This is a genomic window from Jejuia pallidilutea (assembly GCF_002973595.1).
In the GTDB taxonomy this organism is placed as follows: Bacteria; Bacteroidota; Bacteroidia; order Flavobacteriales; family Flavobacteriaceae; genus Jejuia; species Jejuia pallidilutea.
Genome location: NZ_PVEO01000006.1, coordinates 173,015 through 267,662 on the forward strand (window position 1 = coordinate 173,015; position 94,648 = coordinate 267,662).

The 94,648-nt window shown below is 33.6% G+C and carries 73 protein-coding genes (1 of these 73 only partly in view); 45 read left to right on the forward strand and 28 right to left on the reverse strand.

What is annotated here, in order from left to right; genetic code table 11:
• The 3 genes from CLV33_RS11505 to CLV33_RS11515 all read left to right on the forward strand — a co-directional run.
• Positions 1 to 586 carry the 3' portion of an alpha/beta hydrolase gene (locus CLV33_RS11505; protein ID WP_244906426.1) on the forward strand. It extends 296 nt beyond the left edge of the window, so only the last 586 of its 882 coding nucleotides appear in the window; its start codon lies beyond the left edge, outside the window; the stop codon is at positions 584 to 586.
• Between the two features lie 185 nt (positions 587 to 771).
• Positions 772 to 1,734 carry an aspartyl protease family protein gene (locus CLV33_RS11510; protein ID WP_105474036.1) on the forward strand — a complete coding sequence of 321 codons (963 nt, stop codon included), beginning with the start codon at positions 772 to 774 and terminating at the stop codon, positions 1,732 to 1,734.
• On the forward strand, positions 1,735 to 2,700 hold the full coding sequence (locus tag CLV33_RS11515; RefSeq protein WP_105474037.1) for a glycogen-binding domain-containing protein: 966 nt from the start codon (positions 1,735 to 1,737) through the stop codon (positions 2,698 to 2,700).
• A 144-nt stretch (positions 2,701 to 2,844) separates the two neighbouring features.
• On the opposite strand, the gene CLV33_RS11520 is transcribed toward CLV33_RS11515, so the two are convergent.
• The gene (locus tag CLV33_RS11520) at positions 2,845 to 5,196 is read right to left on the reverse strand and encodes an ATP-dependent helicase (protein WP_105474038.1); all 2,352 of its coding nucleotides are present in this window, start codon (positions 5,194 to 5,196) and stop codon (positions 2,845 to 2,847) included.
• Between the two features lie 136 nt (positions 5,197 to 5,332).
• Positions 5,333 to 6,892, reverse strand: a complete 1,560-nt coding sequence (locus CLV33_RS11525) for a hypothetical protein (protein WP_105474039.1) — start codon at positions 6,890 to 6,892, stop codon at positions 5,333 to 5,335.
• A 108-nt stretch (positions 6,893 to 7,000) separates the two neighbouring features.
• Between CLV33_RS11525 and CLV33_RS11530 the strand changes: the two genes are divergently transcribed.
• On the forward strand, positions 7,001 to 8,554 hold the full coding sequence (locus tag CLV33_RS11530) for an FMN-binding glutamate synthase family protein (protein ID WP_045372257.1): 1,554 nt from the start codon (positions 7,001 to 7,003) through the stop codon (positions 8,552 to 8,554).
• 27 nt (positions 8,555 to 8,581) lie between these two features.
• Positions 8,582 to 9,103 (forward strand): DUF7935 family protein, encoded by a 522-nt coding sequence (locus CLV33_RS11535; RefSeq protein WP_105474040.1) that lies wholly within the window; start codon positions 8,582 to 8,584, stop codon positions 9,101 to 9,103.
• 2 nt (positions 9,104 to 9,105) lie between these two features.
• Here CLV33_RS11535 and CLV33_RS11540 read toward each other — a convergent pair whose 3' ends face one another.
• Positions 9,106 to 10,023 (reverse strand): patatin-like phospholipase family protein, encoded by a 918-nt coding sequence (locus CLV33_RS11540; RefSeq protein ID WP_042244590.1) that lies wholly within the window; start codon positions 10,021 to 10,023, stop codon positions 9,106 to 9,108.
• 183 nt (positions 10,024 to 10,206) lie between these two features.
• Between CLV33_RS11540 and CLV33_RS11545 the strand changes: the two genes are divergently transcribed.
• Together CLV33_RS11545 and CLV33_RS11550 are read left to right on the forward strand one after the other, a co-directional pair.
• Positions 10,207 to 16,284, forward strand: coding sequence for a PKD domain-containing protein (locus tag CLV33_RS11545; protein ID WP_105474041.1), 6,078 nt, complete (start codon positions 10,207 to 10,209; stop codon positions 16,282 to 16,284).
• Between the two features lie 4 nt (positions 16,285 to 16,288).
• Entirely contained in the window at positions 16,289 to 17,293 is a 1,005-nt protein-coding gene (locus CLV33_RS11550; RefSeq protein WP_105474042.1) for a PorP/SprF family type IX secretion system membrane protein, read from the forward strand.
• A 97-nt stretch (positions 17,294 to 17,390) separates the two neighbouring features.
• Here the strand turns inward: CLV33_RS11550 and CLV33_RS11555 are convergent, their stop codons facing one another.
• Both CLV33_RS11555 and CLV33_RS11560 read right to left on the reverse strand, forming a co-directional pair.
• Complete coding sequence (locus CLV33_RS11555; RefSeq protein WP_244906427.1) at positions 17,391 to 19,325, reverse strand: M1 family metallopeptidase; 1,935 nt, start codon at positions 19,323 to 19,325, stop codon at positions 17,391 to 17,393.
• A 260-nt stretch (positions 19,326 to 19,585) separates the two neighbouring features.
• The gene (locus CLV33_RS11560; RefSeq protein ID WP_105474044.1) at positions 19,586 to 21,274 is read right to left on the reverse strand and encodes a histidinol-phosphatase HisJ family protein; all 1,689 of its coding nucleotides are present in this window, start codon (positions 21,272 to 21,274) and stop codon (positions 19,586 to 19,588) included.
• Between the two features lie 189 nt (positions 21,275 to 21,463).
• Between CLV33_RS11560 and recG the strand changes: the two genes are divergently transcribed.
• Positions 21,464 to 23,566, forward strand: coding sequence for an ATP-dependent DNA helicase RecG (gene recG, locus CLV33_RS11565; protein ID WP_105474045.1), 2,103 nt, complete (start codon positions 21,464 to 21,466; stop codon positions 23,564 to 23,566).
• A 137-nt stretch (positions 23,567 to 23,703) separates the two neighbouring features.
• Here recG and CLV33_RS11570 read toward each other — a convergent pair whose 3' ends face one another.
• Both CLV33_RS11570 and rpsA read right to left on the reverse strand, forming a co-directional pair.
• Positions 23,704 to 25,404 (reverse strand): T9SS type A sorting domain-containing protein, encoded by a 1,701-nt coding sequence (locus tag CLV33_RS11570; RefSeq protein ID WP_105474046.1) that lies wholly within the window; start codon positions 25,402 to 25,404, stop codon positions 23,704 to 23,706.
• A gap of 571 nt (positions 25,405 to 25,975) precedes the next feature.
• Positions 25,976 to 27,811, reverse strand: coding sequence for a 30S ribosomal protein S1 (gene rpsA / locus CLV33_RS11575; protein WP_105474047.1), 1,836 nt, complete (start codon positions 27,809 to 27,811; stop codon positions 25,976 to 25,978).
• A gap of 348 nt (positions 27,812 to 28,159) precedes the next feature.
• On the opposite strand from rpsA, the gene CLV33_RS11580 reads away from it, so the two are divergent.
• Complete coding sequence (locus CLV33_RS11580) at positions 28,160 to 28,537, forward strand: LysM peptidoglycan-binding domain-containing protein (protein WP_045372262.1); 378 nt, start codon at positions 28,160 to 28,162, stop codon at positions 28,535 to 28,537.
• A 103-nt stretch (positions 28,538 to 28,640) separates the two neighbouring features.
• On the opposite strand, the gene cmk is transcribed toward CLV33_RS11580, so the two are convergent.
• From cmk to lon, 4 genes are all read right to left on the reverse strand, one after another.
• On the reverse strand, positions 28,641 to 29,336 hold the full coding sequence (gene cmk, locus CLV33_RS11585; RefSeq protein WP_105474048.1) for a (d)CMP kinase: 696 nt from the start codon (positions 29,334 to 29,336) through the stop codon (positions 28,641 to 28,643).
• Positions 29,337 to 29,459: 123 nt separating this feature from the next.
• Positions 29,460 to 30,479 carry a type IX secretion system protein PorQ gene (gene porQ / locus CLV33_RS11590; RefSeq protein ID WP_105474049.1) on the reverse strand — a complete coding sequence of 340 codons (1,020 nt, stop codon included), beginning with the start codon at positions 30,477 to 30,479 and terminating at the stop codon, positions 29,460 to 29,462.
• Positions 30,480 to 30,553: 74 nt separating this feature from the next.
• Positions 30,554 to 31,123, reverse strand: a complete 570-nt coding sequence (locus CLV33_RS11595; RefSeq protein ID WP_105474050.1) for a lytic transglycosylase — start codon at positions 31,121 to 31,123, stop codon at positions 30,554 to 30,556.
• Entirely contained in the window at positions 31,107 to 33,557 is a 2,451-nt protein-coding gene (gene lon, locus CLV33_RS11600) for an endopeptidase La (RefSeq protein ID WP_105474051.1), read from the reverse strand. Before lon ends, CLV33_RS11595 begins: the two co-directional genes overlap by 17 nt.
• Before the next feature lie 245 nt (positions 33,558 to 33,802).
• Between lon and CLV33_RS11605 the strand changes: the two genes are divergently transcribed.
• A complete protein-coding gene (locus CLV33_RS11605; RefSeq protein ID WP_105474052.1) occupies positions 33,803 to 34,612 on the forward strand; it encodes a hypothetical protein in 810 nt (269 codons plus the stop codon).
• Between the two features lie 57 nt (positions 34,613 to 34,669).
• Here the strand turns inward: CLV33_RS11605 and CLV33_RS11610 are convergent, their stop codons facing one another.
• Positions 34,670 to 35,341: a rhomboid family intramembrane serine protease gene (locus CLV33_RS11610; RefSeq protein WP_042244520.1), complete on the reverse strand. Its 672-nt coding sequence runs from the start codon at positions 35,339 to 35,341 to the stop codon at positions 34,670 to 34,672.
• Between the two features lie 63 nt (positions 35,342 to 35,404).
• On the opposite strand from CLV33_RS11610, the gene CLV33_RS11615 reads away from it, so the two are divergent.
• Positions 35,405 to 36,286, forward strand: coding sequence for a lysophospholipid acyltransferase family protein (locus CLV33_RS11615; protein WP_105474053.1), 882 nt, complete (start codon positions 35,405 to 35,407; stop codon positions 36,284 to 36,286).
• Here the strand turns inward: CLV33_RS11615 and nhaA are convergent, their stop codons facing one another.
• Both nhaA and glmM read right to left on the reverse strand, forming a co-directional pair.
• Positions 36,287 to 37,588: a Na+/H+ antiporter NhaA gene (gene nhaA, locus CLV33_RS11620; protein WP_105474054.1), complete on the reverse strand. Its 1,302-nt coding sequence runs from the start codon at positions 37,586 to 37,588 to the stop codon at positions 36,287 to 36,289.
• 11 nt (positions 37,589 to 37,599) lie between these two features.
• The gene (glmM, locus tag CLV33_RS11625; protein WP_105474055.1) at positions 37,600 to 38,988 is read right to left on the reverse strand and encodes a phosphoglucosamine mutase; all 1,389 of its coding nucleotides are present in this window, start codon (positions 38,986 to 38,988) and stop codon (positions 37,600 to 37,602) included.
• 79 nt (positions 38,989 to 39,067) lie between these two features.
• On the opposite strand from glmM, the gene CLV33_RS11630 reads away from it, so the two are divergent.
• From CLV33_RS11630 to cls, 9 genes are all read left to right on the forward strand, one after another.
• Positions 39,068 to 39,670, forward strand: a complete 603-nt coding sequence (locus tag CLV33_RS11630) for an acyl carrier protein phosphodiesterase (RefSeq protein WP_105474056.1) — start codon at positions 39,068 to 39,070, stop codon at positions 39,668 to 39,670.
• A 140-nt stretch (positions 39,671 to 39,810) separates the two neighbouring features.
• Positions 39,811 to 40,509, forward strand: a complete 699-nt coding sequence (locus CLV33_RS11635; protein ID WP_105474057.1) for a hypothetical protein — start codon at positions 39,811 to 39,813, stop codon at positions 40,507 to 40,509.
• Positions 40,510 to 40,635: 126 nt separating this feature from the next.
• Entirely contained in the window at positions 40,636 to 43,467 is a 2,832-nt protein-coding gene (gene uvrA / locus CLV33_RS11640; RefSeq protein ID WP_105474058.1) for an excinuclease ABC subunit UvrA, read from the forward strand.
• Between the two features lie 34 nt (positions 43,468 to 43,501).
• Complete coding sequence (locus tag CLV33_RS11645; protein ID WP_105474059.1) at positions 43,502 to 44,188, forward strand: LOG family protein; 687 nt, start codon at positions 43,502 to 43,504, stop codon at positions 44,186 to 44,188.
• 92 nt (positions 44,189 to 44,280) lie between these two features.
• Positions 44,281 to 47,112, forward strand: a complete 2,832-nt coding sequence (locus CLV33_RS11650; RefSeq protein WP_105474060.1) for a gluzincin family metallopeptidase — start codon at positions 44,281 to 44,283, stop codon at positions 47,110 to 47,112.
• 158 nt (positions 47,113 to 47,270) lie between these two features.
• Complete coding sequence (locus CLV33_RS11655; protein WP_105474061.1) at positions 47,271 to 49,682, forward strand: alpha-ketoacid dehydrogenase subunit alpha/beta; 2,412 nt, start codon at positions 47,271 to 47,273, stop codon at positions 49,680 to 49,682.
• Positions 49,683 to 49,798: 116 nt separating this feature from the next.
• Positions 49,799 to 50,272: a hypothetical protein gene (locus tag CLV33_RS11660; protein ID WP_105474098.1), complete on the forward strand. Its 474-nt coding sequence runs from the start codon at positions 49,799 to 49,801 to the stop codon at positions 50,270 to 50,272.
• A gap of 176 nt (positions 50,273 to 50,448) precedes the next feature.
• A complete protein-coding gene (locus tag CLV33_RS11665) occupies positions 50,449 to 51,039 on the forward strand; it encodes an HdeD family acid-resistance protein (protein ID WP_042244577.1) in 591 nt (196 codons plus the stop codon).
• Between the two features lie 84 nt (positions 51,040 to 51,123).
• A complete protein-coding gene (gene cls / locus CLV33_RS11670) occupies positions 51,124 to 52,560 on the forward strand; it encodes a cardiolipin synthase (protein WP_317045172.1) in 1,437 nt (478 codons plus the stop codon).
• A 90-nt stretch (positions 52,561 to 52,650) separates the two neighbouring features.
• Here cls and CLV33_RS11675 read toward each other — a convergent pair whose 3' ends face one another.
• Positions 52,651 to 53,163 (reverse strand): fasciclin domain-containing protein, encoded by a 513-nt coding sequence (locus tag CLV33_RS11675; protein WP_105474062.1) that lies wholly within the window; start codon positions 53,161 to 53,163, stop codon positions 52,651 to 52,653.
• Between the two features lie 131 nt (positions 53,164 to 53,294).
• Between CLV33_RS11675 and CLV33_RS11680 the strand changes: the two genes are divergently transcribed.
• Together CLV33_RS11680 and CLV33_RS11685 are read left to right on the forward strand one after the other, a co-directional pair.
• The gene (locus CLV33_RS11680; RefSeq protein ID WP_105474099.1) at positions 53,295 to 53,852 is read left to right on the forward strand and encodes an RNA polymerase sigma factor; all 558 of its coding nucleotides are present in this window, start codon (positions 53,295 to 53,297) and stop codon (positions 53,850 to 53,852) included.
• Positions 53,849 to 54,622, forward strand: coding sequence for an anti-sigma factor (locus CLV33_RS11685; protein ID WP_105474063.1), 774 nt, complete (start codon positions 53,849 to 53,851; stop codon positions 54,620 to 54,622). Before CLV33_RS11680 ends, CLV33_RS11685 begins: the two co-directional genes overlap by 4 nt.
• Before the next feature lie 25 nt (positions 54,623 to 54,647).
• On the opposite strand, the gene CLV33_RS11690 is transcribed toward CLV33_RS11685, so the two are convergent.
• From CLV33_RS11690 to CLV33_RS11705, 4 genes are all read right to left on the reverse strand, one after another.
• A complete protein-coding gene (locus CLV33_RS11690; protein ID WP_105474064.1) occupies positions 54,648 to 55,553 on the reverse strand; it encodes a TIGR01777 family oxidoreductase in 906 nt (301 codons plus the stop codon).
• Positions 55,554 to 55,744: 191 nt separating this feature from the next.
• Positions 55,745 to 56,554 (reverse strand): hypothetical protein, encoded by an 810-nt coding sequence (locus CLV33_RS11695; protein WP_211297563.1) that lies wholly within the window; start codon positions 56,552 to 56,554, stop codon positions 55,745 to 55,747.
• Between the two features lie 27 nt (positions 56,555 to 56,581).
• Complete coding sequence (mnmD, locus tag CLV33_RS11700; protein ID WP_105474065.1) at positions 56,582 to 57,268, reverse strand: tRNA (5-methylaminomethyl-2-thiouridine)(34)-methyltransferase MnmD; 687 nt, start codon at positions 57,266 to 57,268, stop codon at positions 56,582 to 56,584.
• Between the two features lie 181 nt (positions 57,269 to 57,449).
• Positions 57,450 to 57,953: a DUF4920 domain-containing protein gene (locus CLV33_RS11705; RefSeq protein WP_105474066.1), complete on the reverse strand. Its 504-nt coding sequence runs from the start codon at positions 57,951 to 57,953 to the stop codon at positions 57,450 to 57,452.
• A 92-nt stretch (positions 57,954 to 58,045) separates the two neighbouring features.
• Between CLV33_RS11705 and CLV33_RS11710 the strand changes: the two genes are divergently transcribed.
• Complete coding sequence (locus CLV33_RS11710) at positions 58,046 to 59,110, forward strand: branched-chain amino acid aminotransferase (protein WP_211297564.1); 1,065 nt, start codon at positions 58,046 to 58,048, stop codon at positions 59,108 to 59,110.
• A gap of 178 nt (positions 59,111 to 59,288) precedes the next feature.
• On the opposite strand, the gene CLV33_RS11715 is transcribed toward CLV33_RS11710, so the two are convergent.
• On the reverse strand, positions 59,289 to 59,675 hold the full coding sequence (locus tag CLV33_RS11715; protein ID WP_045372265.1) for a pyrophosphohydrolase domain-containing protein: 387 nt from the start codon (positions 59,673 to 59,675) through the stop codon (positions 59,289 to 59,291).
• A 527-nt stretch (positions 59,676 to 60,202) separates the two neighbouring features.
• On the opposite strand from CLV33_RS11715, the gene CLV33_RS11725 reads away from it, so the two are divergent.
• From CLV33_RS11725 to CLV33_RS11765, 9 genes are all read left to right on the forward strand, one after another.
• Positions 60,203 to 60,718, forward strand: coding sequence for a hypothetical protein (locus CLV33_RS11725; protein ID WP_105474067.1), 516 nt, complete (start codon positions 60,203 to 60,205; stop codon positions 60,716 to 60,718).
• A gap of 363 nt (positions 60,719 to 61,081) precedes the next feature.
• Positions 61,082 to 62,581 (forward strand): tetratricopeptide repeat-containing sensor histidine kinase, encoded by a 1,500-nt coding sequence (locus CLV33_RS11730; protein ID WP_170064011.1) that lies wholly within the window; start codon positions 61,082 to 61,084, stop codon positions 62,579 to 62,581.
• The gene (locus tag CLV33_RS11735; RefSeq protein WP_105474069.1) at positions 62,578 to 63,201 is read left to right on the forward strand and encodes a response regulator; all 624 of its coding nucleotides are present in this window, start codon (positions 62,578 to 62,580) and stop codon (positions 63,199 to 63,201) included. The genes CLV33_RS11730 and CLV33_RS11735 overlap by 4 nt, the downstream gene beginning before the upstream one ends.
• Positions 63,202 to 63,276: 75 nt before the next feature.
• The gene (locus CLV33_RS11740) at positions 63,277 to 64,101 is read left to right on the forward strand and encodes a hypothetical protein (protein WP_105474070.1); all 825 of its coding nucleotides are present in this window, start codon (positions 63,277 to 63,279) and stop codon (positions 64,099 to 64,101) included.
• A 302-nt stretch (positions 64,102 to 64,403) separates the two neighbouring features.
• The gene (locus tag CLV33_RS11745; RefSeq protein WP_105474071.1) at positions 64,404 to 65,453 is read left to right on the forward strand and encodes a right-handed parallel beta-helix repeat-containing protein; all 1,050 of its coding nucleotides are present in this window, start codon (positions 64,404 to 64,406) and stop codon (positions 65,451 to 65,453) included.
• Between the two features lie 11 nt (positions 65,454 to 65,464).
• Positions 65,465 to 68,140: a T9SS type A sorting domain-containing protein gene (locus CLV33_RS11750; protein ID WP_170064012.1), complete on the forward strand. Its 2,676-nt coding sequence runs from the start codon at positions 65,465 to 65,467 to the stop codon at positions 68,138 to 68,140.
• Between the two features lie 119 nt (positions 68,141 to 68,259).
• The gene (locus CLV33_RS11755) at positions 68,260 to 69,603 is read left to right on the forward strand and encodes a DUF5723 family protein (protein WP_105474073.1); all 1,344 of its coding nucleotides are present in this window, start codon (positions 68,260 to 68,262) and stop codon (positions 69,601 to 69,603) included.
• A gap of 209 nt (positions 69,604 to 69,812) precedes the next feature.
• Positions 69,813 to 72,776 carry a T9SS type A sorting domain-containing protein gene (locus CLV33_RS11760; RefSeq protein ID WP_105474074.1) on the forward strand — a complete coding sequence of 988 codons (2,964 nt, stop codon included), beginning with the start codon at positions 69,813 to 69,815 and terminating at the stop codon, positions 72,774 to 72,776.
• 84 nt (positions 72,777 to 72,860) lie between these two features.
• Positions 72,861 to 73,256 (forward strand): LuxR C-terminal-related transcriptional regulator, encoded by a 396-nt coding sequence (locus CLV33_RS11765; protein WP_042249533.1) that lies wholly within the window; start codon positions 72,861 to 72,863, stop codon positions 73,254 to 73,256.
• A gap of 274 nt (positions 73,257 to 73,530) precedes the next feature.
• Here the strand turns inward: CLV33_RS11765 and CLV33_RS11770 are convergent, their stop codons facing one another.
• Complete coding sequence (locus tag CLV33_RS11770) at positions 73,531 to 75,561, reverse strand: dipeptidyl-peptidase 3 family protein (protein ID WP_105474075.1); 2,031 nt, start codon at positions 75,559 to 75,561, stop codon at positions 73,531 to 73,533.
• Between the two features lie 186 nt (positions 75,562 to 75,747).
• Between CLV33_RS11770 and CLV33_RS11775 the strand changes: the two genes are divergently transcribed.
• Together CLV33_RS11775 and crcB are read left to right on the forward strand one after the other, a co-directional pair.
• On the forward strand, positions 75,748 to 76,767 hold the full coding sequence (locus CLV33_RS11775) for an SRPBCC family protein (RefSeq protein ID WP_045372269.1): 1,020 nt from the start codon (positions 75,748 to 75,750) through the stop codon (positions 76,765 to 76,767).
• Between the two features lie 3 nt (positions 76,768 to 76,770).
• Positions 76,771 to 77,136 carry a fluoride efflux transporter CrcB gene (crcB, locus tag CLV33_RS11780; RefSeq protein ID WP_042244478.1) on the forward strand — a complete coding sequence of 122 codons (366 nt, stop codon included), beginning with the start codon at positions 76,771 to 76,773 and terminating at the stop codon, positions 77,134 to 77,136.
• 175 nt (positions 77,137 to 77,311) lie between these two features.
• On the opposite strand, the gene CLV33_RS11785 is transcribed toward crcB, so the two are convergent.
• Together CLV33_RS11785 and CLV33_RS11790 are read right to left on the reverse strand one after the other, a co-directional pair.
• Positions 77,312 to 78,139 carry a DUF1684 domain-containing protein gene (locus tag CLV33_RS11785; RefSeq protein ID WP_317045173.1) on the reverse strand — a complete coding sequence of 276 codons (828 nt, stop codon included), beginning with the start codon at positions 78,137 to 78,139 and terminating at the stop codon, positions 77,312 to 77,314.
• Complete coding sequence (locus CLV33_RS11790) at positions 78,139 to 78,666, reverse strand: DUF4252 domain-containing protein (protein ID WP_170064013.1); 528 nt, start codon at positions 78,664 to 78,666, stop codon at positions 78,139 to 78,141. Before CLV33_RS11790 ends, CLV33_RS11785 begins: the two co-directional genes overlap by 1 nt.
• A gap of 264 nt (positions 78,667 to 78,930) precedes the next feature.
• Here CLV33_RS11790 and CLV33_RS11795 point away from each other — a divergent pair, with 264 nt between their 5' ends.
• Positions 78,931 to 79,896, forward strand: a complete 966-nt coding sequence (locus CLV33_RS11795; RefSeq protein ID WP_105474077.1) for a YpdA family putative bacillithiol disulfide reductase — start codon at positions 78,931 to 78,933, stop codon at positions 79,894 to 79,896.
• 2 nt (positions 79,897 to 79,898) lie between these two features.
• Positions 79,899 to 80,276 (forward strand): VOC family protein, encoded by a 378-nt coding sequence (locus CLV33_RS11800; protein WP_105474078.1) that lies wholly within the window; start codon positions 79,899 to 79,901, stop codon positions 80,274 to 80,276.
• 24 nt (positions 80,277 to 80,300) lie between these two features.
• On the opposite strand, the gene CLV33_RS11805 is transcribed toward CLV33_RS11800, so the two are convergent.
• Positions 80,301 to 80,741, reverse strand: a complete 441-nt coding sequence (locus CLV33_RS11805; RefSeq protein ID WP_042244471.1) for an Lrp/AsnC family transcriptional regulator — start codon at positions 80,739 to 80,741, stop codon at positions 80,301 to 80,303.
• A gap of 126 nt (positions 80,742 to 80,867) precedes the next feature.
• Between CLV33_RS11805 and CLV33_RS11810 the strand changes: the two genes are divergently transcribed.
• Both CLV33_RS11810 and CLV33_RS11815 read left to right on the forward strand, forming a co-directional pair.
• Entirely contained in the window at positions 80,868 to 81,260 is a 393-nt protein-coding gene (locus tag CLV33_RS11810) for a hypothetical protein (RefSeq protein WP_042244564.1), read from the forward strand.
• Between the two features lie 140 nt (positions 81,261 to 81,400).
• Complete coding sequence (locus CLV33_RS11815) at positions 81,401 to 82,093, forward strand: DUF4328 domain-containing protein (RefSeq protein WP_105474079.1); 693 nt, start codon at positions 81,401 to 81,403, stop codon at positions 82,091 to 82,093.
• A gap of 51 nt (positions 82,094 to 82,144) precedes the next feature.
• Here CLV33_RS11815 and CLV33_RS11820 read toward each other — a convergent pair whose 3' ends face one another.
• Positions 82,145 to 85,591: a methylmalonyl-CoA mutase family protein gene (locus CLV33_RS11820; protein WP_105474080.1), complete on the reverse strand. Its 3,447-nt coding sequence runs from the start codon at positions 85,589 to 85,591 to the stop codon at positions 82,145 to 82,147.
• 143 nt (positions 85,592 to 85,734) lie between these two features.
• On the opposite strand from CLV33_RS11820, the gene purU reads away from it, so the two are divergent.
• Both purU and CLV33_RS11830 read left to right on the forward strand, forming a co-directional pair.
• The gene (purU, locus tag CLV33_RS11825) at positions 85,735 to 86,589 is read left to right on the forward strand and encodes a formyltetrahydrofolate deformylase (RefSeq protein WP_105474081.1); all 855 of its coding nucleotides are present in this window, start codon (positions 85,735 to 85,737) and stop codon (positions 86,587 to 86,589) included.
• 150 nt (positions 86,590 to 86,739) lie between these two features.
• Positions 86,740 to 87,837 carry an OmpA family protein gene (locus tag CLV33_RS11830; protein WP_105474082.1) on the forward strand — a complete coding sequence of 366 codons (1,098 nt, stop codon included), beginning with the start codon at positions 86,740 to 86,742 and terminating at the stop codon, positions 87,835 to 87,837.
• Positions 87,838 to 87,874: 37 nt separating this feature from the next.
• Here the strand turns inward: CLV33_RS11830 and CLV33_RS11835 are convergent, their stop codons facing one another.
• Positions 87,875 to 88,990 carry a TlpA family protein disulfide reductase gene (locus CLV33_RS11835; protein ID WP_105474083.1) on the reverse strand — a complete coding sequence of 372 codons (1,116 nt, stop codon included), beginning with the start codon at positions 88,988 to 88,990 and terminating at the stop codon, positions 87,875 to 87,877.
• A 276-nt stretch (positions 88,991 to 89,266) separates the two neighbouring features.
• Between CLV33_RS11835 and CLV33_RS11840 the strand changes: the two genes are divergently transcribed.
• Together CLV33_RS11840 and CLV33_RS17545 are read left to right on the forward strand one after the other, a co-directional pair.
• On the forward strand, positions 89,267 to 89,971 hold the full coding sequence (locus tag CLV33_RS11840) for a DUF4197 domain-containing protein (RefSeq protein ID WP_105474084.1): 705 nt from the start codon (positions 89,267 to 89,269) through the stop codon (positions 89,969 to 89,971).
• 92 nt (positions 89,972 to 90,063) lie between these two features.
• A complete protein-coding gene (locus CLV33_RS17545; protein WP_170064014.1) occupies positions 90,064 to 90,210 on the forward strand; it encodes a hypothetical protein in 147 nt (48 codons plus the stop codon).
• On the opposite strand, the gene CLV33_RS11845 is transcribed toward CLV33_RS17545, so the two are convergent.
• On the reverse strand, positions 90,185 to 90,961 hold the full coding sequence (locus tag CLV33_RS11845) for an ABC transporter substrate-binding protein (protein ID WP_105474101.1): 777 nt from the start codon (positions 90,959 to 90,961) through the stop codon (positions 90,185 to 90,187). The genes CLV33_RS17545 and CLV33_RS11845 overlap by 26 nt on opposite strands.
• An 82-nt stretch (positions 90,962 to 91,043) precedes the next feature.
• On the opposite strand from CLV33_RS11845, the gene CLV33_RS11850 reads away from it, so the two are divergent.
• A complete protein-coding gene (locus CLV33_RS11850) occupies positions 91,044 to 91,700 on the forward strand; it encodes an HAD family hydrolase (RefSeq protein WP_105474085.1) in 657 nt (218 codons plus the stop codon).
• A gap of 8 nt (positions 91,701 to 91,708) precedes the next feature.
• Here CLV33_RS11850 and CLV33_RS11855 read toward each other — a convergent pair whose 3' ends face one another.
• Positions 91,709 to 92,170, reverse strand: coding sequence for an Lrp/AsnC family transcriptional regulator (locus CLV33_RS11855; protein ID WP_042249703.1), 462 nt, complete (start codon positions 92,168 to 92,170; stop codon positions 91,709 to 91,711).
• A 170-nt stretch (positions 92,171 to 92,340) separates the two neighbouring features.
• Between CLV33_RS11855 and CLV33_RS11860 the strand changes: the two genes are divergently transcribed.
• Both CLV33_RS11860 and kbl read left to right on the forward strand, forming a co-directional pair.
• Positions 92,341 to 93,294, forward strand: coding sequence for an NAD-dependent epimerase/dehydratase family protein (locus tag CLV33_RS11860; protein WP_105474086.1), 954 nt, complete (start codon positions 92,341 to 92,343; stop codon positions 93,292 to 93,294).
• A gap of 1 nt (position 93,295) precedes the next feature.
• On the forward strand, positions 93,296 to 94,483 hold the full coding sequence (gene kbl, locus CLV33_RS11865; RefSeq protein WP_042244453.1) for a glycine C-acetyltransferase: 1,188 nt from the start codon (positions 93,296 to 93,298) through the stop codon (positions 94,481 to 94,483).
• Positions 94,484 to 94,648: the final 165 nt, after the last annotated feature.

Consider the following 94,648-nt stretch of genomic DNA (forward strand, 5'->3'; position numbering starts at 1 on the left):
CCAACAATTTAGTGATATTGCAGTTGTGAATATGAATTATAGGTTGGCCAATGCTAACAACAAGCCTTACCCTATGCAGATTGAAGATATTACTAATTTGGTAGCTTTCCTTAGGGAAAACAAAACTAAATATTCTATTTCTGAAGATATAGGTTTTATAGGTATTAGTGCTGGTGCACACTTATCATTATTATGGAGTTATGCTTTTGATACCAATAACAAAGTAGATATGGTGTGCAGTATTGTAGGGCCAACCAATTTAACCGATCCGGAGTATTTAAACAATACCAATCCCGAGTTACAGAATTTACTCGATTTATTTGGCATAGACCCAACTACTGAATTTTTAGAAGAAGTAAGTCCGTTTCATCAAGTAACGGCTACTGCTCCACCTACCATATTGTTTTACGGCGGAAAAGACCCCTTAATTCCAATATCACAGGGTACAGATTTAAGGGATAAACTACAATCGTTAAATGTAACCCACGAATTTACATTGTATGATAATGCAGGCCATGGCTGGACGGGTCTAGAACTTCTTGATACTTGGAGTAAGCTAAATGTATTTATGGAAACGCATTTATAGTTATTTTACATAAGATTAGTGTTACGAATTTTATACACTATTAAAACTGTAATTTCCAATACTGCTAAATATTAAAATTACCAACTGTATTAATATAATGCATACAAATGGATGCGTTAGTTTAATACGTTATTGATTATTAGTTTTTTAATGTAACATTTTTGTTTTCCAGTAGTCTTTATGGTATGATAAGACTGTGGGTTACAATATTACTTTTTACCATAAATGCTTTCGTTTTTAGAGCGTACGCCATAGCCAACCCTCCTATTCTGTTTCCAAAAGCCGAAGTTTTAAACCCGTATACCACCCGCATTCCTTTTAAGCTGGTAGATCATTTAATAGTTGTAGAGGCAGAATTATTGGATAAAAAAGGCAACTTTATTATCGATACGGGTTCAGAAGCCTTAATTTTAAATAGTGTTCATTTTAATGCGTATTATGCATTTCAAAAAAAAGCTACTAATGCGTCTGGGGTTAATGCCGTTTTGGATTTTTCGTATGAAAAATTTATAGATGAATTTAATTTAAATGGGTTTAAATTTGAAAATAAAGTATCAGATATCATTAATTTATCCCATATTGAAAAAAGTAAAAAAATAAAACTATTAGGCATTATTGGGTATAGTATTTTAAAGGACTATGAGGTTTTTATCGATTTACATCTCCATCAAATTACGCTAACTAAAGTTGATAAAGAAGGACACCCCTTAAGCGATAAAATTTATTTAGAAAAAATAGTAGATAGTTTAGACTTCACACTAAAAAAGCATACTATTGTAATACAGGGTTTTATAAATAACCAAAGTGTTCGTTTTGGTTTAGATACTGCCGCAGAGTTTAATCAAATAAATAAGAGTATACACAGAAAAGCCTTAGCGTTTTTTATTCCAAAAAAACGTTTAAAATTAAATGGTGCCAGCGGAAAAACAATTAGGGTTTTGGCAGGGAAATTGCATCGTGTAAAATTAAAGGATAATATTTATTTTGGCCCCATGTATACTGTTTTAACGAATTTAAACCAAATGAATGAAGCTTTTGGAGTTGCAATAGATGGTATTTTGGGTTATGAATTTTTTGCTCAAAAACGTACTATTATTAATTATAAAAAAGAAAAATTGTATTTTATTGATTACCCAATTGCATACTAAATGAAATTAATAAAACTACATATCGCCCTATTACTATTTGCGCTTGTAAGTTTAAGTGTTTTTGCGCAAAACAAAACATTTAAAGGCTACACCATAGAGAATGATACTGTTACATTTAGGTTTGATGTTAGAGATTACTCTAAGTTTACAAAAGAACACACAGGGCAACGCTTAGAATTTGGCGACTTTAATATAGCGCATGTTTCTGTTTCTGGAGCGTTTAATAATTGGTCGCGAGAAGGGTGGAAAATGACAAAGATTAACAACTACATTTACGAGCTAAAAAAGTGTATTGCCGATTTTAATGATGCCTTTTCTTGGGAGTTTAAATATGTAATTAACGACGCTTATTGGGCAGAACCTACAAAAAAAGACGGTAACATATCTAAAGCCATAAAAAACGGCAGAAGACTTGGTGTTTACAACCTTAAAATGTATACCGCTTACCCTTCTAAAAATGGTAATGCAACATTTAAACTAAAAGGATTTAAAGATGCTAAAAAAGTAGTGCTTGCTGGATCGTTTAATAAGTGGAACGAACAGTTGTTTGAAATGAATAAAACCGACTACGGATGGGAATTGACCCTACAAATGAAACCAGACGTGTACCAATATCGCTTTATTGTTGACGGCAAATGGATGGAAGACCCGCATAACCCAAGTAAAACACCTAATGAGTTTAATGAATTTAATTCTGTTTTAAATATTCAAAAACATATTACGTTTGCCTTAGTGGGTTATCCCAATGCTAAGGAAGTAATTTTAGCAGGCTCGTTTAATAACTGGAATGAACATGCCATAAAAATGGAAAAAACAACAGATGGTTGGGTGTATTCGCTTCCCTTATCTGGCGGTAAACACCATTATAAATTTATTATTGATGGCGAATGGATAACCGACCCTGATAATCCTGTTAGGGAGTATGATGGCGACGGCCATATTAATTCGGTTTATATGGTAAAGTAAATACGTTATCCATTTCCCTTTTACGTATTTAACACACATTACATGCCCTATTGAAAGAGGCCACTTTTTCTTAGCGTATAAATACAATTTTAGGTAATACTTTTATTTTAAGCAGAAGTTTACCTCCCAGAAAAAAAATGAGGTTTATCCAATCACCTCCAACTTAGCAAACCGTAACAATAACTTCTTGCTGCCTCCAGTTTCAAACCTAATTTCAGCTTTTGTATCAGCGCCTTGGCCTTCAATTTTTAAAACTTCACCCTTTCCAAATCTAATGTGTTTTACAATATTACCAACGGCTAATTTGCTATCGAACAAATTTGCAGCTCCATTGCTGGTTTTTGAAACAGGTTTTAAATTTTTAGGTGCAGACACTTGAAATTTTTCTGGCTCAGATTTTGGTGCTCCTTTTTTTCGTTCTAATGTTTTGGCAGGTTTAAACCGTATTCTGTTAGGCGATGCTTTTTGGTCTGGTTCTACATCACCAAAAATGTTGGCATCTAGCATTGGGTTATAGCGTCGTTCTTCAATTGGCGTAACAATATCCAAGTACTGTTCGTCTATTTCTTCAATAAAACGACTTGGTTCTGCATCAATAAGTTTACCCCAGCGGTATCGAGATAAGGCATAAGTTAAGTACGCTTGTTTTTCTGCTCTTGTTAGTGCCACGTAAAATAAGCGTCGCTCCTCCTCTAGTTCGCTTCGCGTATTCATGCTCATAGCACTTGGGAATAAATCTTCCTCTAAACCAACAATAAATACATAAGGAAACTCCAAACCTTTGGCTAAATGAATCGTCATAAGTGCTACATGGTCGGTATCACCTTTGTCGTTATCTAAATCTGTAGCTAGTGCCACATCTTCTAAAAACTCAGCTAAGGAGCCCGTAGCATCGGCTATTTCGCGCTGACCTTCAACAAAATCCTTCATACCATTAAGCAGTTCCTCAATGTTTTCCATTCTCGCTACACCTTCTGGCGTACCGTCTTTATTAAACTCCCTAATTAAGCCACTACTTTTTGTTACATGTTCTGCCAGTTCAAACACATCCGCAGTTTGGTTCATTACCTGGTAACTCTCAATAAGTGTTGCAAAATTTTCTAGTTTGTTTTTAGTGCCAGAATTAATTTTAATATCAATTTTATCTAAGTTTTTAATAACTTCAAAAATTGTGCGATCGTAACCATTTGCTGTAACAATTAGCTTATCTAAGGTAGTTTGCCCAATACCACGGGGCGGAAAATTAATAACGCGCTTTAGAGCTTCCTCATCGGCAGGATTAATAATTAAGCGCAAATAGGATAACACATCCTTTATTTCCTTGCGTTGGTAAAATGATAGTCCACCATAAATACGGTATTTAATATCGCGCTTTCTAAGGGCATCCTCTATGGCACGAGATTGTGCATTGGTTCGGTATAGTACTGCAAAATCGCTATTAGGCACATGCGCTTCCATTTTGGTTTCAAAAATCGTGCTGGCTACATAACGCCCCTCATCACCATCGGTTAACGAACGATTCACTTTTATTTTTGCGCCTTCTTCATTGGCTGTCCATACTATTTTTTCAAGCTTGGTTTGGTTTTTGTCTATTATAGAATTTGCGGCATTTACAATATTTTTTGTAGAACGGTAGTTTTGTTCTAATCGAAATACTTTAACATCATCATAATCTTTTTGAAAATTAAGAATATTGTTAATGTTTGCCCCTCTAAATGCATAAATACTTTGTGCATCATCGCCTACTACACATATATTTTGAAATTTATCAGACAGTGCCCTAACAATTAAATACTGCGAGTGGTTGGTATCTTGATACTCATCTACTAAAATATAACGAAAGCGGTTTTGGTACTTCATTAACACATCTGGAAAACGCGTTAAAAGTTCGTTGGTTTTTAATAACAAATCATCAAAATCCATCGCACCAGCTTTAAAACATCGGTCTACATAGGCTTTGTAAATCTCTCCCATTTTTGGGCGACGCGCCATGGCATCGGCTTCCTTTAATTCTGGATTTTGAAAATATGCACGAACGGTAATTAAACTATTCTTGTAAGAGGAAATTCTAGAGCGTACCTGTTTGTACTTATACACATCCTTATCTAGATTCATTTCTTTAATGATTGAGGCAATCAACCTATCAGAATCTTGGGTATCGTAGATGGTAAAATTACTAGGATACCCCAATTTATCGGCTTCAATACGTAAAATTTTAGCAAAAACCGAGTGAAACGTACCCATCCACAGGTTTTTTGCTTCACTTGCACCAACAATAGCAGCAATACGCTCTTTCATTTCGCGCGCTGCCTTATTGGTAAAGGTTAGCGATAAAATATTAAAGGGGTCTATACCCTTACTCATCATATACGCTATGCGGTAAGTGAGCACACGGGTTTTTCCAGAACCTGCGCCTGCAATTACAATCATTGGTCCATCTATTTGGATGGTAGGTTCTAACTGTGCGCTGTTTAACTGATTTAAATATTTTTCCAAAGTATCTTCTTTTTCAACGTGTGAAAATAACTAATGTTACCTTTATATAACATCAGAATTATCAATAATTATAAACAATCTATCTTCTTGTGTTGTAGGTATCGGTTTTTAAAACAATTATAAATTAATATATTGTTTACGGTTTCTTTTTTCCATTTCCTACAATGGCTCCCATTAAGGCTTGTTTTAAGTTTAACCAAATAAAGTTAAATATAGATTTTGTACGGTCTCTGTGTATGTGTTCTTTAGATCCGTAGCTAAAAGTTTTAGCATCATTATTACTATCTTTAGAAATAAAAATATTTAAAACTGTAGATAAAAGTTTGTTTTTTTCTTTGCCATTCTTTTTTAGGACTACAACATCAAAATCTTCATATTTCAATTTAGCATCAATTTGTGATGTAATTGCGTTTCCGCTAACGGTAAAATATAATTTTTCTACTTCACCTTCTAATTTTACATTCAGGTTTGGTGTCATAAACTGGTTTAAATCGTGCGCATGAAATTTTCCAATATCAGATTTGAATACAAACGCATCATTTTTATTGTTTACATTAAAATTCCACTGCACATGTAAAGGCGTATGTTTCATAAAAATTGCATTAATATCAATATGCGTTTTATCAATGTAGGTATTTCCCAGATTAGTTATGTTGGCATTTAAATTTGAAAAACGCAGTTCCCCGCCTTTTGTATTTGCTTTAACTTTTTCGGTATAGTTTATTGCAGAATTTTTTATTTGTAGCGTGTCTAGCGCCATATTGAAATTTAATTCCCGTAACATTTTACTATACAATGGTTTGTAAGACATATCGTCTGGAAGTAATTTGTCTCTAAAAATTTCGAAATTAGCTTGATATATAGTTGTAAGTGGACTATTGAAATAAAATAGCGAATCTTGCTTGAGTCCAAAATCTGGATATTTAAGAGCTATAGAATCTATATTTAAGTTATAATGATCCCTTTCTGTGGTGATATGATTGGATAAAGCGTTTTGAGATAGTGATGTGTTTAGCTTTACATCTGTAAGCTTTATCGTTTCTGGATTAATATTTATATGAGTTAAATTAAGATCTTCAAACGCGCTAATTTTAAAAAACACGTTGCTGCTATTAACACTATAATTTTTATAAGATATATGTGCTTTTGTAGTGTTTGGGGCAATAGAAACATCTTCTATTTTAAAATTAATTGCATTAGATTTTAAGGCCAACGTATTATTTTGTGCTTGGTAAACGTCTAATTTACCATCAACAATTTCTAAATATTGTATGGCCACCTTATGTTTAAAACTACTGTTAAACCTTTTATGATAAGTGTTGTTTTGTACCAAATTATTATGATAATACCTAATATTTGGCTGCTCGAAAATTACTTTATCTGCATAAATTTTATCATTAAAAACATAAGACCAATAACTTACCCCTTCAATATTCAAGCGTTTTAAGGTTATGCTTAAATTTACAGTATCCGTAGTTTTTCCATACACTCTAATGTGTGGCTCATTTACGTTTAGGCGTCCGGTGAAAGCATTTAAGCTAATGTCTTTATACTCTATTTTTATGGTTTCAGATAAGGATTTTAACTTAGTCTCCAACTTTCTTTTTAAACTATAATTAATGGTGAAACCAGCAATACAAACCAATACTAAGGCGCCTAAAAACCAAATTATATATTTTTTTGACTTTAAATTCATTATATAAATATAAACATTCAATATTTTTATATCCCAAATAATAAATATCTTTAATAGTTTAAATATTAACTGTTTTAATAATTGGTTAGATATTTTTAAATAAATAAAATGAATTCAATTGTAGAGTTTTTATCAAATATACCCTGGTGGCTATGGATTATCCTTGTGTTGTTAGTAATAGCCATTCGTGACATTTTTCAAAAGAAACACACCATAGTTCATAATTTTCCGCTGGTTGGCCATATAAGGTATATGTTAGAAAGTATTGGCCCAGAAATGCGCCAATATTTTGTAGCAAACAACAGGGAAGAATTGCCCTTTAACCGTATAGAACGTGGTTGGGTATATGCTTCTGCTAAAAAGGAAAACAACTACGAAGGCTTTGGCACCGATAGGGATATTTATGCCCATCAGCATATTTTTATAAATAATGCTATGATGCCTTTTAAACTAGAAGAAGGGCATCCGCATACCTTAGATAACACATTTTTACCATGCGCCAAGGTCATGGGGGCTTATAACAAACGCAAAAAACCTTACAGACCTGCTTCCGTAATTAATGTATCTGCAATGAGTTATGGTTCGTTATCGGCAAAGGCCATAGAGTCTTTAAACAAAGGCGTAGCAATAGCGAACGCTTACCACAACACTGGCGAAGGTGGTTTATCGCCTTATCATAGCAACGGTGGCGATGTAGTATTTCATTTTGGGACAGGTTATTTTGGTGTACGCTCTAAAGATGGTGGGTTTTCTATGGAAAAAATGGTGAAATTGGTTGAAGACAATCCGTTTATAAGAGCCATTGAAGTAAAATTATCACAAGGCGCAAAACCTGGAAAGGGCGGTGTGCTTCCTGGAAAAAAAATATCAAGGGAAATTGCTGATATACGAGGGGTTGAGGTTGGTAAGGATGTACTATCGCCTCCTACCCATAAAGCGTTTTCTAATGTACCAGAATTGGTAGATTTTATAGAAGCTATTGCTGAAAACACAGGTTTACCCGTGGGTATTAAAGCTGCCATTGGAAAATTGGAACAATGGGAAGAATTGGCTGATACCATGCTAAAAACCGGCAAAGGACCAGATTTTATAACTATTGATGGTGGCGAAGGTGGCACAGGTGCTGCACCACCAAGTTTTGCAGACCACGTGTCTTTACCTTGGGTTTATGGCTTCAGTGATGTTTACAAGCTATTTAAGTCTAAGGGATTGTGCGACCGTGTAGTGTTTATTGGTAGTGGCAAATTAGGTTTTCCTGCTAAAGCAGCCATGGCGTTTGCAATGGGAGTAGATTGTATAAATGTAGCCCGTGAAGCAATGATGAGTATTGGGTGTATACAAGCCCAAATTTGCCATACCAACCGCTGTCCTACCGGTATAGCAACACAAAACAAATGGTTACAAAATGGTATAGATCCTACACTAAAATCGGTACGTTTAGCACAATACTTTAAAACATTTAGAAAAGAATTAATTGAAATAACCCATGCCGCGGGTTACGAGCATCCGTGTCAGTTTAAAATGACTGATATAGAAATGAATGTAGATGACCATAATTTATCTAAAGAATTAGATAAAACATACATGTACAAAAAAGTAAACGTCCCTTTTGAAGGTATACAACATTTGAAAGAATGTGTATATTTGGGTGGTAAATGCTAAATGTCCTAACATTATTAACCAACACTTATGGATTCAAATAGAATTATAGACTTATTCTTATTTACGCTACCAGCATTAATTACTGGAATGATAGCGTACTACTTTTTTAAAACCCATACAGCCAATGAAGATGGTCGTCGTAGGTTTTTATTAAAAAAAGATTTGCAAACCACATCGCTTCCATTACGACTACAGGCATATGAACGTTTAACACTTTTTTTGGAACGCATATCGCCTAATAAACTACTGCTTAGAGTAAAGCCAACTTCTTCTAATAAAGATGATTACGAAGCTCTATTGATACAAAACATTCAACAGGAGATGGAACATAATTTAACCCAACAAATTTATGTAAGCGAAAAATGTTGGAGTGTGATTTCTACCGCAAAAAGTGCTACTGTACAGCTTATACGAAAAGCAAACCTATCGGAAAAAACAGATTCTGCCGATAAGCTTCGGGAAGTAATTTTAACTGAAATGATGGAACGCCATTCACCAAGCGATGCTGCTATTTCTATACTAAAGGAAGAAGTTAGGGAATTGTGGTAATATTATGTGTCGCCTAAACGTACCTCGTTAGAGCTTGCCTGTTCGCACCGCGCTTTTGCATACTGCCACCCTTGTTGCCACCAAGATGCCATAAGCTGCTTATTAAAAATTAGGGAGTTTTCGGTAAGTTTAGATGGTGTGTAATACAAATTAAGTTCTACGCCCCTGTTTTTTGCTGCTAGCTTACCAATAGTAATATCGTTGCGCTCTATTTGGTCAGACAGATGCCCGAATAAATTTATTAATAAAGAAAAAGGATTATTGCCCAAAACTTTACTGTATTCCATACTTTCAGATTCTAAAACTATAGCATCAACCTCTGTAGCACCTCGCAAAATAGCTTCCCTAATTGGAATTACACAACCTAGGCCACCATCGGCATACTCAAATTCATTTTTCTTAACCAAAGACATAAATGGTATATAGTTACAAGAAATCCAAATCCAATCACAAAACTCATCATAATCATAATCTTTAATAGATTTATACTCAACTCTATTTTTTGATAAATTAGAAACAGTAACTACAACATCATCTTTAGTGGTTTTTATTTTATCGTATTCGTCTTTTGAAAAATGTTTTCTAATATGTCGCCTAAGCGCTTTACTTTCGCCAAAGGTGCGTTTCATTCTTATAAATTGCCATATAGTATTTACAAAATCTATGGATACAAACTCCCTATCGCCTTTCTTTCTTATCGTGAATGGATTAACACTAAAAATATCGTTTTGTTTTACATTGGTAAATGCATGATAAATTTTGTTTATTTCTCCTGCAGCTAAATGAGGTACCAATAAACTTCCAGTAGATGTCCCTAAAAACATATCGTAATCGCGCCCCTCTACTTCCATTAAGTATTGGGCAACACCGCCAGCATAGGCGCCTTTACTTCCTCCTCCTGATATAACTAGGGCTTTCATAATATAAATACGGTATAAATATAACGAATAAGAGGTCATATTAAAATCCTCACAGAATAAATATTAGCCATATACCTAACACTAGGTATTTTGTAGATAAAAATCACATTATCACGAAATTTTCTGTACAAGCTAAAAAAGAATCTATATTTTAGGGATCGCTATTAACACTAACTTTTACTTATGCTGAAGAAATTGTTTCTTGTTGCATTATTTTCTTTTGTAATAATTGCATCGTTATTTGCACTAAACGGCATTCACCCAAGGGCTAATTATTTTGATAGGTTAGCGCTTATAATTTTGCCTCCTTCAGCTTCAATTTCAGGAACAACCGAAGTTTGCTTAAATAGTTCTCCAGACCCCGAAATAACCTTTACAGGTTCGGGGGGTGCCGCGCCTTATACGTTTACTTATACAATTAATGGAGGCGGGAATTTAACAGTATCCACGACAGGTTCAAATAATTCAGTAGACTTATCTGTAAACACTGGTACAGTTGGAACTTTTATATATCGATTGGTTTCTGTTGAAGATAATACTGGCGATACTGAATCTGCAACAGGAACAGCCACAATAACCGTTAACGAACTACCCACAGTAGATTTTAATTTTGATAATAATGCGGCATGTTCTGGAACCCCAGTAAACTTTTCACCTTCAGCAACTGGAAATAGTCCTTTTACATACAGTTGGAGTTTTGGTGATGGCGAAACGTCTACAAATGCTAATCCATCCCATGTTTTTGAAGCTATTGGATGTGGAAATCAAATTTTTAATGTAACACTTACTGTTACTGATGATAATGGTTGTACTGCATCTGTTACAAAACCCATAACTGTACAGCAAAAACCGTTATTAGATTTTAGGGATGTCGACAGTCCTTTCGATCCCTTCAATAATTGTGGCAACAACACAACAGATCCTTCGTATACCATTAATGTTGGCATAGATAATGTGTCTCCGTGTATTAGTTCGTACAATGTAGATTGGGGCGATGGGAGCCCTGTTGAAACAGGTGTTACCTTTCCAGCAACCCACACATATACACAACTTGGGTCATTCAACATGGAAATTACTGGCATAGGCACTAATTGTAACAATACAGTAACTTATTTAATTAAAAATTCTAGCAATCCTACAGGGGCTATTGTAAATCCTGGAAATACTGTGAATTTATGTACGCCTGTAGATCCTATTGAATTTGCTATTGGGTCTTGGGCTACAAATCCACCAGATACCAATTATCAAGTAGATTTTGGTGATGGCACTATTGAAAATTATACACAGGCACAATTGGAAGCATCATCTTTTTTTAATGCTACTGATCCTATAAATTCCCAAGATTTTCCAATTCCTCACACCTACACCGAAACCAGTTGTCCGTTAAGCTACACGGTTATTCTCTACATTTTTACATCTTGTGGGCAAACAAATTTAACTGCTGGTCCTATTATAATTTTAAGGAGACCTGAAGTGGCCTTTGAGGATCCACCAACAAGTTGTGTTAATACTCCCGTTTTATTTGAAAATACCTCGCTTGATGGCTATAGCAATAACTGTAGTATCAATGACGGATATTATTGGGATTTTGGAGATGGCAATACATCAACCGATAGAAATCCAACCCATACTTACACCACTACGGGAACATTCACAGTATCGCTTTATGCTGAAAATTCCTGTGGCGTTACCGATACGGTTACAAAAGATATTTGTATTGAAGCCGACTTAAACGCAGCTTTTACTTTAGATAGTAATAACGGATGTTCACCCTTAGAGGTACAAACTACAAATACCACAGATTTAAGTGAGAGTTGTGGTGGTGTTACGTATTTATGGGAAGTAGCCTATAGCTCTGGTTTTTGTAGTACAGGCGTAGCACAGTGGACTTTTACTAATGGAACAGATGAAACTAGTGCTAATCCATCATTCGAATTTATTAGTGCTGGAACTTATACCTTGTCCTTAACCACAACAAATACCTGCGGAAGCGATACGGTTTCAGAAACTATTGAAGTAAAACAACCTCCTACTGTTGCTATTGATGCTGTTGCTGATTTTTGTGGTACGGCTTCCATAAATCCCATAGCTACAGTTGATAACTGTGCGCCAGCTACTGAAACTGTAACTTACAATTGGAGTTTTCCAGGTGGAACACCGGCTACAGCAACAACATTAAACCCTGGAACTATAGTTTACAATACACCCGGCGTTTATCAAATAAGCTTTAGTGTAACATCAAGTTGTGGCACTACAACTGACACTGAAGATTTTGAGGTTTTTCAAATTCCAACACTAACAAATACAGATTTAACCCAAACAATTTGTTCTGGAACGGCTACGGCTGAAGTCGATCTCACATCAGATATTTCGGGAACAACCTTTACATGGTCTGCTAGTGCAGCTCCCGGTGTTACAGGTTTTGTTGCAAATGGCACTACTAGCACCATACCTGTTCAAACGATTTTTAATGCTAATACGACATCAGAAGATGTTACCTATACCATAACACCTTCTAATAGCAATTGCGATGGCGCACCTGTTAATTTAGTCATCACCGTTGATCCTGCACCAGAATTTACAAGTCAGCCACAAGATGAAACTATTTGTTTAAATGGTACTATTAATCAATTGTCTGTCTCTGTTAATGGCCCTGGAACCTCAAGCTATCAGTGGTATTCAAATACCGTAAATGATACAGCTACAGGAACTGCAATTGCTGGTGAAACAAACGCGACGTATACACCTCCAAACAATCCTGTTGGTGTAACGTATTATTATGTGATAGCGTCATTTACCTCTGGTGCTGGATGTGATGAGATTATATCCAACACAGCTCGAATTGAGGTTGTTGAGGGTATTCAAATTGACACCAATCCAATCCCAACTCAAAGCATATGTTTCGGTGGTAGTTTTGCAACAGATTTAGCCATAACGCATTCTGGCGGTACAGGAACTATTACCTATCAATGGTATTCAAATACTACAAATTCTAATACTGGAGGTACAGCAATACCGGGTGAAACAGGAATACGTTATACCTCTCCCATTTTTAATACCCCGGGAACGTTTTACTATTACGTTACCGTTACAGCAAATGGCAGTGGATGTGCCCCTGTTACGAGCGAAGTAGCCGAAATTAGTGTTGTAGACGATCCAATAATAACAACACAACCTATAATAAGTCAAGAATTGTGTCAAGGAACCACACCTCAAGATTTAGAAGTTCAAGTCACTGGTGGGTTGGGAACAAATTACACATTTCAATGGTACAGTAATACAGCCAATGCAAATACTGGTGGGACTATAATTGCAGGAGCAACTAACGCCACTTTCACACCTCCAACCACTGCGGTTGGCACCTTATATTACTATGCTGAAATTACACAACCTGACCCTGGATGTAGCGTTGTTAGTAATGTCTCAGAAGTTATCATAAACCAAGCACCTACAATTACCAGTCAGCCAATTTCTGAAACTATTTGTTTTGGGGAATCATTCAATACACTATCTGTGGCATTTGCAAACGGTGTTGGTACACCAACATTTCAGTGGTATTCAAATACTGTAAATGATACAACAACGGGCACACTCATTGCTGGTGAAACAGGGACTACATATACACCGCCTTCTGGAATAGTTGGTACTGTGTATTATTATGCAATCATTACATTTTCATCTGGTGGTTGTACAGAGATTACCTCAATAATTTCTGAACAAACGGTTAATGAGACACCAAATATTAGCGATAAAACAGATATTATTTGTAGTGGAACTACTTTTACCATAACACCAGATAGTACTGGAGGTGATACCGCACCAACGGGAACAACCTACACATGGACCAACCCCGTAATAAATCCTGTAGGGACTATTACTGGTGCTTCGCAAGAAACAACGCCACAAACATCCATAAGTCAAACACTAACTAATACTACAACAAATCCGTCAACAGTAACATACACAGTAACGCCTACTTTAGGGGCTTGTGTTGGATCTGATTTTCAAGTTGTAATTACTGTAAATCCTTCCATAAGTATCACATCCATTCAAACGAATAGTAATTGTTATTTAGATAATGGTGGTGCTTTAGATATCACAATATCTGGTGGTGTGCCGTTTTCAACAGGGAATCTGTATCAAATTAATTGGACAGGGCCAAATGGGTACACGAACACTTCAGAAGATATTTCAAACTTAGCACCAGGAGATTATACAGTGTCTATTTTAGATGATGGTGGTTGTCCGTTTTCTGAAACATTCACCATTACTGAGCCTGATGAATTGATATTCAGTACCATTGATTTTGATCCAGAAACAATTTCTTGTTTCCAAGAAGATGATGGTAGTATCGGTATTAACGTTTCTGGTGGTACTGCGCCTTACACTTATAGCTGGACAAGAAATGGTACGCCATATAGTACAGATGAAGATTTAACTAATGTACCACCAGGAACTTATGAAATAACTGTTACTGATGCCAATAATTGTAATCCAATCATTCAAAGTTTTTCGGTAATTGAGCCTCCAGAATTACAAGCTACTTTAAATACTAAAGTTGATGTTATTTGTTTTGGTGAAGCTACTGGAGAAATTAATGTCAATATCACAGGCGGCAGACCTTTTGAGACATCACCGGGAGTATTTGATTACACGTATAGTTGGACAGGGCCTAACGGCTTCACGAGTACAAATCGTAATTTGACGGGACTATTTGCCGGAACTTATAATGTAACGGTTACAGATCGCTCTAATTGTACAGATACATTGGAAGTGATAATAGACCAAACAGACGAGATTATAATTGATATAACTGCCACGGAAATTGAATGTTATAATGATAATGATGCATCCATAACCATTGATACTATTTCTGGCGGAAATGCGCCGTATACTGTAGCTTGGAGTAATTTAGGCTCTGGGCTTGTTCAAAATAATTTATCACCTGGTACTTATGTGATTACCGTAACTGATGCTACAGATTGTATTAAAGAAGCCACTGTGGTAATTGATGCACCTCCTGTGTTTAGAATTACTCCAGAAGTAACTAATGTATCGTGTTTCGGTGCTAACGATGCTAGTATTGTGCTTAATTTAGAAGGCGGTATTGATCCGATTGATTTGAATTGGGATGACGACCCAACCGCGGGTGTTGAACGAAACAACATTGGCCCAGGCACTTACACGGTTACAATTACCGATGGAAAACCTTGTGTAATTACCGAAACCTTTGTGATTACCGAACCTGCTGCGCTTAATATATCTGGCACTAAAACGGATGCTTTAGATTGTGATGATGCAAATAGTGGAAATATAAATGTTATTGTAACTGGCGGCACCTTGCCTCTAGCCTATTCATGGTCTAACGGGGCTACTACAGAAGATTTAAGTAATATTCCTCCAGGCGATTATACACTTACGGTCACTGATGCTAACAATTGTGAAATCTCAGATACTTTTACTATAAACAGATTTGATCCTCTAGAAGTTGCTGTGGAAACGGATACTAATTTTGATTGTGATGCTAAAACTGTCGATCAATCGTTTATAGCGCAACCTAGTGGTGGTGTGCCGCCTTATCAAATCTCATGGTCTAGCGGAACAGTTAGTGGCGTAAATAATGAAATTATGCAAACCGATGTTAATGGTTTGGTGGTTATTGATGTAACGGATAGTATAGGCTGCTCAATATCGTTTTCGTACAATGTTGCTATTCCAGAATTGGGAGACCCCAATTTCACTTTAACTTCAGAAGCTATTACAAATTTTGGGTTTTATTCTATTGAAGACCCTATTCAATTTACCAACACTTCAAGTGGTGATTATGTTGGTATGTCTTGGGATTTTGGTGATGGCAATTTTTCAAGTGAAGAAAGCCCCATTCACACTTATAAAACCGTTGGAACCTATATAGTCACACAAACTGTAGTATATCCTTTTGATTGTGTGTATACCAGAACATTAACATTAAATATTCAGAAAGGTTATAGCTTAATAGTCCCTAATGCATTTACACCTAATGATGATGCGCTTAACGACTACTTTTTACCATCGCAAATTGCGTTATCTAATATGAAATTTGAGATTTATGATACTTGGGGTAGCATGGTGTATGCTGAAGAAGGCGAGAGTCTTAGAGGATGGGATGGGAAAATCAAGGGCTCAAATGCAGAAAACGGAAATTATTATTATACGTTTTCTGGAGATACGTTTTATGGCGAAACCATTACCAGTAAAGGTGTGGTTGTTTTAATTAAATAAAGAAATGAAAGTAAGATTATATTATATTTTGATTATCACTTGCTTTTGTTTTAAAGCACAAGCGCAAGACCCCATTTTCAGTCAGTATTTTATGGTGCCAGAAACTTTGAATCCTGCATTTTCAGGGTTTGAGCAAGCTACTTATTTTGGAGTAATGCATCGTACACAATGGCCATATTTAGATTTACAGGTGGATACAAACTATGCCTTTTTTAATACATGGTTAGAAAATGCTAAGGATGGTATTGGTGTTGGTTTTAGTTTTTTAAATCAGCGTGAAAATAGCACGAGTTATAATCATTTTCAGTTTAATGGCAATTTTGCTTATATCGTTGGGTTGAATAACGACTGGTATTTTAGGCCAGCCATAGAAGTTGGTTACGGCATGAAATCGTTCAACTTTAGAAATTTAGTCTTATCCGATCAAATCAATATAAATGCAGGAACTGTTAATGCAACATCAGCAGATCCTTTTGCATCTAATGCCAATAATAATATAGGGTTTATAGATTTTACCGCAGGTTTTGTTTTTGATAAAAAAAATAGAGCGAATGGTACCGATTTGTGGTTAGGTGCGGCAATTAAACATTTAAACCAACCCAATATTTCATTTTTTGATGATGGTAATGTGCCTCTAGATATTTTTTACACCATACATGCCAATTATAAATTTCCCTATTACGATTATAACGATATGATACTTTCGGCAAATTATATGCAGCAAGGTGCTTATAATAGATTTGATTTAGCTGCAACCGCAAAGTTAAGTAAGCTATTTTTGGGTGCTATGGCAGTTACTAACCCTGCTAAGAACAGTGGAAACAGTCATTTACTAACTTCAGTAAATGCGCTTGTTGGCTTAGAGTTTGAGCGTTTAAGGTTCGGATTTTCGTATGACTTCAACACCTCTAATATTGGAAGAACTGATGGCATTTACGAATTGTCCATCACCTATTTAGCCGATTGTTTGGTGTGTAGAAGCCCAACAAATAATGAACGTAGAAAGTAAACATGTCATTCAGAGGGAGGCAACGACCGAAGCATCTATATTTTCTTATACGAAACTAGATTCTTCGCTTTGATCTGAATGACAAAGACTTTTTAAGTTACTTCTTGCCAAAAAGCGATTTTGCAAATTGTTTAAAACGCCAATTATGATGCGTTGTCGCTTGCTTTAGATTGTCTTTACAACTGTTATTACAGGCTTGTATTTGATCTAAATACTGAAATGCATTCTGCCGCACTTCAAAACCATATTGTGCACTTGTATAACCCGTTAGCTCTTTGAAGTACTTTGATTTATTATCGGGCTCATAATCTTCAGTAATCAATGCTAAAGTCAACCAAAGAATACGCACGTTCTTATCATTAAAGCCGATAATAGTTTTAGTTTGATTGAGATACTTCGCTCTATCCTCAGGGAAATTCCGCCATAAATTAAATAATGCAATCTCAATGGTTATATAGGATTTATCGTTTAAAAGTGATTCGTAATCCGTTTTTAATTCCGAAGGAATGTCCGTTAAGGTTTGGGCTATTGCTTGTCGGGTTTTAATATCCTTAGTAAAAAACGTTGATTTTGAAATATGTTCTTCACTTAATTGTTCGACGATTTTTGCATTTCTAAACGAATCGTTAGAATCTAATAAAAACACTTTGCAAATTTGTTCGTGGCCTTCACAATTGATGGGATAATATGATCTTGAAGCAGTAGAATCTATTTTAATGCCATTTTTAGTTTTAACGATAGCTTTATGAGCAAAAAATCGTTTTTTTAAATCGTTATAATGTAATTCTGATGAGACCAACCATTTATTAACAAATCCGCTTAAATCTTCACTACTCGCCTTTTCAATTTCTGTGATAAAATCATCAGTATTTACATTTTTAAATTGATGCTTTTTTAGATACTTTTTCACGCCTTTTTTAAATGCGGTATCTCCTATTCTTTCTCGCAACATATGCAATACCCAACAGCCTTTTTTATAAAAGGTAGTACTACTTGATTTTGGGTCTAACAAATACGTACTCTGTCCTGCTTCATCTTGTGCTTTTAATTCTTGAGCATATTCGTAGAGTCTCCAATAGTAATAATCCTCTCCAAAAATGTCTTTTTCTGCCAGTAATGCATAATACGTAGCAAACCCTTCTTGTAGCCAATGGTGTGTGCCAGACGTTGCGGTTACCAAATCTCCAAACCATTGGTGTGCTAATTCGTGGGCATTAATATTTACAAAATTTTTATCTACAAATGCAATAGAATCCACCACAAAAGCATCAGAATAAATATTGAGACTAGTATTCTCCATTCCAGCATACAGAAAGTCTTTTACAGGCACCATCTTGTAGTTTTGCCATGGATAGGGCACACCAATTTCTTCCTCCAAAAAATCAAACATTTGTTTGGTATAACGATATGTAGGCTCAAATTTGAGGGAATCCTCAGGATAATAATACATTTCTAAAGGCACTCCACTTTTGGAGTATTCTACTTTTTTATCGTATTTACCTATAGCTAGGGCTACTAAGTAACTCGACATTGGTTTATTCATATTATAGTACCACCGGTTATATCCTTTACTTTTCTCAACTCTTGTGAGCTTACCATTACTAATAACTTTATACTTATTGTCAACGATAATACTTAAATCGAATTCAATTTTTTCGTTCATATCATCAAAGGATGGCAGCCAATTGCTAGTGTACTTACCTTGACCTTGAGTCCATACTTGATGACTTTCTTCTTTTTCCAAAAAGTAAAATGCTTTATTTGGTTTGACCTTATATTTAAAAGATAATATATTGTTTTTTGATGGCTTCAAATTTGCACCGCCAATTTTACCTACAAATTTTGGCATATTAGGTAAATCAAGAAGATATTCTGCATCATTGAGTCTTAAATAATCAAATTTTGCATTAGGAGCATCAATTTTTATGGAGTCTGTTTCTTTTAAAACATCAAAACTGTATTCTATGTCTCCTAGAATCTCTTTATTCTCTAAGTCAATATAGAGTGTTGCCTTGGCAGTTTTAAAATCCAAGTAATCCGTTTGTTGCGCAACTAAAAAGTTCACACAAAAAAATATGAAAAGAAAGGTTCGTTTCATACGGATAAAGCTATCAAAGATTGCTCCAAAAACAAAATTGGATTTTTAAAAAACAAACAGTAATTATAGAAACCAAATGAACAAGAAAACAAACGTGTCATTCTGAACTTGTTTCAGAATCTTAAAGTTAGTAAGCATCAATTTAGAACCTGAAACAAGTTCAGGTTGACAAAAAGTGATATTTAGATATTATGTTAAAAACTATGAAACTCAATCAAATTAGCTTCATAATACTGATTGCCTAATTTAGTCAATAAGTTTCTAATAATATTACTATCGCCGCTAACAGCAAGTGCAGAATACCCAACTTCGTTTAGCTTTCCTAATCGCAAATCTTTGATATTAATGTTTTTGGAAGCTAGAGCAGACAACAGAATTAGTAATACGCCTGGTGCATTGTGATGTTTCGTTAAAATAACTTTTTCGCTTAAAGCCAAATTTAACTTAACGCCATCCATTTCTAATAAATAAACACCTTTGCTATAGTAATTTGGTAATATGGCATTCTCTTTATAGGTGAGGTCTTTAAAAAGCCCAACATCAGTCCCTTTCAGGAATTCCATGGCTGTAGATACATTTCCGTTAGAATCATCGATTGATAAAAACGCGGAGGCGGTACCATCATTATTCGATTTTAAGCGTGCCGTTTCTACATTAATCCCTTCGGATGCCAAGGTATTAAACAAAGATGAAATTACTCCCGGTTCATCTAAATGCTCAGAAAACAAACCATTTACAATGCGTTGTGTGTTCTTTGGAATTTCGTTGGTAACCGTGATGGATTTTCCAAACTTCCTGATTCTTATAGCATTATAATTGCCCATACTAGTGGCACTTCTGTAAAGATCTACAAATTCTGAAAATGAACCTCCAAAAGAAAAGTCTGGGATAATGCGCCGTTGTTCATCATCTAAACGTTGGTTGAGCAATTCAATACCTTTATTTAAAATGGTATATTTTACCTTTAGCTCATGGTCGTTATAAATAGTACGATTTTCAGGAATGAGCTTAGAATAACTCACATAACTCTCATACCCCGCCTTTTGTATGTACTCTAAACTTTCTTTATAATTAAGTCCGTAGTATTTTACATGATGCGTATCTGTACCCACACAAACCGGTATTTGTAGTTCGTTGGCATACCTTAAAATACTTTGGGTAGGGTACACACCAACGCCTTTAAACTTACCGGCCATATTAACATCTAACGATAAATTCCTATCAGCAATTAATTCTAAAAGTGTACGGAATTTATTTGCCAGAGGATGCGCGCTAGTTTCAAAATTAATTAAAGCCTCGGGCATATCTACATTCAGTTTTGGCAGGTCTATATGGCCAATAATCTGAATCATATCACCAAAACTTTCAATCATTTGAATCATTTCATTGAAATAGCCATCCCAATAATTTTCCAAACTGCCCCTAATTTTCAGTAATTCTTGTGCTTCTTCTTTAGAGCCATCATAAGGCAAACCTTCTGGCGCAAAATGTACGGAACCAATCACATAATCGGCATCCTCAGCCTGAAAAATCTTAGAACGACTCCATTGCAACCCTAAACCTGGTCCCATCCATTCTAACTCGACACCATATTTTATGTTTATTTGTCCTTCGTATTTTTTTCTAAGATTCGCTATACGTTTTGGGTAATTTAAATAAGAGCGATTGCCACGAATAAATTTTACATTAGTTTCGCGTTCGGCGATATAGCGAAAGTTGGTTAACCTCGGCGAATGTATAATAAAGGTTATACTTGGGTTACCGGCTTCAATAGCCTTATCAATAATATCCTCTAACTTATCTATACCATGCTTTACATGGTCTTGTTCCGTACCTGCATGTATACCATGTGTTTCCCAAATAAACTCGTTAAGTTTTCTCATCAATTGTTTGCATTTAGCATTTAAAGAAGTCCAAATTTAACTATTGCATTATAATAAATACCCAAAATGTAATGCTTTTAAATATTTTTTAAAAAGAAGCTGATTCGGTTTTTAAAAATATTCAAAAACCAATCTAATTCTAAGAATATATTAAGCCTTTAATTTTATGGATTTCCTTAAATTCGCTTTATGTCTGTTAATTTACAAACTCCCATAGATTATTTAAAAGGCGTTGGCCCTAATCGTGCCGATTTGCTACGAAAGGAGCTTAACATTCATACCTATCAGGATTTGCTTAATCTATTCCCAAATCGGTATATAGACAGAACCCGATTTTATAAAATTAACGAACTGCAAAACAATAGTGCCGAAGTACAAATTATTGGTAAAATAACAGGATTTAAAGAAGTAGCGCAAAAACGAGGAAAACGATTGGTGGCAATGTTTCAAGACGATACAGGCAGCATGGAACTGGTTTGGTTTCGTGGGCAAAAATGGATTCGTGAGCGTTTAAAATTAAATACACCTTATGTAATTTTTGGAAAAACTAATTGGTTTGGTGGTAAATTTAATATGCCACATCCTGATATAGAAACTATAGACGAGCATAAAAGAGGATTAAGCTCAGGCATTCAGCCACTTTATCCTTCTACAGAAAAATTAAGCAATAAAGGCATTAACAATCGAGTGTTAAGCAAAATTGTACAACAATTATTTTTAGAATCTAAAGGTAGGTTTGTAGAAACCTTATCACCAAATATCCTTTCGGAATTAAAATTGATTTCTAAAAGTGACGCCTTATTAAACATACACTTTCCCAAAAGCCAGGAATTATTGGCTAAGGCACAATACCGCTTAAAGTTTGAAGAACTGTTTTATATTCAATTACAATTAATTTTAAAAAACCTTATTCATAAATCGAAAATTAAAGGGTTTGAGTTTGAACAAGTAGGACGTTATTTTAACACGTTTTTCAACAACTATTTGCCTTTTGAGCTCACTGGAGCACAAAAACGGGTTTTAAAGGAAATTAGAGCCGATTTAGGAAGTAATGCCCAAATGAACCGATTGCTGCAAGGTGATGTTGGTTCAGGTAAAACTATTGTGGCGTTTATGTCTATGCTCATGGCACTTGATAACGGATTCCAAGCCTGCTTAATGGCGCCTACAGAAATTTTATCTATCCAGCATTTTAACGGATTACTAGAATGGTGTAACCATTTGAATATAAACATAAAACTACTTACGGGTTCAACTAAAACTTCAGAAAGAAAAATAATTCATGAGGCCTTAGAAAATGGAGAATTACAAATTCTCGTAGGAACACATGCTTTACTTGAAGATAAGGTGAAATTTAAAAATTTAGGATTAGCCATTATTGACGAACAGCACCGATTTGGTGTAAAACAAAGAAGTAAACTTTGGAAAAAAAATACCTTACCACCCAACATTATGGTGATGACAGCTACACCAATTCCTAGAACGTTAGCAATGTCGGTTTACGGCGATTTGGATATTTCGGTGATTGATGAATTGCCACCAGGGCGAAAATCTATTAAAACCGTACATCGCTATGATTCTAATCGATTAAATGTATTTAGATTTATTAGAGATGAAATAGCTAAAGGCAGGCAAATATATATTGTATATCCGTTGATTCAAGAAAGTGAAGCTTTAGACTATAAAGATTTAATGGATGGTTATGCCAGTATAGAACGTGATTTTCCAAAGCCAGAATACCAAATCTCCATTGTTCATGGTAAAATGAAACCTGCCGATAAAGACTATGAAATGCAACGTTTTATAAAAGGTGAAACCCAAATTATGGTAGCTACTACAGTAATTGAAGTTGGTGTAAATGTACCTAACGCTTCGGTTATGATTATTGAAAGCGCAGAACGTTTTGGTTTGTCGCAGTTGCACCAATTACGAGGTCGTGTAGGCCGCGGTGCAGAACAAAGTTATTGCATATTGATGACCAGCCATAAATTAAGTAACGACAGTAAAACCCGTTTAGAAACCATGGTGCGTACTAATGATGGTTTTGAAGTAGCCGATGTAGATTTAAAATTACGCGGTCCAGGAGATATTATGGGCACACAACAAAGTGGTGTTCTCAATTTAAGAATAGCTGACATTGTTAAAGATAAAGCTATTTTACAACAGGCTCGATTTTACGCTAAAAAAGTTTTACATGCTGATCCTTCGCTTGGGAATGCTGAGAATGAAACGATTTTAAATACTTACAGAGCTATGAGCAAGTATAAAAATATTTGGAATTATATTAGTTAGAATAACCACTTTAAAGTTTTTAAGATTTATCTACTTGACTTTATCAGAAAAAAAATTGAACTTCGTTTAACGTTGGATGTATGTCATTGAAACGATGTATATCCGGAAAAGTTAAGTGCAATTTGCGAAAAACTAGATTACTTTCTAATAAACCTTGTGAAAAACTCTTTTTGAGAAGCTAATATTTTAATGAAATAATGACCAGATTTCAAATTTGAGACGTCAATTTTAATATGCTCGTTATTTGATGACACTTTTTTCACTTCCTGTCCCAAAATATCAAATATAATAATCGATTCAACATGAATTTGTCTTTTCATCTTAAGATTTAAAAAATCATTGGTTGGGTTAGGGTATTGAATAAAATAATCAGAAAATTCAAAACTAGGAACATCTAATAAACAACATTGGAATGTATGTTCTAAATTAAAAACATTATCGTTAGGTGTAATTTCAGTTAAATCAGAACTTATATTTCCGATAAAATTTAAAACGTCACCATTATTAATAGTTGGAACATTAAAATCTAATATAAATTCAATTGACCTCGTTTCAAAAGGTTTAAGATCTATAAATTCCCAAATTAACTCATTAGTATTTTGCTCTGATACCATTGGATTAGCCGAACTAAAATCAATTACATTATCGTCAAAATCTAAATTTACGAATCCTGACTGCGTCATAGTTCCTTGGTTACTGTAATTAATTCTATAAGTAGCTGTATAGTCATAATCAGAATCAATCGTTTCAATAGAAATTTTTAAATCAGGATATGATCCAGCTGGAGTAATACAAAAATCTTGAATGTAAGGACTGCTCATATCTTGAAATGCAACCGAAGTTGTTGTTGGAGAAATATTAAAATAAGTCGCATTTGGAACTGTAGGAGTTATGGAATAATTTCCAGCTTGGACATTGAAATGATAATATCCATTGGAATTTGAATACAAATCTCCTGAATTAGTACCATCAAGAACTGTCAACATCAAGTCCTTATAATCTATGTCAACTGAAGAGCAACCATCATTATTTTCATCATATTTCACGTTCCCTGACAACGTATAAAAAACTTCACCTTGATTGAAAGAACATAATGAGTTTGCATAACAGTTAGTATAACCATATTGTGCAATTTGATCTTCAACCTCAATAAGTTGAGCTCCATCAACACATACATATTGCAAAGAACTGTTATCAGAAAAATCAATGAATTCAACAGAATCATTTTTAATATTCAGTGTCGTTAGATTATTTGATGAACATTGGATTTGTAATAAATTTGATGAATCACTAGCATCTAAACTAGTTAATAGATTATTTTCACAATTTAGATGTACTAGTTCAAAGTTATCACTGAGTATCAAAGAAGATAATTGATTATTATCACTATTAATAACCGTAATATTTGTCAATCCAGAAAAGTCTAGTGAAACCAATTGATTATTGTAACACTGTATTGATTCTAGGTTCACTAAATCAGAAACATCAAGACTAATCAAAGAATTGTCATTAATTTTTAAAAACTTCAAATTAACTAGAGAAGACAAATCAACTGTCACCAAATTATTATTATGGACATATAAATAATCGACATTTGTAAAATACTCAATTCCTGTCAAGTCAGAAATACTGGCATAACCCAATTGCAATGAATAAGTCCAATTTAATGCTTCAGAAACTTCAATTTCATTATTATTGTTGGCATCAAGAAAGGCAATTCCACCGAAATTTTGTTCAAGTAGTTTAGATTTTAAATTAGTATCAGGAAAATTTATAACTTGTGAATAAGAATATGAACAGAAAAGAAAGCACAAAAGATTGAATAAAAATTTCTTCATAATAGTAGTTTGGAAAGATTAATTAAAGATAAATAAAAAACTGCACATAACAACGTGTATAGCTCATTGCAGCTGAATTCCTAATCGGAATTCATTGCAATTTGCTATCTTTCGGTTACGGCGGAAAATCATAGCTGATTTTCCGCAACAAACCATATACAAACATGTTAAACGAACCTCTCCTAAAAGTATAAAACCTTTGTTTTTAACCATCAGTTAGTAAGTACACTCGCGTTAGGGATTGTAGCGGCATCCTTTTTTTTTATTTACAAATAGGCCGTTATTACGAGAAGTGAGGCACGAGCGACGAAGTAATCTCTTTGGTTGGGAAGATTGCTTCACTGCGTTCGCAATGACGTTGGGTAAGAACAAAAAAAAAGATATAGCGGAAAGCCCGACCGGAGCCTAAGCGGAGGAAACGCCCAAAAAAAATAAAGTTAGAGTTACTATTATTAAAAAAGACACCCCTGAAGCTGAATAAGATTGCCACGTCCTTCGTCCTCGCAATGATCCATAAAAAAAGCGACTACTCAATGAGCAATCGCTTTTCTATATCAAATTGTTCAAGAAATTATTTTTTCCCGTCCATTTTATCTTTAAGCGCTTGTAAAGCATCGTTAGCATCACCTAAAGTTGGTTTTGCTTCAGCAGCAGCAGTTGCAGCCTTTTTAGCGGCAGCTTTTACGTTTGCAGCTTCTTCAGCTTTATGGATAGCAGCATGAGATGCTACTACACGTTTAAACTCTTTATTAAATTCAATGATTTTGAATTCTGCTTCTTCACCTTTCTTCAACTTGCTTCCGTCTTCTTTTTCTAGGTGACGTGTTGGTACAAATGCAACGATATCTTCGTTAAACACAATTGTAGCACCTTTGTCTACTATCTCAGAGATTTCAGCTTTATGAGTTGTATTTAAAGCAAATTCAGTTTCGTACTTATCCCAAGGGTTTACAGTAGTTTGTTTGTGTCCTAAACTTAATTTACGACCTTCAACATCCAACTCAAGTACAATAACGTCTAGTTTATCGCCAACTGCACAAAACTCTGATGGATGCTTAATTTTCTTAGTCCAAGATAAATCAGAGATATAAATTAATCCGTCGATACCTTCTTCTAATTCAACAAATACACCAAAGTTTGTAAAGTTACGTACTACACCAGTATGCTTAGAGCCTAATGGGTATTTGCTTGTAATATCTGTCCATGGATCTGGCGTTAATTGCTTAATACCAAGAGACATTTTACGATCTTCTCTATCTAAAGTTAAGATTACTGCTTCAACTTCATCTCCTACAGAAACGAAATCTTGAGCAGAACGTAAGTGTGTAGACCAAGACATTTCAGAAACGTGGATTAAACCTTCAACACCATCAGCAACTTCTATAAATGCACCGTAATCTGCGATTACAACTACTTTACCTTTTACTTTATCACCAACTTTCACCTCTTCTCCAAGAGCTTCCCATGGGTGCTTGCTTAATTGCTTAAGACCTAACTGGATTCTTGATTTGTCTTCATCGAAGTCAAGAATTACAACGTTAAGTTTCTGGTCTAATTCTACAATTTCATTAGGGTGGTTAATTCTAGACCATGATAAATCTGTAATATGAACTAATCCGTCTACGCCACCAAGGTCGATAAATACACCGTAAGATGTGATGTTCTTAACAACACCTTCTAATACTTGACCTTTTTCTAACTGACCAATAATTTCTTTCTTTTGTTCCTCAATATCAGCCTCGATAAGTGCTTTATGAGATACTACTACGTTTTTGAATTCGTGGTTGATTTTCACAACTTTAAATTCCATAGTTTTGTTTACATACTGGTCGTAATCTCTAATTGGCTTCACATCAATTTGAGAACCTGGTAAGAATGCTTCGATGCCAAAAACATCTACAATCATACCACCTTTAGTTCTGCATTTTACAAAACCATTAACAATTTCTCCAGTTTCGTGTGCTTTATTAACGCGATCCCAAGCTTTAATTACACGGGCTTTACGGTGAGATAATACTAATTGTCCTGTTGCATCTTCACGCACATCAATTAATACTTCTACCTTATCGCCTACTTTTAAATTAGGGTTGTAACGAAATTCGTTTAAAGAAATTACACCTTCTGATTTTGCGTTGATGTCGATAATAGCATCTCTATCAGTGATGTGAATTACAGTACCTTCAACAACTTCGTCGTCTAGAGTATCTACAAAATTTTCTGCTACTAATTTTTCAAATTCTTGAAGTTGTTTGTCGTCCACCTCATCAATACCTTCTTGGTAATTGTGCCAGTTGAACTCTTTTAAGAATTTTTCAGGGTTTTTTTGAGCCTCAGATACCTCTGGTGCTTCAACAGATGTTGCTTCAACCGCTACTTGGTCTTCAGCTTGTTTTGCTTTTTCAGCCATTTAATTAAATCTGCGAATCATTTAAGGGAATTCCATTTGTGTGGAAACGCCATTTCATCGCGTTTGTATTCTGTATGTTTCGAAAAGCTAACCACATAACACACAGAAGTGTTATAAATATGTTTTCTTAATTCCTCTTTATCTTTTCGATGCTGCGCTAAAAAGGAGTGCAAAAATATACATTTTCAAGTAATTAGCCTAATCTTGATTAAAAAAAATCAATACCGCTAAGGCGGTAATTTAACATGGAAAAATAGCGTATATATCTTGATGTTTAAATTTAGCAAGTTAAAACTAAATATTTATTATATTGTTAAGCTATAACATTAACTATTAAAACAACAAATCATGGTGAAAGCAAAGTATCAAGCGGTTTTAGATTTAGGGGAATCTTTAAATATACAAAATGGTGACGTGAAAGAGGAAAACGGACAATTAAAAGTATGGGGAACAGCAAAAACGCCATACGAAAAAGATTTAATTTGGGATAAAATAAAGGCTATTGGTGGTGAAAATCCCTCTGATATAATGGCAGATATTAAAGTTGCCGATAGTAGTGTTTACCACAGACATACCGTTAAAAGCGGCGAAACACTTGGTAAAATTGCTATTCAGTATTATGGTAAAGCTTCGAAATACCAAGATATTTTTAAAGCTAATTCTGATATTTTAAAGAACCCTGATATTATTCATCCCGATCAGGAATTAATTATTCCAAATCCTTGATAAGTTAGGCGAAATATAAAACGAATCTTTATTGAGTTGAAGGTTCGTTTTTTTTGTCATTGCATTAAAAAGATTGCTTTACTGCGTACGCAATGACGCAATGTTATTCATAATTTTCAAGAGTAAGTTTTACTAAACTTAGAACTTTGTTGAATTGTTCATCTAATGTTAAATTAGAGTTGTCAATTTCAATAGCATCTTCAGCTTTTACAAGAGGTGAATCTTCTCGGTTCGTATCAATATAATCACGCTCTGTTACGTTTTTTAAAACGGCCTCATAAGTAATGTTGTCGCCACGTTGTTTTAACTCATCATAACGGCGTTTGGCACGTTTTTCGGCTGATGCTGTCATAAAAATTTTAAGTTCGGCATTAGGAAAAACTACAGTCCCAATATCACGACCATCCATAACCACGCCTTTGTCCTCTCCTATTTTTTTTTGAATCACAACTAATTTTTGTCGTACTTCAGGTACAGCTGCAATTGTACTAACAAAACCAGATACCTGCAACGTACGTATTTTATGTTCTACATTTTGGCCATTTAGATAGACTTCTGCGTAACCTAGATTTTTATTGAACTGAAAACTTAATTCTATGTTATTTAATTGAGAAATCAATGCTTCTTTATAAAAATTGTTTTCTGTAATCAATCTCTTTTCTATTGCATAAAGTGTAACAGCTCTGTACATAGCACCAGAATCTACGTAAATATAATCTAGGGTTTTAGCAATTTGTTTTGCTATGGTACTTTTCCCTGTTGAAGAATACCCGTCTATGGCTATAGTAATTTTGTTCATTTAAAATACCTTGAGTGCGCTAAAGTACTTAAAGTGTGCTAAAGTGAAAAACACTAATGGGTATAATTACAATGAAATTCATAATAATGCTGTGTGCCTGAATACTGTGACTGCTAACTGATTTTACTGTAAATCAATCTGTAATCCGAAGAAATTTGAATTTGCGGCACTGGTGTATTTGGCATGCGTATAACTAAATCGCATTTTATTGAGTTTTATAGAGAAACCAGCCGATAAACCAGAGAAATTCCGTTGGTCTATAATTCGTAACTCTTCTCCCCTACGAAAATTATAACCTAAGCGAATATTAAAGCCGCCTTCTGGAAATAATTCGGCACCTAAAATAGTATGACGAATTAATTGCCCAAAGAAGCTTATGTCTTCAGAAGTTTGATTTCCTGACAAATCGCTAGTTACCCTTGACGGATTTGGTCTTCCTATGGGCCATTCCTGAAGATTCTCAAAAGTAATATGCCACCTTATGGGAACATGTTCTAGGGTTTGGGATAATCCCACGCCAATTTCAAAAGGTAAAGGTTCGTTTAAACCAGCATAAGTGGTAATTTGTGAACCTAAATTTCGTACAACTAAAGCAGCATGAAAATCTAAATCCTCATCAATATAAAGTAATCCCAAATCTACCGCTGCACCAAACGAATTATATTGCTCTAATTTTGATGTTATGAGTTTTAAATTTCCTCCAAAATAAAAATCTGAATACCCAATTTGTAGGGCATAGCCCAAGGAAAGTGCTGTTTCGGCACCTGTAAAAGTACCTGTAGACACACCATTTTCATCATAACCATCAAAAGACCCGTAATTTATATAAGTAATGCCGCCATGAAATGTTTGTGTGCGCCTATCTAAAGTATACGCATAAGAAGCCGTTCCATAACTTATCCCACCTAAATAACTCGTGTAATTTAGTGCCAATTGGTTATCCATTTCTACGTTAATAGTTGCCGGATTAAATAGCGCCTGGGTAACATCGTAATCCACATTAGTAAATACTTTTCCGCCCAAAGCCGCTTGTCTTGGAGAAGATACTAAGTTTAAAAACTGGTAGGTAGTTTCACCTCCTACTTGGGCTAGGCCAAAAGAGGTTATTAAGAAACAAAAAACAGTGATAATTTTCCTTAGCATATTTACGATACAAAGTAAATGAATCTATCTTAAAACGATAGCATGTATCATTTATTTTTTAAGGATGTGCTTTTCTATTTTAAACGTAATTTTTGACCAATATATATGGTGTTATTTTTTAAGGCGTTAAGCTGCTTTAAAGCAGCAACTGTAATACCATGTCTTTTTGCAATGTTGTACAGCGTATCACCTTTACCAACAGTCCATGTTGTGGGAGTTTCTTCTACGGCATCAAGGTTTTTAACTCTAAGTTTTTGGCCTACTGCCACTAATGTGGTTTCTAAATTATTAGCTTTTTTTAATTCATTTAAGGAAGCGCCGTATTTTTTTGACAATCCGAATAAGGTTTCGCCAGCTTTTACAATATGAAAGTTGGAAGCACTGTGCTTATGTTTTAAAAGTGCTTGTGCAACAGTGTCTATACTAGTTGTTTTGTTCTTTAAATTTGAATTTAACTGTAAAGGCTTAATGGTATCTATAGTTTTTCCATTTACTAGAATAAATTCACCAGTAGCCATATTTAATTTAGCAGGTTTACCATTCAGCAGTACATCTTTATAGGTAGGTGTTTGTTGAGCAGCTATATAATTACAACAAACTGCAACAATTACCGCAAAAAGTGTGTATTTAAAGCTTTTTTGCATATTTTACTTTTTGATTGGTAATGGCAATATCTATAACCTCGCTCATATCTGTTACATAATGAAATGTTAGCCCCTTTAAATACTCTGGTTTAATTTCCTCAATATCACGCCTATTATCTTCGCAAAGTAATATTTCTTTAATACGTGCACGTTTAGCTGCCAGAATTTTTTCTTTTATACCACCAACAGGCAATACTTTTCCACGTAGGGTAATTTCTCCCGTCATTGCTAAACTCTTTTTTACTTTCTTTTGAGTGAATAAAGATACTAAAGATGTTAACATAGTTACACCCGCACTAGGGCCATCTTTTGGAGTAGCGCCTTCTGGCACGTGAATATGTACGTTGTACTTATCAAAAACTTCAGGGTTTATACCAAAGGTTTCTGCATTAGATTTTATGTATTCCATGGCAATGGTTGCAGATTCCTTCATTACTTTTCCTAAATTTCCTGTAATGCTTAAGGTGCCTTTTCCTTTAGATAAAATAGATTCTATAAACAAAATATCGCCACCAACACTTGTCCATGCTAAACCAGTAACCACACCAGCCACATTATTGTTTTCGTATTTGTCGCGTTCTAATTTTGGACCACCAAGCACATCTATAATATCCTGATTGGTTACTTTAATATTATAATCTTCTTCCATTGCAATGTTTTTGGCTGCATGACGCACCATTTTTGCAATTTGTTTTTCTAGCCCACGAACACCAGATTCTCTAGTATAACCCTCCACAATTTTTTCTAACTGTGGTTTACCTATTTTTAAATGAGATGCGTTTAAACCATGCTCTTTTAACTGCTTTGGCAACAAATGGCGTTTAGCAATTTCTACTTTTTCTTCTATGGTATACCCCGTAACATTAATAATCTCCATGCGGTCTCTTAAAGCAGGCTGAATGGTTGCTAAACTGTTTGAAGTTGCAATAAACATAACTTTAGAGAGGTCGTAGCCCATTTCTAGAAAATTATCGTAGAACTCGCTATTTTGTTCTGGGTCTAACACCTCTAGCATTGCCGAGGAAGGATCGCCTTGATGAGAATTCGATAGCTTATCGATTTCGTCTAAAACAAATACTGGGTTTGATGTTCCGGCTTTCTTTAAACTTTGAATAATACGTCCTGGCATTGCACCAATATAGGTTTTTCTATGCCCTCTAATCTCAGCTTCATCACGCAAACCACCTAAAGATATACGCACATATTCCCTACCTAAAGCCTCTGCTATAGATTTCCCTAAAGACGTTTTACCAACCCCAGGAGGACCGTAAAGGCATAAAATAGGAGATTTCATATCGTTTCTTAGCTTTAAAACAGCTAGATACTCTATAATTCTGCGTTTTACATCGTCTAGACCATAGTGGTCTCTGTCTAAAATTTTCTTGGCACGCTTTAAGTCGAATTTATCTTTACTAAATTCATTCCAAGGCAAATCTAAAAACAGCTCTAAATAATTACGTTGGATGGAATATTCAGCCACTTGCGGATTCATGCGTTGTAGCTTCCCAATTTCCTTTTCAAAATGCTTCGCCACTTTCTCGTCCCATTGTTTTTCCTGGGCTTTAGCCTTCATTTCATCTATTTCAGCATCATGACTAACACCGCCCAATTCCTCTTGAATGGTTTTCATTTGCTGGTGCAAGAAATATTCGCGTTGTTGTTGGCTCATATCCATTTGCACTTTAGACTGAATATCGTTTTTAAGTGCTAATTTCTGAAACTCAACATTCATATATTTTAAAGTGGCCAAGGCACGACTTTTAAGATCGTTATTCTCTAAAAGCTCTTGCTTCTCTGGAACCGATAAATTCATGTTTGAGGATACAAAATTCACTAAAAAGGAATTGCTCTCAATATTCTTTATAGCAAACGATGCCTCAGTAGGAATATTTGGGCTTTCTTTTATAATTTCTAGTGCTAAATCTTTAATAGAGTCTATAATTGCAGTAAACTCCTTGTTTTGTTGTGCAGGTCTTGCCTCAGGTAAATCTTTTATGGTAGCCGTTAAATATGGCTTTTCGGTAACCACTTGCTCTACCTTAAAACGTTTTTTACCTTGTATAATAACTGTTACGTTACCATCGGGCATTTTAAGCACTCTTAAAATACGAGCTACAGTACCTGTTTTATAGATGTCTTGTGCAGTAGGGTTTTCTACCGTTTCGTCTTTTTGCGCAACAACACCAATTACTTTACTGCCTTTGTTAGCATCGTTTATAAGCTTTATAGAGGTATCTCTGCCAGCAGTAATAGGAATAACTACTCCTGGGAATAACACTGTATTTCTAAGTGATAAAATTGGGAGAGATGCGGGCAACTCTTCGTTATTTATGGCTTCTTCATCTTCAGGTGTCATTAATGGAATTAATTCTGAGTTTTCATCAAATTCCTGTAATGACAAACTGTCAAATGTTATAAAATTAGATTTCTTCATATGGTTATTTAAGTCATTCTGTCATTAAAACAGATAAAACCGTTTTTCAAATTCATTATACATGATTAAAAAACAACTGTAAATCAAATACTTAATTCATTATCAATTGTTTTTACACACTACTAAATTCAATAGTTATGCCACAGCGAATTACAATAAAAAAAATAATTGAAAAGCTAACATTTATCATTTTACTACATGTTAAACTTGTAATATATTAGCCACTTAAATTTAAAATTTTACTTATGAACTTAAAACATTTACTACTACTAATTTTTTGCGCTGGATTGTTTAACTGTGAAACTGAATCTATTGACACCCCTGAAGTAGAGCAAGAAACCGACAACACCCTAATAAAAAAAATAGTGTATAACCAGGGTACCGCAGATGAATACACCGAGATTTACACCTATAAAGATGGTAATAAACTGACAAGTCTTGATGCTAGTGATGGAAATAAAAGTATTTACACTTATGAAGGCGATAAACTTGTAAGAGAAGATATTTACATTGATGGAGTACTTTCAGCAAATAACACTTTAAAATACAACACCGATGGGAAAGTAATTGAACTCGTTGAGTATTGGTCAGAATCCTCAGGTCTACCTGAACAAACGTTCAAGATTAGTTTAAGTTATAATAGCAATGGCACAATACAAGCCGATGTGTATCGAAGCTATGAAGGATCTGACTTTGAACTTGACCATATGAATATTATTTCATATAATGGCACTAATATTTCGAGCATAAAAGACGAAGATGGCAGCACCGAATATATTTACACCTACGATACGAAAAATAATATTCATAAAAATATTTACGCCATTGAGGTTTTAAGTCTTATTGGGCACAACACCGAGTTTGGCGCATACATCTTAGGAAATAAGAATAACATAACCAGCGATTCCGAAGTTTACAATAATGAAAGTACAGCCTATACTTATGAATATGTTTACGGAGACAATGATTATCCAATATCGGCAACTTATAAGTATGTTGACAATGGAGTTGTTGATGAGGAGTCAATTGAAACTATTACTTATTTCTACGAATAAAATAAAACACCAAACTTAATTAAAAGGGCTTTTTAAAAAATAGTCCTTTTTTTATATTTATATCTTCCCCATTTTCTGTAACACAAACAGCACTACAATTGGTATGGCCAAAAGCCCAACCATTAGCAAATTGGTTTGTAAAAGCGAAGGCATTAAAATTAAAGTGATAAGATAGCCACCAACGGCACCACCAAAATGCGCATCGTGACCAATGTTACCTATTCGTTTTTTCATACCATAAATGGAGTATAATAAATAAGCAATGCCTAAAACAAAACCTGGAATTCCTAAATCTACATCACCAATACGAGAGGGTAAAAACAAAAAATAGTAATCGCGTTCTGGACGCAATAAAATAGCTGAATATAAAATACCTGTTACAGCACCACTGGCTCCTACCGCACTATAATGATATTCATCTTTATGAAAGTATAACGACAGTAAGTTTCCAGCAATTAGGCTACCTAAGTACACCACAAAAAAGTTAAACTTACCAATATCAAAAATCACTAAATCCGAGAACAGGTATAAAGCAAACATATTAAAGAATAAATGGGCAGTATCTGCATGTAAAAAGCCCGAACTAAACATGCGTATTTGCTCACCACGACGAATAGCACCGATATTAAACTTATATTTTTCAAAAAAACTAAAATCGTTAAACCCTTTATAGGATATCATAACATTAGCAGCAATTAGTACGATTGTAATGATGTCTAAATTACCCATTCTTTAAAAATTGTTTAATATCAAATTAATATATCTTTGTGGCTACAAATCTAAAACTTATAAATGCAATTTCTAGCTTATATTCTGGTTTATCCGTTTTTATATTTAATTTCTATACTTCCTTTTAGATTATTATATGCAGTTTCAGATGCCGTATATGTGCTCTTGTACTACATTATTGGTTATAGAAAAAAAGTAGTGATTGAAAATTTAAGGTTGGTTTTTCCAGAAAAGAGTGAAGCAGAAATAAAAAACATTAGAAAAAAATTCTATCATCATTTATGTGATATGATGCTGGAAGCTATAAAGTCTATTACAATTTCTAAAAGTGAAATGCAAAAACGCTATACTTTTACCAATGTTGAGGAAATACATAAACTAGAAAAAGAAAATAGAAGCATTGTACTATTTATGGGGCATTACGCCAGTTGGGAATGGATTTTTATTTTGCAAACCCAAATACAACATAAAGGATATGCCGTATATAAACAATTAAGCAACAGGTATTTCGATAAACTTGTTAAGCGCATTAGAGCCAAATATAACAGCTATTTAATTACTACAAAAGAAACCTTTGCTACCTTAATAGAAGCAAAACGAAATAACGAACTAACACTTAACGGTTTTGCGTTTGACCAATCTCCTAAACTAAATAAAGCCGTGTATTGGCAAGATTTTATGGGCATACACGTACCAGTACATGTAGGTGGTGAAATATTAGCAAAACGTCTTGATATGGCAACCACATTAGTAAAAGTAAAAAAAGTAAAACGCGGCTATTACGAAGCTACATTTTATGATATTATTAGAAATGTAAATGATTATAAAGATTTTGATATTACCAAAATGGCTTTAAAGCGAGTGGAAGAACAAATTCGAGAAGCTCCAGAGTTTTATCTATGGACACATAAACGTTGGAAACACAGAGATAAGGCCCCCTTATAATTATGCTGTTTTGCTCGTGAACCTTAAAATAAGATAACCTACAATACCTGCTGTTAAAGAACCTATTATAATGCCTACTTTTGCGGAATTCATACTAATTAGGTCTGTGGCAAATGCAAGATTGTCTATAAAAATAGACATGGTAAACCCAACACCAGCAATACTTGCAATACCAACAATTTGAGAAAACTTAACCTTAGATGGTAATTCTGTAATACCGGTTTTTACACCGATATAAGAGAATAACGTTACCCCAATAAGTTTTCCTAAAAACAAGCTTATGGCAATATTTGCCATTAAAGCAAAATTAAAATTGTAATTGGTACTAATTACTACACCAGCATTGGCAAATGCAAATACAGGTAAAATAAAATAAGCGGTTAAACTATGTAGTTCGTGCTCTAAATGTTGCAAAGGCGAACGCACCTTAAATGTTAAATCGTCTATATGGTCTATATGGTTTATTTCTTCTTCGGTTAATAAACGTTTAGGACTTTTTTTTGAAGTATTAGCTATTACATTTGAAATCGATTCTAAGTTTACAGTAAAAAACTCCATATCTATTTTACGCTTAATGGGAATTGTAAATGCTAATAATACTCCCGCAATTGTAGGGTGTATACCAGATTTTAAAAATAAAAACCATACTATTACCGCTAATACCAACCCAACTCCTAAAGAATATCGCCATTTGTAATTTAAAATAGCTAAAACCCCTATAATAGCTAAACCTATAAGAATAAACATCCAATTAATATTAGAACTGTAAAAGATAGCTATAACTAAAACTGCCGCAATATCGTCTATAATAGCAAAAGCCGTTAAGAATATTTTTAAACTTAAAGGCACTCGTTTTCCTAAAGTTCCCAAGATAGCTAATGCAAATGCAATATCGGTCGCCATGGGTATGCCCCAAGCCTTAGTTGTAGATGGATCTTGATTTAACATTAAAAACAACATAACCGGTACAAAAACGCCACCCAATGCTGCCACTAGCGGAAAAGCTGCTTTTTTTAGTGTATTAATCTCCCCTATTAGCAGTTCTCTTTTTAGTTCTAAGCCAATCAAGAAAAAGAAAATTGCCATTAACCCATCGTTTATCCAAAGAATTAATGGTTTTTTCAGTTCAAAACCTTCAGAAGAAATACCAATTTTATATTGCAACAAACTTTCATAAGACGCACCGTAGGATGAGTTTGCCCAAACCAATGCTATAATGGTAGCACCAAATAAAAGCACACCTGCTAAACTCTCTAGCTTGATAAATTTTTGAAATGGTGTAAGTAGTATTTGTTTGAGCATTGTGTAGCGGTTTAACTATTAGCTAAGGTACTAATTTCGTTAATAAACTTATCGGCCAAGGCATTGGCTTCTTGTTGGGATTTTGCTTCGGTATAAATTCTAATAATGGGTTCGGTATTACTTTTCCTTAAATGTACCCAACTTTCTGGGAAATCAATTTTAACACCATCAATCGTAGTTAATTGCTCGTTTTGGTAGCGGTCTTCCATAGTCTTTAAAATACCATCTACATCCAAACCCGGTGTTAACTCTATTTTCTTTTTACTCATAAAATAGTTAGGGTATGTTTTTCTAAGTGCGCTAACGCTCATACCTTTTTCCGCCAACAAACTTAAAAACAAAGCAATTCCTACTAATGCATCACGTCCGTAATGTAATTCAGGATAAATAATGCCTCCGTTACCTTCACCACCAATAACCACTTTATTTTTTTTCATGAGTTTCACCACATTCACTTCGCCTACTGCTGATGCTTCATACATACCACCATGTTTTTCGGTAATATCGCGTAAGGCACGTGTAGAACTCATATTACTTACTGTGTTTCCTGAGGTATGGCTCAATACATAATCTGCACAAGCTACCAAGGTGTATTCTTCGCCAAACATTTCGCCATTTTCATCCATAAAAGCTAAACGATCAACATCAGGATCTACTACAATACCAAAATCTGCATTGTGTTTTTTTACAGCTTCAGATAAATCGATTAAATGTTCTTTTAAAGGTTCTGGATTATGTGGAAAATGGCCATTTGGTTCACAGTACAACTTTACAACCTCTACTCCTAAGCGTTCTAATAACAGGGGAATAACAATACCACCTGTAGAGTTTACACCGTCTACCACCACTTTAAAACGTTCTGCTTCAATTGCTTTAACATTAACCAAGGGCAAATCTAAAACTTCAATAATATGTAAATCAAAATACGCCTTGTTTTTAGTAATTTTTCCCAAGCTATCTACATCTGCAAACGCAATGGTGTTACTTTCTGCGAGTTCTAATATTTTTTCACCCTCTACAGCATCTAAAAACTCCCCTTTTTCATTTAAAAGTTTTAAAGCGTTCCATTGTTTTGGGTTATGGCTAGCCGTTAGTATTATACCACCATCGGCATGCTCCATAGGTACAGCTACTTCAACCGTTGGGGTTGTAGACAAGCCTAAATCTATTACATGAATGCCTTGCCCTACCAAAGTTTGCATTACCAAACTCTGAATCATCTTTCCAGAAATTCGTGCATCTCTCCCCACTACAACTTTATAATTTTCCTTTTTTCGGTTTTGTTTTAACCAAGCACCATAAGCCGCAGCGAACTTTACAGCATCAATTGGCGTTAGGTTTTCACCCACGTTACCTCCTATGGTTCCTCTAATACCTGAAATAGATTTTATAAGTGTCATGTCGTTTTTTTAAATTTTAAGCACAAATATAACAGTTTCAAAATTGTATTTCTTAAACTGGAATTTGTAAATTTCACGAATGAACTACTTAGCCCATATTTATCTCTCTGGAGAAAACGATTTAATAACTATTGGAAATTTTATAGCAGATGGCATAAAAGGAAACAGATACAAAACATACGAACCAGAAATACAAATTGGTATTCTTTTGCATAGGCATATAGATACATTTACCGATGCACACAAAACGGTGAGGCAAAGTACAAAAAGGCTACACGCAAAATACAGTCATTACTCCGGTGTGATTGTTGATATTTTGTACGACCATTTTCTGGCAAAAAACTGGGAAAAATACAGCCCTATTTCTTTAGAGAATTACGTTGAAAAATTTTATACTTCACTTAATAATAATTTTGAAATTTTACCGTTGCGCATTCAAAAAATGCTGCCCTATATGATGACCGATAATTGGTTATTAACCTACGCTTCTATTGATGGTATTGCAAAGGTTTTGGCTGGTATGAACAAACGAACCAAAAACAGGTCTGGCATGAACGAAGCCGTAAAAGAGCTTGAGGAGTTTTACACAGAGTTTGAAACCGAATTCACTATTTTTTTTGACGAACTTATTGAGTTTTCTAATAAAAAACTCGGTGAATTGAAAAATGAACTAATACCCTAAACAGCATTTTTTTTAGATAAATTAAAACAAACTTAACCAATAATCGATAAGAGTATTATTGTATCGGTTTTTAACGAGTATATTTCTGTAAATGAATGATATTTGATACTTTAGATTTTTAGAGCCTCAATCTCTTTTTAATGAAACTAAAAAAACCAATAAAAATTACGCTTGGAATTGTTATCTTTTTAACACTTCCTAGCATCTTGTTTTTTAGTTTCCTATACTTTAAACATCACCAAAACTTACCCAATGGCACTGAAGGTAAAGCTGCCGACGATTTAGCTACAAAAATGCTAATTGCCCTAAATTACGAAGCCTATACAAGTACAGATTATATTGAGTGGACCTTTAAAAAAAGGCGTCATTATAAGTGGAAAAAAACAGATAACATATGTGAAGTATACTGGAAAGACTACAAGATAAAACTAGACTTAAAAGATTACGCCGAAAGTAAAGCCTATGTACACGGGTTTATTATTGAAGGGGAAATGGGTGAAGATTTAGTTGAAGATGCCAATAATTACTTTAAAAACGATATATTTTGGTTGGTAGCACCGTTTCAGGTTTTTGATGAGGGTGTATCCAGAAAACTCGTAACACTTTCAGGCAACAACAAAGCGCTTCTTGTAACCTATAAAAATAACGATGCCTATTTGTGGCATTTTGATGCCACTGGCAAACCTACTAGTTTTAATATGTGGGATTCTAAAACCCCAATTAAAGGATTAAAAGCTTCATGGAACGACTGGCAAATTGCAGAAACAGGGGTAAAACTCCCCACATTCCATAAAATCCTGTATTTTGGTATTGAAATATCTGATATAAAAACAGATTAAAATAGTTCGCACCCTAAAAAAAGTACTTTATTTAACGCTTTTATAACAGCATCCCTACTTTATTTTTAATCTCAAAAAACGTAACTTCGCAACTTTGCCTTTTAAAAAGGCAAATTATGAGTTGCTATGACTGAATTTGAAGAAAAAATTGAAGTAAAAGGTGCCAGAGTGCACAATTTAAAAAATATTGATGTTTCCATTCCTAGAGAGAAGCTAGTTGTAATTACTGGACTTTCAGGAAGTGGAAAATCCTCTTTAGCCTTCGATACCATTTATGCAGAAGGCCAACGTCGCTATATAGAAACGTTTTCGGCTTATGCGCGTCAATTTTTAGGAGGTTTAGAACGTCCTGATGTCGATAAAATTGATGGCTTATCACCCGTTATTGCCATAGAACAAAAAACAACTAGCAAATCCCCACGTTCTACCGTAGGCACCATTACAGAAATATACGATTTTTTACGCTTATTATTTGCACGTGCAAGCGACGCCTACAGTTATAATACTGGCGATAAAATGGTAAGCTACAGCGATGAGCAAATTAAAGCGCTTATCTTAAAGGATTTTAAGGGGAAACGTATTAATATTTTAGCACCCGTAGTACGTTCTAGAAAAGGGCACTACCGCGAACTGTTCGAACAAATAGCAAAACAAGGATTTGTTAAGGTAAGAACCGACGGCGAGATTAAAGACTTGGTGAAAGGCATGAAGCTAGATCGTTATAAAACCCACGATATAGAAATTGTTATAGACCGTTTGGTGGTGAATGAAGATGTAGATAACGCTAAAAGACTGTCTGAGAGCATTAATACTGCCATGTATCATGGTGATGATGTTTTAATGGTAATAGACCAAGATACGCAAGAAGCACGTTATTTTAGTAGAAGCTTAATGTGTCCATCCTCAGGGATTTCCTATCCAAATCCAGAACCCAACAACTTTTCATTCAATTCACCCAAGGGCGCCTGCGCTAACTGCAATGGTATTGGTGAACTTTACCAAGTTAATGTAAACAAGATAATTCCAGACGATACATTATCTATTAAAAATGGTGCTTTAGCCCCACATGGTCCAGAAAAGAAAAGTTGGATTTTTAAACAATTTGAAACTATAGCACAACGCTATAATTTTAAACTAACCGATGCCTTTAAGGACATTCCAGAACAAGCCAAACAAGTTATTCTTTATGGAGGTAACGAAAAATTTTCTGTTGAAAGTAAAACACTTGGCGTAACTCGCGATTATAAAATAGATTTTGAAGGTGTTGCCAATTTTATAGAAAACCAATATAAAACCGCCGATTCTACATCGTTAAAGCGTTGGGCTAAAGAGTATATGGATAAAATTAAATGTCCTGTATGCGAAGGTTCAAGGTTAAAAAAGGAATCGTTATACTTTAAAATAAATAACAAAAACATCGCAGAACTTGCTAATACCGATATAGTTGAACTAGCAAAATGGTTTAGCGATCTGCACAACCACCTTTCTAGTACGCAATTAAAAATTGCTGAAGAAATTCTAAAGGAAATAAAGGCACGATTACAATTTTTATTGGATGTAGGTTTAGATTATTTAGCATTAAATAGAAGTTCTAAATCACTTTCGGGTGGCGAAGCACAACGCATAAGGCTGGCTACCCAAATTGGCTCACAACTTGTAGGAGTACTTTATATTTTAGACGAACCCAGTATTGGCTTGCACCAACGCGATAACGAAAAATTAATTAATTCTCTAGTCTCCCTTAGAGATATTGGTAATTCTGTAATTGTTGTTGAACACGACAAAGATATGATAGAGCGTGCCGATTATGTTATAGACATAGGCCCTAAAGCAGGTAAACATGGTGGAGAAATAATTAGTATTGGCAGCCCAGACGAACTAAAGACACACAATACGCTTACCGCCGATTATTTAAATGGCGCCAAAGCTATTGAAATACCTAAAAAACGTCGTGAAGGAAATGGCAAATTTCTAGAACTCAAAGGCTGTACAGGAAACAACCTTAAAAACGTTTCTGTAAAATTTCCTCTGGGAAAAATGATTGGCGTTACTGGTGTTTCTGGAAGCGGAAAATCTACATTAATTAACGAAACCTTATACCCTATTTTAAATGCCTATTATTTTAATGGTGTTAAAAAACCGATGCCCTACAAAAGCATTAAGGGACTGGAACATATTGATAAGGTTATAGACATTAACCAATCTCCAATTGGAAGAACACCACGAAGCAATCCTGCAACCTACACCAAAACCTTTGATGAAATTAGAAGCCTATTTGCTAAAGTACCAGAGGCAATGATAAGAGGTTATAAAGCTGGCAGGTTTAGTTTTAACGTAACTGGAGGTCGCTGCGAAACCTGTAAGGGTGGCGGTTTACGTGTTATTGAAATGAATTTTTTGCCCGATGTATATGTAGAATGCGAAACATGCCAAGGTAAACGCTTTAACAGAGAAACCCTAGAAATTAGGTACAAAGGAAAAAACATAAGCGATGTGTTGAACATGACCATTAATGAAGCTGTTGGTTTTTTTGAGCACATACCTAAAATCTATAAAAAACTTAAAACCATCCAAGATGTTGGTTTAGGATATATTACACTTGGGCAACAAAGTACCACGCTTTCTGGAGGAGAGGCACAACGTATTAAGCTAGCTACAGAACTAAGCAAACGAGATACAGGAAACACCTTCTATATTTTAGATGAGCCCACAACAGGATTGCATTTCGAGGATATTCGTGTATTAATGTTGGTACTAAATAAACTTGTAAATAAAGGCAATACGGTATTAATTATAGAGCACAATTTAGATGTTATTAAAACAGTAGATCATATTATTGATATTGGTTACGAAGGCGGTAAAGGTGGCGGACAAATTGTTGTAGAGGGTACGCCAGAAGCAATTATTAAACACAAAAAAAGTTACACAGCTAAGTTTTTGAAAAAAGAATTACATTAACAGGCTTAAATTACAATATATAGACATAAAACAAATGAGAAAAGAACAACGAAATAAAGGGTGGAACGAAATAAAAACAAACGACTCATGGGCCATATTTAAAATTATGGGAGAGTTTGTTTCTGGATTCGAAAAAATGAGCAAAATAGGCCCATGCGTATCTATATTTGGATCTGCAAGAACAAAGCCAGATGACAAATATTACGAACTAACGGTAAAAGTGGCACAAAAAATAGTAGAATCTGGTTATGGCGTTATTACTGGTGGTGGACCAGGAATTATGGAAGCAGGCAACAAAGGTGCACATTTAGGAGGCGGCACTTCTGTTGGTTTAAATATAGATTTACCTTTTGAACAACACGATAACCCCTATATTGACTCTGATAAAAGTTTAGATTTCGATTATTTCTTTGTACGAAAAGTAATGTTTGTTAAATATTCACAAGGTTTTGTAGTAATGCCTGGTGGTTTTGGTACTTTAGACGAGTTGTTTGAAGCTATGACACTAATACAAACACATAAAATAGAAAAATTTCCAATAATTCTTGTAGGGAAAAGCTTTTGGGGCGGACTAATAGATTGGGTAAAATCTACGTTATTAGAAAATGGTAATATCAGTCCTAAAGACATGGATTTAATTCATTTGGTAGACACTGAAGATGAGGTAATTTCAATCTTAGACGCATTTTACCAAGAATCAACATTAACTCCAAACTTCTAATTTGTACCACATATCTAATAACCAAGGATTAAATGTTATAATTCATTATATTACAGCGCCTTAAAACAAATCTTGTAAACTAAAAGTATAATTTGAAGTTCAGTTTTTTAACTTACTTATCACTATTAACCTGCGTTTTATTAGGTTATGGTCAAAACAATATCCACATTAAAGCCAAATTTAATGTGGAGAATCAGCGTATTGACATTAACCAAACCATAACGTATAAAAACACTTCAAAAGACACGCTAAAAACCATCTATCTTAATGACTGGAATAATAGTTACGCTACAAAAAAAACAGATTTAGCAAAACGATTAGCCGATGAATATGTTAATAGATTTCATTTAGCAAAAAGCGAAGAGCGAGGCTATTCTGCCGTAACCTCTATAATTCAAGATAAGGACACTATACCGTTTACGAGATTAAAACATCAAATAGATATTATTGAAGTAGAGCTTTTAAAACCTTTATTACCTAACGAGACCTACACCATAAAACTTAATTATATTGTTAAAATCCCTAGTAATACATTTACTAGCTATGGTTATACTAAAGAAAACAATTTCAATTTAAGATATTGGTATATTACACCTGCTGTTTATGATACTGAATGGCAATACTTTAGCAATAAAAATTTAAACGATTTATTTATACCAAAATCTGATATAACACTAGAGTTAACCTATCCTAAAAACTACACATTAACATCAGAATTAAACGTTGTAGAATCCTTAGAAAACAATGGAGTTAATACTACTGTTTTACAAGGAAAAGACCGTAATAGCAATAAGTTATACCTAAGTAAAGCCTCTAAATTCAAATCTATAAAAAATGATAAAATAGAGTTGGTTTCAGATTTATATGACAATAACTTACAAGTTGTAGATAAAGTGCTAATTAACGACAAGATTATGAATTACATTTTTGATAATCTTGGGCCTTATCCTCATGAAAAATTACTGCTTACTGAAATTGATAATGCTAACGACCCTGTATATGGCTTAACATCACTTCCCAAGTTTTTACAACCATTTCCAGATACTTTTGAATACGAAATGCGCTTACTAAAAGTGGCTTTACGTAATTATTTAGAAAATACCTTAATGGTAAATCCAAGAACAGACCATTGGTTGTTGGACGGTATTCAAATTTATTTTCTAATGAAATATGTGGAAGACCATTACCCGAATACAAAATTTTTAGGAAAACTAGCTGATATTTGGGGAATTAGATCTTTTCACGCTGCAGATTTGCACTATAACGAAAAGTATAACCTCGCCTATATGAATATGGCAAGAACCAACAGGGACCAACCATTAGCAATGCAAAAAGATTCTTTGCTTAAATTTAATAGCAACATTGCTAACAAATATAAGGCTGGTATTGGTTTAAAATACCTAGACGATTTTATTAATCATGATGTTTTCGAAGATGCTATTAAGCCGTTTTTAAAGGAAAACAGTTTGAAACACACTTCTTCTGAAGATTTTGAAACATTCTTAAAATCTAGAACAGAAAAAGATATCGATTGGTTTTTTGAAGATTACATTAAAACCAGAAAAAAAATTGATTTTAAAATAAAAGATGTTGAAAAAACCGAAGACTCCATTACACTAACCATTAAAAATAAGCGGCACAACAATATGCCTGTATCGTTATACACCTTAAGTAACGATAGTGTTATTTCTAAATATTGGATAGAAAATATTGGTAGCGAAAAAACCTTGACCATACCTAGAAACGAAGCTGATAAACTGGTGCTAAACTACAATAATGCCGCTCCAGAATTTAATCTTCGTGATAACTGGAAATCACTTAAAGGTTTCTTTTTTAACAACAAACCATTACAATTTAGGCTGTTTAAAGATGTGGAAGACCCTTACTACAATCAAGTATTCTTTATGCCCATTATAGAATTTAATAATATATACGATGGATTAAATTTAGGAATGAAGGTATATAATGGCACCTTACTAAGACGAAATTTAAAGTACAAAATACAACCACAATATTCACTTGGCTCTAAATCTATTACTGGAGCAGTATCTGCTTTAATGACGCATAATATTGAAAACAGTAACTTATACGCCATAACCTACGGAGCAAGCTTTGGGTACAACTCCTATGCCGAAGATTTATTTGTAAGGCGCATAATTCCTTCGGTTTCGTTTTTCTTTAGAGAAGATAACGATTTTAGGTCTAACAAAAGAAAACTACTGCGGTTTAGGTTTTTAGATTTTAATAGAGATAGAGACCCGTTAAACCCCAACAGCAGCGACGAACCCAACTACAGCGTATTTAATGCCAGATATATTCACTCTAACGATAATTTAATTAACTACAGTAAATGGTATACCGATTTTCAATTAGCTAGAACTTTTAGTAAAGTATCCTTTAACTATGAATTCAGGAAACTATTTGAAAGTAATAGGCAGCTAAACGTTAGGTTTTTTACAGGAATATTTCTAGAAAACAATAACGATTTAGGCTCTAACTACTTTAGTTTTGCATTAGACCGACCAACAGACTACCTCTTTGAGTACAACTACCTAGGGCGTTCTGAAGCTTCAGGTATTTTTAGCCAACAATTTATAGAAGCAGAAGGTGGCTTTAAATCAAAACTAGAAGTACCTTTTGCTAACCAATGGATGAGCACCGCAAATGTAAGCACCACACTTTGGAAATATGTTTTGGCCTATGGTGATTTTGGGCTAGTGAAAAATAAATTTAACAATCCTAAATTTGTTTACGATTCTGGTATTCGTATAAATTTGGTAACCGATTATTTTGAGATTTACTTTCCTATTTACTCCAACCTAGGTTGGGAAATAGCTCAACCCAGTTACGATCAGAAAATACGTTTTAAATTCACTGTAGATCCAGAATCGCTTTTAGGATTATTTAGAAGGCGCTGGTATTAAATTATTGTTATATTTAATATTGTTTTATTAATAATAATTTAAAAAAAATAGCTTATTATCTACATTATTATATTTTTCACATATTTTTAAGAAATAATTTAATTGTAAAACTCCTTTAAATTCCTTAATTTTGCATGCGTTCTTAACTAACTTAACTCATGCAATCACTAACCGATTTGAAAGACAACATATCATTTGACGATTTTAAAGCCGAAGTTTTAAACGATTATAAAATAGCTGTTCAGAGTCGGGAATGTAGTTTGTTGGGTAGACGTGAGGTGCTCACCGGAAAAGCAAAATTTGGAATTTTTGGAGATGGTAAAGAAGTACCGCAATTAGCAATGGCTAAAGCTTTTAAGAAAGGCGATTGGCGCTCTGGCTATTACAGAGATCAAACTTTTATGATGGCTATTGGTGAGCTTACCGTAGAACAGTTCTTCGCAGGGTTATATGCCAATACAAACTTAGAGTTAGAACCCATGTCTGCCGGTCGCCAAATGGGTGGTCACTTCGTAACGCACAGTATTGACGAAAATGGCAATTGGAAAGATTTAACCAAACAATACAATTCTAGTGCAGACATCTCTCCTACTGCAGGACAAATGCCACGCCTTTTAGGTTTAGCGCAAGCTTCAAAAGTATTTAAGGAACTTAAGGATATTAATGCCAAAAGGTTATCAGTAAATGGTAATGAGGTAGCCTGGGGCACAATAGGTAATGCAAGTACTAGCGAAGGTTTATTTTTTGAGACCATTAATGCTGCCGGTGTACTACAAGTACCAATGGTTACCAGTATATGGGATGACGAATATGGTATTTCCGTTCATGCAAAATATCAAACCACAAAAGAAAATATTTCTGAAATCCTAAAAGGGTTTCAAAGAGATAAAACACATAAAGGGTTTGAAATTCTGCGTGTTAAAGGTTGGGATTATGCCAATTTAATTGAAACTTACCAAGAGGCAAGCATTATTGCACGAGAAGAACATGTGCCCGTATTAATTCATGTTACAGAATTAACACAACCCCAAGGACATTCTACTTCTGGTTCTCACGAACGCTATAAAAGTGGCGAACGTTTACAATGGGAATCTGCCAACGATTGCAACAAGAAAATGCGGGAGTGGATTATTGAAAGCGGTATAGCAACTAACGAAACGTTAACCGATATAGAGCGCACCATTAAACGTGAGGTAAAACAAAGCAAAACAAAAGCGTGGAACACCTTTTTAGCACCAATAAAAAAAGAGCAGAAAGAAATAATTGACCTGCTAGAAAAATTAGCAAAAACTAATACTAATGGCGTTTTTATATCTAAACTTAAAGATACGCTTGCAGCAATAAACGAGCCTACACGCAAGGATATTTTATCTAACGCCAGAAAAGCAATACGCTATACTATTGGTGAGACTTCAGAGGAAAGTACAAAACTTAAGAAGTGGATAAATAAAAATATAAAAGAACAGCAACCTGAGTTTAGCTCGCATTTATTCTGCGAAACAGATAGGTCTGCCTTAAACGTATCGGAAGTAAAACCAATTTTTGATGATGCTTCTGAACTAGTGGATGGCAGGATTATTATCCGTGATAATTTTGATACTATTTTTAATAAATATCCCGAAACTTTAATATTTGGCGAAGACACAGGAAACATTGGTGATGTAAACCAAGGGTTAGAAGGCCTTCAGGCAAAATACGGGGAATTACGTGTGGCCGATACCGGTATACGAGAAGCCACAATTATTGGACAAGGCATTGGTATGGCGCTAAGAGGCTTACGCCCTATTGCAGAAATTCAATATTTAGATTATGTTCTGTACGCATTACACGTAATTAGCGACGACCTAGCCACACTACATTACAGAACCAAAGGTAGGCAAAAAGCACCATTAATAATAAGAACCCGAGGGCATCGTTTAGAAGGAATTTGGCATTCTGGTTCCCAAATGGGAGGTTTATTAAACTTAATACGCGGTGTTTTGGTTTTAGTACCAAGAAACATGACCAAAGCTGCTGGATTTTACAACACACTTTTAGAAGGCGACGATCCTGCATTGGTTGTAGAATGCTTAAATGGTTATCGTTTAAAAGAAAGACGACCAAATAATATGGGCAACTTTAAAACACCCATTGGTGTAGTAGAAACCCTAAAAGAAGGCACAGATATTACTTTAGTGTCTTACGGTTCTACATTACGTTTGGTAGAACAGGCAGTTAAAGAGCTTTTATCTGTGGGTATAGATGCAGAGGTTATCGATATACAGTCTTTAATTCCTTTTGATATTCATCATGATATTGTAAAAAGTATAGCCAAAACCAACCGTGTTATGGTAATAGATGAAGATGTACCAGGTGGTGCTTCAGCTTATATTTTAGACAAAATTTTAAACACTCAAAATGCGTTTCAGTATTTAGATGGTAGCCCAAAAACCTTATCAGCAAAACCACATCGTCCTGCCTATGGAAATGATGGAGACTATTTTTCCAAACCATCTGTTGAAGATATTTTTGAAGCCGTTTATGAGGTTATGCACGAATTGAGTCCTAGTAATTTTCCAAAATTGCGATAATAGTACTGTAAGCATAATAACATCAAGAATCTTTTTCAAATATTGCAAAGTGCAACGTATAGTCAATTTTGCACTCTTAAATGCTCTGTTTATCTTTAGCACAAACAGAAAAAAATATGAAAGCCGTAAACCTTCCAGAAATAAAAAAAGAACTTAACACGCTTTCCAGTACCGAATTACAACAACTCTGTTTACGGTTAGCACGATTTAAAAAAGAGAATAAAGAACTGTTAACTTATCTTTTGTTTGAATCGCATAACGAAAGCGGCTACATAGCTACTGTAAAAGCTTTTATAGACGAGGAGTTTGAAGTGATTAACACCAATAATTTTTACTACATAAAAAAAAGTATTCGTAAAATACTACGCAATGTAAAAAAGTTTATTCGTTACTCACAACAAAAGGAAACCGAGGTAGAACTTCTACTCTATTTTTGTGAAAAACTTAAGGTATTTTCACCTAGCATAAAACGAAGCACACAGCTACAAAATATGTACAATAGGCAGATACTTTTAGCTAAAAAAACTATAGCTAAACTACATGAAGACTTGCAATACGATTATAATGTAATGCTCGAAGATTTAGAGTGATTTTTCAAACATTAGGCTACAACTTATAATATAAATTTGATTTGTAAAAATATTCAACTAAGTTTGTTTAATTTACGATATACAATGACTTTAAATAAGCAGCTCTAAAAATAAAATAATTTTATATCCTTAAAAGTTAATGGTATTTTAAAGACGTTAAAAACTTAATGGTAATTATGGAAAATCTATTTTTAAAAAAAGTAAAAGAATCAGTAAAACATTGGTACTTAGTACTTATTGTTGGAATACTATTAATTAGCACAGGAATTTGGACATTTACGCACCCTAAAGAGTCTTATGTGGCCTTAGGCTTCATTTTTAGCATTTCTTTTCTATGTACTGGAATATTGGAACTACTCTTTGCTTTTTTAAACCGTAATGAAATTGAAAATTGGATATGGATTTTAATATTAGGTGCTTTAAACACTCTGGTAGGATTTATGCTAATTTCTAATACAGCAATTTCAATATTAGGTTTATCGCTATATGTTGGTTTTGTAATAATGTTCCGTTCATTATGGGCCGTTGCTACATCTATAGATTTAAAGAACTACGGTGTAAAAGGATGGGTAAATTTAATGCTCGTAGGTGTTTTAGGAGTTGTATTTTCGTTTATACTAATTAGAAATCCCGCTTTAGCAGGTATGACACTTGTTTTTTGGACTGGTATTGCCTTTTTGCTTAGTGGTATTTTTAATACATATCTAGCTTTTAAAATGAAAAATTTACACAATAAATGGGATAGCATTTCCTTTAAAAACGAATAAATACAGTAGTATAACTAACCATTTTAAATATATATTAATTTATACAACACACTAAGTACTATTATCATTTAAGCTTTCGTCATTTTGATACAATACATCCTAATAATTTACGCTATAATATTGATAATTGTTTGTGCCAAAATTATTATTAATACAACTACGCCAAGTAAAGGTCTTGCATATTTATTACTAGTAATCTCTTTTCCTGTTGTAGGTATAATTATATATTTAAGTATAGGGCTGAATTACAGAAAAAGAAAATTATATCAAAAAAAGATTGATATAGATGAAAAAGCATTCCCCGAAATTGAAGAGAAAAGACAATTATACTCTAAAGAAATTTTATTAAAATACAAGGATAAATTAAACAGCTTTCTTCCTTTAATAACTGCTTTAAAAGAAAAAAGTATTATATCTGATAATAATAACGTACAATTACTTATTAATGGTGAACAAAAATTCCCATCAGTTATCGATAGTCTTAAAAAAGCCAAACACCATATTCACATACAATATTATATTTATGAAAATGATGAGATTGGTAATCAAATAGCCGATATACTTATTGCCAAGGTAAAAGAAGGAGTTAAAGTAAAGTTTATTTATGATGATTTTGGAAGTAAAAGTATACGCAACAAATTTACAGCTAGACTTAAGAAAGCAGGTGTAGAAGCGTATCCTTTTTACAAAATTAATTTCATTCAGTTTGCTAATAGAATTAATTATCGCAATCATAGAAAAATAATTGTAATAGACGGTATAGTAGGATATGTAGGAGGCATTAACGTTTCTGACAAATACATTAATACCCAACAACATAAATTATTTTGGAGAGATACGCACATAAAAATAGTAGGAACATCGGTATTAAATTTACAATTCACTTTTTTAACAGATTGGAACTTTTGTTCTAAGCAGAACATTGGATTTTCTAATGAATATTTTCCAATTACCAAGGAAAAAAACTATGGAAACCAATTAGTGCAAGTCATAGCTAGTGGTCCAGATTCTGATTATCCAAGCATTTTGTATTCTCTTATTCAAACCATATTATTAGCTAAAAAAGAACTATTAATTACAACTCCATATCTAATACCCAATAGTTCTTTTATTGATGCATTAAAAATTGCTGCATTAAGCGGTGTTAATATAAAATTGTTACTACCTGGTGTTTCAGATTCATTTATTGTAAATACAACTTCACAATCATTTTATCAAGAATTATTAGAGGCTGGCGTTAAAATATTTAAGTACAATAAAGGATTTGTACATGCAAAAACTTTAGTTTGTGATGAGGAAATTTTAGTTGTAGGAACCGCAAATTTAGATATTAGAAGTTTTGAACTTAATTTTGAGATTAATGCGATTACCTATGATGCAAAAACCGCAAAACAATTAGCAAACCAATTTAATGAGGATTTAAAAGAATCGGAACAAATTAAACTATCAACATGGAACAAAAGGCCTGTATATATTAAATTTACAGAAAAAGTATTACGTTTATTTTCTTCATTAATGTAATAATACTAAAATAACTTACTTAAATTAATTGGTAAAAAAAACGCCCTATTTACATAGAGCGCCTTCCTTTTCATAGCAGTTTTTCCCTAATTATTTAGGCATCACTACCGAATTAATTACATGAATAACACCATTACTTCCCATTACATCAGTCATTATTATTTCACTGTAATTACCATTTTGGTCTTTCAACCATATTTTGCCATCTTTTTGCTGTACGGTTAGCTCCTGTCCGTTTAAAGTTTTTAGCGTTACCATACCTTTATTTTTATCTAAGGCAGCAACTACTGCCTCTGCATCTAGTTTTCCAGATACTACGTGGTATGTTAGTATATTGGTTAACGCCTTTTTATTTTCTGGTTTTAATAAGGAGTTTAAAGTATCGGCATCAATTTTTCCGAAAGCACTATTATTTGGTGCAAATACTGTAAATGGCCCATCTCCTTGTAAAGCGCCAACTAAATCTGCAGCTTTTAATGCTGCTACTAGTGTTGAGAAATCTTCGTTTCCAACGGCAACATCAACAATTGTTTTTTGGGCTGAAACCATTTGGCTTGCAGTTAAAGCTACTACTGTGGTTAAGATAAATACAAACTTTTTCATAATAATTCTATTTTTTTGGTTAAACTAAATGGCACTTTTTTTCGTTTTTCAAAGTGCTTTCATTTATATTTACACAGGTTTGTTTGCTATGGATGAACCATACCGTTTTTTTTGGGAAATCTTTAACATTTATGCGCGACAATAAGGCACTCATTTATAATCTAAAAAATAAGGATGAAGCTGCCCTATCCCAACTTTATGATGCATATGCACCTGCAATTTATGGTGTTATCCTTAGAATTTGTAAAGACGAACAAGAAGCACAAAATTTACTACAGGATACATTTTTAACTATTTGGGATAAATCGCACCAGTACAACCCAGATAAAGGCAGGTTTTATACTTGGGCCTATAGAATTGCCAAAAATAAAACATTAAATTTTTTGCGCTCTAAAAAAACACTCATCCAAACCGAAGATTTAAGTGTATATAAGGATAGAGAAGACACAGTTATAACAGATACCAAGTATTTGCAACTTAAAGGATGCTTAAAACAACTAGAACCGCATCACCAAAAAGCTTTAGAACTTGTTTATTTTAATGGTTTAACACATCGAGAAGCACACAAGGAAATGAATGTGCCACTGGGAACATTTAAATCTTACATAAAACAAGCCTTAAAAAAATTAAAGCTAAATTATGATAAAGCACTTGTATGGTTATCTATTTTAATTGAAGTAATACGATGATGAATAAGGCCTACATACTAGAAAACGGAATAATAGAGCTATATCTATTAGGCGAACTTGGTGCCCAAGAAGAGTTGGCTTTAGAACGTTTATTGGCTAAAGATGATGATTTAAAAGTACATTTTAAGAGTATTGAATCTAATTTTGAAGCTATGGCTTTAGACAATGCCATAGCACCACCTAAGATTGTAAAAGCGCATGTATTAAATAGTATAAGAAGCACTAATAATGTAATGCCTTTGCCAACTGCCCCTCCTTTAAAACGTTACTTGGGTATTGTGGCTAGTATTGCAGCTATACTAATTGTAGGCAGCATTTGGATGTATTCTCAACTAAACGAAACAAAACAGCAGTTAAAAATTGCCAAGGATACTAACGATTTGCTTTTAAAAGATATAATAGATTTACAAGAAAACTTAAAAAGTGCCACAACTTGGTTAGATGTGCTAAATTCGCCTAATACTAAGCAATATATATTAAAAGGCAATACATTATCGCCTAGTGCACGGGTAGTAAGTTATGTAAACCACGAATACAAAAAGGTAATTATAAATACTGTAGATTTACCCAAACTAGATGAAGCGCACGATTACCAAATGTGGGCAGATGTTGATGGCGAGATGATAGATATGGGAGTAATTAACAAAAATTCGCAATTAGTAGCAATGAATTATATTGAAGATGCAGCATCTTTAAACATTACCATAGAACCTTCAGGAGGAAGCGACCACCCTACAGTATCCCGACTCATTACCAATATTTACTTATAGGTGATGTTAAAAGAGCAGTCACTATTTATCCAAACAAATCTTCTAGGGCAGGCTCTAAGTGATGAAACTCAAACTTAAAATTTTTACTTTCTATTTTTTTAGAACTTACGCGCTGACTTTCAAATAATATAATATGCATTTCACCTAAAACTAATTTCATAATAAATTTAGGAATATTAGGTAAAAACAAAGGTTTCCTTAATACTTTAGCAACTGTTTTTGTAAGTTCGTTATTAGTTAAAGGATTTGGTGCAACACCGTTGTAAACACCATCTAACCTGTTTTCTAAAACATACAGGAAGGCTTTTGCCAAATCATCTATATGAATCCACGATTGCCATTGCTTACCACTACCAAAAGCAGCACCAACACCAAACTTTATGGGTTTTGCTATTTCTTTAAGGGCACCACCTTTGGCCGATAATACCAAACCTATTCTAACTTTAGATACAGCAATATTTAGTTTAGAAAAACCATCTACCGCTTGTTCCCAAGCTTGTACAACCTTGCCCAAAAAAGAATCGCTTACAACCTTATGCGTTTGGTCGTAATAATTAGTTAAGGAATCTGGATAAATGCCAATGGCACTTGCAGATACAACATGTTTAATGGTATGAGACTCGCCTTTTAAAGAATCTATAAGGAGTTGTGTACTTTCTACCCTACTGCTAATTATTTCTTTTTTATAGCTATCCGTCCAACGTTTAGATATAGATGCGCCAGCTAAATGTATTATGCCTTCAACATTTTTAAAACAATCTGTATCTATTTCACGAGTATCGGTATTCCAATAAAAACCTTTATAATTATCGTCTGTAGATATTTTAGACTTTCGTGTTGTTAAGTAATTAACCTTTATATTTTTTGCATGACAGAGCTTCACAATTTCCTGTCCAACCAATCCCGTAGCTCCTGTAATTAATATGCGCATTATCTTTTTTATGTAAAATTACGAAAGGTAATGGCTTCAACTAAAAGTTTAAGTAAGGTTTAACAATATTGCGTGCAACTATAAACCCTAGTAAATTGTAATTAGTCTTAAATATAATTGAATGTTACTCATAACAACAGCGCACTTATCTAAAAAAAGAGATGGATTAAAATATAAATCAACAGCTAGAATTAATTTACTAATTTTTGAAAAATTTTATAGATTTTTTGTGATACTAAATGAAATAGAATACTAGGTTTTTTTATCAAGTAAAACTTATCATTGAAGATTATAGGTTTAACTGTTGCGCTATGAGTTAGATTAAGTTGTGGTAGATAATTATTAATCCGTTGTGTTTGAAAGGGATCTTTCCCATAACGCCTCGCGTACCAGGTATGACATAATAAAGTTTTGTTGTTAAATAAAACTTCATTTGCAATAGCATCATCCTTCATTTTTACATCTAAAAAAAGAAATTTTTTATTGTTTCTCCGCAGCCATAAATAGAAACAGTAATATGGTTCAAACAAACTATCAGTGTTAAAAGTATATGGCAAGCTACCAAAATCATTAAATTCGTTTGGTTTGGTATATTGGTTACTGAGTATCGCTTTTTTATCCCAAATGTCTAAAACAGTTTTTATGTTCAACACTGAAAAAAAAGTATTAATTACGTTAGGATTATGTTTTCTATGCGCTATCACTCCTCCATCCCTAACTCCAGCAACCGTATAGTTTTCATCATTCATTTTTTCTACTATTGAGAACGCTTGTTCTGGGTTGTAAAAAATAACATCTTCATCGGCCATAATTAACCATTCAATACCCAAGTTCTTAAATTTTGAAACCATATAAATTATACTATCTATACCATACATTCTGTTTCTCCCATCTATAATATACTTTTGAATTCCCTCAGGAAAAAGTTGCGATGTCTTTTCATAGAGTTCAAAATTAATAACTGTAGAAAGTATAGCTATTTTCGATTTTGGTATGTTCATTCTAAAATTCTGATTAAAAAAAGGGAACTAAAGTTTTATTGCCTGTAACATTTCACGTTTTCCGGGAGGCCCAGGCAATTTTTTTACCGTAAAGCCTACCGCTTGCATAGCACGACGCACACTACCTTTAGCAGAATAGGTTACCAATATGCCATTTTGTGCTAATGCATTAAACATTTTTTTAAAGATAGTTTCTGTCCATAATTCTGGTTGTACTCTTGCACCAAAGGCATCAAAATAAATAATATTAAAGCTGTTTTTAGCATTAATATCATCAAACGTTTTTTGTTGTTTGGTAATCGAAAACGTTTCGTTTATACTATGCGACGTATTCCAGCTTGTGGTATGCAATTTTAAAAATACATCAGCTTTATCTTCAGCATTCAAAGCAAAAGGGTAATTTAAAAGCTGTATTTCGGCTAAGGTAACAGGATATGCTTCTACACCCACGTAGTTTATTTTTAGTTTTAATTTTTCAGCTTCTAAGTAAGTAATAAAAGCATTTAAACCTGTGCCAAAACCAACTTCTAAAATAGATATTGTGTTTTTAGGCTTTAATGCTAGTTTTTGATCATAAAAATAATGTAAGCCATGTTTTATAAATACATGGTAGGCTTCTTGAATAGCACCGTGTTTAGAGTGATATTGTTCATTCCAATCTGGCAAATGTATGGTAGAAGAGCCATCTGCGGTAGTTATAATTTCGCGTTTCATTTATATGTGTGGCTTAATGCTTTTTGATAAGTTAATACTATGAAAATCAAACCTATTTAGTGATTTTTACAGATACGTACCTTGAAATTTTAAGGCGTGTTTCACCCCGATAGCAATTGGGCAAGGAATGAAAGCTTACCTCGCATTAAGCGAGGTAAGCTAAAATAACTATTTTTAAAGTTTATTGGGCAACTAAAACGCCATCGGCCTCAAAAGAGTATGTACGTTTTGGCGATGTAATAGCGGCTATCTCTTCGGTAGATTTTCCTGCATCTTCCGCATAATGGCGTTGTTCATCAACCGAAACTTCTTTTACATAAGCTTTTCCGTTTATTACAACTTCTTTTCCTGCAATATCCTTGGGTACAAAAAAGCCATAGTCTTTAAATTTTACCATTACTTCATTATCATTACCCAAATCTAAAGTCATCCAACACCCTTTTGCTTGACACACTTTTTTTACTTTGGCTTTCATTTTAGAATCTATACTATCGCCTTCCTTCATTGCGATATAATGTGCAGCCATAGATTTTGCAATTACAGCATCGTTCGGTACTATGTCCTTACCAAATTTTGCGTAGGCTATTTCTTGGTGCTGTACTGGCTCTGTATTAGTTTCGTTAGGTTTGTTTTTACATGAACTCAACATTAAAGCACAGATAAATAGAAGTATTATAGGTCTCATGGTATAAATAATTTAATTTTAAAAGCATTTGTGTAAATATACCGCTTTTTTGAAAATGAATTTTATAAATTTGTAAGCTAAAATAACGCTATATGAGTACTATAACCAACGATATTGAGATTATAAAAATCAAGGCTACTAAAATTAATGAGGTAGATTTTGATAATTTGAAGTTTGGAAGTGTGTTTTCTGACCATATGCTAGTATGCGATTATAAAGATGGAAAATGGCATACCCCTAAGATTATGCCCTACCAACCTTTAACTTTAGATCCATCTTCAAAGATTTTTCATTATGGGCAATCTGTTTTTGAAGGTATGAAGGCCTATAAAGATAAAGACAAAAATGTTTGGTTATTTAGACCAGAAGATAACTGTAAGCGCTTAAACATATCATCTAAACGTATGGCAATTCCAGAAATACCGGAAGCGTACTTTATGGAAGGATTAATTGCCTTATTGCAGCTAGATAAAGATTGGATCCCTACAAAAGAAGGGAGTTCGTTGTATATTCGCCCGTTTGTTTTTGCATCGGGTAACGGATTTCATGCATCTCCTGCCGATGAATATAAATTCATTATTTGTACAGCACCTTCTGGCTCTTATTTTTCTGGTGAAGTAAAAGTACTTATAGAAGAAAAATATTCGCGTTCGGCAAATGGCGGTGTTGGTTTTGCTAAGGCTGGCGGTAATTATGCGGGCCAATTTTACCCAACACAATTAGCAAAAGAAAAAGGTTACCAACAAGTAATTTGGACAGACGACAACAAACACGAGTACATTGAGGAAGCTGGAGCAATGAATATTTTTGTACGTATTGAAGACACTCTAGTTACAGCACCTACAAGCGATAGAATTTTAGATGGTATTACACGAAAAAGCATTATACAACTTGCTGAAAGCGAAAACATACCAGTAGAAGTTAGAAAACTAACCGTTACCGAAGTAGTTGAAGCTGCTAAAAACGGAACCTTAAAAGAAATGTTTGGTGCTGGTACAGCTGCCGTTATATCCCCAATCTCTGGTTTTGGATATAAAGGTGAAGATTATGAATTACCCAAACTAGAAAACAGTTACGCCGACTATTTAAAAAAGCGTATTACAGATATACAAACCAATAAGGCTGAAGATCCTTTTGGATGGCGTTATAAGGTTTAAAAAGAATTTACTCACCTATCCTCTCCCAAAAGGAGAGCGATACTTTTATGAATATATAAAAAGGAGCTAGATGCTCCTTTTTTACTTTTTTAATATGCTTGGGACTACTTAAGTTTAAATTCTTTCTTGTTTAGGTGTTTTAATATTGAGAATCTTCTTTCTACTCTCAATTAACAAACTATTTCTCTAAAATAGCTTCAATATTTGGCTTGAAATAATTTGGACCTTTAAGCACTTTACCGTCTTCACGATAAATGGGTTGCCCGTTAGCTCCTAGTTTACTCATATTACTACGTTGAATTTCATCAAATACCTCTTCAATTTTATGTTGCAGACCGTGTTCTATAATTGTACCACATAAAATGTAAAGCATATCACCCAGTGCATCGGCAACTTCTACCAAATCGTTATTGTTTGCAGCATCTAAGTATTCTTCATTTTCTTCACGCATTAACTTATACCGCAACATATTTTTCGCCAATCCTAAATTGGCTTTTGGTGTTTCTCTGTGTCCTATTTTAAAAGCGGTATGAAATGCTTTAACAGCCTCAATTTTATTTTTCATAAATTACGTTTTTGTCGTTCCCGCAAAGGCGGTAATCTTTATTTTATCAAAAAGAATCCCGTAACTATCTCACAGAAATCTCATCATTATTAATTAAATTTGCATAAAAATAAGAATTATGTTTAGCAAAGGTCAAATCATTTTCGGAATTATATTTTTTATAGTCTTTGCTATTATCATTGGCTATACCTACAGAAAAGATTTAAAGCTTCATAAAAAATATTACAAAGGCAGTATTTGGATGCTTATAGCTTTTATTGGCTTCATATTGTTTATAAGCGCTATAAAATTTTTGTTATAAAGCATCTTTATAGCTGTTTTTTTTGCTTTTTATCTAGCATCTTACCTTCACAAACCATTTATTTCTAAATTAAACAAGAATAATTCAACTATGCCATGTGTCGTTGTTTCTCTTTAAATTGTGACTTTTGTGAAAACTGAATATATATATACCCAGTATTGGGTATTTTTTATTTTGGGCTTTTTGTGGAAGTTTGCGATATATTAATCCTAAAAAACCTAGAATTATGAAAATTAAAATAATTTACTTTTTAATAATTGGAATCCTATTATCAGGATGTGTTTCTAAGAGTAAGTACGAACAGTCTCAGAACGCCTTAGATTCTTGTAATAAAGAATTATCAATTGTTTTAGAGAAACAAAAAGAAATAGAAAAAGAAATAGAATTATTAGATAACAGAGATTTGTGTGAATCAAATGAAGCAGTTTACAGAGGAGAATCTAAATATAAAAACCAACGAAAGTTTGCAAAAATTACATTAAAAGTTCCAAAAGAATCTCAAAGCACTAGTCGCCAATCAATAGAAGGAAATGTTATTACATATATAACTTATATAAACGAATTTAATGCAAAATGGAAGAAATATAAAGATCAAATAGATTTTGATGAAGTTTACGACTCAATTACTATAATACACATTATAAATTATGATGTTAACCAAAGATGCCCTGATTTACTTGGAGAAAAACATAAAACATCAGTGATTCAAGGCACACATCCATTTATACCAGATGAAGATTAGGAATAAATGAATTTAAAATTATTCATTCTTTGTTTAGTTATAAATAGTTGTGGTTTTTTTTGTTTTTCTCAACAAAATGACTCGACATATCTTTATCTAAATAATACCTTTCCCATTGAATCAATAAAACACAGTTTAGATAAAGAAAATGATATTGAAAAGAAAAACTTACTAAGCTTAATTTATTATATAAAGCAAGGGAATAACGATTCAGCCTACTATTACATTAATGCTATTGAAAATTATAAGAATATTAGCACATTTGAATTAGTTAGATTTGAGTTTCTTAAAGGAATTTATTATAAGATTGTTGATAATGATTCTTTAAAATTTTACAACTTTCAATCGGCTTATGCCAAAAGTATGTCAATAAATGACACTATATCAATTTTGAGAAGCCTCGAACAACTATCTCAAACTTATGATTATAATGAGAATAATAGCTACAATAAAGAGTTTTTAGACATATATCTAAAAAAATCTTATAATTTTAATCTAGAAGAACATAAAATAAAATCCGCTTTTTTGTATGCTAATTATTATCTTTTTAGGGATAAAAATAATGAAGCGATAGCATTTTACAATAAATCTTTAAAACATGAATTTTCAATTGAGGATAGTACATTAATACCAGCTATTTATAATAACATAGGCTCTTTATATTCTGAAAATTTAAACAAACCTGATTCAGCAATACATTATTTTAAAAAGCAACATGATTTTTTAAAACGATATCAAAAATTTTCAAACCCAATATCCTTATTCTATAATGCATTAAATACAGGTAGTGCTTATAATAAATTAGGCGATTTGAATAAAGCTATTTTATTTTATGAAAAGGCCGATAGCATTGAACTAAATGAGAAGTACTTGTCCAATAAAAGTTACATTAAAGAAAATCTTGCAAATACTAATTTTGAGGCCAAAAATTATAAAAGGGCTTATGAATACTTAAATCAATATCTAAATCTTTCTGATAGCCTAAACATAGAAGATCAACGTATTGCAATTGCGAATATCAAGGAGGAGTATGATAATGAAAAACTAAGAGCCGATAACCTAGAAAGCGAAAACAAACGCAAACAAAATAGAAACCTATTAATAGGCGCTATTGTATTTATTTTATTTGGAGGCACAACAATGTTACTCATTCAAAAAAATACCCGCAAAAAACAAAAACTAGCAGAACAAGAAAAAGCGCTGGAAACCCAAAAGCTTGCTACTGTTTTAAAAGAGCAAGAATTAATAAGTATAGATGCGATGATTGAAGGGCAAGAAAAAGAACGCCAGCGTATAGCCAACGATTTGCACGACGATTTGGGAGGGCTAATGGCATCGGTTAAACTACATTTTAATGTTTTAAAAGAAAAACAAACCCCCGAATTATTTAATAAAACCACTACCCTTATAGACGAAGCTTATAAAAAAATACGATCTGTTGCCCACTCAAAAAACTCGGGGGTAATAGCAAAACAAGGGCTACTGGTTGCTGTAAAAAATATGGCCAACAAAATTTCTGTGGCAAACAAATTAACATTACAAGTAATTGACCACGGACTTGAAAATCGCTTAGAAAACAGTTTAGAACTAACCATTTTTAGAATAATCCAAGAGCTAATTACCAATGTTATAAAACACGCCGAAGCCACCGAGGTTACTATTCATTTAACAAACCATGAAGACACCTTAAACATTATGGTTGAAGACGATGGCAAAGGCTTTAACCCAAACCAAATTACTACCAAAAATAAGGGTATGGGTATAAGCAGTATAGATAAACGTGTAGAACATTTAGGAGGTACAATGACTATAGAGTCTGAACCCAAAAAAGGAACAACAGTAATAATAGACATACCAACATGATACGATTAGCAATAGCAGAAGACCACCAATCGCTTATTGATGGTATAAAATTACTTTTAGAATACGAAGATGGTATTTCTATAGTAGGAACTGCCAATGATGGAGAAGCACTAATGGAAATTGTTGCAAAAAAACAACCAAATGTTGTATTAACAGATATACGAATGCCTAAAATGGATGGTATTGAAGCTGTTAAACAAATAAAGAAAAAATATCCATCTATAAAGGTTTTAGCCTTTACAATGTTCGATCAAACAGAGGCGATACAACAAATGCTAGAGGCTGGCGCATCTGGCTATATATTAAAAAATTCTGCTTTAAGAGAAGTTTATGAGGCCATTGTAACTGTGTATAGAGGCGAAACATACTTTGATGCCAATATTAATACCAATATTTTAAATTCTGAAATAAAAAACAAACCCAAAGGTATTTTAACCAAAAGGCAAATAGAAATTTTAGAACTCATTGCACAAGGAAAAACATCTAGGGAAATTGCAGACTTACTCTTTATTGGTATACATACTGTTGATACACATCGTAAAAATATGGCGCGCATTTTAGGTCTTCAAGGTAAAGGGGAACTATTACGCTATGCCCTAGAGAAAAAGTATAAGTTTTAAAATTTACCTAGTAAAGGGTATAGACTTATAACTATACTATGGAGACCTTAGATTTTTAAACTAAAAACTCTAAAAATGAAAAAAACTGTTTTTACAATACTAATTATAATACTTAGCAATTTAAATTGCTTTGCACAATTCAAAAATTATCAAATTAGAAATGAAAAGGTGAATTGTGAAACATCACTATCTGATATTAGCATATTAAAAATAGACGAAGTAGCGTTAGATAGAGCACTATTTAAATCAAATGAAGACAGTTTATCTATGTCTTCAGAATTAACAAGCTTCCTTATTGGTAAAGTGGCCAAAATACCAGAGTATATTACCCAATACTTGCAAAAACGGAAATTAAAGTTCACTGCAAATTATGAGGCAAAAAATACATTAACCTTTACAAGTTCTAAAAAATGCCTACCCAAATTAACTTTTGAGCGTTACTTCTTCAAAAGAAACAAAGAAAAAGAAAGGGCACTTAGTCTTGTGTTACAACCCGAATTAGTTCAGGAAGATAAGTACCTTGCTTTTAAAGTGCATAGCCTAAGTTATAATTTTTCTAAAGCCAAATTAAAAAAGAAGGCTTCAAGAATTAATCTCTTAGTAGAACTAACATTGGTATATGCCAAAAATACTAAAGAGCCCAATATATTAGAAAAAACCGAGTCAAAATCTGCTGCTATAATAATACCCGCAAGCCTTAGAGATGAAAGTCAAGATATAAGTATTATTAATACTAAATTTTCAGATGTTTTTATTGCAGAAAATATTTTGGAAATAAGCTTAAAAATTACAGAAATAAACCCCTATAAATTAAAGTTGGAAGACCTAGAAAGTTTCCTTACAACAAACAAGGAAGATTTATCAGGTTTATTTGGGGAACTTTCTAAACTTCTGAAATAAATTACTTTATAAGCTTTTCATCGACCAATTTTTCGACCAACAACCTCAAAATCCCCAATACTGGGGATTTTTTTATAAACCGTATTTACCTAGGTTTGGTGTAGCTATTAACAATAACTCTTAATCTGATGCAAAACTCTACGTAAATACACCCACTCTCTATTCACTCGTTACACCAAAAATTGGTGCAACCCAGTACAGCGCTCCCCATTTTTATAGTTAGAAAAACATATATGTATTTCTAATACAAACTTTCTATGCTTGTTATAAACCAATAATTAATCTATTAAACACTTAAAATCATGAAAACAAGTATTCTTTTAAAACAACTATTATTCTGCTTTTTATTTAGTGCAAGTACCTTACTGTATGCACAAACCACACATATAGTAAACAACAATGTTGGTACAGATGCAGACTTTACCGACTTACAAGCGGCTATAGATGCTGCTGCAAATGGCGATATTATACATGTGCAACAATCATCAACAAGTTATGGCAACATTACTTTAAACAAAGAATTAACCATTATTGGGCGCTCGCACAGTGATGCGTCTTATTCTTCTGAAGTAGGCACTATAAATTTGGCCGAAGGTTGCTCTAATAGTACCATAAAAGGTTTACAAACGGGTACTATTACAGAACCATTTGTTTCTGGTGCTACACATGCTATTGAAAATTTAGTATTACAGGATAATAGGGTAAGCCAAATATCTAATTTAGGATTATATGGCACCTTCAATAACATGCTTATTCAAGGAAATGTTATTGATAGTGGCCTGAATATAGCTGCTAAAACATCAAATGTTTTAATCACTAATAATTTAATAAATGGGAGTAGTGTTTCACTTAGCATGGTAGATACCTTACTATTTACTAATAATGTGCTAAGTTATTTTTTCGGTGTTAGTATTACTAATGATACCTCAGACTTATTGAATGTAAGCAATTGTATTTTTATTTTAGAGAACGGATCATTTGATGCAACTGTAAATTTATCATCAGGTTCAGGTAGCATACAAGCCACTAACTGCATTACTTATAATTACAATAGTACAAGAAACTACACATTTGCAACAGGGAGCAATATTACCTTAACCAATAACCAAGAAAATATAGACCCTTTATTTGTGGATAGAGCTACTTTAGGTGATGGCTCGTTTAGTCCAGAATTGTATAACCTGAACCTACAAGGAAGCTCTACTGTGGTAGACGATGGGCTTTATCAAAATTACAACTTTAAACCATTAGGTACGCCAACGGGTTTACCAAGTATAAAAATAGATACCTACAGTCCTACAGTGCCTAAAAATAGCGATCTTACTGTAACTATATCTGCAAAAACTAACTAATGCGCACCATTATGAAAACACGTATAACCACATGGTTGTGCTGTTTGTGTTGTGCTTTTAGTTTTAGTCAGTCTATAACAGAATTAGAATATTTTTATAATTCTGATCCCGGATTTGGCAATGGTACTAGCGTAACACCAAACGCTAATTCAGGCAACCTAACACAAAGCATTACCATAACAGCACCAACAGATGCTGCAGGGTTTAATACCCTTTATGTAAGAGCTAAAGATGATGCGAATACTTGGAGTCTTTATTCAAATGCTATTTTTTACATCTTAGATAACGAAATAAGCACAATAGCAACAGAAATAACCGCTGCAGAGTATTTTATAAATACCGACCCTGGTTTTGGCAATGGCAATACCATTATTGTAAATGCAAATACAGGAACTTTAACAGAAAATTTGGCAATACCAATTGGTTCAAATCTTAATGGTTTTAACTCTTTATACATAAGAACGCAGGACAATCTAGGGCATTGGAGTTTATATGATACTGTAAAATTCTATGTAATAGATGAATTAGGAACTGGTGCTTCAAACATTGCAGCCATGGAATATTTTATTGATACCGACCCTGGTTTTGGAAATGCGAATAGTATAGCTGTAAACTCTAATACAGGAAGCGTTAATCAAAATATTAGTATTCCATTAGGTACCTTAGATGTTGGATTTCACGAATTATATATAAGAACACAAGATGATTTGGGTGAATGGAGTTTGTATGATAAACGCACATTTTTTGTTACACCAGAACAAGCTGTATCTCCAATAGTTTCAGCAGAATATTTTTATGATACCGATCCTGGTTTTGGCAATGGTACAACAGTCGCCTTAACGCCTACCGGTAATACAGACGAATTTACAATAGATCTAAGCACCACAGAGATAAGTTGCGATTTTCACGACTTTTACATAAGACTTATAAACGAAGACGGTTCATGGTCTTTATATGATTATGGCTTACAGATTGAAGTATTTGATAATGCAGACCCCACAATTGTAGTGTTAGAAGATATAACTGTAGCACTGGATGTTTCGGGCAATGGAAGCATTACCATAGCAGATGTGGATAATGGAACGTTTGATGATTGTGAGTTGGTATCAGTAGTTTTAAATCAAACACAATTTAATTACACTTGTGCTAATTTAGGAGCCAATACGGTAACTATTACAGCAACCGATGCCGAGGATAAAGTAAGTACAGAAGATGTAACTATTACAGTAGTAGATAACATAAATCCTGTGGCCATAACACAAAACATCACGGTTCAACTAGATGAAAATGGCGATGCTACTATTACACCAGCACAGATAAATAATGGATCTACCGATAATTGTGGTGTAACAGGTTTTAGTTTAGATACTACAAATTTTAATTGTTCTAATTTGGGTACTAATACCGTAAACCTTACTGTTACAGATTCTAGTGGAAATTCTAATACAGCAAGCGCAACCGTAACCGTTGTTGATGAAGCAAACCCAACGGTTGTAACACAAGCAATCACTGTGAATTTAAATGCTAACGGAGAAGCTATTATTTCTGCTGATGCTATAGACAATGGTTCTACAGATAATTGCACCATAGTAAGTAGAATTTTGGATATATCTGCCTTTACTTGCGACGATTTGGGTGAAAATACAGTTACGCTTACAGTAACAGACCAAAATGGAAATTCTGAAACAGGTACAGCTATTGTAACGGTTCAGGACACTATAAACCCAACCGTAGTAACACAAAACATAACAGTGCAGCTTGATGCTTCAGGTAGTGCTACAATTATGGCATCTCAAATAGAGAACGGGTCTACAGACAACTGTGGTATTGTAAATAGTAGTTTAGACATCTCTACTTTTAGCTGTGATGATTTAGGCGCAAATACGGTAACGCTATCGGTAACAGACCAAAGCGGGAATACGGGAACAGATACAGCTTCAGTAACTATATTGGACGATATAAACCCAGTTGCCCAAGCTAGGGATATAACTGTAGAATTAGATCTTACAGGAAATGCAACGATTACTGCTAATGATGTAGATAATAACTCTACTGATAATTGTAACATAGCTTCAATGGATATCGATATTGATAGTTTTACCTGTGCCGATATTGGGGCAAATACAGTAGTACTTACTGTTGAAGATGCAAGTGGTAATTTAAATACAGCTTCGGCCGTAGTTACAGTTGAGGATAATTTAAATCCTGTAGCCGTGGGGCAAGATTTAACATTGGACTTATCAGGGAATCCTTCAATAAGTATAACGGCATCTCAAATAGATAATGGCTCGTTAGATAATTGTTCAAGCCCTACATTAAGCATTAATGTTGATACATTTACAGCGGTGGGAACATATCCCGTAGTTTTAACAGCTACAGATGCAGTTGGTAATGAAAACACAACTACGGTTACCGTAACTGTAACAGACTCAACTTTAGGTATTAGTGACAATGATTTTTCAGCGTCTGCTATCAAACTTTATCCTGTTCCTGTTACAAATTACTTAAATATCTTATCGCCATTAGCTATTGATGTTTTAACCGTTTATGATGTTACTGGAAAAGTAATAATGGAATTTAAACAACCACACAATAAAATTAATTTACAAAGTTTAACCAGTGGCGTTTATTTTTTAAGGTTTGAAGCTAAAAACAGTAAAGCCATAAAACGAATTATAAAAAAATAAGTTATCCGTATTGCTCTTTAAAGCAAAAGGTTTTAAAAAAATCCCCAGTACTGGGGATTTTTTTCTTAAAACGTATGCTATAGTTTTGAGCTGCTATTATTAACCAATTCAATTACAAAATGAAAAATTCAAACTACATCTTTTATTTGTGTTGCGTCATATCGCTAAATCTTTTAAATAGTCAAAGTTACGTAGGGCTAAATACCGATAATTATGCAGGTGTGCATAGTTTAATTCTCAATCCGTCTGGTGTTGTAGATTCAAGATTTAAAACTGATATTAATTTAATATCAATTAGTGCTTTTGGCGGGAGTGACTACTTTGGTATTAACTTTAATGATATTATAAAAGCCGAAGATGGTTTTGACTTTGATTCTGATGTTGAAAAAACACCAACAAATGCCAATAATTTCTTTGTTAATACCGATATTCTAGGGCCATCGTTTATGTTTAATTTATCACCCAAAAGCAGTATGGGTATTTTAAGTAGGGTGCGCGCAGTATTTAATTTACATAATGTAAGCGGTGAACTGTATGAAAACCTTTCAGATAATTTCGACACCAATGAAAACTTCAATTTTAATTCAACAGACGTAACAGGAACTGTTCATGCTTGGGCTGAAATTAGTCTCGTATATGGTAGAATTCTTATTGATAGTAAAAAGCAATTTCTTAAAGGTGGTATATCCTTAAAGTATTTGCAAGGTGCGGGAGGCGTATTTGTTAATAGCCCAAATTTTACAGGTAATTACGATGCAACAAATGAAACACTAGCAACTACTGGCGCCTTAACTTATGGGACGAGTCAGGATTTTAATAATGATGACATAGAATTTAAAAATCTTACTTCTGGTTTTGGTGCAGATATTGGCTTTACTTACGAATATAGACCACATAAGTTGCGAGATTCCCTAACCTCTAGAGCGCATAACAAGTATAAGTTAAAAATTGGTGCCGCCATAACAGATATTGGTTCAATAGATTATAAAGAAAGTACACTTACTACTTATAATTTAAATGCAACCGCTGATACATCAACATTTAATGAAGAGGGAGATATTGAGCAATTTTTAGACGACAACTACAATGCTACAGAGACAACTATCAATCAAAAAATACAACTACCAACAGCATTAAGAGTACTAATTGACTATCAAATACGACATAAAATATATGTTAGCCTACAAGGCAATTTGTCATTAAAAAATAAAAATACCGTTGGCACTAATAGCATTATAAATAATTTAGTAGTCTCACCAAGATTAGAAACGCGCCTTTTTAGTTTATACGCCCCTATTAGTTTTAGGGAATATGGCGATGTGGCTTGGGGCGCAGGTTTTCGTTTTTCTGGATTAACCATAGGTTCTGGCTCTATTTTATCCAATTTAATAACAGATAGCTCACAAACCACAGATGTTTATTTAGGGCTAAAAATACCAATATATCAGAAGCGTAAAAGATAGCTCCTTTTTAAAACAGAATTATTTTGAATTAGTCACCTTAATAATTAAAACCAAGATTAATTTATCTAGATATTTTAATCTTTTTACATGTTATCGATAAAGTTTTCGATGATATACTTAAAAATCCCCAATACTGGGGATTTTCTCGTTGTAATTAGTTCCATAAGTTTGAAAAGCTATTAACACTAATTTTAAAAATCCCTCTCGTGATGAAACAACTTTTACTATTTTTTAGTTTCGCCCTTTTTTTGCATACCAATACCTTCGCCCAGTGCCCAAACATAGACACTGATAATGATGGCGTATTAGATTGTATAGACCCATGCCCTAACATGCCGACATCCAAAATTGGAAACCTGAGTTTTGAATCGGATTTTATTGGATGGACTATTCCTCAAAACACAGCATCGTTTTCAATTAATCTAGAAACAAATAATATCTTGCATGGCGAAAAATCGCTTTACATTACTGCTCCTAACGCTTCCAATTTTGAAACTCACAGTATATATTCTGAAGAATTTACTTTAGAGGAAGGCGTGCCCTATAACTTCAAAATCCCTGTAAAACGTATTGGTAATATTGATGGTGATGCCCTTAGATGGGTATTGGTTGACGAAAATGGCATCTATCGCCATTTTAATAATTATTATTCTTTCACAGAAGATTGGACATACATTTCTTTTGAAAATTTTTTGGTAGACTTCAGTAACTTTTCAAGTAATAAATTTAGACTACGCTTGGAGTTTGGTTTATCCACAACTGATATGGTAGTAGATAAAATAGAGTTTTACGAAAGCTCTCAAATTGTAGATCCAGCCTATTTGGACATGAACGCTGATGGTAACCCAGACTGTGTGCCATTTTCATCTGAATCTCATCCAGATTATGATGCTCTAGTTACTTTTTATAACGCTTTAAATGGTGATAATTGGAACAATAATACCAATTGGTTAGATACTAATAAGCCTTTATCCTCTTGGTTTGGTATTACTGAAACCAATGGAAGGGTTACGCGTATACACTTACCACAAAATAATTTAAATGGCGCTCTGCCTAATAACATTAATAATCTTAGCTTTTTAAACAGCCTAATTCTTAATACCAATGCTATTTCTGGCAACATACCCATAACATTAACTAATCTTACAAATCTTAATACATTACTACTAGCAGTAAATAATATAACTGGAGGAATTCCTGCTGAATTAGGAAATATGACTTCCTTAAGCTATCTAAACTTAGGAGATAACCCCTTAGGTGGAACTATCCCAGCATCTATTGGAAACTTGACAAACTTATTCTACTTAGATTTTAGGGCGTGCAACCTTTCAGGTGAAATCCCCGAAGAAATAAACAACTTAACAAATTTATCCCAGTTGTTTTTGTTTTTAAATCAAATTTCTGGTGAAATCCCTCAAAATTTAAACAACCTCCTAAATCTTGAAATTTTACAATTGAGCGACAATAGACTCCAAGGAAATATTCCAGATTTTACTTCTTTAAATCTCAATTATTTCAACATTAGCAATAACAATTTTCAGTTTGGGGATATTGAGGACGAGTTCCAGTCTTATCAAAATAATATTGCAGAATTTATTTATGCACCACAAAAAAACGTTGGAAATCTTTATAACGAAGCCCTAGAAATTGGTAGTTCCACAACATTTAATACCAACATTAGTGGTTCTCAAAACACCTATAATTGGTACAGATTAAATGCAGATGGTAGTGAGGGTGGTTTTGTAGCATCAGGAGAAAGTATAACAGTTAGTATTACCTCTGCAGAGGATTATAAATGGTTTTATTATTATCTAGCAACAAGCAGCATAGTTTCTGGCTTAACATTAAGAAGTGAATTTTTTAAAATAGATGATTTGCCTTCAAACCATCCAGATTATAATGCACTTATTGCTGTTTATAATGCACTTGATGGGCCAAATTGGAATGAACCTTGGGATATTACTGCCCCAATAAAAACATGGAACAATTGGGATATTGGGTTTGATGATACAACTAATAGAGTAAATTATTTAAGCTTAAGCGGTAATGATAAAGTTGGAGAATTGCCTATGGAAATTGGAGATTTGTCGGGTTTAAAGTCTTTATACGTTGAGTCTTCAGAAAACATAAATGGAAGCATTCCACCAGAAATTGGGAATCTGGCAAACCTTGAAAGCATATTCCTTTGGTATTGTGACTTTAGTGGAGAAGTGCCAATAGAAGTTTTAAATCTTAGCAATTTAAAAACTGTATTTATTGGAAACCAAAAGTCTGGTATGCTATCATTAAGCAATGGTATTCCATCTACAATTTCTAACCTACAAAATCTTGAACAGTTAGACTTAAATGGTATTCCAATTTCTGGAGCTTTACCAAATGAGCTGTTTAACCTACCAAAGCTCGACTATATAGTTTTAAGTAACTGTGGCTTAAGCGGACAACTTTCACCTCAATTTGCAAACATTAACCAAGTACATTTGCTAAATAATAATTTTGAAGGCGCCATACCCCAAGAAATTCTTAATTCCTCTGGAAATTTCATGCTAAATATTAGAGATAATTATTTTGATTTTAATGATTTAGAACCTCTTGTACAGGCCAATAACTATACAAATTTAAATTACAGCCCTCAACGTACTAAAGACATAGCATTAGATTTAGAGTTTGCTCCTGGGGAGGACATCACCCTAACCATTGATGATACAAGATTAAATAAAGAAAAAAACTCTAAAGATATTGGGGATACTTACCAATGGTTTAAAAATAATATAGCAATTACTGATACTAACGCTAGCTCGTACACCATAACAAATGCCCAAGAAACTGATAGTGGTGTTTATTACTGCGAAATAACAAATACCTTAGTTCCAGATTTAATAATAAAACGTGCCAATATTACCCTAAATATTGATGCGGCACTTTCTGTTAAAGATGAAGATGGCCATATGGTTAAAATATACCCAAATCCAGCTTCTAATCATATCAATATAAAACTCAAATCTTCAGATATAGTACAAATGCATCTTTATGATGCGCAAGGCAGAACGGTTTTAAGTAGAGTATTAAAAACAAAAAATACGATTATTGACATTAGCCATTTGAATGCTGGTATATATATTCTTAATGTAATGATGAATAATACAATTATTACAAACCGAATAATAAAACAATAGTAGGCTGTAAATTTAAAAATCCCCAGTATTGGGGATTTTTTGTAACTGCATTATAGTCTAGCTTTGAATATAATAAACGAATAAATGATAGCCCACAAAGAAATTATTAAAACTATAAATACGCTAAAGAAAAACGAATCAAAACTTTCTAAGGAGGGCGTTTTAAAAGTTCTAGATGCTGCCAAGTCCATAACACAACATAAAGAAACAGTTGACGCGTTAATTCATTTTTTTCTTATTTTAAAAACCAATGAAACCGATTATGAAAAACCGCTAACAAAAAGAGAATTACAAATTTTAAAATTCATTGGAAACGGAGAAAGTTCCAACAGTATTGCAAACAAATTAAATTTAAGTATTTCTACTATTGAAACACATAGAAAAAATATTAGGAAAAAATTAAAATTATCGGGTAACGGAAAATTGCTGGAATTTGCAATAATTCATAATCTAAAGCAGCCAAGTTCTAAAAATTTATAGTAGGGAAAAGTTAAGTTTAACTGTTGTATAATAAAGGATTACTAAAAATGATATTTATATTTTTTACATGTTTTTAAAAATATAGATTTTTTTTACGCAACCTTTTACAAAAAACTGTATCTATTAATTAACATCAACAGCCAAAACAACATGAAAATATTAATTATAATAAGCTTGCTCATTGTTGTAAACTTAATACTATTAGCTTTTAGTGTTAATAAAAAAACAGAACCTTAATTAAGGTTCTGTTTTTGTTTTCTTTATGGGCTAGGGTTTAATTAACTTCTGGTAAATAGTTATAATTTTCGCTATAGTTTAGCATTTGTTCTTCAAAGGTTTTAGGTTGTTCAATGCTAATTTTAGTTATTTCTCCATTTTCGGTATCAGCAACTAATACAGGATTTACAAAACCGCTGTAAGGTGCAGAAGTAAACTGCTTGTTACGTTCTAAAACCTCGGCGTGCACATCTTGGTCTACCTTAACCCCATAAGTTTCAACCAAAGCTTCAACAGCAGCATAATCACCTTCAGATTTTATACGCTGTGTTTCTCTTAATAGCTCACCAAATAATTCATGTAATTTGTCATAATCATTAATATTAAAATAGGTTTTCCCATCTTTGGTAACCTTTTCTATAACATTGTCTTTTTTTCCTTTTTCAAATACCCAAGCAGAAACCCATTGCCTGTTACGCATGTGCGCTTCTTCTACATCATCCCCTAAATTTAATCGGATAAGTTGCGTCATCAAGCCATTTCTTATATACCCATCATAAGCAGCCATTCCAACCTTTTTCCAATCGTCTACCAATCCTAGTTCTTGTAATTTAGGATTGTATAAGTAATACAGCCCTACCAAATCTGCACGACCTTCTTCTAAAGTAGAAGCATAATTTTTTAAGGTTTCTTTGGTCTCTCCTACACCCGGATTTAATTGCCCAGAGGCATGACCAATTACTTCATGTAATGCAGTATGGAGTTTGTCGGCTAGTTGTCCGTATTGCTTTTCCAATTCATACTCCTCTTCATCATGCACAAACTCTTTTAAGCGCCCTGTGCTTCCAGCATTATTATAAGCGTTAATAATATTACCTAGTGAAACCGATTTACTACCAACCTCGGCACGAATCCAATTAGCATTTGGCAGGTTAACGCCTATTGGTGTGCTTGGAGACGCATCTCCAGCTTCACCAGCCACATTAACAACTTTATAGGTTACACCTACCACATTTTTCTTTTTATGTGCGTCCATTAATGTAGAATTGTCTTCAAACCATTGTGCATTATCTGATAATACCTTCATTTTTTGAGACATATCAAAATCATTTATTTGTACAATAGTTTCATAAGAACCTCTGTAGCCTAACGGATCGTTATAAACTTCAATAAAACTGTTTATGTAATCTATATTTCCTTCCGTTGCAGCTGTCCAAGCTACATTGTAATCATCCCAAGTTTGTAAATCTCCTGTTTTGTAATATTCTATTAACAAACCAAGTGCATCGCCTTGTGCTTTATTTTCCGCAACACCTTTTGCCAACTCTAACCACTTAACAATTTCGTCAATAGCTTCGCCATATAATCCACCAGATTTATACACACGCTCTTTAAGCTCGCCATTTTCTTTTACCAATTGCGAGTTTAAACCAAACGATAATGGTTTTTCTGGATTTGGTGATTTTTTTTGCTTGTAGAAATTAATAACATCAGCATTGGTAACGTTAGGGCCATAAAAGTTAACCGCAGAAAGTGCTACATTATCTACACCTTTAGCTTGGTTTACTTTTTTTGCATCTTTATCGTTAAAAATAACATCAAAAGGTTCGCCTTCTAAGGTTGTGTTGGTTTCTGCTAATAACTGTTTTAAATAATCAGAAGAAAACTCTGGCTTTAACTTATCGTTTGAGTAGTGATGGTGAACACCATTACTAAACCAAACACGCTTTAAATAGGTTTCAAAAGCGTTCCACGCTTCTGTAGTTTTATCGCCTTTATAATTTTTGTATACATTTTCTAAGGCATTTCTTATTTTGAGGTTGTGACGGTAATTTTGATCCCACATAATATCCCGCCCAGATAAACCAGCTTGTGTTAAATAGTACACTAATTTTTGCTCTTTTAAAGAAAGTTTATCCCAACCTGGTATTTGGTAGCGTAATATTTTAATATCGGCAAATTGCTCCACATTATAATCAAAGTCTTGTTGTGCTTCAATTTTAGTTTCATCTTTAGTAGCTGTTTTGTCGTTACCACAAGACAAAACCAATGCAGCTACCATGAATAGTAATACAAATTTTAGTTTCATAAGGTTATTTTGAGTTTTGATTTATTTTCAGAATTTAGGCCAATTATCGTATTTTGATTATTGATTAATGTGAAATTTCAATTTTTAGTTATTGAAAATCTATAATTAGTACAACAAATGTAACAATTTATTAAACGAAAATTTAAAAATAACTATATTTGTTTTAAACAAACCACACCTATAAATATGAAAGCCATAAAGTATATTTTCTTTCTATTACTTATTGCCATAATTGGGTTAGCAATTTATATTGCAGTGCAACCCAATTCGTTTGAAGTTACAAGAACTAAAACCATAAATGCGCCTGTGCCAGTAGTGTATAATAATGTGATTGATTATAAGAATTGGGAAGCATGGTCGTCTTGGGTTGAAGCCGATCCTGACATGAAAATTACACTTCCAGAAAAAACCTTAGGAATTGGAGGCTCTTACCAATGGGAAGATAAAGATGGTGTTGGCACTATGAAAACCACCAAAGCTATTCCAAACGAAACCATACACCAAAAAATGCAATTTGCAGATTTTCCACCATCAGATATCACTTGGACTTTTAAACCAAATGCAGATGGCTCCACCGAAACTACTTGGACAATTTCTGGTAAAGACTTGCCTTTTGGCTTTAAAGCCTTCGCTACCTTTATGGGCGGTATGGAACAACAAATTGGTCCGCACTATGAACGTAGTTTAGAAAAACTAGATAGTGTTTTAGTGGCCGATATGAAAAAATACAGCATTACAGTAAACGGCGTTACCGAGCATAGTGGTGGATTTTACATATTTAACTCCGTATCCTGTAAAATTCCCGATATGCCAAAACATGTACAGCAAATGATGCCTAAATTAGGTGCTTATGCCATGGAAAATAATATAAAAATGGCAGGCGCCCCGTTTAACTACTACCATAAATGGGATGAAGCCAATAATACAGTGATGTTCTCTTGCTGTATACCTACCATTAACAAAATAGTTTCTACCAACCCAGAGATTCTTACCGGGCAATTACAATCGTTTAAAGCGCTTAAAACAACATTAAAAGGCGATTATAAAAATTTAAAGGAAGCTTGGGAAACCACAATGAAATACATAACTGAAAATGGATTAGAAACCGATGAAAACGGACCAATGCTAGAGGCTTATACAAACGACCCCATGCAACACCCAAATCCAGCAGATTGGACCACCGAAATTTATATAGCACTTAAATAGTTTATGAAGCAGGTTTTACTGGTATTTTTAGGCGGTGGTTTTGGTAGCGTGTTGCGTTACCTTATAGGTAAATTTTTAAATAATACTGAAAATGGTATACCTTACGGTACGTTTGCGGCTAATATTTTAGGAAGTTTATTAATAGGTATCGTACTTGGTTTAGCGGCTAAGAATGATACACTAACCCAAAACCAAACTTTGCTTTTGGCTACTGGTTTCTGCGGTGGTTTCACTACCTTCTCTACGTTTGCTTATGAAAACCATGTGTTTTTAAAAAGCGGAGATTTTGCAAGTTTTGCCATTTATACCATTGCTAGTTTTATTGTTGGTTTTTTGGCGGTTTTTGCGGGGATGTATTTGGTGAAGTGAATTTAACCTCTAAGTAGTGTTGATAGTCTTTAATATCTAACTATTTTAATGAACATTATATTGAGTATTTTTAATTGTGGGGACTGGAATTTTAATGGGCCTTCTCTCTTCAATATTCGGAATTTTCTCTTTGTTAAAATATTTAACTGTGGTTTTTTATACTTATAAGACAGCATTACTTTCCAAAAGCCATAACACCAGCCTCTACCCTAGTTTTTAAATAGTTTTGTCGTGGTACTATTGGGCAGGAATACTTATCGTTGTAAGCACAGTATGGGTTGTATGCTTCATTAAAATTAATAGTTAATGTGTTACCTTGTGGCATTTCAGTGTCGATGTAGCGCCCGCCGCCGTAGCTTTCTAGTCCGTTGGTTTCATCTAAAAATGGTAGAAATAAAAACGGTTCGTAATCTTCTTGTGCCTTATAATCTAGATTTTCAAATACATCAAGTGTAAACGTCTCGCCTTTTAGCTGGAATGTTACTTCTCCATATTTCACATACATTGGTCGGCGGTCGGTAGTGGTTTTCATTTCAAAAGGTACTTCGTCGGGTGTTCTTTTAAAATTTGCGGTAACTATGTACGCAGAATCGAACTTGAAAAAGTCTAAACCTTCAAAATTCTTTCTGTCCTTTTTCTTTAATGGAGACGTAGATGCGTCTTTATAAAATGCATTAAGCTCTTTTTGGAATTGTGTATCGCCCAGTATTGGCCTTTTTTTCTGTTGGCAACTTACACAGAACATGACTAAAGCACATACTAATGGTATAAGGGCTTTGCATAGCCTTGGCTGATAGGTCTGCGCTAGGGATTGCAGCGACATCCTTTTTAAAACCTTTACAAACGTTGCGCCATTACGAGGAGGCACGACGAAGTAATCTCTAGCTATTAAAGAGATTGCTTCACTACGTTTACAATGACGTTTAAGGTAAAACGTTTTAAAAAGATATAGCGGAAAGCCCGACCCGAAAGGGTAGCGCCCAAATAATTTTAATGCTTTCATTAATTCTGTGGATTAAAAGACGGGGTTATATTGGTTTTGTAGTTCTGTAATAAATCGTTTGAAAAGGTGTTGAAGGTATCTTCATCGGTAAAAGATTTAATCTTTTCAGGATCGAAATTGCCTTGTAAATAATATGCGGTAGTTTCGGTTTTAGAACTATTAAATATAATAACATCAGTTACCACAGTACCAGCTTCTCTCACCGAAATAATTCGTGTTTGTTCTGGGGTGTTCTTTCTAAACACATCAAGGTAGCCGTTATTTGTTACGGCATTCATTTCGGTAACTAAACGCTGCCGTTTAAGCGCATTTACATCCTTAAATGTAATGTACTTAAAATCTGAAATATTGCCAATAGCATGTTTTACCTCAGGCGAAATATTACCTAAAACGGCTTTCATAAAATTTGGCACTTGAAAGGATGTTGTACCCAAATCTGCCTTATGAGTGTTGTAGAATCCCTGAAAACTACTGCCACAAGACATCAATAGCATACAAAGACATACGACTAAAAATAATTGCTTCATTGTAAAAGTATTAGTGTAAAAATACAACATCTATGTAATTTATCGAGTTGGAAATTTTGAAAATAAAATATATGAAAAAATTTAATGCCAGTGAATAAAATGCCAAAAACAAAATAGTTATACACTATTACAAACACTATAATTTGTACACTGTTGGTCGTGTTAAAATTATATTACAATAATACTTACTGCAATAGGTAGTATTTGTGTATTTTTATTGTTCATTTTAAAAACATATTTAGGCAAAAAAGACAGATATTTTAAATGAAGGATGTACTAATTATTGGCGGTGGCCCTATTGGAATTGCTTGCGCCCTAGAATGTAAAAAACGAAACTGGAATTACCTCATTATAGAAAAGGGAGCTCTCACAAATTCCCTTTTTAACTACCCAAAAAATATGACGTTTTTCTCAACATCTGAAAAGTTGGAGATTGATGATATTCCCTTTATTAGTAAAAACCCAAAACCTAATCGAGATGAAGCTTTAGAGTATTATCGTCGGGTAGCTACATCAAACAACATCAATATTAATTTGTTTGAAACTGTAACAACCATTTCTAAAGAAAACAATTATTTTAAAGTTACTACAGATAAACATGAGTATGAAACCAAGAAAATTATTTTGGCTACAGGGTTTTATGATATTCCAAATTTACTAAATATACCTGGTGAAGACCTACCAAAAGTAACACATTATTACAAAGAAGCACACCCATATGCGATGCAGGATATTGTGGTAGTTGGCGCTAGTAATTCTTCAGTAGATGCAGCACTAGAAATTTATAGAAAAGGTGGCAATGTTACAATGATAATTCGTGGTGAAGCTATTGGTGAGCGCGTAAAATATTGGGTACGACCAGATATTATCAATCGTATTAAAGAAGGTAGTATTAACGCCTATTTTAATTCTGAAATCACCGAAATAAAAACCAAAGAACTAACTTTTAAATCTCCCGAAGGATTAAAAACTATTCCCAATGATTTTGTTATAGCTTTAACTGGATACAAACCTAATTTTGATTTGTTAAATCAAATTGGGATTGCTTTATCTAATGATGATAAAAAACTGCCCGAATATGATAAAGACACGATGGAAACTAATATTCAAGGTGTCTATCTAGCTGGTGTAATTTGCGGTGGTATGGAAACCCACAAATGGTTTATAGAAAATAGCCGTATACATGCAAAACAGATTGCTAAACATATTGAAAGCACTTTAGCTGTTTAATTATGGATTTAAACCAAATTACCGTACCGTCGTTAGATGTTGAAAAAGCCATAGATTTTTATAAAACATTAGGCTTAAAATTAATAGTAAAGGCATTACCACATTATGCACGTTTTGAATGTTCTAAAGGTAACAGTACGTTTTCAATTCATCTAGTAGCGCAATTACCTAAAGGAAACGGTATAAGTATTTATTTTGAAGATGATAATTTAGATGATTTGGTTGCTAAACTTCAAAAAAAAGGTGTTGCTTTTATAAGTTTACCCCAAGATAAACCATGGCTTTGGCGAGAGGCGCATTTAAGGGACTTAGATGGAAATCTCATTATTTTATACAAAGCAGGAGAAAACAGAAAAAATCCACCTTGGCGAATTAACTAATTGTAGAAATAAAACAACTAACCATTAAATTGGAATAACTTCCTTTTGCTTCACAACTCTAGATAACACAATTTGTGTTTTAGATTCTCCATAAACTATTAAGTCATCAATAAAAGATTCTAGGTGTTTTTGGTTTTTTAAAACTACTTCCATAACAATATTCTCATCACCCGTAATACGGTAGCAATTAACAACTTCATCAAAGGTTTTTACTTTTTCTAAAAAGGGTTTTAACTTGCCCATAAAAGCTCTTAAAGTGATAATGGCTTTTAATTGATAGCCAATTTCAAAAGGAGAAACCAGTGCTTTGTAGCCTTCAATAATGCCTAAATCCTCCATTTTTTTTATCCTCTCAGAAACAGCGGGAGAGCTTATACCCACCTTACGCCCTATTTCGGCATTCGATTGTCTTGCATTTTCCTGCAAGCACTTCAAAATTTTTGTATTAAGTGTATCTATTCGCATCTAAAGATAAATTAACAATAAAACATAAAAATTAAATCAAAAATACAATTTTACCTTAATTATTAAAGTTAAATATAAAATCTTGTGAGTAATTTTGAAGTAATTGCTAATGAAATTTTAATAAAAATGCATAATACCCCAGTAAATCTATCGGAATTACCGATTTATCAAAAAGCCATAGAGATTTTTGCTTTATCACAGAGCATTTCTTCATACTTAAATGAAGATCTTTCAGCGCTTAATGAAGATGGTTCTGAGGACGCTAATATTTATTTTTCTGGCGATATTGTACAACAATCGGTATCCTTAGCTCCAGAGATTGAAAATGCAGAACGCGAACGCTTTTCAGAAAGAAAATATAGGCATGTTGCTTCCCTAAAAAGGCTAACTAATATGCTTTATAAAAACTGCTATCGCTTGGAAAAAAGCAATAGTAATGGTAAAGATTTTTTACCAATTTTAAGGCGCGAATTAAAAAAATTTAAAAAGTTACAGCATAATTGGATGCTGACATTATAAACTGTAATAATCCGCTTTTTTTATTATTTCTTTTCTCTTATCGTTAATTATGTAAAAAGAACAAATATGTGATTTTAGTCATAAATACTTGCAAGTATTATGCATATTTTAGCTTTTTTCAACACGTATTTTCATATGATATGAGCGAACTAAGAGACAACTCGGTAAGAAGTAAACATATACTCATCATATTTACTGTATTAGCACTAATTGATATATCGCAAATTGGGTTTCATCTTTACCAAAACAATGTTTTAGAAGGTTATGAAAATGGCGCTTACACTTTAGAATTAATAGAACTTTTAGATACAGTATCTGTGGCATTAGGGTTACTTCAAACCTTATGTATTGTTGCAACCGTAGTGTTTTTTATACGCTGGTTTAGAAGAGCTTATGGCAATTTAATTAGACTTAAGGTAGATATGGAGTATGATGAAAGTAAAGCGGTTTGGGGCTACTTCATACCTTTTATAAATTGGGTAAGACCAGTAAAAACTATGAAAGAAGTTTACTTAAAAACCCAAGACACCTTAAAGAATTACGATTCTAATTTGATTGTTGATGACAATACTGGGTTTATAGTATTGTGGTGGGTAATTTATATTATAAATGGTATTGTAGGAAATTATGCTTCTAAAGTTTTGGATAAAGCAAATACTATTGAAACATTTATTGAAGCCAATAACGCTTATATTGTAGCAGATTTAGTAGACTTAGCCTCAATTACATTAGCTATAATAGTAATACAAAAGGTTACTAAACTAGAAATATCGCTTAAAAAAGTGGATAAATCTGTATCTGTTATAGACCAAATTGGGATGACGCCATATTAGTAGTTACAACTTTAATATCTCTTATATCATATTAAGTAATAAGCTGCCTTATTACATATTTCTACGATATTGCCCTCCTACCTCAAATAATGCCTTTGTAATTTGACCCAAAGAACATACTTTGCAAACTTCCATTAGAGCTTCAAATATATTTTCATTGTTTACAGCAGTTTGCTGTAGATGTTTTAAAAGCGAATCGGTATCATTAGCGTCATGTAGATTTTTTAAAGTTGTTATTTGAAGTTGTTTTTCTTCCTCTGTAGCGCGTATCACTTCAGCAGGTAAAACCGTTGGAGAGCCTTTACTGCTTAAAAATGTATTTACACCAATTATTGGAAACTTTCCGTTATGCTTCAATGTTTCATAATATAAGCTTTCTTCTTGAATTTTACTGCGCTGATACATAGTTTCCATAGCACCTAAAACACCGCCTCGTTCCGTAATTCTATCAAATTCTAATAATACTGCTTCTTCAACCAAATCGGTTAATTCCTCAATAATAAATGCACCTTGAATAGGGTTTTCGTTTTTAGCCAAACCTAATTCTTTATTTATTATTAATTGAATAGCCATAGCGCGACGTACCGATTCTTCTGTTGGTGTAGTTATAGCTTCATCATAGGCATTGGTATGTAAAGAATTACAATTATCGTAAATAGCGTAAAGCGCTTGAAGTGTGGTTCTTATATCATTAAAATCAATTTCTTGTGCATGTAAACTTCTACCAGAAGTTTGAATATGGTACTTCAACATTTGTGCCCTTGCATTTGCACCATATTTCTCTTTCATTGCCTTTGCCCATATTTTTCGGGCTACACGACCAATAACTGCATATTCTGGGTCTATGCCATTGGAGAAAAAGAACGATAAATTAGGTCCAAATTTATTAATATCCATACCTCTGCTTAAATAATATTCCACATACGTGAAACCATTAGATAAGGTTAAGGCCAATTGCGTAATTGGGTTTGCTCCAGCTTCGGCTATATGATATCCGGAAATTGAGACGGAATAGAAATTTCTAATATTGTTTTCTATAAAATATTCTTGAACATCGCCCATTAAGCGCAGTGCAAATTCAGTAGAAAATATACAGGTATTTTGTGCCTGATCTTCTTTTAAAATATCTGCTTGAACCGTTCCTCGCACTTGGGCAATGGTATTCCTTTTTATATCGTCGTAGATGTTTTTTGGAAGCACTTTATCTCCTGTAAGCCCTAAAAGCATTAAGCCTAAACCATTATTGCCTTCTGGTAGTTCTCCATTGTATTTAGGGCGCTGTTTTCCTCGATATATTTTTTCAATTTTAGAGTTTACCGCTTTCTCAAGGCCATTTTCTTTGATATAAATTTCGCATTGTTGATCGATAGCAGCATTCATAAAAAAACCTAGCAGCATGGGTGCAGGCCCATTAATTGTCATACTCACAGAGGTTTTAGGGTCTGCCAAATTAAAACCAGAATACAGTTTTTTTGCATCGTCTAAACAGCAAATGGAAACACCTGCATTTCCTATTTTACCATAAATATCTGGTCTATAATCTGGGTCGTTTCCATAAAGCGTTACGCTATCAAAAGCTGTAGATAAGCGTTTTGCTGGCATGCCCGCACTAACATAATGAAATCGTTTGTTTGTGCGTTCTGGCCCACCTTCGCCCGCAAACATTCGCGCTGGATCTTCGCCTGTACGCTTAAAGGGGTATAAGCCTGAGGTATATGGAAATTCTCCGGGAACATTTTCTTGTAAACACCATCTTAAAATATCGCCCCATGCTTTATATTTAGGAAGTGAAACCTTTGGGATTTGCGTATGCGATAACGATTCGGTATGTGTTTCAATTTTAATTTCCTTATCCCTTACTTTAAACGAATAAACAGGGTTTTTATAACGATTTACTTTTTCGTCCCAACCCAAAATAATTTCCCAATTATGTGGGTTTAGGCTCATTTTAATTTTATCAAATTCTTTTAGCAATAGTGTAACAAGGGCTTTTTTATCACCTGTTACAGTTTCCAGAATTTTTTCTCCATCAATACCATATTTATCCAAATAGGACATCTCGCTATCTTTAGGAATATGAGCAACAGAACACATAGTTTTATAAATTCCATATAGTGTTTGAGTTGTTTCTACCTGTGCTTCAACCTTTTTGTTGTAAGCTCTATTGTTTTCGGCTATTTCTGATAAATAACGCGTTCTAGATGGTGGTATCACAAATATTTTTTCACTCATTTCATCAGTGATAGAAAAAGAAGATTTTAATTCAGCACCAGTTTTTTCTACCAGTACATCCATAACCGCCTTGTATAAGGTATTCATCCCGGGATCGTTAAACTGTGAGGCAATAGTGCCAAAAACGGGCAATTCTTCTTGGGGTGTATCCCAAAGGTTATTGTTACGCATATACTGCTTTTTCACGTCTCTAAGCGCATCTAATGCACCACGTTTGTCAAACTTATTTATAGCTACAAGGTCTGCAAAATCTAACATATCGATTTTCTCTAGTTGGGTTGCAGCACCAAATTCTGGAGTCATTACATATAAAGACACATCAGAATGTTCTATAATTTCAGTATCACTTTGTCCAATCCCAGAAGTTTCTAAAATTATTAAATCGTATTCAGCAGCTTTTAGTACTTCTACAGCTTCGTTTACATGTTTAGATAAAGCCAAATTAGATTGACGGGTTGCCAAACTGCGCATATAAACTCTTGCGTTATTGATGGAATTCATTCTAATTCTATCTCCTAATAAAGCACCTCCAGTTTTTCTTTTAGATGGATCAACAGAAATAATACCGACGGTTTTTTCTGGGAAATCAATTAAAAAGCGTCGCACTAATTCATCAACTAAACTCGACTTTCCAGCACCACCAGTTCCGGTAATTCCTAATATGGGGGAGTCTCCTAACCTTCCCAAAGAGGAGGGATTTATTGTGTTAAAAGCTTCCTCGAATTCATTATGTTTATTTTCTGCTAAACTTATTAATCTTGCAATTACATTAACATCTTTTCTTTTTAGAGCCTCTATTACACGCTCTCTTTTGGGGAGAGCCGGAGTAGGACTATCAGCTTTTTCCACCAAATCATTTATCATACCTTGCAACCCCATTTTTCGTCCATCATCGGGCGAGTAAATACGGGTAATCCCATAATCCATTAAATCCTTAATTTCTGAAGGTAAAATAACTCCGCCACCGCCGCCAAATAGTTTAATATGCGCTGCGCCTCTTTCTTTTAAAAGATCATACATATACTTAAAATACTCGTTGTGCCCACCTTGGTAGGATGTTATACAAATGGCATTTACATCTTCTTGAATTGCGGTGTTAACAACCTCTTCCACACTCCTATCATGCCCTAAATGAATCACCTCTACACCAGTGGCTTGTATTATACGGCGCATAATGTTAATTGAGGCATCATGCCCATCAAAAAGGGAAGCTGCGGTTACAACTCGTATTTTATGCTTTGGCTTATATGGTTTTTGTTGATTCATTATTAGAAAATAATTAGTTTACGTCTTGCAATTTACGAATAATTCAAAAAAATATTCAATTTTAAAAACATATTGCAAAATTCTTTCAATTACTAGCCCTAAAATTGTTTTTATTTATTTTTGATGCAGTAAATTAATACCTCATGAAAAAAATTACAATTTTAATTCATTGTAAAGATCGCTCAAATATTATTGCTAGTGTTACAAACTTTATTGCAAAAAAAAATGGCAATATTGTATATCTCGATCAGCACGTTGATAGGCAGCAAGATATATTTTTCATGAGATTAGAGAGTGAATTTATTAACGATGATTTTTCTACAGATACTTTTAAAGCTTGTTTTAAAAAAGAACTGGCCGATAAGCTGGAGATGAAATGGCGTATTTATTCCTCTGATAAAGTCCCAAAAATGGCACTGTTCATTTCAAAATACGACCATTGCCTATATGATATTTTAGGACGCTATAATTCTGGGGAATTAAACTTAACAATATCCTTTATTATAAGTAATCATAAAGATTTAAAACCAATTGCCGATAATTTTAAAATACCTTTTTACCACATACCTGTTACAAAAGATACTAAAATTGAGGCTGAAGACAAGCAACTAGAACTACTAGAAAAACACAATATAGATTTTATTGTTCTTGCAAGATACATGCAAATTGTATCTCCTAAGCTTATTAATAACTATCCTAATAAAATTATAAATATACACCACTCTTTCTTACCGGCATTTGTTGGTGCTAAACCTTACCATTCTGCCTACAAACGTGGTGTGAAGATTATAGGTGCTACCAGCCACTATGTTACAGAAGAATTAGATGCAGGCCCAATTATAGAGCAAGATGTATCTAGAGTAACACACGCTTACACTATTAAGGACTTAATTGCTAAAGGTCGGGATTTAGAAAAAATTGTATTGGCTAATGCCATAAAACTACATTCTGAAAGAAAAGTAATGGTGTATAATAATAAGACTGTAATCTTCTCATAACAAGAATCTGATTACCAATTAGTTAACGTTTATTTTAAATAAAAATTAACATTTTATAATATTAACAAATGTTAATTGTGACTATATTCATTATATTGTGTCTCAATATTGAGAATATAACATTAACCATTAACTAATTTCTTAATTTTTATGAAATCAAATTTTATTTTATGCCTAGCGCTATTGTTAGGCTTTGGAATGTCCCATGCACAAAATTTACCTGCAAATCCAGATCCTGGCAAGTGCTATGTAAAGTGTATTACTAAGGATGAATTTAAAACAGTTGAAGAAACTATTGAAGTTTATCCTGCTTACACTAAGCTAGAGGTTGTACCTGCCACCTACAGAACCGTTGAAGAGCGTGTTTTAGTAAAAGAAGCTTCAAAAAGGTTTGTTTACGTTCCTGCAACGTATGAAACCATAGACGTACCTTACATTAAAAAAGAAGGAAGAACAGATTTAAACATTAAACCTGCTTCTTTTGGATCTAACTCAAGAACCTTTGAGACCTACCCAAAAACATCTGGATGGGAATACAGAGAAACAGCTTGTGATTCTCCAAACAAAGAAGATTGTATGGTGGCGTGTTTTGTTGAATATCCTGCACAATTTACCGATGTAAGCTTTACAACATTGTCTAACGATGCTACAACTAGCAATATTCCTGTTCCTGAGCAAAGCGGTACTTACCAAAAACGTGTGATAAAAACTCCTGCTAGAATGGACGAAATTGAAATTCCTGCTGAGTACAAAACTATTAAACGTCAAGTATTAGCTACTCCTGCCTCAACCAGAAGCGTAACTATTCCTGCACAAACTAAAACAGTTACAAGAACTGTATTAGCTAAAAAAGGCGGCTTAACTACTTGGGAAGAAGTAGATTGCGGATTATTAAATGCTAATGTATTACCTATTTTTTACGAACTAGGTAGCGCTCGTATTACTCCTGCATCTAAGAAAATTATTGACGACACCTTATTACCTTTACTTAATAGTAAGCCTGTAAATATTGAGTTAATATCTCATACAGACTCTAGAGGTAATGACGATTTTAACATGTCTTTGTCGCAACAACGTGCTAATTCTGTTGTAAATTACTTAGTATCTAAAGGTATTTCTAGAAGTAGATTATCGGCAAAAGGATATGGAGAAACAAGATTAGTAAACCGTTGCTCTAATGGTGTAGATTGTTCTGAAGCAGAGCACCAAAAGAATAGAAGAACTGAGTTTAGAGTTCTTGGAAACTAGAACTTAAATTTGTTTACGTAGAATGAAAAGACACCTTTTAAGGTGTCTTTTTTGTTATAATAAACTCAGGATATTCACTAATTTTTTTTTCAATTTCAATACCATAGGTATCCTTTAGGCCAGATGCCATTAAATCGAAATATTTATAATGTACCTCCCAATCGTGCAACTCGTTGGCAATAGTTTCATTGTTTGTAACTATAGGTATTTCTAGCAAATTAGCCAATTGATAATTTACTTGGTTAAGCGATACATTATCAGCTTTAATATCAGAATCTCCAATTAAGAAGTTTGGCGTGTCGTTTCCCCAATTTATTTGGTTAATATCCCAAAAATGCGAAGTAGATAAATTAAAAAACAACAACTCTCCATGTACCAGCTTGCTATCTTGCTTTAATTTCAAATATTTTAAAATAGTAGCTCCTTTATTTTTAGATGCTTCTGTATTGTACTTAAAACGCACACGGTAAATTTGGTTTAATTTTGCCGGTATATTAACTTGATTTTTATAAACGTTGTTGGCATATGCCATAATATGTTTTAAGCTTCCGGTAAGTTCTAAAAACTCAGGGGTTTTTACAATTTGTAAATTAGCAATGGGTGCATCTGCCTCTATAATTTCAAAATCATGCTTTAAAGCTACTTCTTTTTGTATGGAAACAGGTTTGTAAGATTGCAGCTTAAACATCTTATCAGCAGAAATTCGTTGCTTATTAGTGCTTAAATACCCTTCAATATGAAATGTTTTAAAGTCGGCAGGATGTCCCTCCCAAAGCTTTTCGCCTTTGGCATTAAATAAAACACCGTAGGGCAAACTAGAAATATTATATCTAGAAAACGTCTCCCCTTTATAATCTATAGCAACTGCGAGGTCTACATTGTGTTTTTTCATAAAACGCTTAACTACATCAGGGTTTTCCTGAGTTAAGGACATTATATAAAAGTCTTTAGGATACTGGCGTTGTAAGGAGGACAGTTGTTTAGCTACCGCAATACATGGACCGCACCAAGTAGCCCAAAAGTCCACAAAATAAAGTGCGTTTTCAGTTTCTGAAGCTATCGAGGATGTTTTAATTGTTTCAGATATTCGTATTTGCCCGAAAAAAAACATTGGTAACAATAAAAAGAGAGTTATAAGGGATTTAGCTTTCATTTTAAATTTTTGGATAACAATTTACATTACATATAACAAGTATTGTGCTAAAATAGTATTCAACCCAATTTTGTTGATACATTTTGCAAAATAATAAAATTTTAACCGCATAAATGTGACCTCTTTAATTTTTAAGTGTCTTACAGTAAAACGATAATCAAATTAATTGAGGGATTAATTAGGTTTATATATTAAAAGACATTCAATATTAACATTGGATGTCTTATTTTTTTTAAATCATAAGTTTATCTTTGACAATAAATACCCAAAAACATCATGATACGTAAATTTATAGTAGCTATATTAGTTTTTAATGCAACAGCCTGCGCAGAATTGCAAGGCGTAATAGACCAATTGCCACAAGGTGGCGCAGTAACTAATGCCGAAATAGCCTCTGGATTAAGACAGGCTTTAGATTTTGGAATAGACAAACAAGTAACAAAGCTTACGCAAGAAGATGGGTTTTACAAAAATGAATTAGTTAAAATATTACTCCCAGAAGAACTACGCAAAGTAGATAAAGCTTTAAGAGATATTGGTTTGGGCAAACTAGCCGATGAAGGTGTGAAAGCTTTAAACAGAGCCGCTGAAGACGCCGTTAAACAAGCTACCCCTATTTTTGTAAATGCAGTTAAAGACATTACGTTTGCCGATGCAAAAAATATTTTATTAGGTAGTGATGATGCTGCAACAACATACTTAACAACTAAAACAAAAACTGCACTTTATGACAAGTTTAATCCTGTTATTAAAAATTCTTTTAATAAAGTTGGAGCAGATGATATTTGGAAAAACCTAATTAACAAATACAACACTATACCTTTTACAAGCAATGTAAACCCAGATTTAACCGATTACGTTACCAATGAAGCCTTAAAGGGAGTTTACACAATGATAGCTGTTGAAGAAAAAGAGATTAGAAATAAAATAGGCTCTAGAACAACCGATGTGTTAAAGCGCGTTTTCGCTTTACAAGATTAATTTTTTTTTTGAAGTAAGTTTAGCGTTTCTTTAACGTTAGCATTACATCCAAATCATCATAATTCTCGTATTTTACAGTAAAAGAGAATATTATGAGCACACATTTCTGTAAGGTTGGCAAAATTAAAATTAACAGCAACAAAATTATTAGTTTAAAGGAAATTGAAAAGCGAATACACAACTTTGTGGACGATATTAGCAAAGTAGAGTTTCCTAAAGATGTTCATGAAGCGATTTAAAATAAGTAAAAGCTTTTTTTAAACGCGACCCATACCAAGAGAACATTTCTCCATCTACCAAAAGCAGTTTTGCCTTTGGGTAAAATGCTTGTAACTCTTTTTTGTGAGCTTCTTTAAATGGGTAAGGCTCACTTGATAATAAAACCAGTTCAACCTCTTTATTTTCTTTTAATTCAATTTCTGGATAGCGCACTTGGTCTCTGTAGTAATTTTTAAACTTATTCAACTGTAGCATATAATTTACAAATGTGTTGTTTGCGGCAACCATCCAAGGCGATTTCCAAATAAAATATATGGTGTTATAAACCATCTCGTGTTCTACCCACTTTTTAAAAAAAACATACTCACTATGTATGTTATGTATTAAATTTTGTGCGGTTTTTTTCTTATTGAACATAATACCATATTGTGCAATCAACTCTAAACTATCTTCTAAATTAAAAATATCAGAGACATGTACAGGTGCAATAGCTTCGCAAGCAATTACAATATCTTCTGTATTCTCTTCTTTATTACATAAAATAATATCTGGTCGTAAGTCTTTAATCTTTTCAATATCAATCTGCTTTGTGCCTCCTACAACCTTAGCTTTGGTTTTTATATAATTGGGGTGCACACAAAACTTTGTAACGCCAACAACATAAGCTTGTAAGCCTAAATCGCATAATAGCTCTGTTTGACTGGGCACTAGCGATACAATACGTTTTGGAGTTTTGTCTAGTTGTATGTTCCTATGGAGTTGATCTTTCATAATCTTAATAAATCTAAACATTTTTTTCCATCTGAAGTCACACAAAAAACCTCAATATTATATCTTCGCAAAAAAAATAAAGATGCTAAAAGCTGTTATTTTCGATATGGATGGCGTTATTATAGATAGCGAACCTATGCACCACAAAGCCTACCACAATATGTTTAACGAAGTAGGCATTAACGTATCTAGAGAACTTTACGAATCGTTCACAGGGCAATCTACCCTAAATATATGCAAGCGCTTATGCGATAATTTTAAACTAAATGAATCTCCAGAAACCCTAGTAGCTATAAAACGTAAACATTACAAACAGTTTTTTGATACAAATTCTAGCTTTGGACTTATAGACGGTGTACTAGATTTAATAAAAAATTACCATGAAAACCAACTTACCTTAGTGTTAGGATCCTCGGCAGCAATGTCTAGTATTAACATGATTTTTGAGCGCTTTAACTTAAACCAATATTTTAAGGCTAAACTAAGTGGTGCCGATTTAAAAGCGTCTAAACCACATCCCGAAATATTCGAAAAAGCAGCTAAAGCTTCGGGCTTTAAGAAAAATGAATGTATGGTAATTGAAGATTCCACAAATGGTATTGAGGCTGCAAAATCTGCTGGCATTTATTGCGTGGGCTTCGATAGTTTTCATTCTAAAAACCAAGATTACTCCAAAGCTAACAAGGTTATTACTAATTTTGAAGATATTTATTTTGATAAAATTGTAGCAGAGTTTTAATACTTTTTTTAGAAATGATATTCTGTAGTCGCTTTAATTTCCTTTAAAACAAAGTAACTTTCCAACACGCCAATATTTTCAATTTTAGATAATTTTAAACGTACAAACTCATGGTATTCCTCAAGACTTTTTAAATTTATTTTTAAGAAAAAGTCTACTTTTCCCGCCATGTGATAACATTCCTGCACTTCTGGTAAGGCTTTTATTTGTCTTTCAAATTTATCAATAAACCCTTCGTGGTGATAGCGCAAAGACACCATACAAATTGCCGTTATAGGGCAATCTATTAGTTTATTATTTATTAGCGCTACATATTTTTTTATAAATCCCTTTTTTTCTAAACGTCTTATTCGCTCGTAAACAGGCGATGCCGTAAGATGCAGTAATTTGGCAATATCTTTAGTGGTTTTCTTTGAATCTTGCTGAAGAATTCGTAATATTTTAAGGTCTATATCATCAAGTCGTTCCATATTCAGTAAAATTTACTTTTTAAATGTTAAAAATATCCGTTTCAAAAGTAAATATACATTCAAAAATAAATATATGTAGAATATAATACTTTTTTAATAGCAATTAACAGAATTTTTAATTACTTTATTTAACATATTAGTAAATTCGTACTTGTATTATTCTAAGAAATATGAAAGATAAAATACTAATTACTGGCGCTAACGGGCAGCTTGGTTCTGTATTAACCAAAGCGCTTCAGAACATTTATGGTATAGATAATGTTATAGCAACAGATATAAAATTTAATGCATCGTTTAAAGGGCATTTTGAGTTTTTGGATGCTACAGATTTTAAAAGTATAACATATGTAATTAAAGAGCATGATATTACCGAGGTATATCATATGGCAGCCATATTATCAGCCAGTGGAGAGCAGCAACCACTAAGAACTTGGGAGATTAATAATCAAACCTTTCTCAATGTTTTAGAAGCTTCTCGCATACACGGGATAAAAAAGGTGTTCTACCCCAGCTCTATAGCGGTTTATGGTACAAACGCACCAAAAAACAATACTCCACAAGATTTTTTTTTAACACCAACGACGGTTTATGGTATGAGTAAAGCCGCAGGAGAAAATTGGGCTAACTACTACTTTTTAAAATATGGTTTAGATGTACGCTCTTTAAGATATCCTGGAGTTATTGGTCACCAAACCTCACCTGGTGGTGGCACTACAGATTACGCAGTAGATGCGTATCATTACGCTGTAAAAGGTGAAACATTTACATGTTTTCTTAATGAAACCGCAAGTTTACCTATGATTTATATGGACGATGCCATTCGAGCTACCATAGAGTTGATGCAAACGCCTACAAATGCTATTAAAACCAGAACATCTTACAATATTGCAAGTATAAGTTTTAACCCAGAAGAACTAAAAGCATCAATCTCTAAAATATTCCCTAAATTTAAAATGATTTACAAGCCGGATTTTAGACAGGAAATTGCCGATTCGTGGCCCAATAGTATAGATGATACAATAGCTAGAACAGACTGGGGATGGAAGCCTAATTTTGATTTAGAAGCGATGACAAAAGATATGATTAAACATTTAAAACAAAACTATAAAATAGAAAACGCATAATATGTACGGAACTATAAAACAACAATTTCAGGCAGATTTAGATGCCATTAAAGAAAGTGGACTTTATAAAAACGAACGTGTAATAACATCAAAGCAAGGTGCTGAAATTAACACACTTTCCAATTCTAATGTACTAAATTTTTGTGCAAATAATTATTTAGGATTATCATCTGATGAAAGCGTTATTCAAGCAGGAATTGATGCTTTAAACACACACGGTTTTGGCTTATCTTCGGTTCGTTTTATATGTGGCACACAAGATATTCATAAAGCTTTAGAACGTAAAACAGCTGAATTTCTAGGGATGGAGGATTGTATTCTTTATGCCGCAGCTTTTGATGCTAATGGCGGTTTATTCGAACCTTTACTATCAAAAGAAGATGCCATAATTTCGGATGAGCTAAATCACGCTTCCATTATTGATGGTATTAGATTGTGTAAAGCGCAACGTTTTAGATACCTTAATAGCAACATGGAAGACCTTGAAGCTAAATTAAAAGAAGCTTCGGGAGCCAGACGTAAACTAATTGTAACCGATGGTTCTTTTTCTATGGATGGACGCATTGCTCCTCTTGACAAAATTTGTGATTTAGCCGATAAATACGATGCCTTGGTAATGATAGACGAGTGCCATTCTACAGGTTTTATTGGTAAAACAGGTAGAGGTGTACACGAATACTACAATGTTATGGATCGTGTAGATATTATTACTGGAACTTATGGAAAAGCGCTTGGAGGTGCTTCGGGTGGTTTTACTGCTGCCAGAAAAGAAATTGTTGATATTTTACGACAACATTCTAGACCATACTTATTCTCTAATACCCTTGCCCCAGCTATTGTTGGCGCTACTTTAAAGGTGTTTGATATCATTTCTAACGATACTACTTTAAGAGACAAGTTAGAGGAGAATACTACCTTTTTTAGAACAGAAATGACCAAAGCTGGTTTTGATATTATTCCTGGAATTCACCCTATAGTTCCCATAATGTTATACGATGCTAAGCTCTCGCAAACCTTTGCCAAAATGCTTTTAGAAGAAGGCATTTACGTTATTGGTTTCTTTTATCCTGTGGTTCCTAAAGGAAAAGCAAGAATTCGTGTTCAGCTTTCTGCAGCTCACGAAAAGGAACATATACAAAAAGCTATAGATGCCTTTATAAAGGTTGGCAAGCAGCTGGAGGTAATTTAAAACACAAGCATTGTTACTAGCCTTTTTAAAATCTTAGCAATAAAAACATTACACTCATTTTTCCCTTCTTAAGGCACATTCAGAAAATAGCTTGATTACGAGCATCAAAATATAAAAAGCAAGATTTGGTTACTTCCAAGTCTTGTTTTTTTTAGTTTTAGAGCT

Coding starts and splice junctions, on each gene's coding strand:
- CLV33_RS11510 (WP_105474036.1), top strand. CDS start 772: ATGATAAGACTGTGGGTTACAATATTACTTTTTACCATAAATGCTTTC.
- CLV33_RS11515 (WP_105474037.1), top strand. CDS start 1,735: ATGAAATTAATAAAACTACATATCGCCCTATTACTATTTGCGCTTGTA.
- CLV33_RS11525 (WP_105474039.1), bottom strand. CDS start 6,892: ATGAATTTAAAGTCAAAAAAATATATAATTTGGTTTTTAGGCGCCTTA.
- CLV33_RS11530 (WP_045372257.1), top strand. CDS start 7,001: ATGAATTCAATTGTAGAGTTTTTATCAAATATACCCTGGTGGCTATGG.
- CLV33_RS11535 (WP_105474040.1), top strand. CDS start 8,582: ATGGATTCAAATAGAATTATAGACTTATTCTTATTTACGCTACCAGCA.
- CLV33_RS11540 (WP_042244590.1), bottom strand. CDS start 10,023: ATGAAAGCCCTAGTTATATCAGGAGGAGGAAGTAAAGGCGCCTATGCT.
- CLV33_RS11545 (WP_105474041.1), top strand. CDS start 10,207: ATGCTGAAGAAATTGTTTCTTGTTGCATTATTTTCTTTTGTAATAATT.
- CLV33_RS11550 (WP_105474042.1), top strand. CDS start 16,289: ATGAAAGTAAGATTATATTATATTTTGATTATCACTTGCTTTTGTTTT.
- CLV33_RS11560 (WP_105474044.1), bottom strand. CDS start 21,274: ATGAGAAAACTTAACGAGTTTATTTGGGAAACACATGGTATACATGCA.
- recG (WP_105474045.1), top strand. CDS start 21,464: ATGTCTGTTAATTTACAAACTCCCATAGATTATTTAAAAGGCGTTGGC.
- CLV33_RS11570 (WP_105474046.1), bottom strand. CDS start 25,404: ATGAAGAAATTTTTATTCAATCTTTTGTGCTTTCTTTTCTGTTCATAT.
- rpsA (WP_105474047.1), bottom strand. CDS start 27,811: ATGGCTGAAAAAGCAAAACAAGCTGAAGACCAAGTAGCGGTTGAAGCA.
- CLV33_RS11580 (WP_045372262.1), top strand. CDS start 28,160: ATGGTGAAAGCAAAGTATCAAGCGGTTTTAGATTTAGGGGAATCTTTA.
- cmk (WP_105474048.1), bottom strand. CDS start 29,336: ATGAACAAAATTACTATAGCCATAGACGGGTATTCTTCAACAGGGAAA.
- porQ (WP_105474049.1), bottom strand. CDS start 30,479: ATGCTAAGGAAAATTATCACTGTTTTTTGTTTCTTAATAACCTCTTTT.
- CLV33_RS11595 (WP_105474050.1), bottom strand. CDS start 31,123: ATGCAAAAAAGCTTTAAATACACACTTTTTGCGGTAATTGTTGCAGTT.
- lon (WP_105474051.1), bottom strand. CDS start 33,557: ATGAAGAAATCTAATTTTATAACATTTGACAGTTTGTCATTACAGGAA.
- CLV33_RS11605 (WP_105474052.1), top strand. CDS start 33,803: ATGAACTTAAAACATTTACTACTACTAATTTTTTGCGCTGGATTGTTT.
- CLV33_RS11610 (WP_042244520.1), bottom strand. CDS start 35,341: ATGGGTAATTTAGACATCATTACAATCGTACTAATTGCTGCTAATGTT.
- CLV33_RS11615 (WP_105474053.1), top strand. CDS start 35,405: ATGCAATTTCTAGCTTATATTCTGGTTTATCCGTTTTTATATTTAATT.
- nhaA (WP_105474054.1), bottom strand. CDS start 37,588: ATGCTCAAACAAATACTACTTACACCATTTCAAAAATTTATCAAGCTA.
- glmM (WP_105474055.1), bottom strand. CDS start 38,988: ATGACACTTATAAAATCTATTTCAGGTATTAGAGGAACCATAGGAGGT.
- CLV33_RS11630 (WP_105474056.1), top strand. CDS start 39,068: ATGAACTACTTAGCCCATATTTATCTCTCTGGAGAAAACGATTTAATA.
- CLV33_RS11635 (WP_105474057.1), top strand. CDS start 39,811: ATGAAACTAAAAAAACCAATAAAAATTACGCTTGGAATTGTTATCTTT.
- uvrA (WP_105474058.1), top strand. CDS start 40,636: ATGACTGAATTTGAAGAAAAAATTGAAGTAAAAGGTGCCAGAGTGCAC.
- CLV33_RS11645 (WP_105474059.1), top strand. CDS start 43,502: ATGAGAAAAGAACAACGAAATAAAGGGTGGAACGAAATAAAAACAAAC.
- CLV33_RS11655 (WP_105474061.1), top strand. CDS start 47,271: ATGCAATCACTAACCGATTTGAAAGACAACATATCATTTGACGATTTT.
- CLV33_RS11660 (WP_105474098.1), top strand. CDS start 49,799: ATGAAAGCCGTAAACCTTCCAGAAATAAAAAAAGAACTTAACACGCTT.
- CLV33_RS11665 (WP_042244577.1), top strand. CDS start 50,449: ATGGAAAATCTATTTTTAAAAAAAGTAAAAGAATCAGTAAAACATTGG.
- CLV33_RS11675 (WP_105474062.1), bottom strand. CDS start 53,163: ATGAAAAAGTTTGTATTTATCTTAACCACAGTAGTAGCTTTAACTGCA.
- CLV33_RS11680 (WP_105474099.1), top strand. CDS start 53,295: ATGCGCGACAATAAGGCACTCATTTATAATCTAAAAAATAAGGATGAA.
- CLV33_RS11685 (WP_105474063.1), top strand. CDS start 53,849: ATGATGAATAAGGCCTACATACTAGAAAACGGAATAATAGAGCTATAT.
- CLV33_RS11690 (WP_105474064.1), bottom strand. CDS start 55,553: ATGCGCATATTAATTACAGGAGCTACGGGATTGGTTGGACAGGAAATT.
- CLV33_RS11695 (WP_211297563.1), bottom strand. CDS start 56,554: ATGAACATACCAAAATCGAAAATAGCTATACTTTCTACAGTTATTAAT.
- mnmD (WP_105474065.1), bottom strand. CDS start 57,268: ATGAAACGCGAAATTATAACTACCGCAGATGGCTCTTCTACCATACAT.
- CLV33_RS11705 (WP_105474066.1), bottom strand. CDS start 57,953: ATGAGACCTATAATACTTCTATTTATCTGTGCTTTAATGTTGAGTTCA.
- CLV33_RS11710 (WP_211297564.1), top strand. CDS start 58,046: ATGAGTACTATAACCAACGATATTGAGATTATAAAAATCAAGGCTACT.
- CLV33_RS11715 (WP_045372265.1), bottom strand. CDS start 59,675: ATGAAAAATAAAATTGAGGCTGTTAAAGCATTTCATACCGCTTTTAAA.
- CLV33_RS11725 (WP_105474067.1), top strand. CDS start 60,203: ATGAAAATTAAAATAATTTACTTTTTAATAATTGGAATCCTATTATCA.
- CLV33_RS11730 (WP_170064011.1), top strand. CDS start 61,082: ATGTCAATAAATGACACTATATCAATTTTGAGAAGCCTCGAACAACTA.
- CLV33_RS11735 (WP_105474069.1), top strand. CDS start 62,578: ATGATACGATTAGCAATAGCAGAAGACCACCAATCGCTTATTGATGGT.
- CLV33_RS11740 (WP_105474070.1), top strand. CDS start 63,277: ATGAAAAAAACTGTTTTTACAATACTAATTATAATACTTAGCAATTTA.
- CLV33_RS11745 (WP_105474071.1), top strand. CDS start 64,404: ATGAAAACAAGTATTCTTTTAAAACAACTATTATTCTGCTTTTTATTT.
- CLV33_RS11750 (WP_170064012.1), top strand. CDS start 65,465: ATGAAAACACGTATAACCACATGGTTGTGCTGTTTGTGTTGTGCTTTT.
- CLV33_RS11755 (WP_105474073.1), top strand. CDS start 68,260: ATGAAAAATTCAAACTACATCTTTTATTTGTGTTGCGTCATATCGCTA.
- CLV33_RS11760 (WP_105474074.1), top strand. CDS start 69,813: ATGAAACAACTTTTACTATTTTTTAGTTTCGCCCTTTTTTTGCATACC.
- CLV33_RS11765 (WP_042249533.1), top strand. CDS start 72,861: ATGATAGCCCACAAAGAAATTATTAAAACTATAAATACGCTAAAGAAA.
- CLV33_RS11770 (WP_105474075.1), bottom strand. CDS start 75,561: ATGAAACTAAAATTTGTATTACTATTCATGGTAGCTGCATTGGTTTTG.
- CLV33_RS11775 (WP_045372269.1), top strand. CDS start 75,748: ATGAAAGCCATAAAGTATATTTTCTTTCTATTACTTATTGCCATAATT.
- crcB (WP_042244478.1), top strand. CDS start 76,771: ATGAAGCAGGTTTTACTGGTATTTTTAGGCGGTGGTTTTGGTAGCGTG.
- CLV33_RS11785 (WP_317045173.1), bottom strand. CDS start 78,139: ATGAAAGCATTAAAATTATTTGGGCGCTACCCTTTCGGGTCGGGCTTT.
- CLV33_RS11790 (WP_170064013.1), bottom strand. CDS start 78,666: ATGAAGCAATTATTTTTAGTCGTATGTCTTTGTATGCTATTGATGTCT.
- CLV33_RS11795 (WP_105474077.1), top strand. CDS start 78,931: ATGAAGGATGTACTAATTATTGGCGGTGGCCCTATTGGAATTGCTTGC.
- CLV33_RS11800 (WP_105474078.1), top strand. CDS start 79,899: ATGGATTTAAACCAAATTACCGTACCGTCGTTAGATGTTGAAAAAGCC.
- CLV33_RS11805 (WP_042244471.1), bottom strand. CDS start 80,741: ATGCGAATAGATACACTTAATACAAAAATTTTGAAGTGCTTGCAGGAA.
- CLV33_RS11810 (WP_042244564.1), top strand. CDS start 80,868: ATGCATAATACCCCAGTAAATCTATCGGAATTACCGATTTATCAAAAA.
- CLV33_RS11815 (WP_105474079.1), top strand. CDS start 81,401: ATGAGCGAACTAAGAGACAACTCGGTAAGAAGTAAACATATACTCATC.
- CLV33_RS11820 (WP_105474080.1), bottom strand. CDS start 85,591: ATGAATCAACAAAAACCATATAAGCCAAAGCATAAAATACGAGTTGTA.
- purU (WP_105474081.1), top strand. CDS start 85,735: ATGAAAAAAATTACAATTTTAATTCATTGTAAAGATCGCTCAAATATT.
- CLV33_RS11830 (WP_105474082.1), top strand. CDS start 86,740: ATGAAATCAAATTTTATTTTATGCCTAGCGCTATTGTTAGGCTTTGGA.
- CLV33_RS11835 (WP_105474083.1), bottom strand. CDS start 88,990: ATGAAAGCTAAATCCCTTATAACTCTCTTTTTATTGTTACCAATGTTT.
- CLV33_RS11840 (WP_105474084.1), top strand. CDS start 89,267: ATGATACGTAAATTTATAGTAGCTATATTAGTTTTTAATGCAACAGCC.
- CLV33_RS17545 (WP_170064014.1), top strand. CDS start 90,064: ATGAGCACACATTTCTGTAAGGTTGGCAAAATTAAAATTAACAGCAAC.
- CLV33_RS11845 (WP_105474101.1), bottom strand. CDS start 90,961: ATGAAAGATCAACTCCATAGGAACATACAACTAGACAAAACTCCAAAA.
- CLV33_RS11850 (WP_105474085.1), top strand. CDS start 91,044: ATGCTAAAAGCTGTTATTTTCGATATGGATGGCGTTATTATAGATAGC.
- CLV33_RS11855 (WP_042249703.1), bottom strand. CDS start 92,170: ATGGAACGACTTGATGATATAGACCTTAAAATATTACGAATTCTTCAG.
- CLV33_RS11860 (WP_105474086.1), top strand. CDS start 92,341: ATGAAAGATAAAATACTAATTACTGGCGCTAACGGGCAGCTTGGTTCT.
- kbl (WP_042244453.1), top strand. CDS start 93,296: ATGTACGGAACTATAAAACAACAATTTCAGGCAGATTTAGATGCCATT.